Below are 115,343 nucleotides of genomic sequence, written 5' to 3'. Positions count from 1 at the left end.
TGCCGATCGGCCTAGGAGTTGTCCACAGGATTTCGGAACGCGGTGGCCGGGATTTCTTCCGAGGCGCACTCTCGACTCGCACCGCTCGATTCCGTGCGGTTCATCGGTGGGAACGGAGGGTGGGTCGTGAGCGAGACGCATGTGACGGTGCTCGGCAATGTCGTGGCGGAGGTGAGCTACGGGGAAACGGCCGGCGGGGTGCCGATGGCGAACTTCCGACTGGGCTGCACCGAGCGGCGCTACGACCAGGAGCGGGCCTGCTGGGTGGACGGCGAGACGCAGTGGCTGAGGGTGACGGCCTGGCGGGCGCTCGCGGTGAACCTGATCGGCTCGCTGGCCAAGGGCGATCCGGTGGTGGTGACGGGGCGGTTGAGGGTGCGGGAGTGGACGGAAGAGGGGGTGAAGCGCAGTCGGGCCGAGATCAGCGCCCGGTCGGTCGGGCACGACCTCACCCGTGGCACCTCGGCGTTCCGCTGGGCGACGGGCGTGCGCGGGCAGCCGCCGGAGTCGGTGGCGGCGGCCGGGGTGGGGGCGGCGGGCGAGCCGGTGCCCGGATGGATCGTCAATGCGCTGGAGTCGCGCCGGGTCTCGGTGGCGGCCGCGACGCCCGACCGGCTCGCGTTGCCGCCGGGTGGAACGGCGGTGAGGGAGCACCAGGAGCGGGTGTCCGAGGGGGAACGGGGAGGTGAAGGGGAGATGGTGCAGAGCTGATGGTCGAGTGACCCTCCCTGTCGACAAATATGTTGATCGAGAAGGTTGTTGCGCCCGCACGCGCAATCTCGACCGGATAACGAAAAGTTGCGGAGCGATTCTGGCGGGGCGTCAGCTTGTGTGGAATCTGAGGGGGTTGATAACGATCGAGATACGGAATCGTCCTGATTTCGCATGGGGGTTTCGGGGCCTCTGGGGGTCAATAGGATTCGTACGGTTCATACCCGCAGCAGTGCCACAGGGGGCACGCGCGGTACGGCAAGTCGGCGGGCCGCCCACTCGGAGCGGCCCGGCCCGGAGGGAATCCTGATGGTCCAGAAGCAGGGGCGGAGCCTGTCCCGCATAGCCACTGTCATGCTCACGTCCAGCTTGGCGGTGGGCGGGGGTCTGTTCGCGACCGGTGCGGCGGTCGCGGCGGACAACCCGGGCTCGGGCGTCACCGCGATCGTTCAGCCGGGCATGTTCGGCGAGCGGGTGGACGTCCAGGGCAAGGACAGCGTCGACGCGGGCCTGTTCACCCTCAAGACGGCCTCCGGTGAGCTGCTGCAGACCTACTGCATCGACTTCGACAACCCGGTGTTCCTGGACAGCAAGGCCAAGTACCACGAGGCCGACTGGTCCGCGAGCTCCCTCAACAGCAACGCGAACGCCCCCAAGATCCGCTGGATCCTGGAGAACTCGTACCCGCAGGCGCCGATCGACTCCCTGCGCAAGGCGATCGGGGACAACGACCTCTCGGAGAAGGACGCCGCGGCGGGCACCCAGTCCGCGATCTGGAAGTTCTCGGACAACAAGACCGCGACCCCGCGCAACGAGCACGCCAAGAAGCTGCGCGACTACCTGACGGGCGACGCCAACAAGGGCGTCGCGGCCGAGCCGAAGCCCTCGCTGACCGTCACCCCGGACTCCGTCTCCGGCAAGTCCGGCGCCAAGCTCGGCCCGTTCGTGCTGAACACCAGCGCCAACGAGGTCAAGCTCGCCGTCTCCGGCGACGCCGCCGACAAGATCAAGGTGCTGGACAAGGACGGCAAGCAGGTCAACGGCACGCTGGCCGGCCCGATCGCCAAGGACACCCAGCTGTTCCTGGACGTCCCCGCCGGCACCCCGGACGGCAAGGCCGTGCTCAACGCCACCGCCGACACCACCGTCCTCGGCGGCCGGGTCTTCATGAGCGGCCTGGACGACCAGGGCAACCACAGCCAGACCATGATCCTGGCCAGCTCCAAGAAGCTCGGCGTCGCGGCCGTGGGCCAGGCCACCTGGAAGCAGGGCCAGGGCGCGATCGTCGACAGCTCCGCCAAGGAGGAGTGCGCCAACGGCGGCGTGCGCGTCTCCGTCACCAACACCGGTGACCAGCCGGCCGAGGTGACCGTGCAGCCGGGCCAGAAGATCGCCGTGCAGCCCGGCAAGACCGAGACCGTGCTGGTCAAGGTCGCCGAGAAGGCCAAGTACGACATCAAGGTGTCCGGCCCGAACGGCTACGCCAAGGAGTTCACCGGTGTCCTGGACTGCAAGGTCGGCGTGACTCCGACCGCGGCCCCGACGACCCCGGCCACCACCGGCACCGGCACCGCCACCCCGTCGGGCACCCCGTCGGGCACCCCGAGCGCCGGTGGCGCCCACCCGGCCCCGTCGACCACCAGCGCCGCCCCGGGCACCGGTGGCCTGGCCCAGACCGGTGCCAATGACTCCACCCCGATCCTCGCCGCCGTCGCCGGTGGCCTGGTCGTGGCCGGTGGCGCCGCGGTCTTCGTCCTGCGCCGTCGTGGCCGTCACGGTCGCACCACCGCCTGAACCGCCTGAGCGGGTCGGGGGAGGCAGCGACCTCCTGAGGCCCTGAGAGCGGAACCGGCCCGGTTCCCCGCATCCGCTGCGGGGAACCGGGCCGTCGCGCGTTCCGGGGCCGTCGTGCCTGCTCGGGGCGTCGCGCGTTCCGGGCCGTCGCGCGTTCCCGGGCAGGCCGGGGGCACCGCCGGGCCGGGCCGGAACCGGGCGCCGTCGCGGATACCCCGGTGGGGTCACCTGGGCGGTTCGGGGCTCCCGGCCGGGTGCGGCACAATGGAACGCTGCAAGACGAATACTCCCGACGACGCCGGAGCGATCTCACGTGGCGGAATACATCTACACGATGCGCAAGGTGCGCAAGGCGCACGGAGACAAGGTCATCCTTGACGACGTGACGCTCAGCTTCCTCCCCGGAGCGAAGATCGGCGTCGTGGGCCCCAACGGTGCCGGTAAGTCCACCGTGCTGAAGATGATGGCCGGCCTGGAGCAGCCCTCCAACGGCGACGCCTTCCTCTCGCCCGGTTTCACCGTCGGCATGCTGCTCCAGGAGCCGCCGCTCGACGAGACCAAGACGGTCCTGGAGAACGTCCAGGACGGCGTCAAGGAGATCAAGGGCAAGCTCGACCGTTTCAACGAGATCGCCGAGCTGATGGCGACCGACTACTCGGACGCGCTGCTCGACGAGATGGGCAAGCTCCAGGAGGAGCTGGACCACGCCGAGGCCTGGGACCTGGACGCCCAGCTGGAGCAGGCCATGGACGCCCTGGGCTGCCCGCCCGGCGACTGGGCGGTCACCAAGCTCTCCGGCGGCGAGAAGCGCCGCGTGGCGCTCTGCAAGCTGCTGCTGGAGGCCCCCGACCTGCTGCTGCTCGACGAGCCCACCAACCACCTGGACGCCGAGTCGGTGAACTGGCTGGAGCAGCACCTGGCCAAGTACAAGGGCACCGTCGTGGCCGTCACCCACGACCGGTACTTCCTCGACCACGTCGCCGAGTGGATCCTGGAGCTCGACCGCGGCCGCGCCTACCCGTACGAGGGCAACTACTCCACCTACCTGGAGACCAAGCAGTCCCGTCTCAAGGTCGAGGGGCAGAAGGACGCCAAGCGCGCCAAGCGCCTCAAGGAAGAGCTGGAGTGGGTCCGCTCCAACGCCAAGGGCCGCCAGGCCAAGTCCAAGGCCCGCCTCGCCCGTTACGAGGAGATGGCGGCCGAGGCCGACAAGATGCGGAAGCTGGACTTCGAGGAGATCCAGATCCCGCCGGGCCCGCGCCTGGGCAGCATCGTCATCGAGGTCGAGAACCTCTCCAAGGCCTTCGGCGAGAAGATCCTCATCGACGACCTGAGCTTCACCCTGCCGCGCAACGGCATCGTCGGCATCATCGGCCCGAACGGCGCCGGCAAGACCACCCTGTTCAAGATGCTCCAGGACATGGAGACCCCGGACAGCGGCAAGGTCAAGGTCGGCGAGACCGTCAAGATCAGCTACGTCGACCAGAGCCGCGCCAACATCGACCCGAAGAAGACCCTCTGGGAGGTCGTCTCCGACGGTCTGGACTGGATCAACGTCGGCCAGGTCGAGATGCCGTCCCGCGCCTACGTGTCGGCGTTCGGCTTCAAGGGCCCGGACCAGCAGAAGCCGGCCGGCGTGCTCTCCGGCGGTGAGCGCAACCGCCTGAACCTGGCGCTCACCCTCAAGCAGGGCGGCAACCTGCTGCTCCTCGACGAGCCCACCAACGACCTCGACGTCGAGACGCTCTCCTCGCTGGAGAACGCCCTGCTGGAGTTCCCCGGCTGCGCCGTGGTCATCTCCCACGACCGCTGGTTCCTGGACCGGGTGGCCACCCACATCCTCGCCTACGAGGGCGAGAGCAAGTGGTTCTGGTTCGAGGGCAACTTCGAGTCCTACGAGAAGAACAAGATCGAGCGGCTGGGCGCCGACGCCGCCCGTCCACACCGGGCCACGTACAAGAAGCTGACCCGAGGCTGACACCCAGCTGTCACGACGGCCCGGCAGACTGCCCTCCGGGGCGGCCTGCCGGGCCGCGGCCCGTCACCGAGGTCCGGTGACGGGCGACCGGACACCGAGGAGAACACCCGTGGCTCGCCACATCTACGCCTGCCCGCTGCGCTGGTCCGACATGGACGCCTTCGGGCACGTCAACAACGTGGTCTTCCTGCGCTACCTGGAGGAGGCCCGGATCGACTTCATGTTCACCCAGGCCGCCGAGGCCGGCGCCGGGGAGTTCGCGGGCGGTTCGGTGGTGGCCCGCCACGAGATCGACTACAAGCGTCCGCTGGTGCACCGGCCGGAGCCGGTCACCGTCGAGACCCGGGTGACCCACATCGGCAACGCCTCGCTGACCGTGTCCTACGACATCAAGGACGTCCACGAGGACGGCTCCGAGACGGTGTACGTCCAGGCCCGCACCGTGGTCGTGCCCTACGACCTGGCCGAGGGCCGGCCGCGCCGGATCTCGCCGGTGGAGCGGGAGTTCCTGTCCCGGTTCCTGGACGAGGCCCCGGTCGGTGCCGCAGTCTGAAAGTCCCCGGACCGCCGAAGAACCCCGCAGGCCCCTCCAAGGACCCTGAAGGCCCCCGAGGGATCCCCGAACCGACCGATTCGAGCTGAGCCGCGTTGACCGTCACCGCCCGCCTCGCCCTGACCGACACCGGTGAGGCCGCCGACCTGGCCGCCTTCCTGCTGCGCCTGTTGCGCTTCGACAAGGCGGCGGCCGTGCGGCTGCAGGCGGTCGGCCCGGCCGGGGAGGACGGCGTGCTGGCGGTCTTCGGGCGGCTGCCGCTGGGCGGCTCGGGCGCGCTGGCGATCCGCACCGCCCGGCTGGGCGGCCTGGACGAGCCGGTCGACCTGACCGTCTCGGCGGGCCAGCTGCTGGACGGTGTGGACACCGAGGCCGGCGCCCTCGCGCTGCCCGCGCCGGTGACCGGTCCGGCCTGGGCCGGGCTGCTGCCGCCGCGGGCGGGCTGGCGGCCGGTGGGGACCCCGCCGGTGGCCGAGGTGTACCCCGAACTGATGGCTGGCGTGCGGGAGTTCCGCGAGCGAAGCGAGGCCGTGCCGGAGCACCACCGCACGCGGGCGGTGCTGGACCGGCTGGCGGACGAGATCTGGTCCCGGCCGGTCGGCGTGCTGCCGGAGCTGCCGTTGCGGGCGGTGCACGCCGCGTACGTGATCGGCTTCCTGAAGCCGGGCGCCCCGCTGTCGGTGCACCGGGCGGGCGGCTGGCTGCGGTTGAGCGCCCCGGCGGGCTCGGTGGTGGTGCGGACGGCGGCCGCGCCGGGCGCGGGGCTGGGGCTCAGCCCGCTCCGGTAGCGGTGCCCGGTGGCAGTTACCCGGTAGCGGTGCCCGACAGCGGTACCGGGCCGGTCAGCCCGGGGTGTTGATCATCGAGGCGGCGGCGTAGGTCAGGTAGTCCAGCAGCTGTCGCTCGTGCTCGGCGGGCAGGTCCAGACTGGCCACGGCGGCCCGCATGTGGGTCAGCCAGGCGTCGTGCGCGGCCTTGTCCACCTTGAACGGCGCGTGCCGCATCCGCAGCCGCGGGTGGCCGCGCCGGTCGCTGTAGGTGCGCGGGCCGCCCCAGTACTGCATCAGGAACAGGGCCATCCGCTCCTCGGCCGGCCCGAGGTCCTCCTCGGGGTACATCGGCCGCAGCAACTCGTCCGAGGCGACGCCCTCGTAGAAGCGGCGGGTCAGCAGCCGGAAGGTCGGCTCACCGCCGACCTGCTCGAAGAAGGTCTCCTCGCTGAACGTGCCTCGCCCGATCTCTGTCACCCGACCATGGTCGCAGACGCCGACGGGGTCGTACACCGGGACCAAAGGCGTACGACCCCGAGGGGGAAGGGCGTCAGAGCCGCCGGATCAGGCGTCTTCCCACTTGAACAGCTTCCAGGCGATGCCGGTCAGCACGGCCGCGAACAGCAGCAGGCCGCCCATGGTCGGCAGGGCGTCGGTGATCCCGCCGCCGCGGGTCAGCACGGTCTGGGCGGTGTCGACCAGGTAGTGCAGCGGCATGACCTTGGAGACGGTCTGCAGCCAGCCCGGGGCGCCGTCCATCGGGAAGAACGAGCCGGACAGGAAGGACATCGGCAGCACGATGATCTGCGAGATGCCGTTGGCCGCCTCCTCGGTCTTGGCGACCGAACCGGCGAGCAGGCCGATCGACATGAAGGCGAGCGTCGCGCAGGCCACCAGCGGGAGGACCAGCCACCAGTTGCCGGTGAGCTTGAGCCCGAAGAAGCTGGTGGCGACCACCAGGAAGACGCCGGTCTGCAGGAATGCGGTCAGCAGCGAGACCAGGATCCGGGAGCTGACCACCGTCCCGGCGCTGATCGGGGCCAGCCGCAGCCGGCGCAGCACCTTGGACCGGCGCCAGTTGACCAGGGTCAGCGCGGCGCCGAAGACCGCGCCGGTGGCGACGGCCCAGCCGAGCAGGCCCGGGGTGAGGAACTGGATCGGCTTGAGCGACTTGTCCTCGACCTGCTGGGCGTCCACCACATAGGCGGCCGGCTGGTGGGTGGCCGCCTGGTTGGCACTCTGGACCACCGAGTTGACGATGCTCTGGAGCGCGCCGGCCCGGACCTGGTCGGCGGCGGTGTAGCGGAGCTCCAGCTTGCCGTCCGGGCCCTGGGTGATCAGCGCGTCGTAGTCGCCCTTGCGGACCTTCTCCAGGGTGCCGGCCTCGTCGTCGGTCCTGGTGATGGTGAGGACCTTGTCCAGGCCGGCCCGCTCGTCGCTCGACATGGAGTCGAACAGCTTCACCGCGCCGACCTGCGCGACCTTGGCGTGCGGGCTGGCGGAGCCCTTGGTGACGGAGCCGAAGAAGACCAGGAACACCAGCGGGAACAGCAGGATGAAGAAGGTCGCCGTGCGGTCGCGCTTCATCCCGAGCAGCATCGCGCGGGACAGGCTCCAGAAGGCGCTGACCCGCTCGTGCCCGCCGGTGGCGTCGGCCGAACCGCCGCGCGGGGCGGGCGTCTTCGGCTCGGTGGAGGTCGTGGCGGTCATGCGCGGAACTCCCGTCCGGTGAGCTGGAGGAAGACGTCCTCCAGGGTGGCGCCGCGCACTTCGAGACCGCGCAGCGCATTCTGCTCGGCGAGGACGCCGAGGACCGGGCCCGGAAGGCGGGTGGAGACGGAGAGCGAGACGGTGTCGTCCTCTAGGTTGGCGATGTCGGCGCCGGCCGCGGTGAGCAGTTCGCGGGCCCGCTCGACCGGCAGCTGGCCGGAGGCGACGGTGATCCGGACGGTGTCGTCGATCTCCCGGATCAGCGCCGCGGGGGCGCCGGTGTGCAGCACCTTGCCGTGGTCCATGATCGAGACCCGGTCGCAGAGCACCTCGGCCTCGTCCAGGTAGTGGGTGGTCAGGACGACGGTGCGGCCCTCGGCGTTGATGTCCCGCAGCAGGTCCCAGAGGTTGCGGCGGGCCTGCGGGTCGAGGCCGGTGGTGGGCTCGTCCAGGAAGACGAGCTCCGGGTCGTGGGCCAGTGCGCAGGCGATCGACAGGCGCTGGGCCTGGCCGCCGGACATCTGGTCGGTGAGCGTCCCGGCCTTGTCGGAGAGCCCGACCCGCTCCAGCATCGCGTCGGCCCGCCGGGGGCCGACCCCGTAGAACGACGCGAAGGTGCGGATGGTCTCCCGGGCGGTCAGTTTCCGGAAGAAAGCGGAGGCCTGGAACTGCACGCCGATGCGCGGCAGCAGTTTCGGATTGCGCGGCCAGGGCACCATCCCGAGGAGCTCGACCCGGCCCTCGTCGGGCTTCCGGACCCCTTCCAGGATCTCCATGGTGGTGGTCTTCCCGGCGCCGTTGGGGCCCAGGATCCCGTAGAACTCGCCGGCCTCGACGGTGAGCGAAACCCCGTCGACGGCCTGCACATCCCCGTACCGCTGGCGGATGCCGTCAGCGGATATTGCAGCAGTCATGAGCCCTGAGAATAGGGGTTTCCGGACGCCCTGTGCACACCGCGGACATGAATTTGCGGATTCCCTGAGGAAGTCGCCGGGGCGGGCGCCGGAGAAGTGCCGGAAAAGCCGGGCCGGGCGAAATGGTGAATTCCGCCCGGCCCGGCCGGAGTTGTCGCTGACTGACCCTCAACGGGCGGGTCAGGCGCGGTGCATGGTGATCGTCGTCCAGGCGCCGATGTGGATCCGGTCACCGTCGTTCAGCGGGACGGCGGTGTGCGGGGAGATCGGCTCCGCGCCGCCGTTCACGGTGGTGCCGTTGGTCGAGTCCTGGTCCACCAGCACCCAGCTGCCGTCCGCCTGTTCGGCGAGCAGCGCGTGCTGGTGCGAGGCGCCCGGGTCCTCCGGCGGCACCGACAGGTCGATCTCCGGCACGGTGCCCCGGTGCTGGCTGCGCCGGCCGATCCGCAGCTGGCCGCGGCCGGTCAGCGGGATGCGGCGCTCGGGGCAGTACGGCGGGAAGAACAGGCCGGCCGCCTCGGGGCCGCTGCGGGCCATCATGTCGGTGAAGTAGTCGCGGTCGGCCGAGACCACCGCGATCCAGTTGGTCCGGACCGGCTCGGCCGGGACGGGCTCCGGCTGGGCGCCGGGCTGGGGCTGCGGCGGGGCCAGGTGGAAGGACGTGCCGAAGTCGCCGCCGCGGGTGTTCGGGCCGGGGCCGGCCGGCTGGGCGTACACCGGGCCGGAGTCCTCGCGGACCGGCGGCTCCGGGAAGGCGCCCTCCGGCGGAGGGTAGCCGTAGGTGTGCGGGAACTCCGGGGCCGGCGGCTGCTGGTGACCGGGCTGCTGCGGGTACTCCACCGGTTGGTACTCCGGCTGCTGGTACCCAGGGCCCGCCGGCGCCGGCGGGCCCTGCGGCGGCTGGGCGGGGCCGCCGTAGGCCGCCGGGATGTTCAGCGGCGGGGGCTGCGCGGGGCCGGGCGCGGGCGCGGGGGTGCCGGCGATCGGCGGCTGGCGGCGCGAGGGCGTGGACAGGTCGTAGTCGTAGCCGCACTCCTCGCAGAACCGGCCGGTCTGCGGGCTGCGGCAGATCGGGCAGACGGCGAGGCCCTCGGTGAGGCCCTGCGGCGCCCCGGGCGGCGGGACGGCTCCGGGCGGCGGGTAGCCGCCCGGCGGGGGGAACGCCCCGGGCGGGGGCGGCGGAACGGCCCCCGGCGGTGCGGGCGGGGGCGGCGGCGCCCCGAAGGCGGCACCGCCGTGCTGCGGGTGCCCGGCGGGTGCACCGGGCGTGGCGCCGGCGCCGGGCGCTCCCGGGTACCCCCCGTGGGCTCCGGGCGCCGGGGCCGGCGGGGTCATCGGGAAACCGCAGAAGTCGCACCAGTCCTCGGCCTGCGACTCGTGGCCCCTCGGGCAGATCGGCATCAGGTCCCCCTCGTTTCGGGCCGGTGCGGTGCGGCGTGGCGCCGGGCGGCCGGCCCGATCACGTCTTCAGCGGTCACTTCTTCACACGTACCGTCTTGGTCGACCGGGTCTCAAGGGTCATCGAGTCGGCCTCGCTCACGTTCTTACGGAACCGAACCGTACCCTCCTTCGGGTCGACCACGTCCACCACCTTCTGCAGCAGCTTGAAGGTGCCGTCGTTCCCGGTCGCGTGGGCGATCCGGACGGCGGCGCCGAGCTTGGCGGTGGCGGTGTCGACGTCCCCGGCGCGGTGGGCCTCCAGGCCCTCCTGGATGGAGGAGGCGAGCTCGGCCTGCCCGGTGTAGTGGGCGACCTGCGGGCTGATCCGGGTGGAGGAGGCCAGGTCGTCCGTCCAGACGGCCTTCACCAGGCCCTGGCTGAGCACCTCGGGGGTGCCGCCGCCGACCTGCGGGGGCAGCACCAGGCTGATCCGGGCGGCGAGCATCTCGTTGCCGACCGAGGCGGCCGGGACCTCGACGCAGACGTGGTAGTCGCGGCTCTCGTCGCCCCAGGAGCCGGTGGGGTAGTCGCCGGCCCGGGGCCCGGCCTCGGCCCGGCGCTCGGTGAGGTCCTCGACCGCGGGGGCGACCTGCTTGACGAACTTGACCGTGGCGTTGGCCGGGGTCCAGATCCGCAGCGCGACGTCGGCGACCTGCTTGCCCATCGCGCCGGCCATCATCGAGCGGAAGTCCTCGGCCAGGCCGGAGGGTTCGGCGACGATGTCGGTGGTGCCGAGCAGCGCGGAGGAGATCTTGCGCAGCTCGTCGATCCGCCAGTCGGTGCCGACGCCGCGGCAGTCGGCGGTGAAGTGGCCGGTGACCCGCTCGACGGTGCGGGCGAGGTCCTCGGCCGACTCGTGCTCGTTGTTGCCGTCGGTGAGCAGGATGGCGTGCCGGATGGCGATGTCGCGGCGGGTCAGGAAGAGCTTGTCGGCCTTGGTCAGCCAGGTGCCCATCGCGGTGCCGCCGGCCGCGGTGAGGCGGCGCAGCGACTCCTTGGCCTGCTGCCGGGTGCTCGCCGAGGCGGTGGCCAGGGTGCCGTCGCCGGGGTAGATGTCGCGGGCCTCGTGGGTGCCGGCGACCACGGCGAAGGCGGTGCCGTCGCGCAGGGCGTCGATGGCGGCGGCGGTGGCCTCCCGGGCGCCGTTGATCTTGGTCTTGGGGTAGTCCATCGACCCCGAGCAGTCGACCAGGATCACCACGGCCGCGTTGGCCTCGCCGCTCTGCGGGCCGGCGTCGGTGATCCCCAGCGGGCGGCCGCCGGAGGTGCCGCCACCGGTGGAGGTGACGGTGACGATGGCGTTGACCTCGCGGGCGCCGTCCGCCAGGTACTCGTTCTGGAAGATCTCCACGTCGAACCTGGGCAGGTTCGGCTTCGCCAGTGTTGCCATGGGGCGGTGGCTCCCGTCGGGTGAGGGGTGGATGCGAGAGGGTCGGTGGTCGGTCCGGCGGACGGGGGGACCGTCGGGCCGTGCGTGCGGCCGGGCGCGGTGGGCCGGTCAGGCCGTCGGCGGGTGCGGCGGCTGGGGCGGGACGGGCGGTGCCACGGGCGGGGCGGCCGGGGGTGCGGGCGGGACCGGCGGGAGGGACGGTGCGCCGGCCGGGACGGGCGGTGCCGGGGGCAGCGGGGCGGCGGGGGAGCCGATCACCGGGAGGTCCGGCAGGGTCGGGTCGTGGTCCTCGTCGTCCCCGGGGTAGCCCGCCGGGGCGCCGGTCGGGGCGTTGGCCGGGACGCCCGCGAGGACGGCCCTGGCCTCCGCCGGGGTGATCACCTTGAGGTCCAGCGCGGTGGGCGTCTCCTCGATCTCCGCCAGCGCGGCGGCGGAGGGTTCGATCGGCAGCACCGCGACGGTGATGTTGTCGTGCCCGCCGGCCGCGACCGCGAAGTTCACCAGGGACCGGGCCGCCGCGAGCGGCTCGGTGCGGGCGTCCGGGCGGACCCGGTACGCCAGGTCGGTGGCCGCCTCGGCGTAGTTCCACAGCCCGTCGGTGCAGATCAGCAGCACACCGGGGACGTGCGGGGTGAAGTCGAGGGTGTGTGGCACGACCTCCTCGGCGTCCGCGCCGAGCCAGCCGGTGATCGCGTGGGCGCGCGGGTCGGCGTAGGCCTCGGCCTCGCCCATCAGCCCGGCCTCGACCATCCGGGCCGCCCAGGAGTCGTCCTGGGTGAGCCGGAAGGGCTCGGCGGCGGCGCGGTCGTCCGGGATCCAGTAGGCCCGGGTGTCGCCGACCCAGCCGATGGTGATCCGGCCGTTGGCGGCTATCGCGCTGACGTAGGTGCAGGCTGGCGCGTTGAGGTCGGGGCGGGCCGGGCCGGGGCCGGCGGCGGCCAGGGCGGCGACGGCCTCGGCCGCGTCGGCGATCGCCGCGCGCATCGCCTCCGCCGGGTCCCGGCCGGCCTCCAGCGAGCTGAGCAGGGACTCCGACGCGGCGTCGACGGCGGTCTCCGAGGCCTCGTCCGGGCGGTCGGAGGAGGAGACGCCGTCGCACACCACGGCGACCACGACCGGCTCGCCGCCGGGCAGCGAGGTGGCGGCGACGGTGAAGGAGTCCTCGTTGCGGTGGTGCCGGATGCCGCGGTCGCTGACCCCGGCGACGCCGGCGAGGGACTTCTCCATGTGGTCGCGCGGGCGCGGCTGGGCGCTGCCGCAGCCCTCGCAGTAACCGTCCTCGGTGACCTGAGCCTGCCCGCAGTTGACGCAGACCGGCCCGCGCTGCGGCGGGACGGCCCCGCCGCGGGCGGCGGCCCAGCTGACGGGCATCGCGCCCGGGGCCGCCCGACCGTCCCGGCCGGCCCCGCAGCGCCCGCAGTAGGCGTCCTCCGGCTCCATCGGCTCGGAACAGCTCGGGCACTCGGTCTGCTGCGGCATCGGCTACACCCACGTCCTGGGGCGGGCCCGGTTGGCCCGTTCCACCATCTCGATCCTGGTCTCGGCCCGGTCGGCCAACCGGGCTAGTACCCGGTAGGACTGTTCCAGGGCGAAGCGCAGTTCCCGCTCCACGGCGGGACGTCCCAGTACCACCAGGCCGGCGCCCTGCTGGGCCCCGGCCGAGCCGGCGCCGACCCAGTCGAGGGCGGTGCCGAGCACCTCCACCGAGAGCTCCTCGCGGCGGCGGTCGTCCAGCCGCAGCGCGGTCAGCTGCTCGGAGCCGGCCGCGAGGTCGACGGCCAGCGGGTCGGTGGCGGCCCGCTCGCGCAGCCGGGCGCGGACGGCGGCGATCCGGGCGGCGGTGTACTGGCTGGAGGTGGCCGGGACGGACTCCAGGACGCGCACCGCGGCGGGCCGGTCGTCCTCGGTGAGGCGGACCCGGGCCAGGCCGAAGGCGGCGCTGAGGTAGGACCGGTCGGTGGTCCACACCAGGCGGTAGAACTCGGCGGCGTCGCCGCCGTCGCCGAGCAGTTCGGCGCAGATGGCCAGGGCGAGCTTGGGCGCTGCCTCGCCCGGGAAGGCGTCGTAGACCGCGTCGAAGGCCTCGGCGGCGGCCCGCAGCTGCGGTTCGGTGGAACCCGTGGTGGTGCCGACCAGGGCGACCAGGCCGCGGTACCAGACCACCCGCCAGTCGTCCGGGTGGTCCCGCTCCAGTTCGGCGAGGGCGTTCACGGCCGTGCCGTGGCGGCCGAGTTCGAGCAGGGCGCGCAGTTCGCGCAGCCGGCTCTCGACCGAGACGGCGGGGGCGCCGGCCAGGGCGGCGAGCGCCTCCTCGGGGTCGGTGGCGAGCAGGGTGGCCAGGAAGCCGGCGTTGGGGTCGCCCGGGTCGACCCGGGGGACGGGCAGTGCGAGGGCGGCGGCGGCCGGGGCCAGGGCGGTCACCCGGAGCTGTCCGGGCTGGTCGGCGGGCAGCACCAACTCGGTGTCCACGACGCGCAGTTCGGGGCCGAACAGGGTGGACGGCGCGGGCCGGGGCCGGTCGTCCTGGAGGGCCAGGATCTCCCGCAGTACGCCGGTCAGCTGGTCGGCCATCTCCTCGGCGGAGGAGAAGCGGCGGGCCGGGTCCGGGTCGGTGGCGCGGACCAGGAAGCGGTAGTACGACTCGTACCTGGCGAAGACCTCGACGTCCTCGGGGCCGGGCAGCGAGTCGCGGTAGGTGCTGCTGTAGCCCTGGAAGTCGAAGGTGAGCACCGCGAGGGTGCGGGCCACGGTGTAGAGGTCGGAGGCGGGGGAGGGGCCGTCGGTGGCGATCTCCGGGGCCTGGTAGCCGATGGTGCCGTAGATCGGGCCGTCGTCGTCGAAGCGGCGGACCGCGCCCATGTCGATGACCTTGAGCGTGTCGCCGCTCTGGATCACGTTGTCGATCTTGAAGTCGCAGTAGATCAGGCCCCGGCTGTGCAGGTAGCCCAGCGCCGGCAGCGCCTCCAGCGCGTACGCGATCGCCTGCTCGACCGGCAGCGGCTCGCGCCGGCCGTCCGCGGTGCGGCGGTCGTTGGCGATGTCCTTGAGCGACTTGCCGCCGACGAACTCCATCACGATGTAGCCGTCGGTGGAGCCGGTGCGCAGGTCCGGGTGCTCGGCGAAGTTGATGATCCGGACGATGTTCGGGTGGTCCACCTCGGCCAGGAAGCGCCGCTCGGCGACGGCCGCGGCGAGCGCGTCCTCGTCCCCGGTGTCCAGCAGGCCCTTGAGCACCACCCACTTGTCGTTGACCCGCCGGTCCACCGCCAGGTAGATCCAGCCGAGCCCGCCGTGCGCCAGGCAGCCGACCACCTCGTACTGCCCGCCGACCAGGTCGCCGCGGCGCAGCTTGGGGGTGAAGGAGTACGGCGTGCCGCACTTGGTGCAGAAGCCGTCCGGGCGGCCCGGCTGGCCGTTCTTCTCCCGGCCCACCGGGGCCTCGCACTTGGAGCAGAACCGCTTGCGCTCGGGCACCTCGGGGTTGGCCAGCACCGCCAGTGACGGGTCGGCGGTCGCCACGGTGGGCACGGTGACCAGGCCGGCGCCCAGCCGGTTGCGGGTGCCCGCGCTGACGCTGCCGCGGGTGGAGCGCACCGAGACCGAACGGCTGCTGCCGGTGCGGGTCGAGCGGTGCGAGCGGGAGCGGCCGGACATCGAGCGGCTGCTGCCGGTGCGGGTCGACATCGAGCGGTGCGAGCCGCTGCGGGCGGAGTCCGGGGTGACCCGGGCGGACGGGACGTAGGGGTGGGTGACGCCGGTGTCGGCGCCGGGCGGGGTCAGGCCGCACTCGTCGCAGTAGTTGTCCGCGTCGATGGTGCCCGAGCAGTCCCGCGGGCACGGGGAGCCGGGGCCGGCGGCGGTGGCGGTCGGCGGGGGTGCCGCCGCTGCCGCTGCCGCTGCCGTCGTCGTCGACGTCGCCGCGGGCGCCAGCCCGCACTCGTCGCAGTAGCCGTCGGCGTCGATCCTGCCGTTGCCGGAGCAGTCCGGCCGTACGCACGTCTCGCCCATCAACCTCAGCCCCCCTGTACCTGTCCGTCGACCGGCGTCTGGCCGGCCGCCCCGTGTGCCTGTGCGCCCTCGGCCGCCCCGTCGCGGGCGGCCTCGCTCTGGGCCGGGCGCAGTGACTGCTGGAAGCGGGCCACCGCGGCGGCCGCCGCCCGCAGGTCGCAGGGCGCGCTCCAGAGCAGCCAGCGCGCCTTCTCGTACCGTTCGATCACTTCCGGGTCCTCGGCGACCCGCATCCGGGCCGCCATCGCCTTGTAGGCGTCCAGCCGGCCGCGCAGCTCGGCCCGGACGGCCAGCGGCTGGGTGACCTCGGTCAGCGAGTGCCGGGCCCGGGCCAGCTCCTTGGCGGCGGCGTCCTCCAGCGCGTCCAGCAGCGGCGCCAGCCGGCCCCACTGCCCGCCCTGGCGCAGCTCCAGCGCGGTGACGATCCGTTCGCGCAGCGCCGAGGCCGGGCCGGGCACCGCCGGCACGTCGCTGGCGGCTATCTTCGCCAGCACCTCGCCGCGGGCCCGGCGGGCCTCGGCCAGGGTGGCGTCGGCCCGCTGGAGCAGGTCGCCGACGCCCTGCAGCCGCTCCTCGGCGTCGTCGCGCAGCCGCAGCAGGTTCTCCAGCTCCAGCCGGACGCCGTCCAGTGCCCGCCCGGCCAGGTCGAAGCGCTCGGTGTCCACCACCCCGGACGGGGAGGCGAAGGCCTCGCCCTCCGGCACCGTGCCGCGCTGGGCGGGCACCCGGGCCGGGCGCCACAGCGCCAGCGGGTCCTCCCGGACCTCGGTGCGCAGCTCGGTGAGATCGCGTTCCAGCCCGGCCAGGTCGTCGCCCAGCGGGTGGCTGCCGGTGCGCACCCCGAGCGAGCCGGCCAGCGTCCGCACCCGCTGCAGTTCGGCCAGCAGCAGGTCGATCCGGGCGGGCAGTGCCGACCAGACCGCGTCGGCGGCGCTGACCACCTCCAGCACGGTGGCGTACCAGGAGTTCATCCGGGCCATCAGCGCGTCCAGGCTGACCCGCTCGACCAGCTTGGCGGGCGCGCCCAGCAGCTGCGGGCCGTCCGGCACGGCGCCGCCCGGGACGGTCACCGCGTCGCCGGTGAGCAGTTCGCTCAGCTCGGCGAGCTCGGGCCCGCCGGGCTTGGCCTTGCGGGCCCGGACCGCGCGGGCCGAGGCGAGCGCCTCGGAGTAGCGGTCGAACAGCGCCCAGAGCAGCGGCAGGCCCTTGCCGGCGACGGACCAGCGCTCCAGGGTGCGGCCGGACAGCTCGGCGCCGTCCAGCAGCCGCAGGCCCGGGTGGTCCTGGAGGGCGAGCAGCGCCGATTCGACCGCGTCCCGCTCCGCGCCGAGGCGCGCGAGCGCGCGGTCCACCTCCTCCCGGCTCAGTACCGGGCCAGCCGATGCCGCCACCGCGGTGTCCTTCCTTCCTCGCGTGCGAAGCCGTCGCGTGCGACGTGCGATCCCACGACAACCCCCCGTTGTCCACCACCGGTCTCCCCGTGGTGATCGTCCCGAACCCTAGCCGGTGGCCGTTCGGGCGGTGCGGGCGCGGGGCGTCAAGACGGCGTCAACGCCCCGCGCCGGGCCCGGTCCGTATCCGACCGGTGCCGTCCGGCTCGGCGCCGGTGCCGTCCGGCTCGGCGCCGGTGCCGTCCGGCTCAGTGCTGCACCGGCCAGAAGTGCTCGGCGTCGTTGACCATGTACGGCTTCAGCCAGCGGTCGTAGCTGCGCCCCCAGTCGCCGCTGGTGTGGTAGTCGGCCAGCACCTGGTTGACCCGGGCGGTGAGGTCCGGGCTGCCCTTGAGCATGGCGACGCCGATCACCTCCGGCTTGAGGTCGCCGTCCACGATCCGCACGGTCTGGTCCTGGGCGGCCTGACCGGCCGCCAGACCGGCGTCGGTCATGGTGGCGTCGACCTTGCCGAGCTGCATCAGGACCAGGCAGTCCAGCTGGTTCTCCACGACCGTCAGGTGCGCCCCGGCGTCCTTCTTGGCGCCGTCCTTGGCGGGGTCGAAGACGTCGGCGGCCGTCGAGCCCTTGGCGACGCAGACGTTCTTGTGGTCGACCGCCTCGTCCAGGGTCTTCGCCGGGGAGGTCCGGGGGACCACCACCCGCTGGGTGATGCTGAAGTACGGCTTGGAGAAGGCGACGTCCTTCATCCGGTCGCAGCTGATCGTCATGGTGCGGACGATCAGGTCGACCCGGCCCAGCTTCACCGCGTCGACCCGGTCGGCGGTGGCCACCGGCTTGAGTACCACCTTCTCCGGGTCGCCCATGATGGCGGTGCCGATCGCCCGGGCCAGGTCGATGTCGAAGCCCTCGATCTGACCGGTGTTCGGGTTGCGGGCACCCCAGCGGTAGCTGTTCTGGTCCACCCCGATCACCAGGCTGCGCTTGGCCTTGATGGCCTTCACGGCCGGGCCGTCCGCGGAGCTCGGCGGGACGCTGGCGTAGACGTCGCAGGTGTCGGACTGGTCCTGGGCCTGCTGGACGGCCTGCGGCGCGCTCAGTGCGGCGGCGCGCGGCGCGTCGCCCGGGGCGGTCGGTGCGGCCGGTGCGGCGCCGGAGGGGCCGCCCCCGCCGAGCACGGCCGCGCAGGCGGCCAGCACGGCCAGTGCGGCGGCGCTCCTGGTCGGTACGGTTCTGGTGCGCATGGTCTCCGTTCCCCCTCTACCGGTACTCGGCGAGTCGTCGGCCCAGGCCGCGCAGCGCGGCGGCCGCGGCCAGCACGCCGAGCACCGCGGCCGCGCCGGCCGCCAGCCGCAGGTCCCCCGCGGTGCCGTCGGCGGCGGCCTCGAACCGGGCCTGTTCGATGTCGGCGGCCTGGGCGAGCGCCCGGTCGGTGGCGTTGAAGGCGGCGTCGGCGGTGGTGCTGCCGTCGGTGGCCGACACGGTCAGGTCCAGCGCGCCCTGGTAGTCGGCGTTCTCCACCTCGGCCTTCTGGGCGGCCTGCTGCTTCAGCTGCCAGCTGTCGTACGCCGCCGCGGCCGTGTTCAGGGCCTCGCCGGCGGCGCCCGGGGCGAGCACCATCGCCCTGGACAGCGAGCCGCCGCGCTGGGCCATCGGGATCGTGCTCTTCGGGTCCCCGGCCAGGCGCTTGGTGAGGTCCGTGTACTGCACGGCGTAGGTGGCGGTGGAGCCGCGCGCCACCAGGTTCAGGTTCTCCGCCAGCCGGGCGGTCAGCGCGTCCACCCGGGCCGAGTTGAGCGCCCGCAGCGGGGTCGCGCCGTCCTGGTCGCTCTTCGCCAGGTCCGAACCGGTGGTCAGCCCGGCCACGGCGAGCCAGACGGTGCCGGCCAGCACGGCGGCGGTGGCGCCCAGCAGGCCGATGTTGAACACCCGGTTGGTGCGGCGGAACAGGGTCAGCTGCACCCAGCCCAGCGCGGCCAGGGTGAGCACCACCAGGACGTACGCCCCCCACGGGGTCGACCGGGCCGCGGCGTAGTCGTTCGCCAGCTCGTGGGTCTCTATGGTGTTCAGCTCGGCGGCGGCCGGCAGCAGCACCGTCTGCATCTGCTCGGAGGCGTACCGCAGGTAGGCGCCGCCGAGCGGGATGCCCTGCCGGTTGTCGGCCCGCGCGGACTCCACCAGGCCGGCGTACACCGGGAGTTGCTGGTTCAGCCGGGTGAGCGAGTCCTGGGCCGGCGAGGTCGCGGTGGTCCGGGCGGCGGCCTGGGAGATCAGCTTGGCGGCCTGGGCGAGGTCCTGCTCGTAGCGGGCCCGGACGTCCTTGGGCTCGGCACCGGCCAGCAGGAAGCCGGAGGCCGCGGTGGTGGCGGCGTCGGCCAGCGAGCGGTGGATCTCGGCCGCGTCCCGGCTCAGCGGCTGGCTGTACGACACCACCCGGTCGGCGGCCTGCGCCCTGGTCTCCAACTGCCAGGCGGTGAGCCCGCCGAAGGCCACGGTGAGCACCGCGAGCACCACCCCGGCCAACCGCAGCCGCCCTGGGGGCGTACGGGTGGCCTGCGCCAGCCGGGCGCGCACGCCGCGCACCCCTCGCTCCGGCGCACGCCCCCCGGGGCGCCGCGCGGGCGGCACGGCGCCCGGTCTCGGCGGCTGCGCCGCGGAACCGGACGGAGCCGCCCCCGGTACGGCCGGTGGCCCGCCCGGCCGTGCCGGGAACGCGGCGCCCGGTGCGCCGTTGCCTACTGGTGATGCCACCCGCCTCATCCTCCCCTGGGGGCCGGACCCGACACCCGGGGCCCGACCGATGGCAGCAGTATGGCCGTGACTTCCGCCGACCACACCCGAGTTGCGCTGATCTTGAGCATGTCGTGCACGGTTCCCGCGCGCTCCCGTCCGGTCCGTACCGCTCCGGCGACCCGCCCGTACCGCTCCGGACGACCCGACGGGGAGGCGGCGATCCGTGCGACGCCGACCGCGCCCCGCACGGTTCCGCGCCGCGCTGATCCCGGGCCCGACACCCCCGCGCTCCGTACCATGGGCCCCATGCGACTCCTTGGAACGATCTCGCCCGACCGCCCGCTGCTCGTCGTCGCGGTCCGCGAGGAGGCCGCCCACCTCGACGACCGGCTGCCCGTGCTGCTCACCGGGATAGGGAAGGTCAACGCCACCGCGGCGCTCGCCACCGTGCTGGCCCGGGACGAGCGGCCCTCCGAGGTGATCAACCTCGGCACGGCCGGCGCGCTGCGCCCCGGCTGGGAGGGCATCCACCACGTCGTCCAGGTGATCCAGCACGACCTGAACACCGCGGTCCTCCAGGACCTCACCGGCCGCAGCTACGGCGCCCCGCTGGTGGTCGGCAAGGGCGACGGCCCGGTGCTGGCCACCGGCGACCTCTTCGTCGACTCCCCGGAGGCCAAGCAGCGGCTCGCCGAGCACGCCGACCTGGTCGACATGGAGGGCTACGCCGTGGCCGCCGTCGCCCACCGGGCCGGGGTGCCGGTGCGGCTGGTCAAGTACGTCAGCGACGAGGCCGGGGACGGCGCCGCGCGCACCTGGCGGGAATCGGTCGACGGCTGCGCCCGAAAGCTCGCGGACTGGGTGCACGCCCAGGGGTGGTGACTGTTCGTCGGCTCGGCACGGCTCCGGCGGTTAGGGTGGCGCGGTGACCGAGAACACCGCGCCCCGGGGCGCCGCGCCGAGCAAGTTCTCCGACAGCCGCCCGCCGTGGGGCAACACCGATGAGCGGACCACCCTGCTGGCCTTCCTCGACTACCTGCGCGAGGCGGTGATCGGCAAGCTGGACGGCCTCGGCGAGGAGGCGGCCGGGCGCCCCGGCGTCGCCTCCGGCACCAGCCTGCTCTGGCTGGTCCGGCACCTGACCGTGGTCGAGCTCAACTGGTTCGAGTACGCCTACGGCGGGTCGGGGGAGAAGCCGCTCGACAGCGAGGAACTCCCCTCCGGCGACGGCACGGTGGCCGCGGCGGTCGCCGCCTACCGGGACGCCGTCGCCCGGGCGAACGCGGTGGCCGCGGCCGCCCCGGACCTGGACCGGCCGGGCGTGCGCTCGCTGCGGCCCGACGTCGCCGAGGGGCCGTCGCTGCGCTGGGTGCTGGTGCACATGATCGAGGAGACCGGGCGGCACGCCGGGCACGCGGACATCCTGCGCGAGCAGATGGACGGGGCCGTCGGGCGCTGACGGTCGGCGGGCGTGTCGCCGCAGTCTCGTAGGGTGACGGCCATGTCCTTCCTGGAGCGCCTGCGCGCGACCCCCGCCACCGTCGACTACCTGCTCTGGCCGGGGGACTTCTCCCTCGACGCCTACTCGCACGTCGAGGACGTCGTGCTCGCCTCCGGCGAGGCCCTGGAGGAGGTCGCCAAGTGCGGCGCCGGCGGCACCTTCTTCCTGTGCGGGGACGGCGGCGACGAGCGGCCGGTGCTGTACGCCGACTCGGAGGGCGGCGCGGCGCTGATGGCGGTCGGGTTGGAGGAGGCGGTCGGGCTGCTGCTGGCGCTGCCGTGGTGGCGGGACTGCAGGCGGCTGACCGAGGAGGAGAGCGCGGCGGCGGCCGAGGACTACCTGGCGGACGAGCCGGACCTGCTCGCCGACCGGGACGCGGCCGCCGCCGCGATCGGACTCGAAGTGCCCACCGTGGCCGAGGCGTTGGGACGGCTGCGGGAGGCCGTGTTCGGCCTCGGGCCGTCCTATGTGCTGCTCAACGCGGCGGAGGGCAACGCGTACGAGCCGCTGTTCCGGGCTTAGCGCCGGCTAGCGGCCGTGGAGGCGGTCGGCCAGGTCCCGGGCGGCCGCGGCCTCCGGGGTTCCGGTGGCGGCGAGGTGGCTGAGCAGCCGGAGCACCTCTTCGTACTCGGCGCGGGACAGTGGCACCTCGCCGTCGCCGAGGCTCACGCTGTCCGCCTGGATGACCTGGCCGACGATCCTGACCCCGCCGGTGATCACGTTCCTGCCCATGGTTCCCCCCACTGAAGTGGCTTTGTCGAAGCGACGTTTCGCCACACAGGCTAGGCCCGCGCGGGGCCGTGTGGTGGGAATCGGCCGGATCAGAGGATGCGGCGCAGGAGGCGGGACTTGAGCGGGGTGAAGGGCGGGTAGGCGGGGCGGAGCGGGTCGGCGAGGAGGGGTACCCTGGCGGGCGACCTGCGGGTCGTGCTGCGGGACAAGGCCGCCGCGATGACCGGTGAGCCCGGCCGGGTGATCCGCGCCCTGATCGGTGAGGCCGCCCACAACACGGCGCTGGCCGAGGCGCTGGTGACGGCCTTCCTCCGGCCGCTGTACGGGAGGGTCGCGGAGGTCGTCCGGCAGGCGGTCGACCGGGGTGAGATCCCGCCGCTGGACGATGTGGAGCTGGTCGGCGAGGTGGTGGCCGGCCCGGTGATGACCCACTTCCTGCTCACCCCGCAGCTGCCCGAGGAGGTCGACGAGGCCACCGCCCGCCGGATCGCCGACCGGTTGCTGCCGTTCGCCCTGCGGGCGGCGGGTGGCACGGTCGGGGTCCAGGGGGCCTGAGGCCGCGGGGGAAGGGCGGCAACGGAAAGACGACAGCGGACAGACGACAACGGAACAGACGGAAGAGGAGCCCCGGTGCCCTGGTTCACGCTCGAACGCTTCGACCCGACCTTCTTCGACACCGCCCCGCACCGCCGTGCGTACGTCATGGACCTCCCGGTGGCGCCGGAGGCGGTGTGGCGGGGCCTCGCCGGTGACGCGCCGCTGTCCTGGTGCCGGGGTCTGGCCGGTGGCCGCTACACCTCGGCGCCGCCGCACGGCGTGGGCACTACCCGGGAGGTCACCGCGACGCGCCTGCTCCGCCTGCGGGAGGAGTTCCTGCACTGGGAGGAGGGGAGGCGCCACTCGTTCCTCGTCACCGAGGCGAGCCTGCCGCTGTTCCGGCGCTTCGGCGAGGACTACCTGGTCGAGCCCACCCCGACCGGCACCCGCTTCACCTGGACCTTCGCCTTCGAGCCCCACCCCCTGCTGGCCCGCCCGGCCGCGCTGACCGACCTGCCGAGCGCGGCCTTCCTGCGGACCCTGATCGCCGACGCCAAGCGGCACTTCGGCGCGGCCTGACGCATCAGACGGTCGTCTTGCACATCTGTATTGGACATTTGTTTTGAACGTGCGTCTTGCACGTACGTCTTGCACGTACGTCCAAATCCTCGCTATGGTGATCCCATCAACCGCTGCACAAGGGGGAACCATGAACGACGTCACCACTGCCGTCCGCCGCGAACTGACCATCGACGGCCGCACGTTGTCCTACCTGGACTTCGGCGGCACCGGCCGCCCGCTGCTCGCCCTGCACGGCCACCTGTCGGAGGGGGCGGTGTGGGCCCGGCTGGCGGCCGGGCTCGGGGACGAGTGGCGGGTGATCGCGCCCGACCAGCGCGGCCAGGGCGAGTCGGACCGGGCCGCGGACTACTCGCGGGAGGGCTACCTCGCCGACATCGAGGCCCTGTTGGACCACCTCGGCCTGGAGACCGCGGTGCTGCTCGGCCACTCCCTCGGGGGCGTCAACGCCTACCAGTTCGCGGCCCGTCACCCCGAGCGGGTGGAGGCGGTCGTCGACGTCGAGGCCCCGCTCGTGCTCGGCCTGGAGGGCCCGCACCCGCTGGCCTTCCTGCTCGGCCTGCAGTACGACGCACCGAGCCGGGACGAGCTGGTCGCCGCGCTCGGCCCCGCCGCCCCGTACTTCGCCGACCGGCTGCGGGAGACCGCGGAGGGCGGCTGGCGGCTGCCCTTCCACCCCAAGGACATGTACGACTCCGAGGAGCTCGTCCACGGCGACCACTGGGACGACTGGACGGCCACCACCTGCCCCGCCCTGCTGGTGCGCGCCACCGCGGGGGTGGTCCCGGCCGAGCAGGCCGCCGAGGCCGTCACCCGCCGCCCCGGCACGGTCGCGGTCGAGCTGGCCGGTGACCACCTGCTGCCGATCACCGCGGCCGACGAACTCACCGCGGTCGTCAAGGAGTTCCTCGACGGGTACGTCGCCGCGCGGTAGGGCGCGGCGCTCGCCCCGCCGCTCAGCCGGTGACGGTGAGGGCGAGGGTGGCGACGGCCAGGGCGAGGTAGCCGGCCGGGAAGTAGAGGTTGTGGAGCACCCGGGTGTGGACGTGGGTGGCCACGGCGCCGAGGTAGAAGAGCACCAGGCCGACCGCCGCCGCGACGCCCAGCGGCGGGTAGCCGACCAGGCCGATCAGCAGCCCGGCCGCCCCGGCCGTCTTGAGCGCGGCCAGCCACGGCACCCACTCCCGTTTGACCCGCACCTCGGCGGAGTTGGCCAGGACGAACGGGGCCTTGGCGAAGTCGGCGGCGGCGATTCCGGCGTTGGCGGCGATGGCGACGACGGTCACGATGACCAGGGCGACGGACATGGGGTTCCTTCGGGGGAGGGGCTGTACCGGGGCGGGTTCCGCCCCGCTGCCAAGCCTCTTCGGGGCGCTCCCCTTGCGTCCAATACCTGCTTCCATAACCTGGTGGCATGGATGTGGACACCCGGCTGCTGCGCACCTTCGCGGTGGTCGCCGAGGAGGGCAGCCTGACCCGCGCGGCGGAGCGGCTGTACGTCTCCCAGCCCGCGCTGACCAAGCAGATCCGGCAGTTGGAGACCCTGCTCGGGGTGCCGCTGTTCGTCCGGTCCCGGGCCGGGATGGCGCTCACCGTGGCGGGCCGCAGCCTCGCGGGGCGGGTGCCGGGGCTGCTGGCGGACTGGGAGGGGGCGCTGCGGGAGACCAGGGGGGCGGCGAGCCGGGCGGAGCGGGTGCTGCGGGTCGGCTTCCTGGCCAGTGCCGCCAACGAGGCCACCCCGGGCATCGTCGCCGGGTTCACCGCCCGACGCCCGGGCTGGCGGGTCGAGATGCGGCACACGGCCTGGTCGGACCCGACCGCGGGCCTGGCCGGCGGGGAGGCCGACGTGGCGCTGCTGCGGCTGCCGTTCCCGGGTCAGGAGCGGTGGCGGGTGGCCGAGTTGTTCGCCGAGCCGCGCTGGGTCGCGCTGCCCGCGGCGCACCCGCTCGCCGCCCTGGAGGTGGTCCCGTTCCGGGAGTTGTGGGACGAGCCCTTCGTGGCGGCCCCGGCCGAGACCGGCCGCTGGCGGGACTACTGGGTCGCGGCCGACGAGCGCGAGGGGCACCCGGTCCGTTACGGCGCCGTCGTGGAGCACCCCGACGACTGGCTGAGCGCCATCGCCAACGGCTACGGGGTCGCGCTCGCGCCCGAGTCCACCGCCCGCTTCTACGCCCGCCCGGGCATCGCCTACCGGCCGGTGAGCGGGGTGAGTCCGAGCAGGCTCGGGGTGGCGTGGTCCCCGGCGGACGACGGCAGTCCGGTGGTGCGGGACTTCGTGCGCTGCTGTCTGGACGCCGCCGCGGAGCCGCGGTGAGCCCTCGCGGGCGCCCGACTCCCGCAGGCCGGGGGACGGGTGGCGGTGCTCGGCTGCCGGGGGAGGGGTGGCAGCCCTCAGCGCCGCCACCCCCCGTTGGCTTCTCGGCACTGGGGCGGTGGTTCATTGAGCCAAACCCCGCCTTGGGGTGAAAACGGGTGGGGATCCGGGCGGGGTTCGGTGCGGTTTCGGTGAGCGTCCGCCCGGAGGGTCTGCCGGGGTGGGCGCCCGGGCGTCCACCCCGGCGGGGCTCAGTGCGGGAGGGTCTCGCGCAGGCGCTTCTTGTCGGGCTTGCCGACCGAGGTCAGCGGGATGGCGTCCACCAGGTGGAGGGCCTCGGGCGCGTAGATCCGCCCCTTCTCGGCGGTGACGAAGGCGCGGATCTCCTCCAGCTGCGGCCGCTGCCCCGGGGCGGGGACGACCGCGACGTGGACGTGCTCGGCCTGCTGCTCGTCGCGGACGCCGTAGACGGCGCACTGGGCGACGTCCGGGTGGGTGAGGAGCAGTTCCTCGACCTCGGTGGGGTAGACGTGGCCGCCGACGACGATGATCAGGTCCTTGAGGCGGTCGGCGAGGTAGAGGTAGCCGTCGGCGTCGAAGTAGCCGACGTCGCCGGTGTCCAGCCAACCGTCGTGCAGCACCTGGGCGGTGAGCTCGGGGAGCTTCCAGTACCCGGCCATGATCATGGACGAGCGCACGTGCACCTCGCCCTGCTCGCCGACGGGCAGCTCGGTGCCGTCGGCGGCGCGGATCACCACCTCGACCTCGGGGAAGGGCCGGCCGACCGGGAGCGGGCCGGAGTCGCCGAAGCGCGGGTACTCCTCCGGGGCGAGGGCGGCGATCTTCAGGGCCTCGGACATGCCGTAGAGGCTGATCAGGACGGGCCCGAACACCTTGACCGCCTCGCGGATCCGGGCCGGGGAGGAGGCGCAGCCGCCGTAGTCGATCCGCTGCAGGCTGGACAGGTCGGTGGTGGCGACGGCCGGGTGGTCGAGCAGCAGATAGAGCAGCGGGGGCAGCACCCACAGGTCGGTGATGCGTTCGCGTTCGATCGCGGCGAGCACCTGGCCGGGGTCGAAGGAGCGCTGGAGGACGACCGAACCGCCGCGGTGGAGCGCCACATCGGCGAGCATGCCGGAGAGGTGGGCGAGCGAGGTGGCGGCCAGCAGGCGGGGCGGCTGGTCGTCCCCACGGTCGTCCATGGGGGTGTCGAAGATCGAGCGGTAGGGGCCGTGGAGGCTGAGGATGCCCTTGGGGATGCCGGTGGTGCCGCCGGTGTGGCGGATGCCGAGGTCGTCGTCGGGGCCGACGGGGACGGCGGGGTCCTCCGCGGGTCGGTGGACGGAGGCGGCGATCACGTCCTCGCCGATGCCCTCGGGGGCGGGGCCCAGGGTGAGGACGGTCGGGCGGTCCGGTCCGTCGAGCAGCGGGAGCAGCGCGGGGGCGTCGGCGTACCGTTCGGCGTCGACGAGCAGCAGGGTGGTGTCCACGCTGGCGGTGATCTCGGCCAGGACGGGGGCGCTCATGCCGTCGTAGAGGTTGACCACCCGGGCGCCGGCCAGGCCCGCGGCGTAGCGGGCGGCGAGGGCCTCGGCGGTGTTGCCGGTGAGCAGGGTGACGGTGGCGCCACGGCCGATGCCGCGGGCGATCAGCTCGTGGGCGAGGCGGTAGGCGGTGGCCGCGAGGTCGCCCGCGGTGATCTCGACGCCGTCGGGGGTGGTGACGGCGCGTCGGTCGGGGGTGGCGGTGAGGGACCGGAGGACCAGGGCGGGGGCGCTGACGAACTCCTGGTCGGGCATGGCCACTTCTTCCTTGTAGTTTGCAACCATGTCGTCAGGCTAACTCCACCCCCGGACCGGCACGGGTGAGATTTGGCCATGGTCGGTCAGAATGTCGTCGGTGCACGGAGGACCAGGTCGGAGAGCGCCTCCCAGTGCTCATCGGGCGCAGTGACGATCACATATCCCGACTGTCCGGGGAGTTCGGGGATCAGGGCGCTGCGGCAGCCCGAGCCGTGCTGGATCTCGACCGGGACGGGTGTGCCGTCGAGTCGGAGCTCACCGGTGCTGGTCCCGTCGACGACCGGAAGCCGACCGTTGCGCGGGTCGAAGTCGAAGCGGTCGGAATTGATCAGGAAGTTGTCCAGTTGGGATTCGGGCGTGGTGGTGGAGCTGATCCGGTGCACGGCCGGGAGCGGGCGCGAGGTCTGCACGATGGCGATGAACTCGCGGCCCAGGTGGTAGTTGAGGTCGAGGTGGCAGAGATAGTCGTTGGTGGACTGCCGGCCGACGAGGAAGAACCAGTCCGACGGGGCGTCACGGACGGCGGCGATCCGCCCGCCCCACTCCTCGGCGGTCTCGCGCGGGGTGGGGCGGTGGAAGTGGCGCGGGCGGTCGCTCCGGAACATTGGTCCCTCAATTCGCTGGCCGGAGAAGCTCATTGGGTCACCGTGACACAGGGGCGGGCGGGCCGTCGCCCGCATTTCCGGCCTGTCGGTGTGTCAGTTGACGGCGGCGGCGGTCAAGATCCGGTGGGTTACGGATCTGTCCCAGCGGGCGACGGGGGAGGGGAGGGAGGCGGACGCATCGGGAACGGCGGGTGGAACCGTTGTCCCGACTGGTCTGCGGCGGCTTCCGGCCCGGTGTGCCCGGTGGCGGGGCCGCGTCGTCGGCGACCGTTCGTGTAACAGCACTGTCGTGGTGGCGGGTTGGGCGGAACGGTTCACCGGCCGGGGCGGTCCTGCTCACCAGAAACACCCGCTCGTACCGACCCGTACCGAGCAGCCGGCCCAGCCACCCGATATCGAGGGAAGTCACGATGCGCGTTCACAAGCTCACCTTCGCGGCCCTGGCCGTTGCCGCGGGTCTCTCGCTCACCGCCTGCCAGAACGATGACACCGGCACGGACCAGAGCAAGCCCTCGGCCGCGTCCACCGCCTCCACCGTGCCCAGTGCGTCCACCGGCTCTTCCGGTTCCTCCGGCTCTTCCGGTTCCACCGGCTCCACGGGTTCCACCGGCTCCACGGGTTCCACCGGCTCCACTGCGGGCGGCGGGAAGAGCACCGGCGGGACGACCCCGAGCGGGAAGGGCACGGCGGCCGGGACCGGCTCCACCGACGCCGGGAAGGCCGGCTCCAAGTGCCGGACCGACGACCTGACGATCACGGCTGTCGACCGCACCATCGACGGGGACCAGAACCGCACCGTCGTGGTCGAGTTGAAGAACCACAGCGGCCACGACTGCGCGATCTCCGGGTACGCGGGCGTCGACCTGAAGACCAACGCGGGGTCGCTGTCCGCCCAGCGCTCGGGCGAGCCGGTCGTCCCGGACGTGCTCAAGAACGGGAAGTCGACCTACTTCGGCATCACCTACCCGGAGAACAAGACGGGCGGCACCGGCGTCCGGATCACCGGCCTGGTGGTGACCCCGCCGGACGAGACGAAGTCGGTCAGCCTGACCTGGCCGGGCGCCGCCTCGCTGCCCGTCACGGACGGCTCCGGCACCCCGGTGAAGGTCGGCCCGATGGGCAGCGCCGGGCAGGGCGGCTGACCGTCCTCGGGCCTTGGGCCTTGGGCCTCGGGCCCTCGGGCCCTTGGCGGGGGCGGGTCCGCCGGTGCGACGGCACCGGCGGACCCCCGCCCGCTGATCGTCCGCTACTTGTCCGCGGTGAGCCGGCCCGCCGAGCCCCAGTTCTCCGGCTGGTACTCGTTGACGAACACGAACACGCTCTCGGCCGGGACCCCGAGCGCCTCGACGAAGGCCGTGGTGACCTTCTCGACCAGCTCGCGCTTCTGGGCGACCTCGCGCGGACCCTGCTGAATGGTGACGATCGGCATCTTCGGCTCCTGACCGGGTGATGTGCCGGGCTCTTCCGCCCGGCTCTCCCGCCGGGTTCTCCGGCTGACACCAGTCCACCCGATCGGGCCGTCCCGCACCCAGACCCGAATCGCTCTGGCAGCGATCACGAATCCTGATCGTCCCAGCTCGGAGGCGTGGCACGGCAGGCCTCCAGGAGCAGCCGGGGGACCGCGGCGGAGCGCCGGACGGCGAGCGAGGTCGGCAGGGCCAGCGGGGTGCGGCAGCGGCGGAACGCGACCCGGTGGACGTTCACCAGCCGGGCGTTGGCGGCGTACACCACCGTCCACATCGGAGTGCCCGAGCCGATCGAGGCCAGGGAGTCCTGCAGCGTGCTGTGCGCCGGCCCGAGCAGCGGCCGGAAGCCCGCCCGTGCGCAGGCGTCCGTCACCAGGTCCACCAGCGCCGGGTGCTCGGCCCGCCCGGTCAACCGCAGGGGCAGCTCGGCGAGGTCCGCGAGGTCCACCTCGGGCCGGTCGGCGAGCGGGTGCCGGGCGGGCAGCGCGAGCACCAGCTCGTCCTCCCAGACCGGCAGGAAGCGCAGATCGGGGCTGTCCTCGGCGATCGCCCCGCGGACGAAGGCGGCGTCTAGGCGGCCGTCCGACACCCGGGCCAGCCGTTCCCGCACCCGGACCGCCTGGAGTTCCACGTGCACCCCGGGCGCCCGGCGCCGGTAGGTGTCCAGGATCAGGTCGAGCCGCTCACCGAGCGCGGTGATGGTCCCGAGCCGGAACACGGTCGGTTCGGCCAGGTCGGCGGCCAGCGCGCGGGCGGCGTCCTCGGCGGCCAGCACGTTCCGGGCGGCGGGCAGGAAGCGCTCCCCGGCCGGGGTCAGCCGGACGTACCGGGGCGAGCGGTCGAACAGCTCGACCTTCAACTCCCGCTCCAGCCGACGGACCTGCTGGCTCACCGCGGGCTGGCCGAGCAGCAGCCGCTCGGCGGCCCGGCCGAAGTGCAGCTCCTCGGCCACGGCGACGAAGCAGCGCAGCTGCCGTAGCTCCATCCGGTCCCCCTGCTCGACGTGTCGACCCGACGCGTCGACGGACCCATCGTCGCAGGCGGGCGCCGCCGCCCGAGCCGACGGACGCCGACCGGACGCCGACCGGACGCCGACCGGGGGTCGACCGGGGGTCGACCGGACGCCGGCCGGGAGTCGGCCTCCGGGCCCCGGGACGGGCGACCTCCTCCCGTCGGGCGGAGGTGGTCGGAGGCACCCCTCGGGGTGGTCTATAGTTAACCCATCACCCAGATGCGCGGGTGGCGGAATAGGCAGACGCGCTGGATTCAGGTTCCAGTGCCCGAAAGGGCGTGGGGGTTCAACTCCCCCCTCGCGCACAGCGAACGGCCGGTTGATCTTCGGATCGACCGGCCGTTTTGTCGTCCGCGTGGACCGGCCGGACAGGACCTAGCGGCAGAGGGCCGTGTCCACCACCGCTTCGAGGTGCCGGGTGACGGCCTCGTCCGCCGGGACGCTCGTCACGGCTATGTCGACGGCGCGGCCGTCGTCGGTGGCACCGCCCCGGGTCTCGTAGCCGGGGATGTCGCCGCCGTGGCCCCAGTAGACGCCGCCGCAGGACAGCGGTCGGCTGATGATCCCCAGCCCGTAGCCGGCGCCGGTGTCGCCGATCGGGACGGTGGTGCGCATCTGGGCGAGCTGGGCGGCCGGGAGCAGACGGCCGGCCAGGAGGGCGGTGAAGAAGCGGTTGACGTCGGAGTTGGTGGAGATCATCTGGCCGGCCGCCCAGCCGGCCGACGGGTCCAGCTCGGTGGTGTCGATCAGCGGGCCGTCGGGCTTCTCCCGGCGGTAGCCGTGCGGATGGGCCTCCCGGATGGTGCGGTCCCCGACGGCGGGGAAGGAGGTGTGCCGCAGCCCGATGCGCTGGATGATCCGCCGGTCGATCTCCTCGGGGAGGGGCCGTCCGGTGACCTTCTGGACGATCAGGCCGACCAGGACGTAGTTGGTGCTGCTGTAGTGGAAGGCGGTGCCGGGGGCGGAGGTGGCTTGGTGCCGGAAGGCGAGGTCCAGCAGCTCGCGGGGTTCGAAGTAGCGCTGCTGCATGGCGGATTCCTCGATGTCGCCCTCGTAGTCGGGGAGCCCGCTGGTGTGTTGGAGCAGCTGGCGGACGGTGATGCGGTGCCCGTCGATCCCCTCGCCGCGGACGATGCCCGGCAGGTAGGTCTCGACCGGTTCGTCCAGGGCGACCCTCCCCTCGCCGACCAGCTGCAGGGCGACCACGGCGGTGAAGGTCTTGGTGTTGCTGCCGATCCGCACCTGGCCGTCCCGGGGGACCCCGGCGCGGGTGGCCACGTCCCCGACGCCCGCCGTGTAGTTGCGGGTGCGGCCCCTGCCGTCCTGGACGCTCGCCAGCGCGGCGGGCAGGCCGTCGGCCCGCACCAGGGCGTCCAGGCCCTGCTGGACGGTGCCCGGCCCGGCGGCCGCGCCGGCCGCGGCGGGCGGGCCGGCCGCGGCGGGCGGGGCCAGGGCGACGCCCGCCGTCAGCGCCCCGACGGCCAGCGCGGCCGCGAGGGTACGGTGTCGGACCGGACGGCGGCCGGGTCGGATCTGATCACGCATGGGTCAACTCCCGTGGAATCGTTGCGAAGGCAGTGGACCGATGATGGGCTCCGGAACCCCGACCGCACATCGCTGGGAATCGGGAAAATCACTTCCCCCGATCGAGGGAGGTGCCCGCTGACCTGGCCGGACATACTGACGGACATGATCAGGGGAATCCGGCCGCTGCTGCGCGGCTCCACGTACACCGGTGCACTGCTCGCCTACGGCGGGGCGTTGGCGAGCCTTCCGCTGCTGCCCTTCGCCGCGGCGCCCGCGCTGCTCTGGCGGACCGCCCCGTACGCGGTGCAGCTCGTGCTGACGCTGCTGGTCTGGGCAGTCCTGGTCGGTGCGCTCGGGCTGGCCCGCACCACCCGGCGGGTGCTGGTCGGTGCCGTCCGTCGCCTGCTGGGGGTGCCGCTGCCGGACCCGGCCGCCGGACGGGCCGGCGCGGACCGGCGGCGCACCCCGGCCTGGCTGCTGCTGCACGTGGGCCTGGGCTGGGTGGGGGCACTGGTGAGCGGGGTGCTGCTGATCGCGGGGGTGTCGCTGCCGGGGGGCTGGCTCGACGGCTCGGCGCAGCTGAGCCTGTTCGGCTGGTCAGCGCGGCTGGCGGACGGCTGGTGGAGCTGGCCGGTGGCGGCCGGCTGCGTGCTGCTGGCGCTGGCCGGGTGCGCGGCGGTGACGGGAGTGCTGCGGTGGGCGGCGCCGCTGCTGCTGGGGCCCTCGACGGCCGAGCGGCGGGCGCAGGCCGCCGAGCGGGAGCGAGTGCTGGCCGAACGCAACCGACTGGCCCACGAGTTGCACGACTCGATAGGGCACACGCTGACGGCGGCCACGATCCAGGCCGCGGTGGCGGGCGAGGTGCTCTCCGCCGACCCGGCGGCCGCGCGGGCCGCCATGCGCAGCATCGAGGAGTCGACCCGGGCCGCGCTGGAGGACCTGGACTACGTGCTGGGCGCGCTGCGCGAGGAGGAGCCGGGCACCGCGCCGGCCCGGACCTTGGCCGACCTGCCCGAACTGCTGGAGCGGCTGCGGCACGCGGGCGCGGTGGTGGAGCCCGAGCTGACGGGTGACCCGGCGCAGCTGCGGGGGACGCCTTCCCGGGCGGCGTACCGGATCCTCCAGGAGGGGCTGACGAACGCGCTGCGGCACGGGGTCGGCGGCCCGATAGCCCTGCGGGTCGCGGTGGCGGCGGACGCGGTGGAGCTGCGGATCGTCAACCGGACGGGCCCGGGGAGCGCTGCCGGGCGCTTCCCCAGCTCCGGGCGCGGTCTGCCCGGGCTGGCCGAGCGGGTGCGGCTGCTGCACGGCGAGTTCGAGTCCGGCCCGGACGGGCCCGAGAGCTGGCGGCTGGCGGTCCGGCTGCCGGTACGGTCGTCGACATGACCAGCCCCGACGTCCGTGACACCCGGATCGACACCGCCGCTGCCACCCCGTCCTCCACCCCGTCCGGCACCCCGATCAGGCTGCTGATCGCGGACGACGACGAGGTGACCCGCAGCGGCCTGGCCATGCTGCTCGGGGTCCAGCCGGGGATCGAGGTGGTCGGCGAGGCCGGCGACGGCGTGGAGGCGGTCGAGCAGGCTCGGCGGCTGCGGCCGGACGTGGTGCTGATGGACGTCCGGATGCCGCGCCGCAACGGGATCGACGCCACCCGGCAGTTGCTCGCCGAGGCTGCCGAGGCCGCCGACTCCGCCGGGCCGCCGAAGGTCGTGGTGATCACCACCTTCGAGAACGACGGCTACGTCACCGCCGCGCTCAGTGCGGGGGCCAGCGGCTTCCTGCTCAAGCGGCTGCCGGTCCGGCAGATCGCCGAGGCGGTGCGGGTGGTGGTGGCGGGGGAGGCGATCCTGTTCCCGGCGGCGCTGCGCCGGATGGTCACCGCCCGCCCGCTGGGCTCGGTCGAGGCGCTGCCGAGGGCGGCGCTGACCGGGCGGGAGGAGGAGGTGCTGCGGCTGATGGCCACCGGCCTCTCCAACCCGGAGATCGCGGTGTGGCTCACGGTGAGCCTGGAGACGGTGAAGACGCACGTCGGGAACGTGCTGACCAAGCTCGGCGCGCACAACCGGACGCACGCGGTGGTGATCGCGTACGAGTCAGGCCTGGTGGTGCCGGGGGTGGCCGGCTGAGTCCGGTGGCCGACTGACTCCGGTGGGCGGCGGCAGCGTGTTCCGCGGCCGGCGCTTCTTCCGCGGCGGCGGGGCGCACCGGGGCGGATGGGGCTGGTGAGGGCCGGACAACTAGCATGTCTTTGCCGTCTCTTGAATCTCCTGAATCTCCACGGAAGGCTGGGGTGGTCGTGAACCGCTACGCGACGGCCGCACTGGCGACCCTCGGCCTCCTGCTGCTCTGCGCCCTGGCGTTCGTGCTGCTCGGCCTGCTGCCGGCCGGCTCCGGCGGCGGGTCCGTGCTGCGCCTGCTCGGCGGCGCCGTGCTGGTCGGCGCCGCGCTGGTCTGGGGCTCCTACGTCTCCAGGCTGCTGCGCAGCCGGCGGTAGTGCGGCCGCGGTGAGTGCGGCCGCCGAATCCCCGTTGCCAGCGGGCGGGCGCCCGGGCGAGGATCCTGTTCGTGTCCGAGACGACGTTCGAAGGCCCGCCCGGCTCCGAGCTGAGGCCCTATCCGAAGATCCCCGCGCGGGGCCGCCCCGGCGCGCCCGGCAGCCGGGAGTGGACGGCGGCGGAGAAGGTGCACGGCGCGCACTTCGCGGTGGTCTGCGACGGCGGTGCGGTGCGGGCCGCCAAGCGGCGCGATCTGCTCGGCGACGAGGAGCTCGACGCCTTCTTCGGCGTGAGCCGGATCTGGCCGCAACTCTCCGTCGCCGCCGGGCACTTGGCCGCGGCGCTGCGCGCCTCCCGGGGCGAGGGGGCCGTCGTCACCGTGTACGGCGAGCTGGCCGGCGGCCGCTATCCGCACCCCGGGGTGCCCGCCGAGGCCGGGGTGGACCCGGTGCAGACCGGGGTCTGGTACGCGCCCGGGCTGCGCTGGCTGCCGTTCGACGCCACGGTGGAGACCGCCGAGGGGCGCCGGTGGATCGCCGACCGCGAACTGCGCGCCGCCGCGGCGGCAGCCGGCCTCACCTGTGTCCCGCTGCTCGGCCACGGCCCGCTGAACACCCTCCAGAACCTCCCGGCCGCCTTCCCCAGCCGGGTGCCGGCCCTGCTCGGACTGCCGGAACTGCCCGACAACCTCGCCGAGGGGTACGTCCTCAAGCCCGCGGGCGAGTGGCACGAGACCGGGACCGGGGCCGCCCGGCCGGTGGTCAAGGTCAAGCAGAAGGCCTTCGCCGAGGACGACCGCTACGACGGTGCCCGCCCCTACCTGCCCCCGCCGGAGGGGGCGGCCGGGGTGCCCGGCTGGCTGCTGGTGCAGGCCTCGGCGCTGCTGACCCCCACCCGCGCCGCGGCCGCGGTCAGCAAGCTCGGCCCGCACACCCCCGCCGGGGCGGTGGCGGCCGAGGTCGCCCACGACATCGCGGAGGAACTCGCGGACGCCCTGGGCGGATTGGAGGAGTCCGTCCGCACCGCGCTGCGCCGGGCCCTCGATCCCGGGGCGCGCGCCCTGGTCGCCTTCGACTCCCGGGACCGGCGCGGCCGCTGAGCCCGCGGCCGGCTGCGGACCGCCGTGCACCAACCGCTGGGAACGGGTCGAGGGCGGCTTCAGGCGGCGTCGAGGAAGCTTCCAACTCCCTTGGGGGGAGCCCATCATGGGCTCCCGGTCCAGGTCCCCAGCCGAGGGGTCGGGCAGAGGTCCCAGGAGGCAGAAGATGTCGATTCCATTCCCCGTCCGGATCCAGGCCGCCGTCGTCCGGGCCGTGTACGCCCTGCCCCACGGCCTGCGGCGGGCCTTCGCCGGCAAGCCGGAGGTACGGGACGGGCAGACCCTCGCACTGGACGCGCAGGTGATCCTGAAGTTCCAGCGGATGTCCAAGGCGACGATGGTGATGCCGGGCGGGGTGGGCCCGTCGCGGGACGAGATGGAGCACGCCCGGCACCTGGTCGGCGGGCCGAGGATAGAACCGGTGGCCGTGCGGGAGCTCGGGATCCCGCGGGAGCGGGGCGAGACGCCGGCGCGGCTGTACACCCCGGCCGGGCTGGGCGGGGCCTCCGGACTGCTGGTCTACGTGCACGGCGGCGGCTGGGCGGTCGGCAGCCTGGAGAGCCACGACCACGTCGCCCGGTTCCTGGCGCAGCGGGCCCGGGTGCGGGTGCTGTCGGTCGGGTACCGGCTGGCGCCCGAACACCCCTTCCCGGCGGGCCTGGAGGACGTGCAGGCGGCGCTGGACTACGCCTTCGCCAAGGCGGTCGACCTCGGCGTCGACCCGGAGCGGATCGCCGTCGGAGGGGACAGCGCGGGCGGCAACCTGGCCGCCGTCGCCGTGCAGGAGGCCGTCCGGCGGGGCGGCCCGGTGCCGGTGTTCCAGCTGCTGCTCTACCCGGTCACGGACCTGTCGACCAAGCGCCGCTCGTACCAGCTGTTCGCCGAGACCTATTTCCTGACCAGCGACAACATGGACTGGTTCGCCGACCGGTACGCGCCCGAGCCGCTGGACCGCACCGACCCGCGGATCTCGCCGCTGCTCGCCGCCGACCTGGCCGGGCTGCCGCCCACGTACCTGAGCACCGCGGGCTTCGACCCGCTGCGGGACGAGGGCGAGGCATACGCGCAGGCGCTGGAGGCGGCGGGGGTGGAGGTGTACCTGAGCCGGCAGTCGGACCTGATCCACGGGTACGCCAACTACATCGGGGTGGGCCACCGCTTCGAGGACGCAACGGCGGAGGCGGCGGAGGCGCTGCGCAAGGCGCTCGGCTGCTGAGCGGCGGCGACAGGGCGGTACGTACCGCGGGGCGTGCGGCGGTACAGCGGTGCGGCGGAGGGGCGGGCCCGGGCGGGCGCCGTCCCTCCGCCGTTTCGCCGCCGTTTCGCCGCTGTGCAGGGGGTTCTCGGGAACCGGGTCTTATTGTACTGTCCGTCTAATAAGCGGGTGAGCGGGAACCCGCAGGGGCAGGCACCCGGAGGCAGCCATGGCTCTCATCCACCACACGGCGGCGCACGGCCACACGTCGGCCGACGACGACGTCTCCAAGCGGCTGCTGGAGTCGGCCGCCACCCTCTCCTACGACCCGATGACCGAGATCGACTGGGACGCCCCCCTCCCGGCCGGGCACTACGGCCTCAACCCGGAGTGGAGCACGCTCTACGGCACCCGGCTGTGGGACGAGATGACCGAGCAGCAGCGGGTCACCCTCACCCGGCACGAGGTCTGCTCGATCATGAACACCGGCATCTGGTTCGAGATGATCCTCCAGCAGATGGTGCTGCGCGACCAGTACCTCAAGAACCCCGCCAACGCGGAGTTCCAGTTCGCGCTGACCGAGATCGCCGATGAGTGCCGGCACTCGATCATGTTCGCCCGCGCCTGCCAGAAGATGGGCGTCCCCGCCTACCGGCCCAACAAGGTGATCGCCCAGGCCGGACGCGCCTTCAAGGCGCTCGCCAAGGGTGAACTCGCCTACGGCGGCATCCTGGTGGCCGAAGAGGTGCTGGACGTCATGCAGCGCGACTGGATGCGCGGCGAGAACGTCCTGGAGATCGTCCGCGGCACCTCCCGGATCCACGTGGTCGAGGAGTCGCGGCACATGAAGTTCGCCCGGCAGGAGATCCGCGAGCGGGTCCGGCACGCGGGCCCGGCCCGCCGCCGCACCTCCGCCACCGGCATCGCGATCGGCGCGTACGTCATCGTCAGCAGCATGGTCCACCCGGGCGTCTACAAGGCCGCCGGGCTCGACGTCGCGCGGGCGCTCGACGAGGCGCGGGCCAACGGCCACCGCAAGGCGATGATGCGCAACAGCTCCCGGCACCTGATGGCCTTCCTCGCCGAGACGGGCCTGATCACCAGCCGCGCGGCTTCGATCTACCGCCGCGTGCACATGCTCTGACGGATCGTCACCCCACAGCACTCCAGCTCCAGCGAGGACGAGGACTCACTCCCGGCCATGGCCTACGCGATCACCCGGACCTGCTGCAACGACGCCTCGTGCGTGTCCGTCTGCCCGGTCAACTGCATCCACCCGACCCCGGAGGAGCCGGAGTTCGGCACCACCGACATGCTCTACATCGACCCGCAGGCGTGCATCGACTGCGGCGCCTGCGCGGACGCCTGCCCGGTCGACGCGGTGTACCCGGTCGACCGGCTGCGCGGTCCGGACGTCGTCTTCGGCGACCTCAACCGGGACTGGTACCGCGACCACCCCAACGACCACGCCTGGGGCGCGCCCAGCTTCCCGCGCAGCCTGCCGGCCGAGGTCGGCCCGCTGCGGATCGCCGTGGTCGGCACCGGGCCCTCCGCCGGGTACACCGCGCAGGAACTGCTGCGCTGCACCGGCGCCGAGCTCACCATGATCGACCGGCTGCCGGTCACCGGCGGCCTGCTGCGGCACGGCGTCGCGCCCGACCACCAGTCCACCAAGCGGATCGCGGAGAGCTTCGCGAGCGTCTTCCACGACCCGCGGCTGCGGATGCACCTCAACCTGGAGATCGGCACCGACGTCAGCCACGAGGAACTCGCCGCGCACCACCACGCCGTGGTGTACGCGGTCGGCGCGGCCGCCGACCGGCGGCTCGGCGTGCCCGGCGAGGACCTGCCGGGCAGCCTGCCCGCGACCTCCTTCGTCGGCTGGTACAACGCCGACCCGACGGTGCCCGCCGACGCGGTGGAGCTGTCCGCCGAGCGGGTGGTGGTGGTCGGCAACGGCAACGTCGCGGTGGACATCGCCCGCATCCTGCTCACCGACCCGGAGGTGCTGGCCGCCACCGACATCGCCGACCACGCGCTGGCCGCGCTGCGCCGCAGCCGGGTGCGGGAGGTGGTGCTGCTGGCCCGGCGCGGGCCGGAGCAGGCGGCCTGGAGCCGGACGGAGTTCCTGGCGCTCGGCCGGCTGCCGGGCGTCGAGCTGGTGGTCGAGGACCACCCGCAGGTGCGGGCGGCGATCGAGGCGGCCGCACCGGACTCCCGGGCCGGGCTGCTGGCCGGCCTGCCGCTGGTGCGCCGGGACGACTCCGCCGAGCCCGGGCCGGGGCGGCGGATCGTGCTGCGCTTCCTGTCCGCGCCGGTGGAGCTGACCGGCGCGGACGGCCGGGTCTGCGGGCTGACCGTGGAGCGGACCGCACCGGCGGCCGGCGACGGACGGCCCGAAGGGACGGGGGAGTACGAGACGCTCGCCGCCGGGCTGGTGGTGCGCTCGATCGGGCACCGCGGCGTGCCGGTGCCCGGACTGCCCTTCGACGAGCGGGCCGGGACGGTCGCCCGGCGCGGCGGACGGGTCGTCGACCCGGCCACCGGACGGCCGCTGCCCGGTGCGTACGTGGTCGGCTGGGCCAAGCGCGGGCCGTCCGGCGGGATCGGCGCCAACCGGGCCTGCGCGCGGGAGACGGTGGACGCGCTGCTGGACGACGCGCTGGCCGGGGCGCTGCCGGAACCCTCGGCGGGGCGGGCGGAGTTCGAGCGGCTGGTGCGGCGGCGCCGGCCGGACGCGGTGGGGCTCAAGGAGCTGCGCGCGGTGGACCGGGCGGAGCGCGAGCGGGGCGCGGCGCAGGGCCGGCCCCGGGTGAAGCTGGCGACGGTGGCGGAGCTGCTGGCGGCGGGCCGACGGCGGTAGGCGCTGGTGAGCGCTGTCCGGCGCACGCACGGGAAGTCGGCCGGTCCGACTTCCCGTGCACACGACTTCCCGTGCACACGGCGCCCGGCTAGTCCGACCCGGTCCGGGCGTCGTCGGCCGCCTCGACCGCGCCGTCGTCGAGGTCGAACCCCCCGACGTCGACCTGACCGGGATAGAACTGCCGCGCCCACCGCCGGAACAGCCCGATCGAGCGCTCCCCGGGCACCAGTCGCGGCCGCGCCAGGTAGCGCTTGTGCGCGATCACCGGCCGGTCCTGCCTGATGATCCGCATCGCGGCCTGCAGGGCCACCCAGGAGGCGGCCCGGTCCACGGCCTTCGCCGACCCGACCCCCGGCACCGGCACCGTGCTGGTCACCGCGACCCGCACCAGCGTGCGCCAGGGGCCGATCGGCGTCGGCAGCAGCCACACCCGCAACGCGCTGCCCAGCTCCGGCAGTTCGGCGGTCACCCGCATCATCCCCAGCCCGGCCATCGTCACCGGCTGCTCCAGGCTCACCGCGCCCAGACCGGGGAACCGGGTGGTGGTGCGCTGGTGGACGGTGAACAGCGGGCCGTCCTGCTCCGGCGGCGCGGTCTCCCGGGTGTCCAGGCCGTGCAGCACCGAGGTGTGCCGGAAGTCCACGCTGTTCTCCATCACCTCCTGCGGGTGCGAGTCCACCTCGCCCTGCCACCAGGCGAGCGGCCGCACCCCGACGGCCGGCGGCAGCTCCCAGCCGGGCGGCGCACCGTCCGGCCCGCCCCGCCAGACGAACAACGCGCCGTCCCGTTCGACCAGTCGGCGCCGGGCCAGCTCACCGCGGAACCGGGTGCCGTCCGGCGCGCCGGTGCAGGAGCCGTCCGGGGCGAAGGCGAAGCCGTGGAACGGGCAGACCAGCTCCTCGCCCCGGACCCGTCCGCCCGCGCCGAAGTGCGCGCCCAGGTGCGGGCAGTGCGGCCCGATCGCGCGCACCGAGCCCCGGGCCGTCCGGTACAGCACCACGTCCTCGCCCGTCAGCCGGGCCGTGCGCACCCGGCCGGGCGGCAGGTCGCGGGAGCGGCCGACGCAGAACCAGCCGGTCGGGTACGGCAGCGGGGCGGAGTGCGCGTCGGAGTACGCGTCGGAGCGCGCGTCGGAGTGGGGCACGGTGGTCACCTCGATGGCTTGACGGCGGTGTGAACGTACCAGCGGACGGCCTCGCGCACGGTGTACATCTCCACCGTGCTGCGGAGGTTGAGCCACTTCGCGGGATCGCCGAAGCGGCGCACCAGCTCCCAGGGCAGCCGGAAGTACACGTGCACCGCCTCCGTGGTCGGCTGGTAGTACCGCGTCGCGTCGAGCGCCTCCTCGACCTCGAAGCCGGCCGCGGTGAGCAGGTCCGGCAGGTTGCGGGCGTGGTAGATCCGCGCGCCGGGGAACACATGGGCGTCCAGGTACGGTTTGAGCACCCTCCGGGTCCGCGGCGGCAACTCCTCCAGCGGGCCGGCGCTCATCGGGCCGAGCAGGACGAGCCGCCCGCCCGGGCGCAGCACCCGGTGGAACTCGGCCAGCGCCCGGGGCGGGTCGTAGGAGTGGACCAGCGTCTCCATCGAGTACGCGCCGTCGAACTCGCCGTCCGCGAAGGGGAGATGATGGTAGTCGCCCCAGCGGAAGGCGGTCCGGTCGACTAGGGCGGCCCGGGCGTTCAGCCGACGGGCCTCGGCGAGGTGGAAGTCCAGCACGTCGACCCCGTCGACCAGCAGTCCGAAGCGGGTGGCCATCGCCCGCGCCACCACCCCGGCCCCGCAGCCCGCGTCCAGCACCCGTGCGCCCGCCGGCAGGGCGAGCTTGCGGCCCAGCACGTCCTCCAGTTGCCGCTGCGCCCGCCACAGCCGCCACTTCGACTGGCCCGGTTCCGTCCACCCCCAGTGCCGGGCGTTGCGCGCCACCAGGGTGTAGAACCGCCGGCTCCCGGCCCGCCCGTACACCCGGCGCAGCCCGGCGAGATCCAGCTCCTGAGCACCCATGCCGGACAGGCTAGGCGCGGCCCGGGGGCGAACCCGGCGGCGGCGCAGGGCGGTTGGGCCGTCGGGGCGGTTCCTCGGGTCGTCGGACCGGATGATCAGCCGCCCGCGAAAGCCCCCGGCCCCAGCCACCGCGGCGGACGGCTCAGGCCGCGCCCGCCGCGGCGCGGAGGATGCCCCGGCCGTCCCGGCCGCGGAGGGCGAGGGCCGCCGGGAGCACCGCGGCCGTCAGGGCGATGGCAGCGCAGCAGGCGGCGAGCACGCCCAGGACCGGCCAGGGCACCATCGCGGGGGTGGAGCCGACCAGGCGGGTCAGGGCGGCCCAGGAGCCGCCGACGCTGATCGCCGTGCCGAGCAGGCCCAGCAGGGTGCCGGCCGCCACGCACATCAGGGTCTCGACGGCGACGGTGCGCAGCACCTGGCCGCGGGTGGCGCCGGCCAGCCGGAGCAACGACAGCTCCTGCCGGCGGTCGCTGACGGTCATCACCAGCGAGTTGGCGAGGGCGATGGCCGCGTAGCCGATCGCCAGCCCGAGGATCATCAACAGGGCGTTCCAGGAGGCCTGTTCGGTGCTGTCGGTGGCGGCCGACCAGATCTCCTCGGGGGTGGCGAGCCGGGCGCCCAGCCCGTCCACCGCGGAGTGCAGCGCGGCGGCGGCCCGCTGCGGGTCGGTGCCCGGCAGTACCCGCAGGTCGATCCGGGTGGCCAGGGCCGGGCCGCCGACGCCGCCGGTGACCGCGTCGGTGTCGGTCACCCAGGCCTGGACGGTCTCGGCGCCGGTGCCGAGCAGGGCGGCGACCCGCAGCTCGCGCGGGGTGCCGTCGGCGAGCCGGACCGGGACCGTCCCGCCGACCTTGGGCGAACCGGGCCAGGTGCGGCTGAGTACGGCCGAGCCGGGGCCGAGGTCGGCGAGCGAGCCGGCCACCACCGGGAGGCGGTCGACCTCGGCCAGCGCCGTCGGGTCGGCCACGGCGGCGCTCAGCGGCACCAGGGCCTGGCCGGTCGGGTCGACGGACATCAGCGAGGTCGGGGTGATCACCAGCGCCCGTACCCCGGGGACGGCGCGGACCCGGTCCACCACGGCCCGGTTCAGCCCGGGCATCCCGGCCGGGGTGACCACCAGGTCGGCGGCGGACAGCTGGTGGCGGACCTCGCTGACCTGGGACCGGTTGATGGTGTCGATGCTGCCGAGCAGGCACCCGGCGAAGGCGATCACCAGCACCACCGGGGTGGTGGTCGCCGCGGTGCGCCGGAAGGCGGTCAGCGAGCTCTGCCGGGCGGTGGCCCAGACGATGCCGCCGCCCTCCTCGGCCGGCCGGCCGCGCAGCCGGGCCAGCAGCGCGGGCAGGCCGGTCAGCAGCCGGATCGCCGGGCCGGCCAGCACGGCCGCCAGCAGGACGCAGCCCGCCACGACGGGCAGCAGCAGGGCCAGCGAGTCGGCGACGTTGGCCGCGGCGTCCGGCCAGCTGCGGGCGGTCAGCACCAGGGCCGCGATCGCGCCGCCCAGCACCAGCAGGCCGCTCACCCAGCGGAAGGCCAGCGCGCCGCGCGAGCGCCGCTCCACGTCCGCCTCCGCGAGCGCCTCACCGGGGCTGATCCGTCCGGCCTTCAGCGAGGAGAGCAGCACCCCGCCGATCGCGGTGGCCAGCCCGATCGAGGCGGCGACCAGCAGCCCCCACCAGGTGACCGGGACGGTGAACTCGGCCGGCACCAGGTCGCGGTCGACCAGCCAGCGGCCGGCCGGGGCCGCCCCGGCCGCGCCGAGCGCGCACCCGGCGGCGGACGCCAGCACGCCGACCACCAGCGCCTCCCGGTGGACCAGGGCGCGCAGCTGCCGGCGGGTGGCGCCGATCAGGCGCAGCAGCGCGAGTTCACGGCGGCGCTGGGCGATCGACAGCGCGAAGGTGCCGGCCACCACGAACACGGCGGTGCCGCCGGAGACCGCGGCGGACAGCCCGAGCGGGGTCTGCACGTCGTCCAGCCGGGCGCCGACCTCGATGTGGTGCGGGTCTGCCTGGCCGCGCTCGGTGCCGGTGAGCACCCGGGCGACGCCCGCGCCGCCGGTCGCCGCGACCGCCCGGCGGACCGCGTCGGCGGGGCCGAAGGCGGCCAGCACGCCGACGGCGGGGCAGTACCGGGCGGCCTGGGCGTCGGTGAAGAAGACGGCGTGCTCGAAGGCCTCCGGCTCGGTGACGCCGGAGACGGTCGCGGTGTGCGGGCCGTCGGCGGTGACGTACCGGACGGTCCGGCCGACCTGCTCCGGGCCGCCGCCGCCGATGACGATCTGGTCGTCGGCGGCGGGGGCGGTGCCGGCGGTGAGCCGGTAGCCGCCCAGCGCGGCGGTGGACCAGGCGCGGCCGACCTGCCCGCGCGGGCCGTCCGCGAGCTGGGCGTAGAAGGTGCGGTCGGCGACGGTCGGGCCGGTCGCGGCGACGGCGCCGAGCAGGGCGGCCGGCAGGCCGGGCTGGGCGGGCACCGGGGTGGGCTGGGCGTCGCCGCCGGTCGCGGGGGTGAAGTCCACGTTCAGGTCTGCGGTGACCAGGACCGGGGCTCCGGAGAAGCGCTGGCGGGCCTGGTCGGGGACGCCGGCGGTGGCCGCGATGACCAGGATCGAGGTGGCCAGCAGGGCGACGCCGCAGGCCAGTGCGACGAAGCTGCCGACGAAGGAGGCCCAGCGGAGCCGGACGGAGGCGAGGGCGAGGGTCAGCACGCCAGGGCCTCCGGCGCGTCGGCCTCCAGCGCGTCGGCCTCCGGCGCGTCGGCCTCCGGCGCGTCGGCCTCCAGCGGACGGGCAGCCGGAGCCGGGGCCTCCAGGGCGGTCATCCGGGCGGCGACCTGCTCGGCGGTGGGCCGCTCCAGCGAGCCGGCCAGCCGGCCGTCGCGCAGGAACAGCACCCGGTCCGCGAAGGAGGCGGCGACCGGGTCGTGGGTGACCATCACCACGGCCCGGCCGGGGTCGTCGGCCGTCCCGCGCAGCAGGGCGAGCACCTCGCGGCCGCTCCGGGTGTCCAGCGCGCCGGTCGGCTCGTCGGCGAGCAGCACCGCCGGGCGGGTGAGCAGCGCCCGGGCGATCGCGACCCGCTGCTGCTGCCCGCCGGACAGTTCACCCGGCCGGTGCCCGGCCCGGTCGGCCAGTCCGACGGCGGCCAGCGCGGCGGTCACCTCGGCCGGGGCGGGGCGGCGGCCGGACAGCTTGGCCGGGAGCGCCACGTTCTGCGCCGCGGTCAGCGCGGGCAGCAGGTTGAAGGACTGGAAGACGAAGCCGATCCGCTCCCGGCGCAGGACGGTCAGCTCCTTGTCGCGCAGCCCGCCGAGGACGGTGCCGTCCACCCGCACCTCGCCGCCGTCGATCTCCTCCAGGCCGGCGGCCGCGCGCAGCAGGGTCGATTTGCCCGAGCCGGAGGGGCCCATGACGGCGGTGAAGGTGCCGAAGGGGAAACCGACGGTCACGTCGTCGAGGCCGACGACGGGTTCGGGCCCGCGCCGGTAGGTCCGGCGGACGGAGCGGAGTTCAACGGCGAAGTCCGTGGCGTTCATGGTCCCCATCCCATCGTCCGGGACGGGGGTGGCTCAATGGCCGGGGGTTCACTCCTGGGGGTGTAGCCAGCTACACCCCCGGAAGTGAACCCCCCTGGTCATCCCCGGTCCCGACGGCCGCGCTTCAGCTCCTCCCAGCGCCGCGCCTGCTCCGGGGTCAGGGTGCCGCGCAGCTCGGCCAGCTTCAGCAGCTGGGCCTCGGCGTCGGCGCCGAGCGGCTGGGCCTCGGCCCGGTAGTGGTCGGTGAGCAGGGCGTCCAGTTCCGGGCGGGTGAGCGCCGGGTCGAGGCGCTGGGCGAGTTTGGCCATGTTGCGGTAGGAACCCTGGAGCAGGAACGGCGGCTCGGTGCGGGCCCGGTCGTCCTGGGCGGCGGAGGCGAGGTAGGCGCGGTTGACGGCCAGCACGGTGGTGCGCAGGTGGAGCAGCCCGGCCAGCAGGGCGGTCATCCGCTCGACCTCGGCGGCCGGCCAGGCGCCCCGGAGCTGCCCGCCGGGGGTGCCGCTCGCGCGGGCGAGCAGGGTGTCCAGGTCGGCGCGTTCGGCGGTGGCGAGCGCGGACAGCTGGGGGTGGGCGGGCAGGGCGTTCTCGACGAAACTGAGCGCGAAGAGGTCCTCGCGGCCGGCCACGGCGTCGCCGAGGTTCCAGACGTCGGCGCGGTTGGCGAGCATGTCGGGCAGCCGGAACAGCCGCCCGGACTCGGTGTACGGGTTGGCGGCCATCACCACGGCGAAGCGCTTGCCGCGCAGGTCCCACTCGCGGGCCTCGCCGTCGTGGACGCCGTCGATCCGGCGCTGGGCGTCGCACAGCGGGATGAAGCGCTGCAGGAACTCGGGCGAGGTGTGCTGCACGTCGTCCAGGTGGAGCAGCACGTTGTCGCCCGCGTGCAGCGCGAAGGCGAGCTTCTCCAGCTCGCGCCGGGCGGTGGCGTCGGGGGCCTCGGCCGGGTCCAGCGAGGTGACCCGGTGGCCGAGCGCCGGGCCGCTGACCGAGACCAGCAGCAGGCCGAGCCGTTCGGCGAGGTACTCGACCAGGCTGGTCTTGCCGTAGCCGGGCGGGGAGACCAGCAGCAGCAGGCCGCTGCGGTCGACCGGACCGCCGGCGTCCACCGTGCCGAGCTGCTTGGCGAGGTTGTCGCCGATCAGCGGCAGGTACACCTGGTCGATCAGCCGGTTGCGGACGAAGCCGTTGAGCGACGCGGGCCGGTACTGGTCGAGCCGCAGCCGGGCGTGCTCGGCGGCCAGCAGCTCGCCGCGCAGCCGCTGGTAGGCGCGGTGTCCGGGAGCCTCGACGGCCTCGAACTCCCGTACCCGGGGCAGGAGTTCGTCCAGCCGCAGGTCGATCGCGCCGCCGCTCAGCCGGGGGTGGTCGCCGAGCAGTCCGGTCAGCCGGACGCCGACGGTGCCCTCGGCGGGGCGGCGCGGCAGGGCCGGGCAGAGCAGCACGGCGGCGGCTTCGGCGCGGTCACCCGGGTCGGCCCCGGCGGCGGCCGACTCCAGCCAGGCGGCGGCCAGTTGGCGGCGCACCGGGAGCAGCTCGGGCTCCGCGGGCAGGGCGGCCAGCGCCTCGGTCAGCCCGGCGGACTCGGGGGTCGCGCGGAACTTCTCCAGCAGGGTGGCCGCGCCCGCCGAGTGGGCGAAGGTCGGTGCGGCGACGGCGAGTTCGGCCACCAGGTAGTCGCCGGCACCGGTGGCGCCTGGGAGGAACTCCGCTACGGCCGAGGACAGTTCGGACGCCAGCGCGGTCAGGGCCGGCACCGGCCCGTACGCCTGCCGGGCCAGGCCGAGCGAGCGGGCCCGGGTGTGCCAGACCAGCCGCTGCCGCTGGTCCGTCCCGTGCGCCCAGTACAGCTGGGCCGCCGCCCGGGCCTCGGCCGGGTGCCGCAACAGCCCGGCCTCGGCGTCGAGTTCGAGCAGGGCGCGGAGCAGCAGCGCCGCGTCGTGGTCGTGCACCCCGCGCTGGTAGCCCTCGTCCGGGCGCTGTTCGACGGCCCGGCGGACGTACTCCAGCAGGTCGTCCCCGTCGGCCGGTCCCTCCTGCGCGGCGGCCGGCAGCAGGCTGGCGGCCAGGTACTCGGCGCGGTAGAGCGTGGGCGTCTCGGAGGGCAGCGGCCGGGACCAGTACCGCTCGGTGGCGGCGAAGGCCGGGTCGGTGACGGGGGAGCGGTAGTCGGTGCCGGTGAGGGTGAAGGCGGGGCGGCCGCGCCAGGGCAGCAGGGTGAGTTCCGGGCGCTGGGTGGTGACCGCGAACAGGTGGCGGCCCAGTCGCAGGGTGCCGGGACCGTCCCCGGCCAGCTCGGCGCGGTCGCGTAGGGCCCGGTGCGCCCGGCCGCGGGCGGCGCGCAGCCGTCCGGTCAGCTCCTCGGCCCGGACCCGGTCGCCGAGCTCGGTCAACTTCCCGGCGAGGTCCCGGAGTTTGACGGCGGTCGGGTCGGCGGCCAGGGCGGCGTCGATCTCGGCGGCGGTACCGAGGGCGGCGAGTCGTCGGTGCAGGGTGTCCAGGATGCGTTCGGCGGAGGCGGCCAGCCGGTCGGCGCGGCCGGCCCGTTCCTCCAGCAGGTGCTGGCGGCGGGCGGTGAGCGCGTCGTGGATCTCGGTGCGGCGTTCGGTGAGCTGTTCGCCGAGCGCCGGGTCGGCGTCGGCGAAGCGGGTCTCCAGCTGTTCGATCCGCAGCAGCAGTCGGCCGAGCCGGTCGTCGCAGGCCTCCGGGGTGTCGGCGGCGGCCAGCGCGGCGGTGACGGCCTGGGCGAGCAGCGCGGTCTCGGCCGCGAACTCGGCGGCGGCCTCCCGGGTGCGCAGCTCCCGGCGGCGTACGGTCAGCGCGGAGCGGCCCCGGTTGAGCAGTCCGAGCACGTCGGCGAGCCGGTCCAGGATCGCGGTGCGGGTGGTGGCGTCGGCCAGGTCGAGGGTGTCGACCAGCTCCGAGACGGTCTGCAGTGCCTCGCTCTGCTCGGTGAGCCGCGCGGACAGCGGCTCGGCCTCGGCGGCGGTGGTGATGGCCGCGCAGTGCTCGGCCAGTTCGGCCGCCCGGCGCCGGTGCGGCTCGAAGGCCGCGGGCTCGGCGAGCTGGCCCACCGCCCGGTCGGCGGCCTGTGTCAACCCCTCGGCGAGGTGCTCGGCGAGTTCGTCGATCCGCCGCGGGTCCGCCCGGGGCAGGTCGCGCAGCGCCTCGACCCGGCCCTGGGCCCGGCGCAGCGCGGCCAGCCGGTCGACCCACTCGGCGGCGTCGGCGAGGGTCTCCCCGCGCGCGGTGCGCAGCAGGCCCTCGACGTGCTCGGCGGTCTCCTCGGTGCGGGCCACGGCGTGCGCGGTGAGTTCGGCGATCGCCTGGTACTCGGCGATCACCTGCCGGGCGGTGTCGCGGATCTCGGCGAGCGGTGCGGCGAGGTCGCCGAGGCCGTCCTGACCGAGCCAGTGGTGCCGGTCGGTGGTGCGGGTGCAGGCGGCGAGCACGGCCCGGTGGCCGGCCGGGGTGTCGGCGCCGGCGGCGGCCAGTCGGGCCAGGGCGAGGCAGTCGGCCAGGCCGCGGACCAGGTCGGCGTTCCCGATCCGGGCCAACGGGCCGGTGCCGGGCGGCTGTTCGGCGGCGTACCGGTCGCTGGTGAACGGGCTCTGCCAGAGCTGGACGGGGTGCAGTCGGGTGGGGCCGTCCTCGGCCGGGCGCAGGGCGATCAGGGTGCCGTCGTCGAGCAGGGCGTAGCCCTGGCAGGCGAGCGGGGCGGCGGCCTCCTGGCGGACGGAGTTGTACGGCTGGAGCAGTGCCCGGCCGTCGGCGGCGGAGCGGAACTCGTACAGCACGTCCTCGCCGTTGGGCGAGTGCACGGTGCGCTCGTAGGCCAGGCCGTCCACCGGCTGGTCGAAGACGCGCACGGTGCCGTCGGCGAGGTGGCAGCCGCCGGGGAAGGCCACGCCCTGGTCGGCGGGCAGTCGCAGGCAGGCCTGGCCGAGCGCGTCGATCCGGGTGACCCGGCCGGTGGGCAGGTGGAGCACCAGGTGCCGGACGGTCTCCTCCTGGTACGGGCGCACCCGCACCAGCAGCAGGGTGCCGAGCCGGGCGTGGGCGACCTGGGCGTCGGCGAGGGTCTGCAGGGCCTCGGTGAGCGGCTCGCGGTGCAGTTCGCGGCCGTCGGGCGCGGTGAGGGTGAGTCGGCCGCCGTCCACGCCGAGGTGGACCTCCCCGGCGAGGTCGGCGCGCGGGGCGGCGCCGGGGGCGGCGGGCAGCCGGTCGTCCCGGGTGAGCGGCGTCCAGTCGAGCTGTTGGCCGTCGGCGGGGGTGTGGTCGCGTTCGCCGCGCCCGTCCTGGTAGGCGACCCGGTCGTCGTCCAGGCGCCAGCGCAGCACCCGGACGTCGGTGGCGGCCGGGCCGGTGCGGAAGACCGCGAGCAGTCGGCCGCCGACCGGACGCAGCCGTTCCAGCCGGGCGTCGCGGAAGTAGCGGCGCAGCTCGGCGAGGTCCTGGCGCAGCCGGGGGTCGGCCAGCAGCGGGCCGTCGGCGGGGGAGACGGGGGAGACGGGGGAGAGGTCATCGGCCCGGTGCAGGCTGAGCAGGTCGCCGAACTCCTCCTCCCCGGACACGACTTCGACCGGGCGGGTGCCGAGCAGCAGCTGCCCGCCGACGGCGGTGAGGTCCTGCGGCAGGCAGGACCGTTCGGTGGTGAGTCGCCCGGTGCCGGTCAGCCGGAGCTCGCCGCCGCCGAACTCCTCGACCCGGCGGGCGTTCAACGCCCGCGCACGGTCGGCGAGTTCGGCGGCGGCCCGGGCGAGCCGGTCGCGCAGGACCTCGTAGCTGCCGGCGTCGAGCCGGGTGTCGTCGAGGGCTTCCACTGTCACGTTCCTCAGCAGGTCACTTCGAGCCATTGACGGCGGCGCCGGCCAGCGCCCCGATCGGGGTCTCCGCGATCCCCAACTTCTTCGCGGACTCCAGCAGTTGCCGCAGCTGCCCGGCCTGCTCGCCACCGCCGCCGATCAGCTTCAGCAACAGTGCGGACACCGTCAGGTTCTGCACGTCCGCGCTGGACACCGAGGACAGCACCCGGGTGAGGTCCGCGGTGAAGTCGGCCCGCCCGTCCAGCCAGGGCCCGGCCAGCGTCTGAGCGGTCTGCGAGTGGCCGACGAAGGCGTCCACGCTCTTGCCGGCCGTCACCGACTGCACCAGCTTGTCGAAGAACACCGAGTCCCCGCCGACGATGTCGATCTTCGCCTTCTCCAGCCCGGTCGCGACCAGCGCGGCCTGCGCCTCGGCGATCTGCCGCTGGGCCTCCAGGGCGGCGAGCCGGACGTCCTTCTCGGCGGCCAGCCGCAGCCGGTACTCCTCGTGCCCGCGGGAGGCCTCGTCCAGCTTGGCCATCGCCGCGGCCTTCTCGGTCAGGCCCTCGGCCTCCGCCTTCAGCTTGGCGCCGACCTCCAGCGCGGCCGCCTTGGCCTTCTCGGTCTGCACCGCGGCCTCGGCCCGGCCGACCTTCTCCACCGCCGCGGCCTCCTGCTCCCGCACCTGCACCCGGGCCAGCCCCTCGGCGGCGGCCTCCGCCCGGACGCCCTCGGCGAGCTTGACCTTGGCGGCCGCGTCCAGCTCGGCGGCCTGCTGCCGGGCCTCGGCCAGCACCAGCGACTCGCGGGCCTTGTGCGCGGCGGCCTGCTCGGCGGCCTCGGCGGCCTTGATGTCCTTGACCAGCTTCTCCTGCGCCTCCGCCTCGGCCTGGATGACGACCGCCTTGCGGGTCCGCTCGGCCTCCTCGGTGGCCCGCAGGGTCTTGACGGCCTCCTCCTGCTCGGCGACGGTACGGTCCACCGCGACCCGCTCGCGGACCACGTCGGCGACCTCCCGGCGGCGCGACTCGACCTCCTTCTGCTTGGCCATCACGGCGAGTTCGGTCTCCCGCTCGCGGCCGACGACCTCCAGCAGCCGGTCCTTCTCGATCCGCTCGTTCTCCACCGCGATCACCCGTTCGCGGTTCTTCTGGGCCACCGCGACCTCGCGGGCCTGGTTCTCCCGCTGCACCCCGAGCAGCTCCTCGGTACGCAGGAAGGCGGTCTGGGCGGTGAGCCGCTCCTCCTCCTGCACCCGGGCGATCACCGCGTCCTCCTTGGCCCGCAGGGTCTCGATCTCGCGGCGCTGGCGGATCTCGGCGTCGGCCTGGCGGCGTTCGAGCTCCAGGACGGTCTCCCGGGCGTCCACGTTCTGCCGGGTGATCTCCTTCTCCTCGGTGCGCTGGTACTCGTTGGTGCGCACGTGCTCGATCGCGGTCAGCTCGGTGATCTTGCGGATGCCCTGGGCGTCCAGGATGTTGTCGGCGTCCAGCTGGCTCATCGGGGTCTGTTCCAGGTGGTCGATGGCCGCGTCCTCAAGGGTGTAGCCGTTGAGGTCGGTGCCGATGACCGCGATGATCTGGTCCCGGAACTCGTGCCGGTGGGTGTACAGATCGGTGAAGTCCAGCTGCTTGCCGACGGTCTTGAGCGCCTCGGCGAACTTGGCGGCGAAGAAGTCCTGGATCGCCTGCGGGTCGCTGGCCCGGGCGGTGCCGATCGACTGCGCCACCTTGACGACGTCCTCGACGGTCTTGTTCACCCGGACGAAGAAGGAGATCCGGATGTCCGCCCGGATGTTGTCCCGGCAGATCAGGCCGTCCCGGCCGGCCCGGTGGATCTCCACGGTCTTCGCCGTGATGTCCATCAGCTCGGCCTTGTGCAGGATCGGCAGGACGATCGCCCCGGTGAAGGTGACGTCCACCTTCTTGGTCCGGGAGACGATCAGTGCCTTGCCCTGCTCGACCTTCTGGAACAGGCGGCCCACGAACAGCAGTACGGCGAGCAGGATGAGCAGCACGACGGCGACGAGCACGCCGAAACCCACGGCGATGGTGTCCATCACGGAGTCCTTTGACGGAGATGGTGGTGCGAAGTGGTTGATGAAAAGGGGAATTGACGAGCCGTCAGGGAATGACCGGCGGGTCGAACGGCGCGACCAGGAAGTGTTCGCCGTCCGCGTCGTAGTCGTAGATCAGCGCGGTGCGGCCGGCCGTCAGGGCCGGTTCGGGCTCCGGTGCACGGACCTGCACGGTCGCGGTGGAGCCGTCCTCGGCGGTCACCTCGGCCTGCCCGAAGTCGGCCGTCACCCGGCCGGTGCGGATCACGCAGACCCGGCCGACGAAGTCCCCCCGGGTGATCGGCCGGTCCTCCGGGAACAGCCGCCGCAGCGGCCGGACGAGCAGTCGGGTGCCCGCCCAGGCGGCGACCAGCGCGACGGCGAACACGCCGCCGCGCGCCGGTGCCCCCGAGGTGAGGACGGTGCCGGCCAGGCTGACGAACCAGGCGAGCGCGACCAGCAGCGAGACCGCCACCGTCGCGGGCACCCCGCCCAGCCCCAGCGCGTCCAGCACGCCCCCGTGGTGGCCGGTGTCGTGTCCCCCGTGGGCGCCGTCCGGGGCGCCGTGGGCGCTCCCCGCGCCGGACGCCCCGTGGGCCACGCTCCCCCCGACACCGTGCCCCCCGACACCGTGTCCGACGTGACCCACCGGGCCCGGGTGCCCGGCACCCAGGTGGTGCCCGACGCCGTGCCCCCCGTGCACGGCGTCGAACCCCAGGCCGCCGATCAGCATCAGCAGCCAGTACCCGACGACCACCACCAGCGCGAAACTGAACAGTGCCGTCGGAAAGGCCAGCGCGGCCGCGAAGAAGTCCCCCGTCCCGGCCATGCTCCCCCGCCCTTCCCACGGCACCGGACATCGGCGCCGTGGAGATCATGGCAGCGCGGGCGGGCTCCGCACATTGCCAGGATCCGGCAATCTTTACGGCCTTTTGACACCCTGGTGCGCACGCCCGCGGTGACACCGCAACAGCCGGGCAACGGGACGGCCCCGGGCAGGTCACCCGGGGTTTGGGCCCGCCGGAGCGGCCCGTCGGGGCAGCCCGCCGGGGCGGGTCCTACAGCGGCTGCTCGGGCCAGTTCAGCAGTCGCGCGCCCATGGCCGCGGTCTCCAGGGTGAAGCGCTGCAGGGCGTCCGCCGGGTCGTAGCCCGTGAGTGCCTTGATCCGCTCCAGCCGGTAGCCCAGGGTGCGCACGCTCAGCCCCAGCCGGCGGGCCGCCTCCGCGTTCACGTACGCCGCCTCGGCTTGCACCGCGATGGTGTCCAGCAGCGGACGGGCCCCGCCGCGCGCCTCCGTCAACGGGCCCAGCACGCTGCGCACCAGGTCCGCCATCGCCGCCCGGTCGCGCATCAGCACCGGGAACACCAGCAGTTCCTCGGCCTTCAGCTGGCGGGCCGACAGGCCCAGCCGCTGGGCGTAGTCCAGCGCGTCCAGCGCCTCGTCGTAGCTGCGCAGCACCCCGCTCGCTCCCGAGTGCCGGCGCCCGGTGGACACCCGTAGCACCGGGCGGTAGCCGGGGCCGGGGCGCAGCGTCAGGTCCGCGAAGGCCTCCAGCACGGCGCGCTCGGAGTCCGGTGCGATGCACACCAGCCGGCCGTCCTTGCTGGCCAGCAGGACGTCCCGCTCGCCGAACCGCCCGGCCAGCTCCCGCTCCACCCGGTGCACCAGCGGATGGACGTCGGCGAACGGCTCGTCGCCCACCGCGACCGCCACCGTGTACGCGCCCGCCAGTCGCAGTCCGAACCGCTCCGCGCGCTCCGCCAGCAGGCCGAGGTCGGCGCGGCCGTGCAGCAGGTCGTCGATGAACTCCCGCCTGGCCGCCTCCTCATGACGGACCGCCAGACGCTGCGAGCGCTCGTGCCCCTCGCCCAGCGCGGCCAGCGCGGCGTCGGTGGCGGCCAGCACCGCGTCGCCCATCCGGCGCAGTTCGCCGACGCTGCCGGCGGCGGTCGCCCCGGGCAGCGTCTGCCAGGCCCGTCGGGCCGCGGTCAGACAGTGCGAGACCACCTCGCGCAGCCCGTAACCGGCCTCGGCGCACTGTTCACCGAGCCGGCGCAGCGCCTCCAGCTCGTCCCGGCGCAGCAGGCGCCCGGTGCGGGAGACGTCGGCGAGCAGGGTGAGGTACGCCTCCGCCAGTTCAGTGGGTATGTCGCACTCGTCCGTCTCGTTCACTGTGTCCTGCATCCCCCGTGCGGCCTGGAATTTCGGCGGTGAACCTTATCAGGATCCTGACGACCGGGGCCTTGCGCGCGGCGCGCGCTACCGTTCGCGGAAGTTCAGGACGAAGCGCGCGCTGCTGCCGTCGATCCGCCGCCGGACGTACAGTGCCGGGCTGCCGTCCGGGGTGCAGCTGACCCCCTCGCGGACCAGCAGCGGGGTGCCCGGCGGGACGCCCAGCAGTTCGGCGTCGGCCAGGTCCGCGCCGATCGCGCCGAAGGCCCGCCAGTCGTACTCCAGCTCCACCCCGCCCGCCCGGGCCAGCTCCCGCACCAGGTTCCCGGCGTGGCCGGGCCGCACCAGCTCGGTGGGCAGCGGGCCGAACGGCACCCAGTAGCTGCACGCCGCCCGGGCCCGCCCGCCGAGCCGGAGCACCGAGTCCAGCCGGAACAGCTCGTCCGGCGCCCGGCCGAGCTGGCGGGCCGCCTCCTCGTCCTCCGCCGAGCCGGTCACCGGCGGGGCGGCCACCACGAACTCGCCGTCGCCCCGCCCGCCCTCCGGCAGCGCGGTGTGCACGCTGCCCAGGTCGAAGCGCTGACTGCGCGGGTCCACCGCGATCGAGACCCGGACGGCGGGCGGGCGCACGAAGGTGCCCACGCCCCGGCGGATCTCCACCGCCGCCGCCCGCTCCAGCTCGGCGACCGCCTGCCGCACGGTCAGCCGGTTCACGCCGAACTCGGCGCTCAGCTCCGGCTCGCTCGGCAGCCGGGCGCCCGCCGGGTAGCCGCCGGCGTCGATCCGCTCCTGGAGCTGCCGGGCCAGCCGCCGGTACAGCGGGACGTTCGGGGGAGTGCCCGGGGGGTTCGTTGCCACGCACCCGATCCTACGAACCGGACGGCCGCTTCTCCGGCTCGCCGTGGCGGGCCGACGGCGGTGGGATGGAAGGGCGTCCCGAACCCGGCGGGGGATTGGACATCTAGACGTCTAGATGTCCTACTGGACGTCCTGCTCGCCCCGCGTGCGGCTCCATCCGAAAGGCCTCCCCATGTCCCTGGTCAACTTCCGCGACGCCGCCGTCCTCAGCGACCCCGAGGGCCTGCGGATCCGCTCCGGCGTGCTGTACCGCTCCGCCCAGCCCTACCCGGCCGCCGACGAGGCCGTCGTCGCCCAGCTGCGCGCCTGCGACATCCGCACCGTCGTCGACCTGCGCGACCCCCGTGAGACCCGGCCCACCGACTGGGCCGCCGCCGAGGCCGCCGGGATAGCCGTGGTCGCCGCCCCGGTGAACCCGGCCACCGACGCCCTCACCGCCCACATGGCGACCATGACCACCGCCGCCGACCTCGGCGAGTTCTACCTGCTGCTGGCCGAATCCGCCCCCGAGGCCGTCGCCGCCGCCGTGGAGGCCGCCGCCCGCCCCGGCGCCGTCCTGCTCCACTGCGCCGCCGGCAAGGACCGCACCGGCCTGCTCACCGCCCTGCTGCTCGACCTGCTCGGCGTCCCCACCGAGGCCATCGTGGCCGACTACGCCCGCACCGCCGACGCCCTCCCGCAGATCTTCGCCAACCTCGCCGAACGCCACCGCACCGCCCTCAACGACCAGGGCGAAACCCGCGTCACCGACTCCGACGGCCGCCGGCTCACCATCCCCGCCCCGCTGCTCCAGGCCCCCGGCGAGGCCATGTCCGTCTTCCTCACCCACATCCGCACCCGCCACGGCGGCGCCGCCGCCTTCCTCCCCACCTGCGGCGTCCCCGCCACCACCCTCGGCGCCTTCCGCGCCAAGGCCGCCGTCCCGGCCGCCTGAGCGGCGCGCCCCGGCTGGTTCCCGGGACTGAGCCCATCCCGGTTCCGGCCCCGACGGCAGCCCCGGGCGTCCGCCCCGGTGGGCCTCAGACGTCCCGGCGGCGGACCACGACCACCGTCACCGCGACCGCGACGGCCGCCCACACCCCCATGGTGATCCAGGAGTCCAGCACGCTCGGCGCCCACTTGCTGGTGGTGGTCGAGGAGTCGGGGTTGTAGGTGAGCCGGCCGACGGTGGACAGCGGCAGGTGGCTGCCGATCTCGTGCAGCCAGCGGTAGCGGTCGCCGCCGAACATCAGCGGCAGGATGAAGAACAGCAGCACCAGGGACACGATCGAGGCGGTGGCGTGCCGCAGCAGCGCGCCCAGGGCCATCCCGATCAGCGCGCAGACCGGCACGATCGCCGCGTAGGCCAGGACGGCCCGCAGGCTGACCCCCTCGGTGATGGAGAGCCCGACGTGCCGGGAGGCCAGCATCGCGTTGGTGGCGAAGAAGGACACCGCCGACACCACGGCCCCGGCCAGCGCGGTGATCCCGCCGATCAGCAGCACCTTGGCGGCGATCACCCCGCGCCGGTCGGGCACCGCGGCGAAGGTGGTGCGGATCAGGCCGGTGGTGTACTCGCCGAACACGGTGATCGCCCCGAGGCTGCCGGCCGCGATCGCCGTCAGGTAGCAGGCGATGTCGCCGAGGCCGTGGTACAGCGGGTCGTACCGGAACGGCGGGAAGCCGGGCAGCCGCGCGGGCGGATGGTCGATGTACGTCAGGTCGCTGTGCACGGCGTTGATGTTGACGACGATGGCCACCAGCGAGGCCAGCGCCAGCACCCAGTAGGTCGACCGCAGCGAGCGCAGTTTGATCCACTCGGCGGCGAGCAGGTCGGTGAACCGGGGCGCCGGTTCGACGGCCGCCCGGGCGGCCTCGGGGCGGACCAGGGTCATGGTGCTCATCGGGCTTCTCCAGCCGCGTACTCGACGCTGTGGGCGGTCAGGGACATGAACGCGGACTCCAGGGAGGAGGTCCGGGCGGCCAGCTCGTGCAGCACCAGGCCGTGCCGCAGGGCGAGTTCGCCGATCCGCGCGGCAGGCAGCCCGGTGACGACGCCGAACTGCGGCTCGACCACCTCGACTTCGGCGCCCTCGACCCGCAACACCTCGGCCAGAGGAGCCAGTTCGGGTGTCCGTACGGCCACGCTCGACTCCGCGTGCCGGGCCGAGAAGGCGGCCAGGCTCTCGTCGGCGATCAGCCGGCCGCGGCCGATCACGATCAGCCGGTCGGCGGTGTGCTCCATCTCGGCCATCATGTGGCTGGAGACGAAGACCGTCCGTCCCTCGTCGGCGAGCCGGCGGAACAGTCCGCGGACCCAGAGCACGCCCTCCGGGTCGAGCCCGTTCAGCGGTTCGTCGAAGAGCAGTACGGGCGGGTCGCCGAGCAGGGCGCCGGCGATGCCCAGGCGCTGCTTCATGCCCAGCGAGTAGCCGCCGATCCGCCGCCCGGCGGCCTTGCCGAGGCCGACCTCGGCGAGCGCCTCGTCCACCCGGGAGAGCGGGATCCGGTTGCTCCGGGCCAGCGCCGACAGGTGGGCCCGGGCGCTGCGTCCGCCGTGCACGTCGCCCGCGTCCAGCAGGGCGCCGACGTGCCGCAGGCCGCGCGGCCGGCCGGCGAAGGGCACCCCGTCGACGGTGACGCCGCCCTCGGTGGGGGTGTTGAGGCCCAGGATCATCCGCAGGGTGGTGGACTTGCCGGCGCCGTTGGGGCCGAGGAAGCCGGTGACGGTGCCCGGCCGGACGGTGCAGGTCAACTGGTCGACGGCCGTAGTGGCGCCGTACCGCTTGGTCAGTCGCTCGATCTCGATCACGGGGACAACGGTGCCGGTCGGGGCCGTGCGCGGGCATCGGGCGCCGGGCCACAACCGGGGGCCGCCACCCCCGCCCTCGGGATTACGCCCGCGGGCCGATGCTCCGTCCGACCGGCCGCCGCTACCATCGCGTCATGATCACCGAACCCCGCCCGCCCCTGCTCAGGCGCCTGCCCGCGGGCGTGTGGGTGGCGGCGTTCTGGACGGCCATCGTGGTGTTCCGGTTCTTCACCCGCGTGAACGAGTTGCACCACCTCTTCGACTACCAGGGCAACACCGAGGACATGCCCCTGGTGGTCACCGCCCTGGTCACCACCCTGGTCGCCTTCCTGCTGGTCCGGCTGCCGCTGGCGGCCGTCGCGGTGGCGCTCGCGGGCGGCGTCTTCTCGCTCGGGATGTGGACCCAGCCGGCCACCGCGCCGGTGCAGTTCCTGATCGCCGAGGCGGTGGTCGGCCACTGCGTGGCCACCCGCTCCCGGCTGCTCTCCACGCTCGCGGTGGCGATGCCGCTGGCCGTGCTCGCCACCCTGTACGCCTGGGGCGCCGTCAACGGCTACCCGGTGAGCCCGTACGCCTACCTGGGCCTCGCCGCCACCGTGCTGATCGCCTGGCTGATCGGCAACACCGTCCGCCAGGGCCGGGCCCACGCCGAGGCCCTGCGCGGCCGCGCCGCGGAGCAGGCGGTCACCGCCGAACGGCTGCGCATCGCCCGCGAGTTGCACGACATGGTGGCGCACAACATCGGCATCATCGCGATCCAGGCGGGCATGGGCAGCCGGGTCATGGCCACCCAGCCCGCCGAGACCCGCAACGCGCTGGACGCCATCGAGGCCACCAGCCGGGAGACCCTGGCCGGGCTGCGCCGGATGCTCGGCGCGCTGCGGCAGGGCGAGGGGGAGTCCGCCCCGCTCGAAGTCGCGCCCGGGGTAGAGGAGTTGGACCGGCTGGTGGAGCGGACGGCCGGTGCCGGGGTGCGGGTCGCGCTGACCCGCGGCGGCGAGGTCCGGCCGCTGCCGGCCGAGGTGGACCTCGCCGCCTACCGGATCGTCCAGGAGTCCGTCACCAACGTGGTCAAGCACTCCGGCACCCGCGACTGCCGCGTCACCGTCGAGTACGGTGCCGAGCGACTCGCCGTCACCGTCGTGGACCTGGGCGCCGGTACGCCGACCGCCACCCCCGGCACCGGCTACGGGCTGGCCGGGATGCGCGAGCGGGTCGCCCTGCTGCACGGTGAGTTCAGCGCCGGCCCGCGCCCGGGGGGCGGCTTCCGGGTCGCCGCCCTGCTGCCGATCCCGGCAGCACCGGATGCGGCACCGGATGCGGCACCGACCGCACCAGCCGTCGCGGAAACCGCCGCGCCGGCCGACCAGACCCCCCTGGAGGTGGGACCGTGATCCGCGTCGTCCTGGTCGACGACCAGCCGCTCATCCGCACCGGTCTGCGGGTGCTCATCGCCGACGCCCCCGATCTGGAGGTGGTCGGCGAGGCCGGCAACGGCGCCGAGGCCGTCGACCTGGTCACCCGGCTGCGCCCGGACGTCGCCGTGATGGACATCCGGATGCCTGGCATGGACGGCATCGAGGCGACCCGCCGGATCCTCGCCGACCCGGACCTGCCCACCCACGTGCTCGTCCTCACCACCTTCGACGACGACTACGTGTACGGCGCGCTGCGTGCCGGGGCGAGCGGCTTCCTGGTCAAGGACCTCGCCCTGGAGACCATCCTGGACGGCGTCCGGGTGGTCGCCGCCGGGGACGCCCTGCTCGCCCCCGGCATCACCCGCCGGCTGATCGGCGAGTTCGCCGCCCGGCCGGACGCCGCGGCCCGGCCGCGCAGGTCCGCCGAGGGCATCACCGAGCGCGAGCGCGAGGTGCTCACCCTGGTCGGCCGCGGCCTGTCCAACGCCGAGATCGCCGAGCAGCTCACCATCAGCGTGGCCACCGCCAAGGCGCACGTGGCCCGGCTGTTCACCAAGCTGGACGCCCGCGACCGGGTCCACCTGGTCATCCACGCCTACGGGTTCGGCCTGGTCGCCCCGTCCTGAGGAATCCGGGACAGCGAACCCGGAGCAGCGAGCCCGGAGCAGCGAACCCGGGGCAGCGGACCCGGGACAGCGCGAAGTGCCGGAGCGGGACAGCGCGAAGCGCCGGGGCGGGCCCGCACAGCCCGCCCCGGCGCCTGTTCCCGTACCGGATCCTCGGGGCACGAGACCCCTCTGTCCCCTCGGATCCGCCGGATCATTCAGCCCCTGAACCGCCCCACGCCGCTCAGGGAACGATCGCGTGCGAGATCTGGCAGCCGCTGACCGCGTTCGACCAGGTGCCCTGCATCGCGAACGAGCCGGTCGCGAAGGCCACGTTCTGCGAGCCGCCGGTGCCGCCGACGCCCTTCCAGGCGCACTTGTCGGCGTTCTCGGCGCCGGTCGAGTCGGTCCAACCACCGGCCGGGTTCTGGTCGGTGACGGTCTCCGCGTACTCGTGGCCGAACACCATGGTCACGCCGTCCAGCAGACCCGCGGTGCCGCTGTTGACGTAGTTCTGGCCGCAGGACGAGCCCATGTCGGTCACGTACGGGTCGTTGCTGAACGCCACGTCGCCGTACGGCGAGCTGGCCGCGCCGCCGCTCAGCGTGGTGTCGCCGTTCCAGTCGTGCCAGGCGCAGAAGTTGCCGCCGGTGGTGTTGAAGCCGTCCGGGTGGGTCCCGGTCGGCGAGAGCACCACGTACTGGACGTTGCGGTTGGCGGCCGCGGTGGTGTTGCCGAAGTGCCCGGCGGCCTTGATCGCCTCGTTGGCGATCTGGTTGCCGGTGGCCTGGGCCGGGGCGGCGGCCGAGGTGTCCACCCAGACGCCGGCCAGCGCGCCGCCGGTCGGGTAGCCGACGTGCGCGGCGGTGGAGCCGCAGCTGGTGGCGCCCTTGGCGACGCCCTCGCAGTACTGGGTCATGACGCCGGACCAGGTCTCGTTGTTGGTGCCGAGGCCCTTGTACAGCTGCTGCGCCCGGACGGCCTCGCCGGACGGGTCGCCGGACAGCGTGGTGTAGCCGTTGGCGTCGGTGCCCGCGGTGCCCCACTGGGAGCCCCAGATCACCACGTAGACCTTCGGTGCGCCGGTGGTGACGCCGATGCCGTCGACGGCGCCGCCGTACTTCAGGTTGCTGGTGCGGGTCGCGGCCGCGGAGGCGGCGTTGGCGTGCTCGGCGCCCTCCCGGGTGGGGACGGTGCCGTGCCGGTACGGGTGGGAGTTCCCGGCGAACTCGCTGCCCGGCTGGACCGCCTGGGCGGACGGGGCGGCGGCGAACCCGGTGGCGGCCAGTGCCAGCGCGCTCAGCCCGGTCAGGGCCCGGACTCGCGCCCGGCGGGAGGTGGGGGACATGCCCATCGTGAGGGTTCCTCTCTCATGCCGACCGCGCACCGGGTAGGGCGCGGCGGCACCGTGGGGGACGAACATGGAGAAACGCGGAGAAAACGACGACGGCAAGCCGGGCTTCACCGACCGTTCGTCATGAACGGTCAGGGAAGCGGGGATGGGGGACCGGTTTCACCGTCGAGCCGGAAGCAAAGCACCGGGGCTGAAACCGGGTCAACGAGGCCACGAGTAAGACCCGCCCCAAGGGCGGCCCCGGAAAACGTATCGAAAGTCAAAAACCCGCAGCTGACGGACCGTTGATGCGCGTAGCGAAGCGGAACCTCAACAGTTGAAAGCGGCTTCTACACCGTATGTCGGGCCGCTCGGCCGCCCCCGGGGCCATCGGCCGCCCGCTCAGGCCGCCGGCTCCGAGATCTCCGCGATCCGGATGATCCGCCCGTGCGAGTCCAGCACCACGTCGTAGGCGTTGCCGAAGCAGGCGTACGGGTCGGCCGGATCGCGTTCCGCGAGGCAGTCGTTGAGGTGGGTGACCAGTTCGTCCAGCTGGACGGGCTTGGCCGGATCCGCGTTCGGCCGGTCGACCAGGGTGGCGTCGACCCCGGCGGCGGCGAAGGCGTAGTGGACGGGCGTGCCGGTGGCCTCGTAGTGCGGCGGGGTGCAACTGTGCCGGGCGGGCTGGGCGGTGAGTTCGGCGGGGCCGGCCGAGACCACGATCATCACCTGGTGGCCGGGGAGCGGTTCCGGCGCGGTGCACTCCGGGGCGGGCGACTCCGGGGCGGCGATGGTGCCGGCCGCGGGGTAGGCCCCGTCGTCGTCGACGAAGTCGTCGTCGTCCAGCAGCGGGTCGTCCGCGCCCTCGTCGGCGAGGGCCGCGGCCGAGGAGGCGGCGGCCACCGTCGGGCGGGAGTCCGCCGGGGTGCAGCCGGTGAGTGCGGCGGCGGCCGTTCCGGTCAGCAGGACGGCGGCGAGGAGGATACGGGGCACGGCCATGGCACAAGTCTCCCCCGGGTTGCACTGGTGGTCGGCACCCGGGTACACGTCCGCCGGGCGCACAACGGTTCCCGCCCCCGCCGGATGTGCGGATCCGGCGGGGGCGGGAGGTCTCGGGGAGCGGGTCGGAGCCGGGAGTGGTCCGGAACCTGGGGCGGTCCGGAGCCGGAGGCGGTCCGGAACCAGGGGCGGTCCGGAGCCGGGGCGTCAGACCGCGACGGGCCGCTGCGCCTCGTACGCCTCGCGCACCCGGGCCTGCACCACGGCGTCCACGCCCAGGTGGTCGAGCCCGAGCAGCGCCGCGCCCAGCACCGGCGGTGCGACGACCACCCGCGGTTCGGCCAGCGGTGCGGCCTTCGCCAGCCGCGCCGTCACGTTGTCGAGCAGCAGCGGCTGCCGGGAGGCGAGCACCCCGCCGCCGAGCACCACCGGGGTCGGCGCGTCCAGCAGGTCCAGTCGGCCGAGCGCGACCACGGCGAGCCGGACGATCTCGTCGGCCTGCCGGTCGATGAGTTCCAGGGCGGTCGCGTCCCCCTGGTTCGCGGCCGCGAACAGCACCCGGACGATCTCGTGCAGCCGGGTGTTCGGCAGGTGCCCGAGGTGGACGGCCTCGGCGACCGCCCCGGCGCTGGGCAGCCCGAAGTGTTCGGCGATGGCCCGGGCGAGCCGGGTCGGCCCGCCCCGGCCGTCCTCGGCGCGTACGGCGTGCCACATGCTGGTGATGGCGAGCCCGGAGCCGCCGCCCCAGTCGCCGGTGAGTTCGCCGAGCGCCGGGAAGCGGGCGGTGCGCCCGTCCGGCAGCAGTCCGACGCAGTTGATGCCGGCGCCGCAGACCACCGCGACCCCGCGCGGCCCGTCGGTGCCGGCCCGCAGCAGGCCGAAGGTGTCGTTGACGACGGTGTTGCTGACGCCCCACGGGTGCGATTCGAGGGCGGTGCGCAGCGCCTCCTCCTCCACCGGGAGGTCGGCGTTGGCCAGGCAGGCGCTGACGTGGTCGGTGAGCACCCCGGTCCAGCCGGGGTGGCCGGCCGCCGCGGCGGCCTGTTCGACCAGCGGGGCGAGGCCGGCCACGGCGGCGGCGCCGCCGATCCGCTGGGGTGCGAAGCCGCCGCCGCGGGCGGTGCCGAGGACGGTGCCGTCGGCGCCGATCAGGGCGACGTCGGTCTTGGAGTTGCCCGCGTCGATGGCGAGGACGCCGGGCAGGAGTGGTTCGGGCTGGTGGGTCATCAGGTCCCCGCGGCTCGTACGTGGCCCGGCCGTAGCCCCGGCCGGGGTGATCGGTGTCTCCTCGCCGCCGGACCCCTGCTCGGGCGGGGGTCCGGCGCGGTGGGCGCTCAGGCCCAGGCGAGGTGCTCGCGGTTGTGGGCGAGCAGCCGGTCGGTGAGCCGGTCGGCGGTGTCGAGCTGGCCGACCAGCGGGTGGGCGAGCAGGGCGTCGAAGACCCGGTCGCGTCCGCCGCGAAGGGCGGCGTCGAGCGCGAGGTGCTCGTACGAGGTGACGGCGGCGATCAGGCCGGCGAACAGCGGCTCGACCGGCTGCTGCGGCAGCGGCCGCACGCCGGCGGCGTCGACCTCGGCGGGCACCTCGATGACGGCGTCGTCCGGCAGGAAGGGCAGCACCCCGTCGTTGCGGGTGTTGACCACCTGGACGGTGGTCCGGCCGTCGGTCCCGAGCAGCGAGGCGATCAGCTGGACGGCGGCCTCCGAGTAGAAGGCCCCGCCGCGCTTGCCCAGCAGCTCGGGCTTGGTGTCCAGGGCGGGGTCGGCGTACAGCTCCAGCAGCTGGCGCTCGATCTCGGCGACCTGGGCGGCCCGCGAGCCCTGGACCTTGAGCTCCTCGACCACCGCGTCGTGCTGGTAGAAGTACCGCAGGTAGTACGAGGGCACCACGCCGAGCCGCTGCACGAAGGCCTGCGGCAGGTGGAGGTCGTCGGCGATCTCCTTGCCGTGCGAGGCGAGCAGTTCCGGCAGCACCTCCCGTCCGCCGGTGGCGCCGGGCGCGTCCAGCAGGGTCACCCCGCGTTCCCAGGTCAGGTGGTTGAGCCCGACGTGGTCGAGTCGCACCAGCTCCGGGTCGACCCCGAGGTGGGCCGCGAACTTGCGCTGGAAGCCGATCGCGACGTTGCACAGCCCGACGGCCTTGTGGCCGGCGGTCTGCAGGGCCCGGGTGACGATGCCGACCGGGTTGGTGAAGTCGACGATCCAGGCGTCCGGGTTGGTGCGGCGGACCTGTTCGGCGATGTCCAGCACCACCGGGACGGTGCGCAGCGCCTTGGCGAGCCCGCCGGCGCCGGTGGTCTCCTGGCCGACGCAGCCGCACTCCAGCGGCCAGGTCTCGTCCTGGTTGCGCGCGGCCTGGCCGCCGACCCGCAGTTGGAGCAGCACGGCGTCGGCGTCGGCGACGCCCGCCACCAGGTCGGTGGTGGTGGTCACCGCGGCCGGGTGCCCCTGCTTGGCGAAGATCCGCCGGGCGAGGCCGCCGATCAGCTCCAGCCGCTCTGCGGCCGGGTCGATCAGCACCAGTTCGCCGATCGGCAGGGTGTCGCGCAGCCGGGCGAAGCCGTCGATCAGCTCCGGGGTGTACGTCGAACCGCCGCCGACGATGGCCAGCTTGAGACCGGAAACAACAGCGGACATCAGCCCTTGACCCCTGTCAGTGTCACGCCTTCGATGAAGGCCTTCTGTGCGAAGAAGAAGAGGATGATCACCGGGGCCATCACCAGCAGGGTGGCGGCCATGGTGAGGTTCCAGTTGGTGTGGTGGGCGGCCTTGAACGACTCCAAGCCGTAACTGAGCGTCCAGGCATCGTGGTTGTTGCTGGCGTAGATCTGCGGGCCGAAGTAGTCGTTCCAGCAGTAGAAGAACTGGAACAGGGCGACGGCGGCGATGGCCGGCTTGGCCATCGGCAGGACGACGCGCAGCAGGGTGCGCAGGTCGCCGCAGCCGTCGATCCGGGCGGCCTCGATGTACTCCTTGGGGATGGTCATCAGGAACTGGCGCAGCAGGAAGATCGAGAACGCGTCGCCGAAGGCCATCGGGATGATCAGCGGCCACAGCGAGCCGTCCATGCCCAGCTGCTTGGCCCAGAACAGGTACATCGGGATGACGGTGACCTGCGGGGGCAGCATCATCATCGCGATGACCGCCATCAGCGCCAGGTTGCGGCCGCGGAAGCGGAACTTGGCGAGCGCGTAGGCGACCGGCAGGCTGGAGACGATGGTGAGCAGGGTGCCGGCGCCGGCGTACACCAGGGTGTTGCGCCACCAGGTGAGGAAGCCGGGGGTGTCCCACACCTGGGTGTAGTTGCCCCAGTTCCAGGAGGTCGGCCAGTAGTCGGTGGTGAGCGCCTGCTGGTCGTTCATCACCGAGGTCAGGAAGACGAAGACGAAGGGCAGCAGGAAGAACAGCGCGGCGGCGATGGCCAGCGAGTGCACGGCGACCCAGTTGAGCAGGGCGCGGCGCCGGGCGGCCCGGGCGGCGGCGGTGCCGGTGGCGGTGCGGACCGGCGGCTCACCAGGCCTGATCGTGGGCGTGGGGGTGGAGCTGAGAGTCATGTCGGAGTCCTCATCCGTCCGCTAGTCGTCGCTCGCCATGAAGCCGGACCGGCGGCGGAGCAGGAGCGAGGTGACGGCCATCGAGATGGCGAACAGCACCAGGGCGACGACGCAGGCCGCGCCGTAGTTGAAGCGCTGGAAGCCGAGGTTGTAGACCATCTGCGGCAGGGTCCAGGTGGAGCCCTGCGGGAACCCGGGCTCGAACTGCTGCCCGGAGTTGCCGGCGATGCCGCTGGCGACCTTCCCGGCGACGTACGCCTGGGTGTAGTACTGCATGGTCTGGATGACCCCGGTGACCACCGCGAACATGATGATCGGGGAGATGTTCGGCAGCGTGACGTACCGGAACCGCTGGAACGCTCCGGCGCCGTCCAGTTCGGCCGCCTCGTACTGCTCCTTGGGGACGTCCAGCAGCGAGGCCATGAAGATGACCATCAGGTCGCCGATGCCCCACATGGCGAGCAGGGTGAGCGCGGGCTTGGACCAGTTCGGGTCGGCGAACCAGCCGGGCTGCGGCAGGCCGAGCTCGCCGAGCAGGTGGTTGAGCGGGCCGGTGCCCGGGTTGAGCAGGAAGGCGAAGGCGACGGTGGCGGCCACCGGCGGGGCCAGGTACGGCAGGTAGAAGACGGTGCGGAAGAAGCCCGCGCCGGTCTTGACCTTGGTGATCAGCAGCCCGATGCCGAGGCCGAAGGCGACCCGCAGGGTCACCATCACCAGCACCAGCCACAGGGTGTTGCGCAGGCCCTGCCAGAAGGTCGGCAGGTGGTTGAAGACGTAGTCCCAGTTCTTCAGGCCGTTGAAGGTCGGCGCGCCGAAGCCGTTGTACTGGGTGAAGGAGAAGTAGGCGGTGGAGATCAGCGGGTAGACGAAGAAGACGCTGAACCCGATGAGCCAGGGGGAGAGGAAGGCGAGGGTGCGGGCCGCCTCCCGGCGGCGCTTCCGGCGCAGCAGGTGCTGCGTGGAGGGCGCCGCCGGGTCGGTCGTCCCGGCGTCCTTGCGGGTGCCGAACGCGAGTGACATGGGAGCTCCGTGGACCGTTCCCGCTACTTCGCCTGGGCGATGTCGGTGTCGATCTGCTTGGCGGTCGCGGCGAGTCCGGCCTTGAGGTCGGTCTGCTTGCCGGACTCGTAGTCGTAGCCGAGGTTCTGCAGCGAGACGATGTAGCCGCCGCCGTTGACGCTGGCCGGGGTGGTGCCCGAGTTGGGGTTCTTGGCGACGTCCAGGAAGGTCTTGAAGTTCGGGTCGCTGACCAGCTTCGGCGAGTTGAGCGCGTCGAAGGTGCTGGGCACGTTGTGGATCGCGTTGGCGAAGTTCACCACCGCGTCGGTGTCGGTGGTCAGGAACTTGACGAACTCCCAGGCCGCGGCCTGCTTCTTGCTGGTGCTGGCGATGCCGACGATGGTGCCGGTCTGGTAGCCGCGGCCGTAGGTGGCGGCCTGGTCGTCCGGCACCGGGAAGGGCGCGGTGGCCCAGTCGAAGTCGGGCTTGCTCTCGGCGAGCGAGGCGGTGCGCCACTCACCGTCGATGGCCATCGCGACCTGGCCGGTGTGGAAGGGGTTCTTGGCGCTGAACTCCTCGCCGAAGGTGGCCCGGTACTTGTCCAGCTTGGCGTAGCCGCCGAGCTGGTCGACCATGCCCTTCTGCCAGTCGAGCATCGCGGCGACCTTCGGGTCGGCGGCGAGGTTCGACTTGCCGTCGGCGTCGAAGTAGGTGGCGCCGTACTGGCCGAGGAAGTGCTCGGTGGTGGACTCGTAGCCGTGGTACAGCGGCATGAAGCCGAGCTGCTTGTACGAGTCGCCGTCGGCGACGGTGAGCTTCTTGGCGTCGTCGGCGAACTCGCTGAAGGTCTTCGGCGGGGCGGTGATGCCGGCGGCGGCGAAGGCCTTCTTGTTGTAGTACAGCCCGTACGCGTCGCCGAGCAGCGGCAGCGAGCACTGGTTGCCCTGGAACTGGGTGTAGTTGAGCATCGCGGCCGGGAAGGTCTTGGCCGGGTCGATGCCGCTCTTCTGCAGCTGGGGCTTGAGGTCGATGAAGGCCTTGGTCGAGCAGAACATGCCGACGTTGTTGGTGGTGAAGGAGGACACCACGTCCGGGGCGCCGTCGCCGCCGGCCCGCAGGGCCTGGTTGACCTTGTCGTCCGCGACATTGCCGACCGGCTTGACGTGGATGTTGGGGTGGGCCTTCTCGAAGGCGGCGATGGTGTCGTTGATCGCCTTCACCTCGTTGTCCTGGCTCCAGCCGTGCCAGAAGGTGATGGTGACGTCCTTGCCGCTGGCGGAGTCGTCGCTGCCGCCCGACTCGCTGGAACCGGTGCAGGCGGAGGCGAGCAGGGCCAGGACGGCGCTGCCGGCGACGGCGGCGATGGTGCGGCGGCCTCTGCGGGAGGTGATGGCGTGCACTTCGAGGTCCTCCTGGGGGTGCGCGGGCAGGCGTCGTTGCCTCGGGTCCCGCGTAGGGGGTTGGGGGAGAGGTGGGTGCAGGGGGAGCGTCTGTGGGTCGATCCGTGGGTCGATCGGGTCGTGCTGCGGGTGGATCGGCGGGGTGGTTCGGCAGGTGGTTCGGCAGGTGGTTCGGTGGGCGGATCGGTGGGCGGCTCAGTGGGTGGAGAAGACCGCCTCACGGGCGTCCGAGAGGGCGCGTTGCAGGGCGCCGATCAGGACCGGCGAGCCGGGCAGGGCACTGCTGCGGATCTCCGGACGGGCGTGGCAGACCCGGGCCAGTTCGTCCTCGACGAGCGCGCGCAGGCGTTCGCCGCCCGCACTCGGCACCGCGCCGGAGAGGACCACCAGCCGGGGGTCGACCACGGCGACGATCACGGACAGCCCGACGGCGAGCCGTCCGGCCAGTTCGGACAGGAAGGTGTCGCCGGCGCCCGGGGTCTCCAGGGCCTTGGCGATCGACTCCTCCGCGCTGGGCGCGCCGAGCCCGTGCTCGCGGGCCAGGGTCCGTACGGCGGGTGCGCCGACCTGGTCCTGGAACCCGCCGAACTTGCGGCGCCGGGCGTCCCACTGGACCGGCGAGCCGGGCACCGGCATGTAGCCGACCTCGCCGGCGCCGCCGGTGAAGCCGCGGTGCAGCCGCCCGGCGAGCACGACCGCCGCGCCGACGCCCGCCCCGGCCCAGAGCAGCACGAAGTCCTCGAAGCCGGCCGCCGCGCCGGAGGCCTGCTCGGCGACCGCGGCCAGGTTCACGTCGTTCTCGATCGACACCGGCGCGCCGATCGCCGCGGTCAACTCCTCGACCAGCCGCGGGGAGTGCCAGCCGGGCAGGTGGGAGGCGTAGCGCAGCTTGCCGGTGACCGGGTCGGGGGCGCCGCCGACGCCGATCGCCACGGTGCGCAGGCAGCCCGCGGGCAGTCCGGCGGCGCGCACCGCCTCGGCGACGGCGGCGGCCACTCTCGGCACGGTCTCGGCGGCCGGGACGCCTCTGGTGGACACGCTGTGCTCGGCCAGCGTGCTGCCGGTGATGTCGGCGACGGCGACCCGGATCCCGCTGTTGGTGACGTCCAGTCCGGCGACGTACCCGGCGGCCGGATTCACCTGGTACAGCTGCGCGTTGGGGCCGGGCCCGCCCTCGGTGGTGCCGACCGGCAGCACCAGCCCGGCGACCTCCAGCCGGGACAGCAGCTGCGAGGCGGTGGGCTTGGACAGCCCGGTCAGGGAGCCGATCTGGGTGCGGGAGAGCGGGCCGTTCTCCAGCAGCAGTTCGAGGGCGGCGCGGTCGTTGATGGCGCGCAGCAGGCTGGGGGTGCCGGCGAGGGGAGCCTTGGCGGTGCTCTTGGTCATGCCCGGAATCCTCCCCTTTCGGCTGGTGGACCGGAACTGTTAGGAAACTTTCCAGTCGCTTGGACAGGACCGTACGGTCCGCGTCAGCGGGGTGTCAATGGCCGGTGCCCCGGAGGATGCCGAAGCGTTACCGCTCCGCGAGACCCCCGAGACCGGGCCCGGGAGGCCCTGTCGTTCGCCGCCCTCCCGCCCTAGGGTCGGGGCATGCGTCTGAGTGCGATGATCCTCCCCATCCACCGGTGGAGTGAGGGCCAGAAGATCTGGCGGCGGGCCGAGGAGCTCGGGTTCCACGCCGCGTACACCTGTGACCACCTGTCCTGGCAGTCCTTCCGGGACGGACCCTGGTTCGGCGCGGTCCCGACCCTGACGGCGGCGGCCTGCGCGACCGAACGGATGCGGCTGGGCACGCTGGTGACCTCGCCGAACTTCCGGCACCCGGTGACCCTGGCCAAGGACCTGATCGCGCTGGACGACGTGTCCGGCGGGCGGGTCACCCTGGGGATCGGGGCCGGCGGGATCGGCTTCGACGCGACGGCGCTGGGGCAGCAGGCGTGGTCGCCCAAGGAGCGCGCGGACCGCTTCGGCGAGTTCCTGCCCCTGCTGGACGAGCTGCTGACCAACGACGCCACCACCCGCGAGGGCACCTACTACTCCGCGGTCGAGGCACGGAACATCCCCGGCTGCCTGCAGACCCCCCGGGTGCCCTTCTACGTGGCCGCGACCGGCCCGCGCGGATTCCGGCTCACCGCCGAGTACGGGCAGGGCTGGGTGACCTACGGCGACCCCAAGGGCCCCGCGGCGATGCCGGCGGACCAGGCCCCCGCCGTGATCGCGCGACAGATCGACCAGCTGACCGCCGCCTGCGAGGCCACCGGCCGCGACGTCGCGACGCTGGAGAAGCTGCTGCTGCACGGCTCCACCCAGGAGAAGCCGCTGCAGTCGCTGGACGCCTTCGTCGACTGGGCCGGCGCCCACCGGGAGGCGGGCATCACCGAGCTGGTGATCCACTGGCCGATCCCGGACTCGGTCTTCGCCGCCGACCTCGCCGTCTTCGAGCGGATCGCCACCGAGGGCCTCGCCCAGCTCGGCTGACCGGACCGCCCCGCACCACGAAGCCCCGCCCCCACCGGAGTGGGAGCGGGGCTTCTGCAGCGCCGGGACGCCGAAGAACCGTTACGGCTTCTGCAGCGCCGGGTCGTCCATCGGCGGCTTCGGCACCGGGATCGGCTCCGCCGCTCGGTAGCGCGGCGAGGTCGGGTCCGACAGCGCGGACGGCGGCGAGGGGTCGACCGAGGTGATCGACACCCCGGTGGCCACCGCCGCGGCCTCCTCCTTGACCTTGATCCCGGCCAGGTCGAAGGCCGTCTTGAGCCGCTGGCGCAGGGCCCGGGAGACCGTCGGCGCCTTGCCCGGGGCCGTCCGGGCCTCGATCCGCACCATCACCGAGTCCGCCGCCACCGACTCCACGCCCAGGATCGACACCGGCGCCCAGACCAGCTCGTCGTACGGCGCCTCCTTGGAGAGCCCCTCGGCGGTCTCCTGGATCAGGTCCTCGACCCGCTGGAGGTCCTCCTTGTACCCGACCTGCACGTCCACCGAGGCGGTCGCCCAGCCCTGGCTCATGTTGGCGATCCGCTTCACCTCGCCGTTGCGGATGTACCAGATCTCGCCGTTGGCCCCGCGCAGCTTGGTGACCCGCAGGCCGACCTCCAGCACCGTGCCGCTGGCCACCCCGGTGTCGATGTCGTCGCCGACGCCGTACTGGTCCTCCATGATCATGAAGACCCCGGAGAGGAAGTCCGTCACCAGGTTGCGGGCGCCGAAACCGATCGCCACACCGGCCACACCGGCGCTCGCCAGCAGCGGTGCCAGGTTCATCCCGAGCGCGGAGAGCACCATCAGGGCCGCCGTGCCCAGGATGGTGAAGGAGGCCATGCTGCGCAGCACCGAGCCGATCGCCTCCGAGCGCTGCTGGCGCCGCTCCGGGTTCACCACCCCGTGGTTGGCCAGCAGGCCGCCCAGCCGGCTCTCCTCCCGGTGGTCGTGACTGCGGGCCATCCGGGTTATCAGCTGGGTGATCAGCTTGTTCACCACGGTCCGCAGCACCAGCGCCAGCAGGATGATCAGGATGATCTGCAGGCCGTGCGTCAGCCAGTTCTGCCAGTGGGTGTCGAACCAGCTGGCCGCCTGCTTGGTGGTGTCGGTGACCTCCTGCGCGCTGGTGGGGATGCGCAGCTGTGGCAGGTCCGGCGCGGTGGGGGAGGGGGCCGGCGTCGGGTGGGTGAGCGTCGAGGACGCGTCGGTCGGACCGGTGGCGCCGGAGCGGAACACGAGCGGGACCTTCCTTGCTGGGGACGTGACCGGTCCGTGCCGCGCAAGCGGCCCGCGGACCGTGCGCGCTAGCCTATCCGGCGCCGAACACCGGCCCGGACCCGCCGACCGGCGTGCGGGACACCCCGGACGCCCCGTCAACGCCCCGGTGCGCTCCCCCGGGGCGCCACCCCCGCACCACCGGCCCCACCTCCCCCGAACGGCCGCAGCCCCTGCGCCGCACGGCCCACGGCGCTGCGCCGACCGGCCGAGCCCCGATCCCGCCCGGACCACCGCCCCGGCCGGGCCGGGGCCCGCGTGCAACCGGACCCTCCCCAGGGCATACCGGGTATGACCGAGACCACACCCGAAGTTCGCGTCAGGTCCGTTACACAGGAGTGGTGGCGCCGTACGAAGGCGTAAGGCGACACTGGGGGAGATCACGCACTCGTTGCGCGATCCAACCGCTCGTCCCGGCGCGAGCCACGCGCCGCAGGCGTCCAAGGAGGCATCCGTGCCGCATGTCCTGGTCCTCAACGCGTCCTACGAGCCACTCGGCGTCGTATCGATGCGCCGCGCACTCATCCTGGTCCTCAACCACAAGGCGGTCAGCCTGGAGGACACGGGAGTCACTCTGCACAGCGCCACCAGCGCCCTTCCGGCGCCGTCCGTCGTCCGACTGACCCGCTTCGTGCGGGTCCCGTTCTGCGGGCCCGTCCCGCTCACCCGCCGGGCGCTGTTCGCCCGCGACCACGGCCGCTGCGTCTACTGCGGGGCCGCCGCCACCAGCGTCGACCACGTCATCCCGCGCAGCCGGGGCGGCCAGCACCGGTGGGACAACGTGGTGGCGGCCTGCCGCCGCTGCAACCACACCAAGGCCGACCGCCACCTGACCGAACTCGGCTGGCGGATGAAGCGCCCGCCCGCCCCGCCCAGCGGCCTCGCCTGGCGGATCATCGGCACCGGGATCAAGGACCCGCGCTGGCGGCCCTACCTGGAGCCGTACGGCGGTGGTGACCAGTTGCGCGCCCCACAGTGGGGCGAGTACGAGCACCACGACCATACCGAGCCGACCCATTCGGTCCCGATCGGCCGGGCGCACGTCGCCCACGCCGCCCCCGTCCGCCGCGGCGAGCAGCCCGAACCGCTCTCCGCCTGACCACAGCACCACAGGGCCCGCCCGTCACACGTCGGTACGCGCCTCATGGGCCGCCGCGCCCCCCACGAAGGGGAGCCCGGCGGCCCGCCGCGTTGTTGAGAGCCGGTTCGCCTCCGGGGCGCTCTTGATCCGGCGCCGACGGTCGGCGCTCCCTCGCTCCTTCGTCGCTCCCTCGCTTCTCCCTTTCGGCACCGGCGCGCCCCTTCGGCTCACCGCCTTTCTGGAGCCGGTTCGCCTCCGGGTTACGGCTCACCGGCTTTTGGGGCCCCTACGGCTTGGTGGTCGGCGGAGTCGCCGGCGCCCCCGGCTGGCCGGCCGGGTTGGCGGGCTGCTGCGGCGGGGCGCCCGGAGTGCCCGGGGCGGGCGGGGTGCCCGGGACGGCCGGCGTGGTGACGGCGTACAGCTCGATGCCGTACAGCGAGTAGCCGAACTTGGTGGCCCGCGCCACGCCCTGCATCCGCAGGTACCGGGCGTTCGGCGCGTCGAAGCGCACCGTCTCGTCCCCGCCCTTGCCGTTGTCCACCGTCGCGGCGTCCGTCCAGGTGCTGCCGTCCGCCGAGACCTGGATCCGGTACGACGAGGCGTACGCGGACTGCCAGTGCAGCACCGCCGCGCCCAGGTGGGTGGCCTGCGGCAGCTGCAGCTGCACCCAGGCGTCGTCCTTGGCCGGCGAGGACCAGCGGGTCTTCGGGTCGCCGTCGGCGATCGCCGCGGCCGGGAAGTTCGGCGTCTCGTCGCCCGAGGACGACGCCTGCGCGCCGAGCGCCAGGTCCGGCCCGCCGGTGGGCGGTACCACGTGCACCTGCAGCACCTGCTTGACGGTGGTGCCGCCGGCCACGTACGACACCGGCACCTGGTACGTCCCGGACGGCGTCCCCGCCGCCGCGGCGACCAGCAGCGGCACACCGACCCGGCCGCCGCGGGGCACCGTCACCGGGCCGGCCGGGGTCACGGTCAGTCCCTTGGCGGCGGGCGGCACGTCGACCCGCAGGTCGCCGGTGGTCCCCTCCGGGCGGCCGGCCTCCACGGTGGCCTGGGTCTTCGTGGGCGCGGCGGCGCCGGTGACCACGTCCAGGGCCGGGTCGGCGAGGTTCATCCGGGCCGCCGGGGCGTCCGCGTACCAGGGGATCACCTGGTTGACGACCGGCGGGTCGCCGCCGGGCTTCCAGGTCAGCCGGAACGCGTCGGCGGGCTGTCCGCCGGCCGGCAGCTCGTTGTAGCCGGGCTGCACGGTGCCGATGTCGGTCCAGCCGCCGTCGGAGCGGCGCACCGCGACGGTGGCGGTGGCGTGCACGTTGGGGTCGGTGAGCACGGTCAGCCGGTCCAGCGGGCGGGCGGCGCCGAGCTCGACCACGAGCGGCGCGTCCTGCGCGGTGGGCGGCTTGGCGGCCCGGTACGCGGTGTCCGGGTTGCCGTCCAGGACGGCGGCGGGCGAGGAACCCGGCAGTGCGGCGGGCCCGCCGGAGACGCTGGCCGGGGACTCGTCCGGGGCGGTGACGGTGAACTCGCGCACCGCGACGGCGGTCTTCTGCGCCGCGGTGGCCCGCAGCCGCACCGCCCGCACCACGGTGCCGGGCGGCAGCTGGGCGCCGACCGTCTTCTGGTTCTTCACCACGGCGAGCTGCTTCCAGCCGCCCTCGCCGGTGCTGTACTCCAGCACGCCGTCCCGGATGTAGTCGTCGACGGCGGTCCGGGCGTCCGGCCCGTCGCCCCAGCCGCCCATCAGCACGGTGACGCCGCTGATCGGCCGGCCGGCGCCGAGGTCCACGCCGACCGAGTCGCCGGGCTGCGGGGGAGTGGAGCTCCAGTAGAAGGTGTCGGCCTGGCCGTCGGTCATCAGCGCGGGCAGGTGGTCGTGGGCGGTGCCCATCGAGGTGGTGGGGGTGACCCCGCCGCTGACCACCCCGGACCAGTTGTCGGCGGCCCGCACGGCCCGGTCCAGGAACGGGCCGAGCACGCCCGCGCCGATGGTCGCCGGGGCCTGGGCGAGCTGGGCGCGCAGCCGGTTGAGCTGCACCCGGGCCTTCCAGGCCGCCGCGCCGTCGCCGCCGTGCTGGGCGAGCAGCATGTCCAGCGCGGCCTGCCCGGCCAGCCCGTAGTCGCGCAGCGGGCCGAGCCAGGGGCCGGCCTCGGCGGCCAGCTGGGCGGTGGCGTCGGTGCCGGCCAGGGTCTGCTGGGCGCCCGCCATCGCGGTGAAGGCGTCCCGCAGCGGGGCGGCGGCCGCGATCAGTTTGGTCAGGTCCGGCGCCGCGCCGGAGGTCGGTTCGGCGTTGGCCCAGAACTGGTCCAGCAGCGGCTGGAGGTAGCCGGACTCCTGCTTGGCCAGCGGCGAGGAGGTGCTGTTGCCGGCCAGCGCGGTGACGGCGGACAGCGCCGACCCGGCGGGGGTGGCGGCGGAGCCGGTCGGCCCGGCCAGCGAGCGCACCGCGGCGTGCCAGGAGTCGTCGGGCTTGTAGCCGGTCGGGTTCCAGGCGAAGTCGCCGGCGGTGGCGAGCGCTATCCGGGAGGCCACCGGCTGCTGCATGGCGCCGGTCAGCAGCACCGCCGAGCGGGTCGCCACCTCGGGCTCGCGGCCGGTGTAGGCGCCGAGGAACAGCCGGTCCGGGCTGGCGTCGTTGACCGGGTAGTTGTCCATGGTGACCAGCGGGTGCCCGTACAGGCTGCCGGTGTCCGAGGTCTCGGCGCCGGTGATCTTCTCCGGGATCACCCCGCCGCCGCTCCAGGCCACCTGCACCCCGGCCGGCAGCGCGTCGGCCAGCGCCTTGCGGTACGGCGTCGTGCCCTGCTTGTGGTACTCGGTCGGGACGACCGACAGCGGCGCCAGGCCCGGGTTCTTCGCGATCAGCCGGTCCTGCACCTTCTTGGCCAGCTCGGCCTGCGCCTTGGCGGCCGCGGCCGGGCCGGTGCCGTACTCGTCCCGGTCGTCGCCGCAGTGCCACTCGTCGTAGCTGACGTCCAGGAACTGCAGCTGGAACGCGGTGAAGCCGAGCTTGCGCAGCCCGTCCAGCTTGGCGACCAGCGCGTCGACGTCCTTGCCGGAGCTGAAGCAGAGCGACTGCCCGGGGTCGATCGCGTAGCCGAGGGTGACGTGGTTCTGCCGGGCCCGGTCGCCGAGCTCGCGCAGCTCGGACTGCTGGGGGACGGGGTAGGCGTCGCGCCAGCGGCTGAGCCGGAACGGGTCGTCACCCGGGGCGTAGAGGTAGAAGTTCTGCTTGGAGCGGCCCAGGAAGTCCACCTGGTCGAGCCGCTGCTGGGCGGTCCACGGGGTGCCGTAGAACGCCTCCGCGGTGCCGCGCACCGGCGCCCCGCTGGGCCAGTCCCGCAGGGTGATCCCGGGCAGCCCGAGCCCGGCCGCGCCCGGCCCCTGACCCTGATCGGCCGGTACCGCGGCGAGCAGCTGGCGCAGGCTCTGCGCGGCGTAGAAGGTGCCGGCCGCGTCCGCGCCCGCCAGCACCACCGCGCCGTACGTCCCGCCGCCCTGGGCGGGCAGTTGGCCGACGGACAGCACGTAGCCGCCGGGCGGCATGCCCGCGGTCGACGGCGCGGAGCCGTCCTTGCCGCCGGCCGCGGCGGTCAACTGGCGCAGTGTCCGGTCCGTCTCGCCCTCGGCGCCCTCGGCGGGTCCGCCGACGTACACCACCAGCGAGCCGGCGGCCGGTGTCCCGCCGTCCGGCTGCGAGGTCACCGCGGTGGCCCCGGCGATCGTCAGCACGTCGCGGACGGCGTCCACCGCGCCCCGGTCCGCCTTGGGCGCGGTCACCAGCGTCACGGTGGCGGGCACGGTGACCGCCCGCCCGGCGACGGTCTGCTCCTGCGGGTGCGGGAACACCTGGGGGTTCGTCACGCTGCCCAACGGCGTCTGCGGAGCGCTGCTCACCACGTCCGACCCGGGCACCGCCGCGTACGCCGTCGACGGCAGCGGCCCGGCCAGCAGCCCGCCGACCACCGCCGCGGTCACCACCCCGGCCGCGATCCGCACCGCCCGCCGCCCCGGCCGCCCGGGTCCCCGCTCCGCCCGCACCGACGCCAACAGCGGCTCCGTCCCCTTGAGATCGGCGATCAGCCGGTCCGCCGCCCGCGGCACCAGCTGACGGCAGGTCCGGGCGGTGGCCCGTCGCGCCGCCAGCGCCGCCGGGTGGTACAACACCTCGCGCAGTGCCGGACTCTGCTCCAACTGCTGTCGCAGCCGCCGCCCGGCCGCAACGGACACACGGGCTTGCACAGGGGCCTCCTCGCCAGGCCTGGACCACAACGGTCGCAACCCCACCAGCTCCCTGAACCGGTGTCAACGTGACGGACAGCGATGCCGGTTTTGCCTGGTTCGTCCCCTGTTCCGACCGTGCGTCGGAGCGCACGAAGGGCCCGCCCCGCCGGGTGGTGGGACGGGCCCTGGCACGTGCTCAGGACGCGGACGTCAGGAGCGCGGCGGAGCGGGCGGCGCGGCCGTCCGCAGGTTCGGGACGGTCCACTGCTGGGACCCCCGGAAGTGGCAGTCCCACAGCTGCAACCGGTTGCCGTTGTTGGTCTGCCAGCCCGGCAGGTCCAGGCAGCGTCCCGAAGCCGGGTGGTACAGCGCGTCGTTCGCCAGCGGGATCCACTTCTGCGCGGCGGTGCCGTCACAGGTTCGGTACTCCAACTGCGTGCCGTTGTCGGTACCGGAGTTCACCGGCGCCATGCACCCGTTCAGGACCCGGACGGTCCCGTCGTTGCCCAGCGAGATCTGCTGGGCGGTGCTCCCGTTGCAGTCGTAGAGCTGGATCGCGGTGCCGTTGCCGGCCACGGCGCCGTTGAGGTCCAGGCACTTGTTGGTGTCGACGTGCGAGCGGATGACGCTGGTCGCCGACGGCGCGCTGGGCGCCACGGCGAACGGGTAGACGGCGGTGCTGCCGATGCTCCCGTCGAAGCTCTCGCTCTGCTTGGACTGGTACTTGTACCGGCCCAGCTCGAACGGTCCGGCGGACGGCGGGCTGGTGCTCGCCCGGTGGACACCGGTCGCGGCGAGGACACCGTCCACGTACAGCGACATCGCCCCGGTGTCCGCGTTGTAGGACGCGGACAGCCTGGTCCACACGCCGGGCCGGAAGCTGGCGCCGGCGTTCACGGTGGACGTGTAGTCGTATGACCAGTTGTCGTCGTCGGCGTAGGAGAGGGCGAGGGTCCAGAGGCCGGTCCTGCCGTCGGCGTACAGGATGAAGTTGCTGCCGTGCACGGTGTCCTGGCTGGCGATGATGCCGCCCTTCGGGCCGGCTTTGGCCCAGGTGGAGACCGTGAAGCTCTTCCGCGTGTCGACCACCGGGCGGGACATCGTGATGTTCGATCCGGCGTCGGGGCTGAAGGCGCCCACAGTGGTGGCCCGACCGTCCACGGTGTCGCCGACCCAGCTCACGCCCGAGGCGGTGCCGTCGGTCCTCTTCTGGCCGTCCTTGACGGTGTTGCCGCCGTCGGGCGCGGCCAGCCAGTTGCCGATCGGGCGGTTGAGGTTGCCGAGCACGACCGGCTTCGTCTCCAGGCCGGTCACCGTCGGGCCGCTGTTGACGTCGGGTGCCTTGGTGCCGATACCGGCCCAGGCCACCAGTTGATTGTTGGTGTCGACGGCCCAGAGGTCCGGGACGCCGTCACCGGTGACGTCGCCGTTGGAGCCGACCTTCGGGTACAGCTTGGCGTCCACGCCGTTGGCCAGCCAGCCCTTGGTGGGCTCGGTGAACGCGGAGGCGTCGAAGGTGCCCTGGGTGCCGCCCTTCGCCAACTGGTAGGCGTGGATGGTGCCGTCCCACTTCGAACGGCCCCAGACGGTCGGGATGTTGGTGCCCTTGGCCGGGCCGGGGGTGATCAGGTCGTAGGAGTCCCAGGCCTGGCTCTGGGAGAGCAGGATGTTCGGACCGTCGAGCTTGCCGACGCTCGACGACAGCGCGAGCCAGAGCCGGCTCTTCTCGACGTAGAGCAGGGACGAACGCGGCAGGCCGGCCGTGACCGTGCCCGGATTCTTCGGAGTGTCTCCCGTAGGGGAGCCGAAGGCCGCGATCTGGGTCACCGAGGCCCAGTCCCCGCCGTTGCCGTAGTCCGAGCACGTGACCGGACTCCCGTCAGGGAGCGCGCAGCGGCTGGACTTGGCGAGGGAGACGGGCGCCTGACCGTCGAGGTGGGCGGCGATGTCGTCGTTGGAGTAGAGGTACAGCTCGGCGGCGCCGGGCGCGTGAGCGATCAGGTCGTCGACGTTCCGCTCGGTGAACGAGCCCCGGTGGGTGGTCTGGACGGTGCTCCAGTCCTGGTTGTCGGCAGCCCCCGGCGCCGAGGCCGGCTTGGTGTTCGGGGCCGCGTACGGGTCGGCGTTGGCGCCGACCAGCCGCAGCGAGCCGGTGCCGTCCGGCAGCAGGACGTCGGCCTTGCGGTCGCCGTCGACGTCACCCATGACCGGGTCGCCGGCGGCCGGGTTGCTCGGCACGAAGTAGGTGTAGGCGACCGGCTGCGACATGTTGCCGGCGTTGTCCTGGGTCTGCAGGTACAGGAAGTTGGTCCCCCAGTGCCAGGGGGTGTACTTCAGCTGGAAGCTGCCGTCGCCGTCCATCTTGACGACGTTGCCGCCGTCGTTGCAGTTCCACCCGGTGGCCGCGGCCTGGATCGGGTCCGTGGTCCAGCGGGCGCAGGCCAGGCCGGATGAACGGCCGCCGGTGGCAGGGGCCGGGTCGGTGCCGGTCAGGGTGAAGACACCCTCCTGGCCGACCGACTTGGGGTGCCCGCCCAGGGTGCCGGACTCCGGGAAGTCGGTCGAGGTGATCCGGGCGGTCGGCGGGGTGCGGTCGATACGCAGGAAGCACATCTGGGAGTTGTCGCTGTCGAGCGTGCCGTCGCCGGTGTGGGCGAGCCAGCCGTACTGGTGGCCGTCGATCAGCGAGCCGACGCTCACGTTCCGACGGCCCGAACTGGCGGCCCAGTCGGTCTCGTAGGTCTTCGACGAGCCGTTGTCGTCGTCGTCCCAGATCTTGAAGGTGGTCCAGAGCTGCTCGCCGGTCGGTGACCAGGTGTCGGCGCTCAGGGTCACGTCGGTGTTGACGCCGATCCAGCCCGGGTTGTCCCAGGGGTGCGCGGTGCCGGGGGTCTGGCACCGGTCGAAGGCCGCGTCACGGGCGAAGCCCGGCATGGGGCTGGCGCCGGGGCTGCCGATGTGGGGCGCGAAGTCGTAGGTGACGACGATGTGCGGGTTGTTGGCGAACCGCTGACGGAAGTACTTGTTGCCCTCGTCGTCGGGCGTGAACAGGAATGTCCAGCCGCCCCAGTGCTCGCGCGCGGCCTGGCCCATCTGACCGGTGACGTCGTACTCGACGCCGCCCTCGCCCTTGATCCAGTTGGTCAGGACCTTGGCGCATTTCCCGAGTTCCTTGCAGGGCTGGGCGTTCCAGGTGGTCCACTGGTTGATCGGGTTGCTGGTGCCCGAGCCGGTCGAGTAGAGGCCCATCGGTGTGGAGGTCGACGGGCTGGACGAGGCCGCGACGGTGGCGTAGAGCTTGGCGCCCAACACCGTCGAGTCCCAGAAGGCCGAGTTCAGACCGACCTGGAAGTAGGCCCGCTCCTTGCCCTCCTTCTCGCAGCGGTGGTTGCTGTCGATGTAGCCGCAGTAACCCGCGGCCGGCTTGTCCTGGCCGTACTGGGTGCCGTTGTACTCGGGGTTGTCGGGGTAGGCCGACTGCACCTGGGCCCAGGCCTGGTTGCCGTTGTCGACGCTGGGGTTCCAGCCCGGGTCGATGTACCAGGGGCCGGTGCCCTGCCCGAGCACCGAAGCGTCCGGCACCAGGTCGATGCCGCCGCCGCTGACGGTGGCGGCGATCGGCGCGGTCCTCGCGTTGGGGCCCGGCGCCTTGCTGCTGGACTCCGTCGGGACCGGTGCGTCCTCCGCCGATTGAGCGGCCGCGAGCTTGCTCTGGGCCTTGGGCTGGGCAGCTGCGGCGTCAGCCGTGGTGGTGGAGTCCCACATGACCGGCACGGGTGCGGTGAAGCGGGCCTTGCCGGCGGCGTCCTCGGCCGTCAGGCTCCCGCTGGCGCTCGCCTTGACGGTCAATCCGTCGGCCACGGTGTCGAGGTGGAGCTTCGTGACCTTCGGGTCCGCCGCTGCCTTCGCGCTGCGGACGATCAGGACCTGCCGCCAGCCGCCGGCCGGGGTCGCGCTCAACTCCAGGTCGACATCGGGCAGGACGGACCGGTAGAGCGCGCTGCTGCCGTCGAGTTCGGGCTTGGGCAGGTCGAACGGGGCCTTGACGGACAGCTTTTTGCCGTCCGCCGTCGTCATGGTCGCCAGTGGGCCGCTGCCACCGCCGGAGAAGGTCAGCGAGGAAGGGACGGCGGCTGGAGCGAGCGTCCCGTCCGGGTTGGCCCGGAGCGTCGCGTCCACCGGTCGCCAGCTGCCCTCGGCGTTCTTGACCCGCTCCACGACCGGGGTGGAGTCGGTGGCCACGGTGCCGTCCGGGTTGGCGGTGGTCCGGCTGCTGCCCGTGGTCAACGCATCGACGACGACGGGCTTTCCGGTGCTCCTCGCCGTCGCCTGGGCGGCACGGATCGCGGAGACCTGGGCGGCCCGGGGGTCGGACCCGTTCTTGGCGGGCTGGGTCGGTGTCACCGGCCAGGAGGGGTCGGCGGGGCCGTGGTTGCGGTCGGCCGGGGCCGCGGCCGCGACGGTCGGCACGGCCAACAGGCCTGCGCCGAGGGAAAGTGCGGCGGTGCAGGCGAGTGGAAGCAGGGTGGCGCCGAATATCCGTTTTCTCACTGTCCGTCGGCGAATTGCAGAAGAGAGAGGTTGTGGCCTCGACATGAAGAACCCGTCGTAGAGGAAGGTGTGAGCAGAGGTCAGCCGCACGCTGCCTTCACGGTTGCTCCACCGTCAAAGCATTTTGTCGACAGGTCGTCCGAGTTGTCGGACTGATTCCACATTGCTCTCCGTGTGACCCTCGTCACGCGATGAGATTTTAAGCTTTCCCTACCTTGAGTCGGTCGTGTGCGCCTAATGTGCCGGGGGCTTGGGCCGTTGGGGTCGGTCCGCTTAAAGGCTTGGCAATCTGTGGGGGAGTCAGGTGTCCCGTCGCTTTCGTCTGTTCACCCGAACACGCAGTTCCCGGTTGGCCACGGCCGCCGCTCTGGCTGTGTGCATGTCGGTGGTCACGCTCCCGTCGGTTCAAGCGGTCGCAAAGGCCGCCGCTCCGCCCGAGGTCTGGGTGCCACCGAACACGCCGGTGCCCGACGTCCATCCGGTGAAGGGCACGAACGGCAAGCCCGCGGGGCACACGCCCGACCCGGGCAAGAAGTGGTCGCCACCAGCCGACTCCGTTCCACCATCGGGGAGAGCGACCGCCGTGCTCGGCGGTGCGGTCGCCGGGAAGGCCGCCATGGCACCGGCGGCCGCCGATGCGTCGCCGACCGCCCTGCCCTCCCCGCCGGTCCAGGCGGGCTCGCTGCCGGTCTGGATCGCGCCCGTCGCGGGTGCCGGGACCGCCGCCAAGTCCGCATCGTCGGCTCCGGCGAACGACGCCCCCGCCACCGCGCCCACCCTCCAGGTCGACCTGGCCGATCAGGGCCGGACCAAGGCGGCGGGTGTCAACGGCGCTCTGCTCGCCCTCACCGACACCGGCGAGGGCGGTCGGGCCGACCGGGTGCAGATCGGGATCGACATCCAGGCCTGGGCGAAGAACGCGGGCGCCGACTGGGGTTCCCGTGCCCGGATCGTCCAGTTGCCCGGGTGCGCGCTGACCACCCCGGGCGCCGCCGGCTGCGCGACCCGCACCCCGGTCCGGTCCCAGCGTGACGGGGCCACCGGCCGGCTGACGGTCGAGGTCGACGTTCCGCAGCCGGCCGCCGCCAAGCCCTCCGCCGCCAAGTCCTTCTCCGCCGGGGCGTTCGACAGCCCGGCAGCCGGCTCCTCCACGAGCGTCGCACTCGCCGTCGAGGCGGATGCCAAGGGCAGCGGCGGTGACTTCACCGCCTCGCCGATCACCCCGTCCGCCTCCTGGCAGGCCGGTGCCAATGCGGGCAACTTCACCTACGGCTACACCGTCGAGCTGCCCTCCGCGCTGGCCGGTTCGGCGCCGGCCGTCTCGCTCGGCTACGACTCCTCCGCGGTGGACGGCAAGACCGCCTCCACCAACGCCCAGCCGTCCTGGATCGGCGACGGCTGGGAGTGGCGCCCGGGGTCCATCGTCCGCGGCTACAAGAGCTGCAAGGACGCGGGGGTCGAAGGCTCCGGCGACCAGTGCTGGGGTGGCGACCTGCTCCAGCTCTCGCTCGCGGGCCACGCGGGCCAGCTGGTCAAGGACGACAAGTCCTGCGAGTGGCACCTCCAGGGTGAGGACGGCACCAAGGTCGAGCGGCTGACCGGTCAGAGCAACGGCGCCTGGAACGGCGAGGCCTGGCGGATCACCACCAGCGACGGCACCCAGTACTACTTCGGTGCCAACCACCTGCCCGGCGGCGACGGCACCGACCAGGCCAGCAACTCGGTCTCCACGGTGCCGATCTACTGGCCCGGCGGTCAGGACCCGTGCCTCAAGGACGGCTCCCCGGCCACCAAGACCTGGAACCAGATGGGCTGGCAGTGGTCGCTGGACTACGTCGTCGACCCGCACCAGAACCTGATCACCTACCGGTACGAGCAGGAGCAGAACTACTACGTCCAGGGCGGCGGCCAGAACAACGGCAACGGCCCCCGGACCCAGTACCAGCGCGCCAGTTACCCGACCTGGGTCGGCTACGGTCAGCGCCTGCCCGACCAGATCGCGGCCAAGGGCAAGGCCAACCCGGCCGCCCAGGTCTGGTTCCGAACCGCCGAACGCTGCCTGCCGGACAGCACCTTCACCTGCGACCCGTCCCAGCGCACCAAGGACAACGCCAAGCGCTGGCCGGACACCCCGATCGACCAGAGCTGCGACGCGACCGGCGACTGCACGGTCTCCTCGCCCACCTTCTGGACCACCAAGCGGCTCACCAAGATCGACACCGAGGTCTGGACCGGCAACTCCTACCGCCCGGTCGACTCCTTCGCCCTCAACCAGTCCTTCCAGGACCCGGGTGACGGCACCTCCCCGGCGCTGTGGCTCGACTCCGTCCAGCGCACCGGCAGCAACGGGCGTACGCCGATCACCCTGCCGGCGGTCTCCTTCCAGCCCCTGCAGATCGCCAACCGGGTCAAGGGCAGGATCGTCCGCCCGGACGGCACCTCGGCCTCGATCGAGCCGTACAACCGCCCGCGCATCCAGACGATCACCACCGAGACCGGTGGCCTGATCAACGTGGTCTACGCTCCGGCGGAGTGCTCCCGGGAGCCCGGTGGCACGATGCCGGCGTCCGAGGACGGCAACACGAAGGCCTGCATGCCGGTCAAGTGGTACCTGCCCGGACAGAGCGACCCGGACCCGGTCAACGACTGGTTCAACAAGATCCTCGTGCAGTCCGTGACCCAGGAGGACAAGGTCGCGGGCGGCAACCCCGTGGTCGTCACCACCTACGTCTACGGCGGCGGCGCCGCCTGGCACCGCAACGACTCCGAGATGCCCAACCCCAAGGCCCGCACCTGGGACCAGTTCCGCGGCTACGCGACGGTCACCACCCTCACCGGTAGTGGCAGCGACGTCGAGGCACCACGCACCAAGTCGGTGGCCACCTTCCTGCGCGGCATGGACGGCGACGTCCTCGCCAACGGGTCCACCCGCCAGGTGAGCGTCAAGGACGTCAACGGCGGCAGCATCAAGGACGAGAACGTCCTGGCCGGCTACATCCGCGACTCCGCCGAGTACAACGGTGAGAACGGCGAACTCCTCGCCACCACGGTCTCCGACCCGTGGATCGGGCCGATCACCGCCACCCGTGCCCAGTCCGGCGGGATGCCCGCGATCACCGCCCGGGCGGTCAACTCCCTCAAGGTGACCAACCGGGAGAAGCTGGCCAACGGCTGGCGCACCCGCGAGCGCTCCACCACCTACGACTCGACGCCCTTCGCCCGTCCGCTGACGGTCTACGACAACGGCGACCTCGCCCACCCCGAACAACTGCTCTGCACCTCCTTCGAGTACGCCACCGGCCCCGGAGGCGCGCCGACCCAGCTGGCCTCGCACACTCTGGTCCTGCGGGGCGCCTGCGGGCAGACTCCGACCAAGGACAACACGGTCGCCGACACCCGGGCGTACTTCGACGGCCTGCCGCTCGGCAAGGCCGGTGCCATGTCGGAGCAGTCCTCGACCGAGGTCCTGGAGCGCTACGACGGCAACGGGCGGCCGGTCTACCGGACGACCGGTCGGGCCACCTTCGACGCCTACGGCCGCGTCACCAGTACGGTCGACCCGAGCCGCACCGACGCCACCCACCAGACCGGCGCCGAGACCAGGACCGCCTACTCCCCGGCCACCGGCCAGCTGCCGACACAGGTCACCCACACCAACCCGATGGGCTGGCAGACGGTCAGCACCCTGGACGTCGGCCGCGGCTCGCCGCTCAAGATCAAGGACGAGAACGGCCGGATCAGCGAGCAGGACTTCGACTCCCTCGGCCGCGCCGTGGCCGCCTGGAGCCCGGGCAACGACCGGGCCAAGAACCCGGACCGTCCCAACCGCAAGTTCTCCTACGCGGTCAACGGCGCCAACGCGCCTTCGCAGGTGCTCAGCCAGGCGCTGATGGGGGACCTGAAGACCTACACCTCCAGCTTCACCATCTACGACGGCCTCGGCCGCGTCCGCCAGACCCAGGCCAGCACCCCCTCGGGTGCCACCGGCCGCATGATCACCGACGCGCTGTTCGACTCGCACGGCTGGCAGACCAAGACCAGCGCCGCCTACTACAACGACCAGGCCCAGCCCGGCGGCCAACTCTTCCTCCCCAATGGCGGGGTACAGCCGGACGGCAAGATCCCTGCTCAGACCGTCCAGAAGTTCGACGGCATGGGCCGCACCGTCGACTCGATCTTCCAGTCGTACGGCATCGAGCAGTGGCGCACCCACACCGACTTCGTCGGCGCCGACGAGGTCCGGGTCACCCCGCCGGTCGGCGGCTACGCCTCGGCCACCGTCAAGGACGCCCGCGGCAACACCGTCGCACTGCGCCAGTACAAGTCCAACACCCCCACCGGCGCGTACGACGAGACCACGTACGGCTACTCGCCGGAGGGCAAGGAGCTCTGGCGCAAGGACGCGGCGGGCAACACCTGGTCCTATGAGTACGACCTGCTCGGTCGGCCGGTGAAGACCACCGACCCCGACTCGGGCACCGGGACCACCTCGTACGACGACAGCAAGAATCTGACCACCGCCACGGACTCGCGCGGCAAGAGCGCGACCGCCGTCACCGACCTGCTCGGCCGCACGGTCGCGGCCTACGAGGGAACGGCGGTCGACCCGGCAAAGCAGGTCGCCGGCTGGACGTACGACAGCCTGGCCCTGGGGAAGCCGACCTCCTCCACCCGGTACGTCGGCGGGGCAAGCGGATCCGCCTACCGGTCCGAGATCACGGGCTACGACGTCGGCTACCGCGAGAAGGGCAGCAAGACCACCATCCCGGCCACCGAGGGCAAGCTCGCCGGGGTCTACCAGAGCGACAACACCTACGACGCGGCCGGCCGCCTCGCGAGCACGGTGATGCCCGGCGTCCCGGCGGCGAACCTCGGCCGCGAGACGCTCAATTTCACCATCGACACCGGTGGACAACTGGTCGGACTGAGCAGCGCCTTCGGCTTCGACCCGTCGACCACGTACATGGCCGACGTCCGCTACGACCCCTACGGTCGGCCGTACCGCACCACCGTCGGCGGCGCCGGCACTCAGGTCGTCGCCACGATGGTGATCGACGACGCCACCGGTCGGGTCATGCGCTCGATCCTCGACAAGCAGACCGCCACCACCGCCCACGTCGACTCGGTCGACTTCACCTACAACCCGCTGGGCCAGGTCACCTCGGCCCGCAACGCCCAGGACGGCGAAGTCGCCGACCTGCAGTGCTTCACCCACGACTACCTCGGCCGCCTCACCCAGGCCTGGACCGACACCGGGACCCAGACCACCAAGCCGCAGCCGAGCGTGCCCGGCATCGGGGCCTGCACCAACACCGACGGCCCGTCCATCGGCGGCGCGCCGAGCGTCGGCGGTCCGGCCCCGTACTGGCAGCAGTACGAGTACGACCTCATCGGCAACCGCACCAAGCTGGTCCAGAAGGACGTCACCGGCAACGCCGACAAGGACGTCACCACCACCCAGACCTTCGGCACCGGCCCCAACACCCCGTCCAGCGACCCGAAGACGGGCGGTGGTACGGGCGGCCCGCACGCGCTGATGAAGTCCACCCGGACCGGTCCGGCCGGCACCGCGGTGACCTCGTACACCTACGACGCGGCCGGCAACACCACCGCGATCACCGACACCCCGGGGACCAGGACGCTGACCTGGAACGCCCAGGGCAAGCTCGACCAGATCACCGGCACCGGCGAGAACGGCGCCACCAGCTACCTGTACGACGTGTCGGGCAACCAGCTGATCCGCCGTGACCTCGGCAAGACCACGCTCAACCTCGGCGCGGACCAGATCACCCTGGACACCAACAGCGGCGTGGTCACCGACGTCCGCAGCTACGCGGCCTCCGACGGCCTCTCCATCACCCGCACCACCAGCAGCGGTTCGTCCACGCTCGCTTACCAGAGCGCGGACCCGCACGGCACCAACGGCGTCCAGTTCGACGCAGGAACCCTCGCCCACGTCCGCCGCCCCACCGACCCCTTCGGCAACGACCGCGGCACCCCGCCCGCGGCGGGCGTCTGGGCCGGCGACAAGGGCTTCGTCGGCGGCACCAAGGAGAAGTCCACCGGCTTCACCCTGCTCGGCGCCCGCGAGTACGACCCCGGCACGGGCCGCTTCATCAGCCCCGACCCGATCACGGACCCCGGCGATCCCCAGCAGTGGAACGCCTACGCTTACGCCAACAACAGCCCGATCAACAAGTCGGACGCCAACGGCCTGCGGCCCACCTGCGACACCCCGGCCGAGTGCAAGGGGCTAGAGGCTGAGCGGGACAACGGCCACGGCTACTCCTACATCACCCCGGCGACCGTGCAGCCGCCGTCCACGGCGGAGGAGCAGACCGCAGTACACGCGGCCTTCGAGGCGCAGAAGAACCTCAACGAGACCAAGCGCAAGCGCGACGAGCTCGTGCACAAGGTGGTCGACATCGTCGGCGACCTGATCGGCTTCAACGACGCCCGTGACTGCTTCACCAAGGGCGACGTGATGGCCTGCATCAACACCGCCCTCAACGTGGTGCCCTGGGGCAAGATCCTCAAGGCCATCAAGGTGGGCATCCAGGCGCTCAAGATCTACAAGGAGATCACCCGGGTCTTCGACGCCATCAGGAGCGGTGAACGCGCGGCGAAGGAGGCCGAGGCGGCCCTCGTCACGGCGAGGACAGCCGCATCCGAGGCCCGCGCGGCCGAAAGAGCAGCAGCCAAGGCAGCCGAAGAAAAAGCAGCAAAGGAAACAGCAACCGACGCGGCGGGAACAGAGAGCAAGGCGGCAGCAAAGGAAGCCGACGACTCGGCGGCAGCCAGTTGCCCGTGGCGCCCGAACAGCTTCCCGACCGGCACCAAGGTGCTGATGGGCGACGGCACACTCAAGTCGATCGAGGACATCCACGAGGGCGACGTCGTCATGGCGACCGACCCCCAGACCGGTGAGACCCACCCCGAGCCCGTCACCGCCACCATCACCACCCCCGACGACAAGGACTTCACCGACCTCACCCTCACCGACGACGCCAACCCCCGCGGACCCCCGGCCGCCGACCAGCCGAAGATCACCTCCACCCACCACCACCCCTACTGGAGCGAGACCCGCAAGCAGTGGGTCGACGCCGGCGACCTCACCCCGGGCGAACAGCTCCGCCGACCCGACGGCACCACCCTCACCATCCAGTCCGTCCGCAACTACCCCTACGCCGTCACCACCCACAACCTCACCGTCAGCCTGCTCCACACGTACTATGTGCTGGCGGGGGCTGCGCCGGTCCTCGTTCACAACTGTGGGGAAACGGGCGATGAGGTAGCCCATGTTGGTGACGAGGCTGCGCAGGAATCTCAAGAGAAGCTGCTGCATGGGCCGTTTCATCGACTTTCGAACGGAAGCAGTACACAGACTGTTGAAACCCTAAATCTGGTTGAGTCTTCTGGCGAGTTGTGGGGAAATCCATCAAGTATTTTCTGGCCGGAAGAGGGAATTGTTCAGGCTCACAGGGGGCCGCTTCCGGACACGGCTGGGCCGGGAAGCTTTGAGTTCTACACGACGGTCCGCCCGTATAAGGAAAGGGCTACTCTTGGAAATCAAGCATGGTGGCCGGCTCATATGGCTGGCGTCACTTCGGCAAACCATGGAGATAGGGCCATCATTCCTGTCATCATTTCTCGGACCGTGAGGTAGTGATGGTACCTCTGCGATTTGATAGATGGGCACCGCGCAAGGTGACCGTCTGTGCTCTGCTGGACATTGACCGGACGGATGTCGAGGCGATGGGAGGTGTGATTGAGTCCGTCTTCGAGGAGCACGCGGAGGTATCGGTTGCCGTATTCTCCCTCGATTCCGGCCGGCTTGTTTCCCTCGTACAGATATCCGGCGATTCCGCTCCGGGGTTCACGCTTCTGCTTGATGGGGACGGGAGTTCCGTCGAGGTTCTCCATGAATTTTTGGCAGAAGCGAGAATGGGGGCGAGCGCCGTGATATCGGTCAACTCTGGTGATTGATTCCTCGGTTCTGGGATCTGACGCGGGTTGTGGATTTCGATCAAGTGGTTGATCCTTCGGTGTCGACCACCACCCCGTGTCGCGCAGCGTGATCGAGGCGTCACCCGGGTAGGACTTGGGGGTCCTACCCGGGCGTTGCCGAGACATCGCAGGAGCCGCGAGTGGCCGCTTACCACGACAGTGACGGAGCCGACGGGCTGAAGGTCCCCGCGCAGGACGCGCCGCCGCCGCCCGCCGAACTGCTGGCGCTGGCACAGGCGTACGGGGTGGACACCCGGTATCCGGGGGCGGGTGGGCAGACGGTGGGGGCGCGGACGCTGGTGGCCGTGCTGGCGGCGCTGGGGGTGGCGGCGGGTACGCCGGAGGAGGTGCGGGAGGCGCTGGAGCGTCACCGGGTCGAGCAGCAGGCGCGGTTGCTGCCGCCCTGCATCGTGGTCCGGCAGGGCCGCCGCACCGCACTGGACGTGCCGGCCGACGCCCGGCTGCACATCGAGCTGGAGGACGGCGGCAGTTGGGAGCTGCCCCGCGGCCACTCGCACTGGCTGCCCGCCGACCTCCCGCTCGGCCGGCACACCCTCACGGCGGAGTGCGGCCCCCGCGAACAGCACGCCCCGCTCATCGTCGCCCCGGACCGGCTCCCCCAACTCCCCGGCCGCAGCTGGGGTTTCCTCGCCCAGCTGTACTCCGTCCTGTCCGCCCGCTCCTGGGGCATGGGCGACCTCGGTGACCTCGCCGACCTGGCCCAGTGGGCGGGTGCCGAACTCGGCGCCGGCTTCGTGCAGATCAACCCGCTGCACCAGGCGCTCCCCGGCACCCCCTCCGACCCGTCCCCCTACCGCCCGTCCTCCCGCCGCTTCGCCGACCCGGTGCACCTGCGGATCGAGGCGGTCCCCGAGTACGGCTACCTCACGGCCGAGCAGCGCCGGCAGACCGACGACCTCACCCACCGCGCAGCCCGCCTCCGCGAGGAGGTGCTCACCCACGACGGCCTGGTCGACCGCGACGCCGTCTGGGCCCTCAAGCGCGAGGCCCTCCACCTCCTCCACGAGGTCCCGCGCACCCCCGGCCGGCAGGCCGCGTACGAGGCGTACCAGCGCCGCGAGGGGGAGTGGCTGCGTCGGCACGCCCTCTGGAACGCGATCGCCGAAGCCCACGGCGCCGACTGGCACCACTGGCCGAAGGGCCTGCGTCACCCGAACGGCCCACACATCGACCAGGCGGAGAAAGAACTCCAGGAGGGCGTCGAGTTCCACCGCTGGCTCGCCTGGCAGGTCGACCAGCAGCTCGCCGCCGCCCAGCGCGCCGCCCGCGACTCCGGCATGCCGGTCGGCCTGATCCACGACCTGGCCGTCGGCGTCCACCCGGACGGCGCGGACGCCTGGGCGCTCCAGGACGTGCTGGCCGGCGGCATCTCGACCGGTGCCCCGCCGGACGCCTTCAACGCCCACGGCCAGGACTGGGGCCTGCCGCCCTGGCGCCCGGACGCCCTGGCGAAGGCCGGTTACGCTCCGTACGCGGAGCTCCTGCGGGCCGCCGCCCGGCACGCCGGCGCGATCCGGATCGACCATGTGATGGGCCTCTTCCGCCTCTGGTGGGTCCCGAACGGCCACCCGCCCACCGAGGGCGCGTACGTCCGCTACGACGCCGAGGCGATGCTCGGCGTCCTCGCGCTGGAGGCGCACCGGGCGGGCACCGCGGTGATCGGCGAGGACCTGGGCACGGTCGAGCCGGGGGTGCGCGAGGAGCTCGCGGCCCGCGGCATCCTCGGCACCTCCGTCCTCTGGTTCGAACGGGACTGGCAGGCGGAGGGCGGCATCCTGCCCCCCGACCGCTGGCGCCCGGGCTGCCTGGCCACCCTCACCACCCATGACCTGCCGAGCACCGCCGCCCGGCTCTCCGGCGAGCACGTCGAGCTGCGCCACCGCCTCGGCCTGCTGGCCCGCCCGCTCCCGGAGGAGCAGCAGGAGGCCGCCGCCGAGCTGGCCGCCTGGCGGGCCGAGCTGGAGACCCTCGGCCTGCTCGCCCCCGGCGAGCCCCTCTCCATGCCCGCCCTCTACCGCTTCCTCCACCGCACCCCGGCCGAGCTGGTCGGCGTCTGGCTGCCGGACCTGGTCGGCGACCCGCGCCCGCAGAACCTGCCCGGCACCTGGGACCAGTACCCGAACTGGCGCCTGCCGGTCGCCGACGGCGCGGGCACCCCGGTCACCCTGGACCGCCTCGCCGTCACCCCCGCCGCCCGCCTGCTCGCCCGGCTCCTCGACGTGGCCGACTGACCGAAGCGGAACCCGCACCCCCACCCCGACGCGCGCCGTCCCATAAGTGGCGGGTAAGTTGGAAACGTGGACAAGAGGAACGCTTTGCGAGCCGGCGCGGTCTCCGCAACGGTCACGCTGATGATGCTGCTGTCGTCGCCCGCCATGGCCCTCACCAGGGATGACGGCGACGACCCGGGTCCTGGCCTGAGCGTCGGCCAGACCATCGGCCTGTACGTGCTGATCCCGCTGGTGGCGTTCGCGATCATCGCGGCCCTCGCCGGTCTGCCGTACGGCAAGAAGAAGAAGTAACCGCGTCCACTCCAGGACACGCACAACGCCGAAGGGGCGCCGGACGATCCGTCCGGCGCCCCTTCAGGTGTCACCGCGAGGCGTAACCGCGAGGCATCACCGCAAGGCGCGTCAGCGCGCCCCGGCCGCCCGGTCGACGGCCTGCGCCTTGAGCGCCCGCTCGATGCCGGCCCGCGACTCGATCACCTGGCGCCGCAGCGACGGTGCCGGCTCGGCCGAGGCCAGCCACGCGTCGGTCGCCGTCAGCGTCGCCTCGGAGACCTGCAGCGCCGGGTACAGCCCGACGATGATCTGCTGCGCGATCTCGTGGCTGCGGTCCTCCCAGACGCTCTTGACCACGGCGAAGTACTTCTCCGCGTACGGCGCCAGCAGCTCCCGCTGGTCCGACTGCTGGAAGCCGGCGATCATGGCCTCCTGCACATAGTTGGTCAGGTTGTCCGACTCCACCACGGCGGCCCAGACCGCGGCCTTCGCCTCCGCGGTCGGCCGGGCGGCGCGGCAGGTGGCCGCGTGCTCCTGGCCGGCCGCGGTGTTGTCCCGCTCCAGCTCCGCGAGGACGGCGGCCTCGTCGGCCCGGCCGGTGGCGGACAGCCGCTGCAGCAGCGTCCAGCGCAGCTCGGTGTCCACGGCGAGGCCCTTGAGCTCCACCGAGCCGTCGAGCAGCCCGGCCAGCAGGCCCAGCTGGCCGTCCGTACGGGCGACCGAGGCGAGGGCCCGGGCCCAGGCCAGCTGGTGGTCGCTGCCGGGCTCGGCGGCGCGCAGGAACTCCTCGGCGGCGGCGGCCCAGCGGCCGAGGCCCTCCTCGCTCCAGTCCGGGTCGGCGTAGGCGTCCAGGGCCAGCTTGACCTGGCGCTGCACGGACTGCACCACGCCGATGTCGCTCTCCCGGCCGAGGCCGGACAGCGCCAGCGCCAGGTAGTCGCGGGCGGCGAGCTCGCCGTCCCGGGTCATGTCCCAGGCGGAGGCCCAGCAGAGCGCGCGCGGCAGCGAGTCGGTGAAGCCGCCGAGGTGCTCGGTGACCACGGCCATCGAGTCCTCGTCCAGGCGGATCTTGGTGTACGTCAGGTCGTCGTCGTTGAGCAGCACGACGGCCGGCCGGTGCCGTCCGACCAGCTCCGGCACCTCGGTGCGCGGGCCGTCGACGTCCAGCTCGATCCGGTCGGTCCGCACCAGCGAGCCGTCCACCAGCTCGTACAGGCCGATGGCGATCCGGTGCGGGCGCAGCACGGCCTCGCCCTTGGCGCCGGCCGGCAGTGCGGGGGCGTCCTGCAGTACGGCGAAGGACTCGATCTCACCGTCCGTGTTCAGCACGATCGACGGCCGCAGCACGTTGATGCCGGCCGTCTCCAGCCAGGACTTGGACCAGGCCTTGAGGTCGCGGCCGCTGGCCTCCTCCAGGGCGCCGAGCAGGTCGCTGAGCCGGGTGTTGCCCCAGGCGTGGCGCTTGAAGTAGGCCCGCACGCCCTCGAAGAAGGCGTCCTGGCCGACGTACGCCACCAGCTGCTTGAGCACCGAGGCGCCCTTGGCGTAGGTGATGCCGTCGAAGTTGACCTGGACGTCCTCCAGGTCGTTGATCTCCGCCATGATCGGGTGGGTGGAGGGCAGTTGGTCCTGCCGGTAGGCCCAGGTCTTCATCTGGTTGGCGAAGGTGGTCCAGGAGTGCGGCCACTTGGAGCCGGGGGCCTCGGCCTGGCAGACGGCCTCGGCGAAGGTCGCGAAGGACTCGTTCAGCCAGAGGTCGTTCCACCACTCCATGGTGACGAGGTCGCCGAACCACATGTGGGCCAGCTCGTGCAGGATGGTCGCGGCGCGCGACTCGTACGCGGCGTCGGTGACCTTGGAGCGGAACACGTACTGGTCGCGCAGGGTGACGGCGCCCGCGTTCTCCATCGCGCCGGCGTTGAACTCCGGGACGAAGAGCTGGTCGTACTTGGCGAACGGGTACGGGTAGTCGAACTTCTCCTGGAAGTAGTCGAAGCCCAGCTTGGTGACCTCGAAGATCGCCTCGGCGTCCAGGAACTCGCGCAGCGAGGGGCGGCAGTAGACGGCCAGCGGCACGCGCTGCTCGCCGTTCTCGTAGGTGTCGAAGACCCCCACGTACGGTCCGGCCACCAGTGCGGTGATGTAGCTGGAGATCCGGCCGGTGGGCTCGAACTTCCAGACCCGGGTGGCGCCTTCGCCGACCGGCTCGGGGGTGGGCGAGTTGGAGACCACGACCCAGCCGGCGGGGGCGGTCACGGTGAACGCGAACGTGGCCTTCAGGTCGGGCTGTTCGAAGTTCGCGAAGACCTGCCGGGCGTCCGGCACCTCGAACTGGGTGTACAGGTAGGTCTCGCCGTCGACCGGGTCGACGAACCGGTGCAGGCCCTCACCGGTGTTGGTGTAGGAGCACTCGGCGACCACCCGCAGCTCGTTCTCGGCCGCCAGGCCGGGGAGCGGGATGCGGCTGTCGGCGAAGCTCGCGGGGTCGAGTTCGGTGCCGTTGAGGGTGATCGACTCGACGCTCGGGGCGACGAGGTCGATGAAGCTGTCGGCGCCGGGGGTGGTGGCGGTGAACCGGACCACGGTCGTGGACCGGTAGGTGCCGCCCTCGCGGGCCGAGCCGAGGTCGAGCTCGATGTCGTACGCGTCCACCCGGATGAGTTCGGCCCGGGTGCGGGCCTCTTCGCGGGTCAGGTTGGTGCCGGGCACTCGCTGCACTCCTTCGTCAGGCTGATGAATCGAATCCTCGCATGCCCGACCGGTGCTCCGACCCGGTAATCGAAGGCGGGGCGGGCCCGGACCGATCGGTCCGTACCCGCCCCGCCCCTGTCGGCCTCCCGACCTCACGGTCGGGCCGGCACCGCGCTACCGCGTCACTTCCGGCACCGCGCTACCGCGTCACTTCCGCCACTTGGTCAGCGGACCGTCGGTGCTGGTGTAGCGGCGGAACGCGTACACCGCGTTGCCGTCGTCCGAGATGAAGTACACCGAGGTGCTGGTCTCCAGGTCGTACTTGCCGTTCGGGTTGGCCAGGGTGCCGATGTCGGTCATCGAGCCGTCGGTCGGCGAGAGCGTCACCAGCCGGGCCGGCTTGTTGTAGCCCTGGGACACCACGGCCCGGACCTTGCCGTCCTTGTCGGTGCCGGTGACGATCCGGATGTCGGAGCCGCTGTCCGTGCCCGGGCTGGCCGACCACAGGCGCTTGCCGGTGTTCAGGTCGTAGGCGTTGATGGCCGGCTTGGTCGGGTTGACCTGGACGTACAGGGTGGAGCCGCTCACCACGTTCTTGGTCTGCGCGGTGTCCTGGCCGGACAGGCGCAGGCTGTCCGAACCGGGCTCCTTGACGGACATCTGGGTGCCCGGCTTGTTGTCCTTGTCGAACGGCAGGACGTAGTCGCCGTTCGGGCCGTTGGTGATCAGCAGCACCAGCGGCTTGTCCTGGATGACCGAGTCGACCTGCTCGATGGTGCCGGTCAGGGTGATCGGCGTGCTCACCGGCTTGCCGGAGTCGGCGTTCACGATGACCAGCTGCGACTTCGGGCCGCTGGTCATGTAGCAGCGGTCGCTGATCGCGATCTGGCTGCCCGCGGCGCGGGCGCGCATCGTGCAGTCCTTGTCGCGCGGCTGGTACTGCCAGGCCGGCTGGCCGTTGGAGACGTTCAGCCCGGCCACCGCGTTGCCGCCGACCACGACGACGTTGTCGGTGACGCTCAGGGTCGGCTGGGACAGCCGGTCGGCGGTGGCCTTGACGGTCCACAGCAGCTTGCCCTGGCTGAGGTCGATCGCGCCGACGGTGGAGCAGTCGTAGTCACCGGTGTTGAAGGCGACGGCGGCGATGTTCTTGGAGTTGGAGGTGTACGAGGCGCTGCACACCTCCTTGCTGCCGGACGGCACCGGGATGTTCCAGGCCTGCTTGCCGTCGACCAGGTTGTAGGCCTTGATGCCGTCACCGTCGACGCGCACGGCGTACTTGTCGGTGCCCCAGATGCCGAGCAGCTGGTTGCCGGGGTCCGTGTTGCCCGAGGTCGCGGCGCTCCAGGCGACGTTGAAGGTGGCCTTGGAGTTGTTGCCGTCCGGGGTCGGGGCGACGTTGTTCCCGCCGGTGTCGCCGCCGACGCCGGTGGAGCCGCTGGAGTTCGCCACCGGGCCGGGGCCCGGGGTCGGGGCGGGCTTCGGGGACGGCTTGAGCAGGACGACCAGCCCGATCACGATGGCGATCGCCAGCACGCCGCCGATGATCCCGCCCCAGAGCATCACCGGGTTGCGCTGCTTGGGCGCCACCGGCACCGGCGCACCCGGGTAGTACCCGGGCTGCTGCTGGTAGTTGTACCCGCCGGTGTTGTAGCCCTGGGCGTCCGGCGCGGGGTAGCCGCCCCCGGGCACCGGGTCGTACGGGCCGACCGGCGCACCGGGCGGCGGCGGGGCCTGGCTGGGGAAGCCGGCCGCGGTCGGCGCGTACGCCGCGTAGTCGCCGCCGCCGACCGGCGGCTGGGCGGGCGGCTGGGCCGGCGGTGCCGGCGGCTGGGCGGGCGGCGGCGGGCTCATCGGCGGCGGGCCCACCGGCCCGGCCTGCCCCGGGACCGCCGAACCGTCGAGCTGTGTCATCTGGTCGGCGACGGCGGCCGGGTCCACCCCGCCCGCCGGACGTCCGAACGAGACGCCCCGCTTCTCCTGCGGGCCGCTGCCCGATGCTTCGCCTGCCCCCGGCGTAGGGTGATCCCCTGCCATCTGATTCCCCGTCATGTCTGGATCCGTCCCCCTGCCCGGTACCGTCCACGGTCCGGTGGGACGGGTGAGATTCGGCACCATGCTAGTGGCGGGTGATTTTCGGCCGTTGCCAGGACCGCCCACCCCGGCCCCCGGCACCCCCGACCACGCAACACTTTCACCGCCCCGGCACCCCACCGCCACGGTCGCCCCGGGGTCCGCCCGCCCCCGGCCGTCCCGCGCCCCCGTCCCGCACCCCGCGCACCCGCGCACCGCGGATCCCCGCCCCCGAGCCTTAGGCTTCAGGAGTTGAAGGGGAAGCCCGGCGGAGGGTTCCCCGCCCCTGGGAGGGTGGATCATGTCGACGGACACACCGGGCTCGCAGTCGTCCCTGCACCGGGCGAACCTGGAGCGCGTGCTCCGGGCCGTACGGATGGCCGGTTCGCTCACCCAGGCCGAGATCGCCCGGGGCACCGGCCTGTCCGCGGCCACCGTCTCCAACATCGTGCGGGAGTTGAAGGAGAGCGGCACCGTCGTGGTCGCCGACACCTCCTCCGGCGGCCGCCGCGCCCGCAGCGTCTCGCTCAGCGGCGACGCCGGCATCGTGGTGGGCATCGACTTCGGCCACACCCACCTCCGGGTGGCCGTCGGCAACCTCGCGCACCGGGTGCTGGCCGAGGAGAGCGCCCCGATCGACGTGGACGTCTCCGCCGCGCAGGGCTTCGACCGGGCCGAGGCGATGGTCGAGCGGCTGCTGGAGCAGGCCGGCTTCCGCCCGGAGAAGGTGATCGGGGTCGGTCTCGGCGTGCCCGGCCCGATCGACGTGGAGACCGGCGCGCTCGGCTCGACCGCGATCCTGCCCGGTTGGACGGGCATCGCCCCGGGCCGGGAGCTGGCGGAGCGGCTCGGCATGCCGGTGCACGTGGACAACGACGCCAACCTGGGCGCGCTCGGCGAGCTGGTCTGGGGCGCCGGCCGCGGGCTGAGCGACCTTGCGTACATCAAGGTCGCCAGCGGGGTCGGCGCCGGCCTGGTGGTGAACGGCCAGATCTACCGCGGCCCGGGCGGCACCGCGGGTGAGATCGGGCACATCACCCTGGACGAGGCCGGCCCGGTCTGCCGCTGCGGCAACCGCGGCTGCCTGGAGACCTTCGTCGGCTCCCGCTACCTGCTGTCGCTGCTCAGCTCCACCCTCGGCCCGGACCTCACCCTGCCCCGGGTGGTCGAGCTGGCCCACCAGGGCGACCTGGGCTGCCGCCGGGTGATCGCCGACGCCGGCCGCCAGATCGGTACGGGCGTGGCGACCCTGTGCAACCTGCTCAACCCCCGCCGGGTGATCCTCGGCGGGGACCTCGCCGAGGCCGGTGAGCTGGTGCTCTCCCCGATCCGCGACTCGGTGGCCCGCTATGCGATCCCCAGCGCCGCCCGCCAGCTCTCGGTGGTCCCCGGCACCCTGGGCGGCCGCGCCGAGGTGCTCGGCGCACTGGCCCTGGTGATGAGCGAGATGGGCGAGTCCGGGGCCCTCGGCCGGCCCTGACCGGGGCCCTGACCGGGGCCCGGTCCGAGGTGCGGTCCGCGGTGCGGCCGCGCCCGGTACCGAACGTCCGTACGTCAACGAGGATTGACCGCCATTCCCCGACCGACCTCCAGGAATGGCGGTAACCGGTCGGCGGCACCGGGCGTGCCGCTCGGTGTCCGCCAAGCGGACATTAGACTCGACCGGTCGGCACCGGCCGTGACCACCGGCCCGCCGCCGGACCGGGCAGCGACGCCGGTCGGACCGTCCGTGGTCCGCGAACACTGAACGAGGAGGAACGGGTGGCCCTGCTGACCCGCATTCGGGGACCGCGCGATCTCGACCGGCTCACGCCCGGACAGCTGGCCGCACTGGCCCAGGAGATCCGGACCTTCCTGGTGACCGAGGTCTCCAAGACGGGCGGCCACCTCGGCCCCAACCTCGGCGTCGTGGAGCTCACCATCGCGCTGCACCGGGTCTTCGACTCGCCGCGCGACCGCATCCTCTTCGACACCGGCCACCAGAGCTACGTCCACAAGCTGCTCACCGGCCGCCAGGACTTCTCCCGGCTGAAGATGAGCGGCGGCCTGTCCGGCTACCCCTCGCGCGCCGAGTCCGAGCACGACGTGATCGAGAACTCGCACGCCTCCACGGTCCTCTCGTACGCCGACGGCCTGGCCAAGGCGAACAAGATCCAGGGCAAGTCGGACCCGGTCGTCGCCGTCATCGGCGACGGCGCGCTCACCGGCGGCATGGCCTGGGAGGCGCTCAACAACATCGCGGACGCCAAGGACCTGCCGGTCGTCATCGTCGTCAACGACAACGAGCGCTCCTACTCGCCGACCATCGGCGGCCTGGCCAACCACCTCGCCACCCTGCGCACCACCCAGGGCTACGAGCGCTTCCTGTCCTGGGGCAAGGACGCCCTCCAGCGCACCCCGGTGGTCGGCCAGCAGCTGTTCGAGACGCTGCACGGCGCCAAGAAGGGCCTCAAGGACTTCATCGCCCCGCAGGGCATGTTCGAGGACCTCGGCCTCAAGTACATCGGCCCGATCGACGGCCACGACCAGGCCGCCCTGGAGTCCGCGCTGACCAAGGCGCGCGGCTTCGGCGGCCCGGTGATCGTGCACTGCCTCACCGAGAAGGGCCGCGGCTACCACGCCGCCGAGAACAACGACGAGGACCGCTTCCACGCCGTCGGCGTGATCCACCCGGACACCGGCCTGCCGGTCAAGAACTCGGGCAAGGACTGGACCTCGGTCTTCGGCGAGGAGATGGTGGCGCTCGGCCACGAGCGCGAGGACATCGTCGCGATCACCGCCGCGATGCTCCACCCGGTCGGCCTGGCCCCGTTCGCCAAGGAGTTCCCGGACCGCATCTTCGACGTCGGCATCGCCGAGCAGCACGCCGTCACCAGCGCCGCCGGCCTGGCCACCAACGGCCTGCACCCGGTGTTCGCGGTCTACGCGACCTTCCTCAACCGGGCCTTCGACCAGGTCCTGATGGACGTCGCCCTGCACAAGCTGGGCGTCACCTTCGTGCTCGACCGGGCCGGGGTCACCGGGACGGACGGCGCCTCGCACAACGGCATGTGGGACATGTCGATCCTCCAGGTCGTCCCCGGCCTGCGGCTGGCCGCCCCGCGCGACGCCGACCAGGTCCGCGCCCAGCTGCGCGAGGCCGTCCTGGTGAAGGACGCCCCGACGGTGGTCCGCTACTCCAAGGGCTCGGTCGGTCCGGCCGTCCCGGCGGTCGGCCGGGTCGGCGGCATGGACGTGCTGCGCGCCGCCGGGGAGCCCTCCGGCGCCCACCGCGCCGACGTGCTGATCGTCTCGGTCGGTGCGATGGCCCCCACCAGCCTGGAGGTCGCCGACCTGCTGGCCGCCGAGGGCGTCACCGCCACCGTGGTGGACCCGCGCTGGGTCAAGCCGGTCGACGAGGCCCTGCCGGGCCTGGCGGCCGAGCACCGGGTGGTCGTCACGATCGAGGACAACGGCCGGGTGGGCGGCGTCGGCGCGGCCGTGGCGCAGGCGCTGCGGGACGCCGAGGTGGACCTGCCGGTGCGTGACTTCGGCATCCCGCAGGAGTTCCTGGACCACGCCAGCCGGAACGAGATCCTGGCCGAGATCGGTCTGAACGCCCCCGACATCGCCCGGAAGGTGACCGCCCTGGTCGCCAAGCTGGACGCGACGCCGGTCGAGGCCTGAGCCGACGGTCGGCGGAACGGGGACGGCGGCCAGCCCCCCGTTCCGCCGCCGCCGGTGGCACCACCGGCACCGACGACCGATTGTCGTGAGTCCGTAACAGTTGGCCAGGGGACAAGCCGACAATCGCACTGAATGGCGGGACCGGCGCCGTCCGCGCCGATTCCGCCCGGTAGGTTGTCAACCGTGCCCACCCCCACCCGCCTCCGCCTCGCCGGACTGGCCGACCGCCTGCCCGCGCGTGCCCGTACCCACATCCGCCAGGGGTACTGGACGAGGCTGGTGCCGCTGCTGACGCTGGTCGCGGTGGTCACCCACATCCCGTCCTTCGCCCGGCCCGTCTGGAGCCCGGACGAGGGCTTCCTGGCCACCCAGGCCCGGATGCTCGCGGACGGCGGAGTCCTCTACGACACCGTGGTGGACCGCAAGCCGCCGTTGCTCCCCTGGCTCTACCAGGCCTGCTTCGCCGTCTTCGGCTCCGCCTCGCTGTGGCCGCTGCGCACCCTCGCCGTGGTCGCCCACCTGGTCACCGCGATCCTGCTGGCCTCGATCGCCCGCGGCCGCTGGGGCAACCGGGCCGGGGCCGGCGCCGGACTGCTCTACCTGCTGGTCTCCATCGGGCTGTCCCCGGAGGACACCCAGGCGGCGACCTTCGAGGTCTTCATGCTGCCCGCGATGGTGGCCGCCTTCCGGTACGCCGAACGCCGCCGCTGGCTGGCCGCGGGCATCGCGGTCGCGCTCTGCTCGCTGACCAAGCAGACCGGCGGGGCGGTGCTGCTGCCGGTGCTCTGGATGCTGCTGCAGGACGCCCGCCGTCGTGGGGTGCGCTGGCCGCCCGCGCTGTTCAAGATCGGCTTCGGCTTCGCCGTCCCGATAGCGCTGGTCGCGGTCATCCTGACCAAGCCCAAGGGCTTCCTCTTCTGGGTGGTCACCGGCAGCGGCGACTACGCCTCGTTCGGCGGCGCCTGGCTGCAGATGCTCGGCCGGGCCTTCGGCAACCTCGGCATCCTGGCCGCGGCGGGTCTCGGCTTCCTGTACCCGGTCGGCCGCCGGATCTGGTTCAAGTACCGCCACCGCCCGCTGCCGGTGGCCGGCGAGGAGCACGGCTCGACCACCGACCTGTGGGTGTGGCTGCTCTCCTCGGTCGTCGCGGTCAGCGTGGGCTTCCACTTCTTCGGCCACTACTACCTGCAGCTGATCCCCCCGCTGGTGCTGCTGGGCACCGGCGCGGTCGCCACCTCGGCGGTCCGCTGGAAGCCCGTCCTGGTGTACACCACGGTCGCCGCCACGGTGTTCTGGGGCCTGGCGCTGGCCTGGCCGGGGGAGCAGATGAGCCGCAACACCGAGGTCGCCACCGCGGTCGCCGCCCAGACCACTCCCAAGGACACCATGCTGGTCTGGGGCATGCACCCCGAGCTGTACTGGCTGGCCGACCGCAAGCCGGCCAGCCGCTACCTGACCGCCGGCTTCCTCACCAACTACAGCGGCGGCAAGGACGGCAGCGCCAACGTCGGCGAGCAGTTCAGCGTCAACAACGCCTGGCAGACCTTCGACAAGGAGCTCGCCAACGGCCTGCCCGAGATCTTCGTGGACGACTCCGGCGTCGCCCCGTACCAGCCGCTGCTGGTGCCCCGGATCGAGAACCTGCTGGACACCCACTACGAGATGATCGGCGTCATCGGCGACACCGTGGTGTACCGCCTCAAGCACTGACGGCGGCGACGGCCGGGTCCACCCCGCCCGCCCGTACGAAGGAGCCCCGGTGACCGAGTGGTCACCGGGGCTCCTTCGTGCTGCTACGCCTTACGCGGGCACCGAGGCCACACCGGGGGCGAGGAACTTCTTGCCGTTCACCCGCTCCGAGACGCCCTCACGGTCCAGGTACGGGGTGATCCCGCCCAGGTGGAAGGGCCAGCCGGCACCGGTGATCATGCAGAGGTCGATGTCCTGGGCCTCGCCGACGACACCCTCCTCCAGCATCAGGCCGATCTCCTGCGCCACGGCGTCCAGGGCGCGGTCGCGGACCTGCTCCTGGGTGAGCACCGAGTCGCCGAAGGACAGCAGCTCCAGCACCTCGGGGTCGAGGACCTGCTGGCCGTCCACCCAGGTGTAGAAGCCGCGCTTGCCGGCCTTGACCACCTTGCCGAGGTTCTCGGAGACGGTGAACCGCTCCGGGAAGGCGCCGGCCAGGGTCTCCGAGACGTGCAGGGCGATGGCCGGACCGACCAGCTCCAGCAGCACGATCGGGGACATCGGCAGGCCGAGCGGCTCGACGGCCTTCTCGACCTCGGCGATCGGGGTGCCCTCGTCGATGATGCTCTGGATCTCGCCCATGAAGCGGGTCAGGATCCGGTTCACCACGAACGCCGGGCGGTCCTTGCACAGGACCGAGGTCTTCTTCAGCTTCTTCGACACCGCGAAGGCGGTGGCCAGCGAGGCGTCGTCGGTCTGCTCGCCGCGGACGATCTCCAGCAGCGGCAGGATCGCGACCGGGTTGAAGAAGTGGAAGCCGACGACCCGCTCGGGGTGCTGCAGCTTCGAGGCCATCTCGGTGACCGACAGCGAGGAGGTGTTGGTCGCCAGCACGCAGGTCGGCGAGACCACCTTCTCCAGGTCCGCGAAGACGGTCTGCTTGACGCCCATCTCCTCGAACACGGCCTCGATGACGAAGTCCGCGTCGCCGAAGGCGGCGGCCTTGTCCAGCGAGCCGCTGACCAGGCCCTTGAGACGGTTGGCCTTGTCCTGGCCGATCCGGCCCTTGCCGAGCAGCTTGTCGATCTCGGCGTGGACATAGCCGACGCCCTTGTCGACGCGCTCCTGGTCGATGTCGGTGAGGACCACCGGCACCTCCAGTCGGCGGGCGAACAGCAGCGCCAGCTGCGAGGCCATCAGACCGGCACCGACGACGCCGACCTTGGAGACCGGGCGGGCCAGCGACTTGTCCGGGGCACCGAACGGACGCTTGGCCCGGCGCTGCACCAGGTTGAAGGCGTAGATGCCGCTGCGCAGCTCGCCGCCCATGATGAGGTCGGCCAGGGCCGCGTCCTCGGCGTCGAAGCCGGCCTGCAGGCTGGCCTTGTCGGCGAGGTCGGCGTCCTTGACGGCGGCGATGATGTCCAGCGCCCGGTAGGCGGCCGGAGCGGCGCCGTGCACCTTGGCGTCGGCGACCATGCGGCCCCAGAGGACGGCGTCGTCCCAGGCCTTGCCGCGGTCGATCGCCTCGCGCTCGACGGCGACGTCACCCTTGAGGACCTTGGCGGCCCACAGCAGCGACTGCTCCAGGAAGTCGGCCGGCTCGAAGATCGCGTCGGCGATCCCCAGCTCGAACACGTCCTTGCCCTTGAGCTGCTTGTTCTGGTTCATCGAGTTCTCGACGATGACCTTGACGGCCTTACCGGCACCGATCAGGTTCGGCAGGATGGTGCAGCCGCCCCAGCCGGGGACCAGACCGAGGAAGACCTCGGGCAGCGAGAAGGCCGGGACGCCCGCGGACACCGTGCGGTAGTCGCAGTGCAGGCCGACCTCGACGCCGCCGCCCATGGCCGCGCCGTTGTAGAAGGCGAAGGTCGGGACGGGCAGCGCGGCGATCCGCTTGAAGACCTCGTGGCCGCCCTTGCCGATGGCCAGCGCGTCCGCGTGCCGGCCGAGCAGCTCGACGCCCTTGAGGTCGGCGCCGACCGCGAAGATGAACGGCTTGCCGGTGATCGCGGCGCCGACGATCGTGCCCTCGGCGGCCTCGGCCTCGACCTGGTCCAGTGCCTCGGACAGCTTGAGCAGCGAGCCCGGGCCGAAGGTGGTCGGCTTGGTGTGGTCGAAGCCGTTGTCCAGGGTGATCAGGGCCAGCTTGCCGGCCTGCAGCGGCAGGTCCAGGTGGCGCACGTGCGCGGTCGTGACGACCTCGCCCGGGAACAGCTCGGCGCCGTGCTGGAGCAGCTCAGTGGTGCTCGTCATGATCACTTACCACCCTCGAACTCGGCAGACTCTTCCGCTCCGCTCCAGTGCGGGTTCTCCCAGATGATGGTGCCGCCCATGCCGAAGCCGATGCACATCGTGGTGAGGCCGTAGCGGACGTCCGGGCGCTGCTCGAAGCGGCGGGCCAGCTGGTTCATCAGGCGCACGCCCGAGGAGGCCAGCGGGTGACCGAAGGCGATCGCGCCGCCGAACGGGTTGACCCGCTCGTCGTCGTCCGCGATGCCGTAGTGGTCCAGGAAGGACAGCACCTGGACGGCGAAGGCCTCGTTGACCTCGAAGGCCTGGATGTCGTCGATGGTCAGACCGGCCTTGGCCAGCGCCTTCTCGGTGGCCGGCACCGGGCCGATGCCCATGACCTCGGGCTCGACGCCCGCGAAGGCGAAGGAGACCAGGCGCATCTTGACCGGGAGGCCGAGCTCCTCGGCGACGTCCTCGGCGGCCAGCAGCGAGGCGGTGGCACCGTCGTTCAGACCGGCCGAGTTGCCCGCGGTGATGTTGCCGTGCGGACGGAACGGGGTCTTCAGACCGGCCAGCGACTCCATCGTGGTGCCCGGGCGCATCGGCTCGTCCACGGTGGCCAGGCCCCAGCCGGTCTCGCCGACCTCGGGGTTGGTGTTGCGGATCGTGATCGGCACCAGGTCGGGCTGGATGTCGCCGTTGGCGTACGCCTTGGCGGCCTTCTCCTGGGAGCGCACGGCGAAGGCGTCGCAGCGCTCCTTGGTGATGTGCGGGAAGCGGTCGTGCAGGTTCTCCGCGGTCATGCCCATGAACAGGGCGGACTCGTCGACCAGCTTCTCGGAGACGAAGCGCGGGTTCGGGTCCACGCCCTCGCCCATCGGGTGGCGGCCCATGTGCTCGACACCGCCGGCCACGACCACGTCGTACGCGCCGAAGGCGATGCCGCCGGCGGTGGTGGTCACGGCGGTCAGGGCGCCGGCGCACATGCGGTCGATCGCGTAACCGGGGACGGACTTCGGCAGGCCGGACAGCAGGGCGGCGGTGCGCCCGATGGTCAGACCCTGGTCGCCGATCTGCGTGGTGGCCGCGATGGCGACCTCGTCGATGCGCTCGACGGGCAGGTTCGGGTTACGGCGCACGAGCTCCCGGATGCACTTGACGACGAGGTCGTCGGCGCGCGTCTCGTGGTAGATGCCCTTCGGGCCGGCCTTGCCGAACGGGGTGCGGACGCCATCGACGAAGACGACGTCCCTCGCGGTACGAGGCACGGGGGCTCTCCTCCCAGGGACCAACATTTGAAGTGGGCAGGCTGCCGCCGGAAGAACCCGAGCGGCGCCGCGTCACCGCCATGCTACCGGTCGGTAACCAACCTGCCCAGGCCCCTCGGCGGGTTCTGACCATGTGTCCCGCGACACGTCCGGTGGCGCCTTCGACCAGCACGGCTTCCCGGGGACGCCGAAGGGGATGCCGTCCGGGCGGACGACATCCCCTTGTCGGAGCCGTGGGTGGGGACCTGCTCAGTCCTGGGCGGTCGCGGCGGTGACGAAGGCGGCGGCCACCGCGGGCGCCACCAGGTCGACCTGCCACTGCCGGGCGCCGAGCCGGCGCAGCGCGGCGGCCACGCCGTCGGTGCCCGGCTCGGCCGGCGGCTCCCAGGAGACCCGGCGCACCAGGTCCGGGGTGATCAGGTTCTCGGCCGGGAGGTGGTGGCGCTCGGCCAGCTCGCTGACCGCGGCCCGGGCGCCGGAGAGCCGGGCGGCCGCGACCGGGTCCTTCTCGGCCCAGGCCCGCGGCGGCGGCGGTCCGTCGTGCGGCGCGGCGGCCGGCGGCAACTGGTTCTCCGGGACCTCCCGGCCGCGCTGCACGGCCGCCAGCCACTGGTCCAGCTGACGCCGGTGCAGTCGCGGGCCGAAGCCCTGCACGGCCTGCAGGGCGGCGATGTTCAGCGGCATGGCCAGCGCGGCGTTGACGATCGCGGCGTCCGAGAGCACCCGGCCGGGGGAGACGTCGCGCTCCTGCGCCATCCGGTCGCGGGCCAGCCACAGTTCGCGCACCACGGCCAGCTGGCGGCGCCGGCGGACCTTGTGCAGCTGCGAGGTGCGCCGCCACGGGTCGGTGCGCGGGGCCGGGCGGGGCGCGGCCGCGATCGAGGCGAACTCCTCCAGGGCCCAGTCGAGCTTGCCCTGGGCGTCCAGCTCCTGTTCGAGTGCGTCACGCAGCTCGACCAGCACCTCGACGTCCAGAGCCGCGTAGCGCAGCCAGGGCTCGGGCAACGGACGGGTGGACCAGTCGACCGCCGAGTGCTCCTTGGCCAGGCTCAGCCCGAGCACGTTCTCGGTCATCGGTCCGAGGCCGACCCGGGCGAAGCCGGCGATCCGCCCCGCCAGCTCGGTGTCGAACAGGCGAGCCGGTCTCATGCCGACCTCGGCCAGGCAGGGCAGGTCCTGGGTGGCGGCGTGCACCACCCACTCGGCGTCCGCGATGGCGGCGCCCAGCCCGCTCAGGTCGGGGCAGGCGATCGGGTCGATCAGGGCGGAGCCCGCGCCCGAACGGCGCAGCTGGATGAGGTACGCCCGTTGTCCGTAGCGGTAGCCGGAGGCCCGCTCGGCGTCGACGGCGACCGGTCCGGTGCCCGCGGCGAAGGCGGCGACCGTAGCGGCCAGCGCCTGCTCGTCCGCCACGACGGGTGGGATCCCCTCCTTCGGTTCGAGGAGCGGGACCGGGGCTGCTTCTTCTGGGATGGCTGCTACGGCGTCGGTCACTCACCAAGGGTACGACGGTCACCGGAACTGGGAGTGTTGTCCGACTGGTCAGACTGCCATTCGCCCGCTCGCCTCCGGGCCGCTGTGACCCGGTGCCGACGGTCGGCGCTCCCTCGCTCCTTCGTCGCTCCCTCGCTTCTCCCTTTCGGCACCGGCGCGGCCCTTCGGCTCGGGGCGGGATCGCCCGCTCGCAGGAGGAACGCTCGGGGCGGGGGATTCGCCCGCTCGCCGCAGCACGTCGCTGCGGCGGCTCAGAAGGAACGTTCCTCCTGTGCCGCCGCAGCGGCCCGGGCCGACCGGCTCAGTGGATGATGCCGGTGCGCAGCGCGACCGCGACCATCCCGGCGCGGTCGCCGGTGCCGAGCTTGCGGGCGATCCGGGCCAGGTGGCTCTTCACGGTCAGTGCCGACAGGCCCATCGCCACGCCGATCGCCTTGTTCGACTGGCCCTCGGCGACCAGCCGCAGCACCTCGACCTCACGGCCGGACAGCTCGCGGTAGGCGGTCTGCTGCGGGCCCGGCGCACCGGGGGCCCCGGGAGCGCCCGGCGCACCGGCGGCGCCCGGCATGCCCGGCATCCCGGGGCGGCGCATCCGGCCGGCCAGTCCGGCGGCACCGAGCGGCAGGCCCGGGCGGCCGGGCATCGCGACGTTGGTGCGGGTGCCGGTGACCACGTAACCCTTGACGCCGCCGGCCAGCGCGCTGCGGACGGCGCCGATGTCGTCGGCGGCCGACAGGGCCAGGCCGTTGGGCCAGCCCGCGGCGCGGGTCTCGGCGAGGATGGTCAGCCCGGAGCCGTCCGGCAGGTGGACGTCGGCGACGCAGATGTCACGCGGGGTGGAGACCCGGGGGCGGGCCTCGGCGATCGAGGACACCTCGATCACGTCGCGGACGCCGAGCGCCCACAGGTGGCGGGTGACGGTGTTTCGGACGCGGGGATCGGCGATGACCACCATGGCGGTGGGCTTGGTCGGGCGGTAGGCGACCACGTTTGCGGGGTGCTCAAGAAGGACCGACACCAGGCCTCCTGCGGGGAGTGGCGGACGGAACCCCGAGGGGGCGGTCGGAGTGTTCCGCGTTCGGAAAGGGTCACAGTCTGCTTCGGCAGCTACCGTGCCCGGCTTTAGCGAAAGATCACGATCTAGTGAGTAACAATACGGACAAATCGCGCATATGACTGATGGGACATGCCCGGAATTCGTACAAAATCGATCAGATTCGTCGCAGATCGGTCGGATCTGACCGGTTAATTGACGCAGAGCAGGACCGAAGTCACACTCCGTCAGCCCTGGGGGTGGCATCGGGGCGGGAGGTGTCGTCCGGCCCGGACGCCACCCGTCAGTGCGACCGGGGGCGTCGCCGGGCGGGCATCGGGACCACCCCACCGAGTGACGTGACCTCGGCCGGGGTCGGCAGGGCCGGGGTGGCCGGCGGCAGCCCGGCGCTGATGCAGAGCAGGTCCCCCCAGGCCGCCAGGTGCCGCTCGAACCGGCCGTCGGCCGGCGTCCAGGAGGCCCGGATCTCGATCTCGGTCGAGGACGGGCGGTCCGCCAGACCGCCGAAGTACTGCGACATGCAGCGGGTCACCGTGCCGGAGGGCTCCGCGTACCCGGCGCCGTGCGCCTGCAGCGCGTCCAGCAGCCAGGCCCAGCCGACCTCGGAGAGCAGCGGGTCGCCGGCCATCTCCGGCTCCAGCTCGGCCCGGGTCATGGTGACCACCCGGAACTCCCCGTTCCAGGCCTCCTGCCCGGCCGGGTCGTGCAGCAGCACCAGCCGGCCGTCGGCCAGCTCGTCGCCGTCCACCTCCACGGTGGCGGTCAGCGCGAACGCGTACGGGGCGAGCCGGCGCGGGGCCGGCGCGGGGGAGAGCTGGACCTCGGGCCGCAGCCGCGCCCCGTCGAGGGCCTCCACGGCGGCCCGGAACTCGCTCGGCGCCCCCTCCCGACCCGTTCCGCCACCTGTTCCGCCACCCTGCGCGGGGTGCCCGCCGACCGCTGCCATGACCCGAAGACTAGGTCGAAAACCCGGGTTATCGCCGCAACTTCCGTCCGAGCGGCGTGCCGGAACGGCAAACCCGGCCAGATCTTGGAGGAACCGACGAGACCGCCCGGGAAGGGCGCCCCCGGGCGCGTGCGAAGATTTGACCCGTGAGCGAGACTACGGCAGACCAGACGGCGGCCACCCTCGACGGCCGGACCACCCCCGCGCGCCGCGGCGCCGCGTACGACTCCGCGTTCCTGCGCGCCTGTCGGCACGAGCCGGTGCCGCACACCCCGGTCTGGTTCATGCGCCAGGCCGGTCGCTCGCTGCCCGAGTACCTGAAGGTCCGCGAGGGCGTCCCCATGCTGGACTCCTGCATGCGGCCCGAACTGGTCAAGGAGATCACCCTGCAGCCGGTGCGCCGGCACAAGGTGGACGCGGCGATCTTCTTCAGCGACATCGTGGTCCCGCTCAAGGCCGTCGGCATCGACGTGGACATCAAGCCCGGCATCGGCCCGGTCATCGCCGACCCGATCCGCACCTTCGAGGACCTCAAGCGGCTGCGCCCGCTGGAGCCCGACGACGTCCCCTACGTCACCGAGGCCGTCGGCCTGCTGGTCGACGAGCTCGGCGGCACCCCGCTGATCGGCTTCGCGGGCGCGCCGTACACGCTCGCCAGCTACCTGATCGAGGGCGGGCCGTCCAAGAACCACGAGAACACCAAGGCCATGATGTACGGGCAGCCCGAGCTGTGGGCCGCCCTGCTGGACCGGCTCGCCGACATCACCTCCGCCTTCCTGAAGGTGCAGATCGAGGCCGGCGCCTCCGCGATCCAGCTGTTCGACTCCTGGGTCGGCGCGCTCGCGCCGGACGACTACCGCCGCTCGGTCATGCCGTCCAGCGCCAAGGTCTTCGACGCCGTCGCCTCCTACGGGGTGCCGCGGATCCACTTCGGTGTCGGCACCGGTGAGCTGCTCGGCCTGATGGGCCAGGCCGGCGCGGACATCGTCGGCGTCGACTGGCGGGTGCCGCTGAACGTCGCCGCCGAGCGGGTCGGCCCCGGCAAGGGCCTTCAGGGCAACCTCGACCCGGCGGTGCTGTTCGCGCCCACCAAGGTCGTCGAGACCAAGGCCCGCGAGGTGCTGCACGCCGCCCAGGCGCTCGGCAGCAGCGGCCACATCTTCAACCTCGGCCACGGCGTGATGCCGTCGATGGACCCGGACGCGCTCAGCCGCCTGGTCGCCTTCGTGCACGAGGCCAGCGCGCGCTGACGCCGCCGTGGTGGCGGGCCCGTCCGGTTTCCGGGGGCCCGCCATCGATGCGGGTCAGCCCGTCGGTCCGGTGGGCCCGGCCTCCTCGTTCTCCTTGTTCTCCTTGTTCTCCTCGTTCTCCTCGGGAGTGAAGGGCCGGGGCCGGGTGCGGCGCCAGTAGCGGAAGAGCAGCGCCCCCGGGACCGCCAGGACCAGCAGGAACGGCGCCGCCGCGGCCAGCGCCACCACCAGCGCGGAGACGATCGTCACCAGCACGTGCCAGCCGCCGCCGAGCGCCGAACCGACCGAGTCGCCGAAGCCCTTCTCCTCGGCCTTCGGGGCCGGCGTCGGAGTCGGGGCCGCGACCTCGTGGCGGACGTCCAGGGTGACGGTCGAGTACGACGTCCGGGCGGACAGCTCCTTCTGCTGCTTCTGCAACGACTCCAGATCCGCCTCCCGGCGGCTCAACTCGCTCTCCAGCGAGGTGATGTCGCTCAGCGACTTGGCCTGCTGCATCAGCGCCCGCACCCGGTCCACGCTCGCCTGCTGGGTCTGCACCCGGCTCGCCACGTCCGCGACCTGCTGGGTCAGATCGTCCGCCTGGCTCTTCCGGGACACCACCTCGCCCAGCGCCGCCAGCTGGTCCACGGTCTGCTGGTAGGCGGCCGAGGGGATCTTCAGCGTCAGCTGCCCGACCTCGTCCGCACCACCGCCGCCGACCGCCTCACCGTCCACGTAGCCGCCCGAGGCGGTGGTCAACTCCCGCGCCTTGGTGAGGAGCTGCCCGACGTCCTTGGCGCGCAGGGCGAGCTGCGCGGTGTACGAGATCAGCCGGGTGTCGGCGGCCGGAGTGACCCCGGCCGCCGCCGGGGCGCCGGACGGCTGGGCGCTCGCGGCCCCGTTCGCGCTCCCGTTCGCCGGCGGAGGCGCCCCCGGTCCCGCCGCCTTCGCCGGCACCCCGACCGAGTCGTTCCGCCCCGAATCCCCGCTGCTGCTCGCACTGCAGCCCCCCACCAGCAGCACCGCCGCAGCCACCGCCGCCCCCAGTGCGCCGGCTCTCGCCTGTCTTCCCATTCCCGGGCCCTCCCCAAGTCCGTTGACGGTTCTCGCCATTGGACGCAAGAGCCTGCCCGAAGGACCCGCCCGGTGGATCGCGGGTCCATCACAGCTCGGTGGCGGGACGGACACGACCTACCCGGCGCGCACCTCGATCCCCGCCCGCCGCAGCAGCGCCGCCGTCACCCCGTCCCCGGGCCGCAGCTCCCCGGAGAACGTCCCGTCGTACAGCTGCCCGCACCCGCAGGACGGACTGCGCGCCATCAGCACGGCCCGCCGCGCCCCCGCCGCCTCGGCCGCCGCCAACGCCGCCCGCGCCCCGGTCACGAACTCCTCGGTGCGGTCCGCCCCGGTCGCGTCCACCACCCGCGCCCGCCCGTCCAGCACGTCCGCGCCGTCCCCGCCCACGATCTCCGCCGCCGCCCGCGGCGTCGGCAGCCCACCCGCCCCCTCCGGACACACCACCACGGCCCGCCCCTCCTCGACCAGCCGCACGGCGTCGGCGGAGGTCTTCGCCCGCCCGTCGTACCGGCAGGGGATCCCGGCCAGACAGGCACTCACCACGATCGGTTCCATGGGAGCGAGTCTACGAAGCGTGGCGCACCCACTACTTTGGGGTCATGGACGAGTTGCCGGACTGGATGTACCCGCCGCGCGCTGAGGGCTGGTTCGCCGACGACCTCGATCACCTGCCGCAGGCACCACCGCACACCGAACTGCTGCACGGCGCCCTGGTCTTCCGACTGGCGCCTCAGCACCCCTGGCACAACGGGCTCGCGACACGGCTGACGTCGGCCCTGGCCGAGCTCGCCCCGGACGGGGTCCTTGCCCGGACCCGGAGGTCGGTCACGCTGGACGAGTGGAACCGCCTGGAACCGGACGTGCTGGTGTCCGCGGTGACTGATGATCCATCCTGTACCGGGTACCGCCCGCGCGAGGTGGTGCTCGTGGTCGAGGTGGTCTCACCGGAGTCGGAGTGCCGTGACCGCGGGGTGAAGTTCCACAAGTACGCCGAGGCCGGGATCCCGCACTACTGGATCGTGGACGAGGAGGACGGTGCTCCGGTGGCGCACGTCTACGAACTGGAGCAGGCGACCTCCTCGTACGCTCCCGCCGGGATCTTCCGCGGCGTGCTGGAGCGGCCGGTGCCGTTTCCGATCTCCATCGACCTGGCGCGTGCAGCGGATTGAGGCTTCGGTGTAAAGACCTGCGAGACTGCGGGGCATGTCGGAAGCACAGGTCGTCGTCGTCGGTGGTGGGATCGCGGGGCTGGCTGCGGCCGCCTTCCTGAGCGGGGCGGCCGGGGGGCCCGCGCGGGCGCGGGTGACGGTGCTGGAGGCGTCCGGGCGGGTCGGCGGGAAGCTGTGGGGCGGCGAGGTCGGCGGGGTCCGGGTGGACCTCGGGGCCGAGTCGGTGCTGGCGCGGCGGCCGGAGGCGGTGGAGCTGGCGCGGGCCGTCGGGCTGGGCGCGGAGCTGGAGCCGCCGACCACCGCGAAGGCGGCGATCTGGACCAGGGGCGCGCTGCGGCCGCTGCCCGGCGGGCAGGTGATGGGCGTCCCGGGCGACCTGGAGGCGCTGGCCGCCTCCGGGGTGCTGAGCGCCGAGGGGCTGGAGCGGGCCCGGCACGAGCGGCCCACCGAGGTCGGGGCGGACGTCGCGATCGGCCGCTACGTCGCCGACCGGCTGGGCCAGGAGGTGGTGGACCGGCTGGTCGAGCCGCTGCTGGGCGGCGTCTACGCGGGCCGCGCCGAGGAGATCTCGCTGCGCGCCGCCGTACCGCAGCTGCTGCCGATCGCTCGGGGCGGCGGCTCGCTGGTCGCCGGGGTGCACGCGTTGGCGTCCCGGCCGCAGGTGGTCGGCACCCCGGTGTTCAGCGGCCTGCGCGGCGGCCTCGGCACCCTGCCGGAGGCGGTCGCCAAGGCCTGCGTCGAGGCGGGTGTGGACCTGCGCACCGACACCCCGGTCGACGAACTGCGCCGCACCCCCGAGGGCTGGCGGGTGGTGGCCGGCGGCGAGGTGCTGACCGCGGACGCCGTGGTGCTGGCCGTCCCGGCACCGGCCGCGGCCCGGCTGCTGCGCGCGGACGCCCCGGCGGCGGCCGTCGAACTGGACTCCGTCGAGTACGCGGGCATGGCGCTGGTGACCCTGGCGTTCCGCCGCGCCGACCTGGCCGAGGTGCCCGGCGGCAGCGGCTTCCTGGTGCCGCCGGTGGACGGCCGCCGGATCAAGGCCTCGACCTTCTCCTCCAACAAGTGGGGCTGGCTGGCGCGCTCCGCGCCGGACGCCTTCCTGCTGCGCACCTCGCTCGGCCGCCACCGCGAGGAGCAGGCGCTGGAGCTGCCGGACGAGGAGCTGGTGGCCCGCTCGCTGGCGGACCTGGCGGAGGCGATCGGACTGACCGCTCGGCCGTACGACACCTTCGTGTCGCGCTTCACGGCCGGCCTGCCGCAGTACCCGGTGGGCCACGCCGACCGGGTGGCCCGGGTGCGGGCGGCGGCGCGGGCGGTGGGCGGGCTGGCGCTGTGCGGCGCCGCGTACGACGGGGTGGGGATCCCGGCCTGCATCGGCTCGGCGGCCGCCGCGGTGGCGGCCATCGACAATCTGTTGACCCCGGCGACCGGGGACGGTTCCACGGAGAGGACAATGGGCGCATGACTGAGAGCGTTGAGCGGGAGCCCGAGCAGCGGCCCGAGAAGAAGAAGGCGCGCGACCTGAACCAGGTCATCCGCTACACCATGTGGTCGGTGTTCAAGCTCAAGGGCGCCCTGCCCGAGGACCGCACCGCCCTGGCCGCCGAGGTGGACGAGCTGTTCGCCCAGCTCGACGCCAAGGACGTGACCGTCCGCGGCACCTACGACGTGTCCGGGCTGCGCGCGGACGCCGACCTCATGATCTGGTGGCACGCCGAGGACTCGGACGACCTCCAGGAGGCGTACAACCGCTTCCGCCGCACCGGCCTCGGCCGTCAGCTGGAGCCGGTCTGGTCGAACATGGCCCTGCACCGCCCGGCCGAGTTCAACAAGTCGCACATCCCGGCCTTCCTCGCCGACGAGCGCCCGCGCGACTACGTCTGCGTCTACCCGTTCGTCCGCTCCTACGAGTGGTACCTGCTGCCGGACGCCGAGCGGCGCGCGATGCTCGCCGAGCACGGGCAGATGGCCCGTGGCTACCCGGACGTGCGGGCCAACACGGTCGCCTCATTCGCGCTCGGCGACTACGAGTGGCTGCTCGCCTTCGAGGCGGACGAGCTGCACCGGATCGTCGACCTGATGCGCGACCTGCGCCCCTCCCGGGCCCGGCTGCACGTCCGCGAGGAGGTGCCGTTCTACACCGGCCGCCGCAAGCCGGTGAGCGAGCTGCTGAACGGCCTGGTCTGACCCGCGACGCAGTGCACGGGGCCCGCTTCGGCGGGCCCCGTGCCGTTTCCGCGGTGTCCGTCGGGTCCGTCGGGTCCGCTAGGTCCGGTGGGGGCGGAGGGCGGCGCGGAGGCGGGGGTCGGGGAGGACGGCGGCGCCGTTCATGGCGACGGCGGTGAGGAGTTCGCGCTCCTCGTCGTCGGCGAGGCCGCGTTGGCGGGTCGGGCGGACCTCGCGCAGCACCTCCTGGCCGATGGGGGAGGCCCAGCGGGTGTACGGGTAGACGTCGACCCGGGCCATCAGCAGGGTGCCCGAGGTCAGGATCAGGGGCAGGGAGAACCAGGCGAGCGGGGCGAGGGTGTCGCCGCCGGTGAAGCCGCTGAGCGAGATCGCGGCGGCGAGCAGCACCACGGTCAGCAGCATCGCGTGCCGGACCTGGCGGACCACCACCACGGTGTTGCGCTGGATCAGTGCCGGGGTGGCCAGGCCGGCCAGCGAGAGCCGGGCGCCGATCTCCAGCACGGTGGGGTGCTCGCCCATCGCCCGGCGCAGTTCGTCGGTGCGGCACTGGCCGTCCGGGCCGACGGTGGCGATGATCGCGCGTTCCAGGCGGCTGCGGCCCTTGGGGTCGACCACGGTGGTCCAGCCGGTGTGGGCCAGGTGGAGGCGGCCGCGGCCGGCCATCAGGACGAGGGCCAGCTCCACCACCCGGTCCGGGCCGCCGGCCAGGTACGCGGTCTCGTAGAGCCCGATCCCGACGGCCTCCGGCGGGCGCGACCGGTCCTGGTCGGCG

85 protein-coding genes and 1 tRNA gene (1 of these 86 running past the window's edge) are annotated in these 115,343 nt (G+C 73.2%); 37 read left to right on the top strand and 49 right to left on the bottom strand.

The window, feature by feature from the left end; genetic code table 11:
• Positions 1 to 126: 126 nt before the first annotated feature.
• From ABTZ03_RS06885 to ABTZ03_RS06865, 5 genes are all read left to right on the top strand, one after another.
• Complete coding sequence (locus tag ABTZ03_RS06885; RefSeq protein WP_350511790.1) at positions 127 to 711, top strand: single-stranded DNA-binding protein; 585 nt, start codon at positions 127 to 129, stop codon at positions 709 to 711.
• A gap of 354 nt (positions 712 to 1,065) precedes the next feature.
• A complete protein-coding gene (locus tag ABTZ03_RS06880; protein ID WP_350511789.1) occupies positions 1,066 to 2,505 on the top strand; it encodes a Cys-Gln thioester bond-forming surface protein in 1,440 nt (479 codons plus the stop codon).
• 313 nt (positions 2,506 to 2,818) lie between these two features.
• A complete protein-coding gene (ettA, locus tag ABTZ03_RS06875) occupies positions 2,819 to 4,483 on the top strand; it encodes an energy-dependent translational throttle protein EttA (protein ID WP_350511788.1) in 1,665 nt (554 codons plus the stop codon).
• 109 nt (positions 4,484 to 4,592) lie between these two features.
• Positions 4,593 to 5,036: an acyl-CoA thioesterase gene (locus tag ABTZ03_RS06870; protein ID WP_350511787.1), complete on the top strand. Its 444-nt coding sequence runs from the start codon at positions 4,593 to 4,595 to the stop codon at positions 5,034 to 5,036.
• Between the two features lie 95 nt (positions 5,037 to 5,131).
• On the top strand, positions 5,132 to 5,824 hold the full coding sequence (locus ABTZ03_RS06865; RefSeq protein ID WP_350511786.1) for a DUF8185 domain-containing protein: 693 nt from the start codon (positions 5,132 to 5,134) through the stop codon (positions 5,822 to 5,824).
• Between the two features lie 54 nt (positions 5,825 to 5,878).
• Here the strand turns inward: ABTZ03_RS06865 and ABTZ03_RS06860 are convergent, their stop codons facing one another.
• The 10 genes from ABTZ03_RS06860 to ABTZ03_RS06815 all read right to left on the bottom strand — a co-directional run bounded on the left by ABTZ03_RS06860 (position 5,879) and on the right by ABTZ03_RS06815 (position 19,242).
• On the bottom strand, positions 5,879 to 6,283 hold the full coding sequence (locus ABTZ03_RS06860; RefSeq protein WP_350511785.1) for a globin: 405 nt from the start codon (positions 6,281 to 6,283) through the stop codon (positions 5,879 to 5,881).
• An 87-nt stretch (positions 6,284 to 6,370) separates the two neighbouring features.
• Positions 6,371 to 7,516 carry an ABC transporter permease gene (locus ABTZ03_RS06855; RefSeq protein ID WP_350511784.1) on the bottom strand — a complete coding sequence of 382 codons (1,146 nt, stop codon included), beginning with the start codon at positions 7,514 to 7,516 and terminating at the stop codon, positions 6,371 to 6,373.
• Entirely contained in the window at positions 7,513 to 8,430 is a 918-nt protein-coding gene (locus tag ABTZ03_RS06850) for an ABC transporter ATP-binding protein (RefSeq protein WP_350511783.1), read from the bottom strand. The genes ABTZ03_RS06855 and ABTZ03_RS06850 overlap by 4 nt, the downstream gene beginning before the upstream one ends.
• 180 nt (positions 8,431 to 8,610) lie before the next feature.
• Positions 8,611 to 9,831 (bottom strand): FHA domain-containing protein, encoded by a 1,221-nt coding sequence (locus tag ABTZ03_RS06845; RefSeq protein ID WP_350511782.1) that lies wholly within the window; start codon positions 9,829 to 9,831, stop codon positions 8,611 to 8,613.
• Between the two features lie 73 nt (positions 9,832 to 9,904).
• Positions 9,905 to 11,260 carry a vWA domain-containing protein gene (locus ABTZ03_RS06840; RefSeq protein WP_350511781.1) on the bottom strand — a complete coding sequence of 452 codons (1,356 nt, stop codon included), beginning with the start codon at positions 11,258 to 11,260 and terminating at the stop codon, positions 9,905 to 9,907.
• 108 nt (positions 11,261 to 11,368) lie between these two features.
• The gene (locus tag ABTZ03_RS06835) at positions 11,369 to 12,739 is read right to left on the bottom strand and encodes a protein phosphatase 2C domain-containing protein (protein ID WP_350511780.1); all 1,371 of its coding nucleotides are present in this window, start codon (positions 12,737 to 12,739) and stop codon (positions 11,369 to 11,371) included.
• Between the two features lie 3 nt (positions 12,740 to 12,742).
• Complete coding sequence (locus ABTZ03_RS06830; RefSeq protein ID WP_350511779.1) at positions 12,743 to 15,268, bottom strand: serine/threonine-protein kinase; 2,526 nt, start codon at positions 15,266 to 15,268, stop codon at positions 12,743 to 12,745.
• A 5-nt stretch (positions 15,269 to 15,273) separates the two neighbouring features.
• Positions 15,274 to 16,659, bottom strand: coding sequence for a hypothetical protein (locus tag ABTZ03_RS06825; RefSeq protein ID WP_350511778.1), 1,386 nt, complete (start codon positions 16,657 to 16,659; stop codon positions 15,274 to 15,276).
• A 248-nt stretch (positions 16,660 to 16,907) separates the two neighbouring features.
• Complete coding sequence (locus ABTZ03_RS06820; RefSeq protein ID WP_350511777.1) at positions 16,908 to 17,903, bottom strand: transporter substrate-binding domain-containing protein; 996 nt, start codon at positions 17,901 to 17,903, stop codon at positions 16,908 to 16,910.
• Positions 17,904 to 17,919: 16 nt separating this feature from the next.
• Entirely contained in the window at positions 17,920 to 19,242 is a 1,323-nt protein-coding gene (locus ABTZ03_RS06815; protein ID WP_350511776.1) for a GlnX family signal transduction membrane protein, read from the bottom strand.
• Positions 19,243 to 19,698: 456 nt separating this feature from the next.
• Between ABTZ03_RS06815 and ABTZ03_RS06810 the strand changes: the two genes are divergently transcribed.
• Genes ABTZ03_RS06810 through ABTZ03_RS06800 form a run of 3 tightly spaced genes read left to right on the top strand, consistent with a single transcriptional unit; the run spans position 19,699 to position 21,415 of the window.
• Positions 19,699 to 20,274 (top strand): nucleosidase, encoded by a 576-nt coding sequence (locus tag ABTZ03_RS06810; RefSeq protein ID WP_350511775.1) that lies wholly within the window; start codon positions 19,699 to 19,701, stop codon positions 20,272 to 20,274.
• Between the two features lie 43 nt (positions 20,275 to 20,317).
• Positions 20,318 to 20,851: a DinB family protein gene (locus ABTZ03_RS06805; protein WP_350511774.1), complete on the top strand. Its 534-nt coding sequence runs from the start codon at positions 20,318 to 20,320 to the stop codon at positions 20,849 to 20,851.
• 42 nt (positions 20,852 to 20,893) lie between these two features.
• The gene (locus ABTZ03_RS06800; protein ID WP_350511773.1) at positions 20,894 to 21,415 is read left to right on the top strand and encodes a hypothetical protein; all 522 of its coding nucleotides are present in this window, start codon (positions 20,894 to 20,896) and stop codon (positions 21,413 to 21,415) included.
• 6 nt (positions 21,416 to 21,421) lie between these two features.
• Here ABTZ03_RS06800 and ABTZ03_RS06795 read toward each other — a convergent pair whose 3' ends face one another.
• Positions 21,422 to 21,625, bottom strand: a complete 204-nt coding sequence (locus ABTZ03_RS06795) for a hypothetical protein (protein ID WP_350511772.1) — start codon at positions 21,623 to 21,625, stop codon at positions 21,422 to 21,424.
• 195 nt (positions 21,626 to 21,820) lie between these two features.
• On the opposite strand from ABTZ03_RS06795, the gene ABTZ03_RS06790 reads away from it, so the two are divergent.
• The 3 genes from ABTZ03_RS06790 (at position 21,821) to ABTZ03_RS06780 (ending at position 23,675) form a co-directional block, all read left to right on the top strand.
• A complete protein-coding gene (locus tag ABTZ03_RS06790; RefSeq protein ID WP_350511771.1) occupies positions 21,821 to 22,180 on the top strand; it encodes a TetR-like C-terminal domain-containing protein in 360 nt (119 codons plus the stop codon).
• A gap of 75 nt (positions 22,181 to 22,255) precedes the next feature.
• Complete coding sequence (locus ABTZ03_RS06785) at positions 22,256 to 22,741, top strand: SRPBCC family protein (RefSeq protein ID WP_350511770.1); 486 nt, start codon at positions 22,256 to 22,258, stop codon at positions 22,739 to 22,741.
• A gap of 130 nt (positions 22,742 to 22,871) precedes the next feature.
• On the top strand, positions 22,872 to 23,675 hold the full coding sequence (locus tag ABTZ03_RS06780) for an alpha/beta fold hydrolase (protein WP_350511769.1): 804 nt from the start codon (positions 22,872 to 22,874) through the stop codon (positions 23,673 to 23,675).
• Positions 23,676 to 23,697: 22 nt separating this feature from the next.
• Here the strand turns inward: ABTZ03_RS06780 and ABTZ03_RS06775 are convergent, their stop codons facing one another.
• The gene (locus ABTZ03_RS06775; protein WP_350511768.1) at positions 23,698 to 24,048 is read right to left on the bottom strand and encodes a DoxX family protein; all 351 of its coding nucleotides are present in this window, start codon (positions 24,046 to 24,048) and stop codon (positions 23,698 to 23,700) included.
• 107 nt (positions 24,049 to 24,155) lie between these two features.
• On the opposite strand from ABTZ03_RS06775, the gene ABTZ03_RS06770 reads away from it, so the two are divergent.
• Positions 24,156 to 25,055 (top strand): LysR family transcriptional regulator, encoded by a 900-nt coding sequence (locus tag ABTZ03_RS06770; protein ID WP_350511767.1) that lies wholly within the window; start codon positions 24,156 to 24,158, stop codon positions 25,053 to 25,055.
• A 251-nt stretch (positions 25,056 to 25,306) separates the two neighbouring features.
• On the opposite strand, the gene ABTZ03_RS06765 is transcribed toward ABTZ03_RS06770, so the two are convergent.
• Together ABTZ03_RS06765 and ABTZ03_RS06760 are read right to left on the bottom strand one after the other, a co-directional pair.
• Complete coding sequence (locus tag ABTZ03_RS06765; RefSeq protein ID WP_350511766.1) at positions 25,307 to 26,884, bottom strand: AMP-binding protein; 1,578 nt, start codon at positions 26,882 to 26,884, stop codon at positions 25,307 to 25,309.
• Between the two features lie 56 nt (positions 26,885 to 26,940).
• Positions 26,941 to 27,462, bottom strand: a complete 522-nt coding sequence (locus ABTZ03_RS06760; RefSeq protein ID WP_350511765.1) for a hypothetical protein — start codon at positions 27,460 to 27,462, stop codon at positions 26,941 to 26,943.
• Positions 27,463 to 27,872: 410 nt separating this feature from the next.
• On the opposite strand from ABTZ03_RS06760, the gene ABTZ03_RS06755 reads away from it, so the two are divergent.
• Entirely contained in the window at positions 27,873 to 28,604 is a 732-nt protein-coding gene (locus tag ABTZ03_RS06755) for a DUF4232 domain-containing protein (protein WP_350511764.1), read from the top strand.
• A 104-nt stretch (positions 28,605 to 28,708) separates the two neighbouring features.
• On the opposite strand, the gene dmpI is transcribed toward ABTZ03_RS06755, so the two are convergent.
• Both dmpI and ABTZ03_RS06745 read right to left on the bottom strand, forming a co-directional pair.
• On the bottom strand, positions 28,709 to 28,891 hold the full coding sequence (dmpI, locus tag ABTZ03_RS44225) for a 4-oxalocrotonate tautomerase DmpI (protein WP_400919900.1): 183 nt from the start codon (positions 28,889 to 28,891) through the stop codon (positions 28,709 to 28,711).
• 125 nt (positions 28,892 to 29,016) lie between these two features.
• Positions 29,017 to 29,913 (bottom strand): LysR family transcriptional regulator, encoded by an 897-nt coding sequence (locus ABTZ03_RS06745; RefSeq protein WP_350511763.1) that lies wholly within the window; start codon positions 29,911 to 29,913, stop codon positions 29,017 to 29,019.
• 248 nt (positions 29,914 to 30,161) lie between these two features.
• On the opposite strand from ABTZ03_RS06745, the gene ABTZ03_RS06740 reads away from it, so the two are divergent.
• A tRNA-Leu gene (locus ABTZ03_RS06740) sits at positions 30,162 to 30,245 on the top strand.
• Between the two features lie 70 nt (positions 30,246 to 30,315).
• Here the strand turns inward: ABTZ03_RS06740 and ABTZ03_RS06735 are convergent.
• Positions 30,316 to 31,485, bottom strand: a complete 1,170-nt coding sequence (locus tag ABTZ03_RS06735; protein ID WP_350511762.1) for a serine hydrolase domain-containing protein — start codon at positions 31,483 to 31,485, stop codon at positions 30,316 to 30,318.
• Between the two features lie 144 nt (positions 31,486 to 31,629).
• Between ABTZ03_RS06735 and ABTZ03_RS06730 the strand changes: the two genes are divergently transcribed.
• From ABTZ03_RS06730 to ABTZ03_RS06700, 7 genes are all read left to right on the top strand, one after another.
• Positions 31,630 to 32,853, top strand: coding sequence for a sensor histidine kinase (locus ABTZ03_RS06730; RefSeq protein WP_350511761.1), 1,224 nt, complete (start codon positions 31,630 to 31,632; stop codon positions 32,851 to 32,853).
• Positions 32,850 to 33,596, top strand: coding sequence for a response regulator (locus ABTZ03_RS06725; RefSeq protein WP_350511760.1), 747 nt, complete (start codon positions 32,850 to 32,852; stop codon positions 33,594 to 33,596). The genes ABTZ03_RS06730 and ABTZ03_RS06725 overlap by 4 nt, the downstream gene beginning before the upstream one ends.
• 164 nt (positions 33,597 to 33,760) lie before the next feature.
• Positions 33,761 to 33,964, top strand: coding sequence for a hypothetical protein (locus ABTZ03_RS06720; RefSeq protein ID WP_350511759.1), 204 nt, complete (start codon positions 33,761 to 33,763; stop codon positions 33,962 to 33,964).
• A 71-nt stretch (positions 33,965 to 34,035) separates the two neighbouring features.
• On the top strand, positions 34,036 to 35,064 hold the full coding sequence (locus ABTZ03_RS06715) for an RNA ligase family protein (RefSeq protein ID WP_350511758.1): 1,029 nt from the start codon (positions 34,036 to 34,038) through the stop codon (positions 35,062 to 35,064).
• Between the two features lie 166 nt (positions 35,065 to 35,230).
• Entirely contained in the window at positions 35,231 to 36,280 is a 1,050-nt protein-coding gene (locus tag ABTZ03_RS06710; protein WP_350511757.1) for an alpha/beta hydrolase, read from the top strand.
• A 208-nt stretch (positions 36,281 to 36,488) separates the two neighbouring features.
• The gene (locus tag ABTZ03_RS06705) at positions 36,489 to 37,403 is read left to right on the top strand and encodes an AurF N-oxygenase family protein (RefSeq protein WP_350511756.1); all 915 of its coding nucleotides are present in this window, start codon (positions 36,489 to 36,491) and stop codon (positions 37,401 to 37,403) included.
• 57 nt (positions 37,404 to 37,460) lie between these two features.
• On the top strand, positions 37,461 to 39,122 hold the full coding sequence (locus ABTZ03_RS06700) for a 4Fe-4S binding protein (RefSeq protein WP_350511755.1): 1,662 nt from the start codon (positions 37,461 to 37,463) through the stop codon (positions 39,120 to 39,122).
• A gap of 88 nt (positions 39,123 to 39,210) precedes the next feature.
• Here the strand turns inward: ABTZ03_RS06700 and ABTZ03_RS06695 are convergent, their stop codons facing one another.
• From ABTZ03_RS06695 to ABTZ03_RS06655, 9 genes are all read right to left on the bottom strand, one after another.
• Positions 39,211 to 40,266 (bottom strand): aromatic ring-hydroxylating oxygenase subunit alpha, encoded by a 1,056-nt coding sequence (locus ABTZ03_RS06695; protein WP_350511754.1) that lies wholly within the window; start codon positions 40,264 to 40,266, stop codon positions 39,211 to 39,213.
• Positions 40,267 to 40,271: 5 nt separating this feature from the next.
• Positions 40,272 to 41,126 carry a methyltransferase domain-containing protein gene (locus ABTZ03_RS06690; RefSeq protein WP_350511753.1) on the bottom strand — a complete coding sequence of 285 codons (855 nt, stop codon included), beginning with the start codon at positions 41,124 to 41,126 and terminating at the stop codon, positions 40,272 to 40,274.
• Between the two features lie 142 nt (positions 41,127 to 41,268).
• On the bottom strand, positions 41,269 to 43,833 hold the full coding sequence (locus ABTZ03_RS06685) for an FtsX-like permease family protein (RefSeq protein ID WP_350511752.1): 2,565 nt from the start codon (positions 43,831 to 43,833) through the stop codon (positions 41,269 to 41,271).
• Positions 43,827 to 44,660, bottom strand: coding sequence for an ABC transporter ATP-binding protein (locus ABTZ03_RS06680; protein ID WP_350511751.1), 834 nt, complete (start codon positions 44,658 to 44,660; stop codon positions 43,827 to 43,829). Before ABTZ03_RS06680 ends, ABTZ03_RS06685 begins: the two co-directional genes overlap by 7 nt.
• 98 nt (positions 44,661 to 44,758) lie before the next feature.
• On the bottom strand, positions 44,759 to 49,480 hold the full coding sequence (locus ABTZ03_RS06675; RefSeq protein WP_350511750.1) for a DNA repair ATPase: 4,722 nt from the start codon (positions 49,478 to 49,480) through the stop codon (positions 44,759 to 44,761).
• A 19-nt stretch (positions 49,481 to 49,499) separates the two neighbouring features.
• Positions 49,500 to 51,521, bottom strand: coding sequence for a flotillin family protein (locus ABTZ03_RS06670; protein ID WP_350511749.1), 2,022 nt, complete (start codon positions 51,519 to 51,521; stop codon positions 49,500 to 49,502).
• A gap of 64 nt (positions 51,522 to 51,585) precedes the next feature.
• On the bottom strand, positions 51,586 to 52,347 hold the full coding sequence (locus tag ABTZ03_RS06665; protein WP_350511748.1) for a hypothetical protein: 762 nt from the start codon (positions 52,345 to 52,347) through the stop codon (positions 51,586 to 51,588).
• A 229-nt stretch (positions 52,348 to 52,576) separates the two neighbouring features.
• Positions 52,577 to 53,704, bottom strand: a complete 1,128-nt coding sequence (locus tag ABTZ03_RS06660; protein WP_350511747.1) for a PucR family transcriptional regulator — start codon at positions 53,702 to 53,704, stop codon at positions 52,577 to 52,579.
• 75 nt (positions 53,705 to 53,779) lie between these two features.
• Positions 53,780 to 54,550: a GntR family transcriptional regulator gene (locus tag ABTZ03_RS06655; RefSeq protein WP_350511746.1), complete on the bottom strand. Its 771-nt coding sequence runs from the start codon at positions 54,548 to 54,550 to the stop codon at positions 53,780 to 53,782.
• A gap of 172 nt (positions 54,551 to 54,722) precedes the next feature.
• Between ABTZ03_RS06655 and ABTZ03_RS06650 the strand changes: the two genes are divergently transcribed.
• The gene (locus ABTZ03_RS06650; RefSeq protein ID WP_350511745.1) at positions 54,723 to 55,484 is read left to right on the top strand and encodes a tyrosine-protein phosphatase; all 762 of its coding nucleotides are present in this window, start codon (positions 54,723 to 54,725) and stop codon (positions 55,482 to 55,484) included.
• An 85-nt stretch (positions 55,485 to 55,569) separates the two neighbouring features.
• Here the strand turns inward: ABTZ03_RS06650 and ABTZ03_RS06645 are convergent, their stop codons facing one another.
• The gene (locus ABTZ03_RS06645) at positions 55,570 to 56,433 is read right to left on the bottom strand and encodes an ABC transporter permease (RefSeq protein ID WP_350511744.1); all 864 of its coding nucleotides are present in this window, start codon (positions 56,431 to 56,433) and stop codon (positions 55,570 to 55,572) included.
• A complete protein-coding gene (locus ABTZ03_RS06640) occupies positions 56,430 to 57,341 on the bottom strand; it encodes an ABC transporter ATP-binding protein (protein ID WP_350511743.1) in 912 nt (303 codons plus the stop codon). The genes ABTZ03_RS06645 and ABTZ03_RS06640 overlap by 4 nt, the downstream gene beginning before the upstream one ends.
• A 134-nt stretch (positions 57,342 to 57,475) precedes the next feature.
• Between ABTZ03_RS06640 and ABTZ03_RS06635 the strand changes: the two genes are divergently transcribed.
• Together ABTZ03_RS06635 and ABTZ03_RS06630 are read left to right on the top strand one after the other, a co-directional pair.
• Positions 57,476 to 58,735, top strand: coding sequence for a sensor histidine kinase (locus ABTZ03_RS06635; protein ID WP_350511742.1), 1,260 nt, complete (start codon positions 57,476 to 57,478; stop codon positions 58,733 to 58,735).
• Positions 58,732 to 59,385 (top strand): response regulator, encoded by a 654-nt coding sequence (locus ABTZ03_RS06630; protein WP_350511741.1) that lies wholly within the window; start codon positions 58,732 to 58,734, stop codon positions 59,383 to 59,385. Before ABTZ03_RS06635 ends, ABTZ03_RS06630 begins: the two co-directional genes overlap by 4 nt.
• 223 nt (positions 59,386 to 59,608) lie before the next feature.
• Here ABTZ03_RS06630 and ABTZ03_RS06625 read toward each other — a convergent pair whose 3' ends face one another.
• The 8 genes from ABTZ03_RS06625 to ABTZ03_RS06590 all read right to left on the bottom strand — a co-directional run bounded on the left by ABTZ03_RS06625 (position 59,609) and on the right by ABTZ03_RS06590 (position 69,034).
• The gene (locus ABTZ03_RS06625; protein ID WP_350511740.1) at positions 59,609 to 60,718 is read right to left on the bottom strand and encodes a hypothetical protein; all 1,110 of its coding nucleotides are present in this window, start codon (positions 60,716 to 60,718) and stop codon (positions 59,609 to 59,611) included.
• 381 nt (positions 60,719 to 61,099) lie between these two features.
• On the bottom strand, positions 61,100 to 61,696 hold the full coding sequence (locus tag ABTZ03_RS06620) for a hypothetical protein (protein WP_350511739.1): 597 nt from the start codon (positions 61,694 to 61,696) through the stop codon (positions 61,100 to 61,102).
• A 207-nt stretch (positions 61,697 to 61,903) separates the two neighbouring features.
• Complete coding sequence (locus tag ABTZ03_RS06615) at positions 61,904 to 62,923, bottom strand: N-acetylglucosamine kinase (protein ID WP_350511738.1); 1,020 nt, start codon at positions 62,921 to 62,923, stop codon at positions 61,904 to 61,906.
• A gap of 107 nt (positions 62,924 to 63,030) precedes the next feature.
• On the bottom strand, positions 63,031 to 64,332 hold the full coding sequence (locus ABTZ03_RS06610) for a 6-phospho-beta-glucosidase (protein WP_350511737.1): 1,302 nt from the start codon (positions 64,330 to 64,332) through the stop codon (positions 63,031 to 63,033).
• Positions 64,332 to 65,249, bottom strand: coding sequence for a carbohydrate ABC transporter permease (locus ABTZ03_RS06605; protein WP_350511736.1), 918 nt, complete (start codon positions 65,247 to 65,249; stop codon positions 64,332 to 64,334). Before ABTZ03_RS06605 ends, ABTZ03_RS06610 begins: the two co-directional genes overlap by 1 nt.
• A 21-nt stretch (positions 65,250 to 65,270) precedes the next feature.
• Entirely contained in the window at positions 65,271 to 66,269 is a 999-nt protein-coding gene (locus ABTZ03_RS06600; RefSeq protein WP_350511735.1) for a carbohydrate ABC transporter permease, read from the bottom strand.
• A 23-nt stretch (positions 66,270 to 66,292) separates the two neighbouring features.
• Complete coding sequence (locus tag ABTZ03_RS06595; RefSeq protein WP_350511816.1) at positions 66,293 to 67,639, bottom strand: ABC transporter substrate-binding protein; 1,347 nt, start codon at positions 67,637 to 67,639, stop codon at positions 66,293 to 66,295.
• 204 nt (positions 67,640 to 67,843) lie between these two features.
• Entirely contained in the window at positions 67,844 to 69,034 is a 1,191-nt protein-coding gene (locus ABTZ03_RS06590) for an ROK family transcriptional regulator (RefSeq protein WP_350511734.1), read from the bottom strand.
• Between the two features lie 204 nt (positions 69,035 to 69,238).
• Between ABTZ03_RS06590 and ABTZ03_RS06585 the strand changes: the two genes are divergently transcribed.
• On the top strand, positions 69,239 to 70,126 hold the full coding sequence (locus ABTZ03_RS06585) for an LLM class flavin-dependent oxidoreductase (protein ID WP_350511733.1): 888 nt from the start codon (positions 69,239 to 69,241) through the stop codon (positions 70,124 to 70,126).
• An 81-nt stretch (positions 70,127 to 70,207) separates the two neighbouring features.
• On the opposite strand, the gene ABTZ03_RS06580 is transcribed toward ABTZ03_RS06585, so the two are convergent.
• Entirely contained in the window at positions 70,208 to 71,365 is a 1,158-nt protein-coding gene (locus ABTZ03_RS06580; RefSeq protein ID WP_350511732.1) for a mechanosensitive ion channel family protein, read from the bottom strand.
• A gap of 493 nt (positions 71,366 to 71,858) precedes the next feature.
• On the opposite strand from ABTZ03_RS06580, the gene ABTZ03_RS06575 reads away from it, so the two are divergent.
• Entirely contained in the window at positions 71,859 to 72,503 is a 645-nt protein-coding gene (locus ABTZ03_RS06575) for an HNH endonuclease (protein ID WP_350511731.1), read from the top strand.
• A gap of 268 nt (positions 72,504 to 72,771) precedes the next feature.
• Here ABTZ03_RS06575 and ABTZ03_RS06570 read toward each other — a convergent pair whose 3' ends face one another.
• Positions 72,772 to 76,725 (bottom strand): beta-N-acetylglucosaminidase domain-containing protein, encoded by a 3,954-nt coding sequence (locus tag ABTZ03_RS06570; protein WP_350511730.1) that lies wholly within the window; start codon positions 76,723 to 76,725, stop codon positions 72,772 to 72,774.
• 192 nt (positions 76,726 to 76,917) lie between these two features.
• Positions 76,918 to 81,258, bottom strand: a complete 4,341-nt coding sequence (locus ABTZ03_RS06565; protein ID WP_350511729.1) for a ricin-type beta-trefoil lectin domain protein — start codon at positions 81,256 to 81,258, stop codon at positions 76,918 to 76,920.
• 583 nt (positions 81,259 to 81,841) lie between these two features.
• On the opposite strand from ABTZ03_RS06565, the gene ABTZ03_RS06560 reads away from it, so the two are divergent.
• The 4 genes from ABTZ03_RS06560 (at position 81,842) to ABTZ03_RS06545 (ending at position 91,808) form a co-directional block, all read left to right on the top strand.
• Positions 81,842 to 88,924, top strand: coding sequence for an RHS repeat-associated core domain-containing protein (locus tag ABTZ03_RS06560; protein ID WP_350511728.1), 7,083 nt, complete (start codon positions 81,842 to 81,844; stop codon positions 88,922 to 88,924).
• Complete coding sequence (locus tag ABTZ03_RS06555; protein ID WP_350511727.1) at positions 88,924 to 89,244, top strand: hypothetical protein; 321 nt, start codon at positions 88,924 to 88,926, stop codon at positions 89,242 to 89,244. Before ABTZ03_RS06560 ends, ABTZ03_RS06555 begins: the two co-directional genes overlap by 1 nt.
• A gap of 161 nt (positions 89,245 to 89,405) precedes the next feature.
• Entirely contained in the window at positions 89,406 to 91,517 is a 2,112-nt protein-coding gene (malQ, locus tag ABTZ03_RS06550) for a 4-alpha-glucanotransferase (protein WP_502894395.1), read from the top strand.
• Between the two features lie 66 nt (positions 91,518 to 91,583).
• Positions 91,584 to 91,808, top strand: a complete 225-nt coding sequence (locus ABTZ03_RS06545) for a hypothetical protein (RefSeq protein WP_350511726.1) — start codon at positions 91,584 to 91,586, stop codon at positions 91,806 to 91,808.
• A 111-nt stretch (positions 91,809 to 91,919) separates the two neighbouring features.
• Here ABTZ03_RS06545 and pepN read toward each other — a convergent pair whose 3' ends face one another.
• Positions 91,920 to 94,499, bottom strand: coding sequence for an aminopeptidase N (gene pepN, locus ABTZ03_RS06540; protein WP_350511725.1), 2,580 nt, complete (start codon positions 94,497 to 94,499; stop codon positions 91,920 to 91,922).
• A gap of 189 nt (positions 94,500 to 94,688) precedes the next feature.
• Positions 94,689 to 96,395, bottom strand: a complete 1,707-nt coding sequence (locus ABTZ03_RS06535; protein WP_350511724.1) for an outer membrane protein assembly factor BamB family protein — start codon at positions 96,393 to 96,395, stop codon at positions 94,689 to 94,691.
• A 460-nt stretch (positions 96,396 to 96,855) separates the two neighbouring features.
• Between ABTZ03_RS06535 and ABTZ03_RS06530 the strand changes: the two genes are divergently transcribed.
• The 3 genes from ABTZ03_RS06530 to ABTZ03_RS06520 all read left to right on the top strand — a co-directional run bounded on the left by ABTZ03_RS06530 (position 96,856) and on the right by ABTZ03_RS06520 (position 101,930).
• Complete coding sequence (locus tag ABTZ03_RS06530) at positions 96,856 to 98,034, top strand: ROK family transcriptional regulator (protein ID WP_350511723.1); 1,179 nt, start codon at positions 96,856 to 96,858, stop codon at positions 98,032 to 98,034.
• A 281-nt stretch (positions 98,035 to 98,315) separates the two neighbouring features.
• A complete protein-coding gene (gene dxs / locus ABTZ03_RS06525; protein WP_350511722.1) occupies positions 98,316 to 100,220 on the top strand; it encodes a 1-deoxy-D-xylulose-5-phosphate synthase in 1,905 nt (634 codons plus the stop codon).
• A gap of 183 nt (positions 100,221 to 100,403) precedes the next feature.
• Complete coding sequence (locus ABTZ03_RS06520; RefSeq protein ID WP_350511721.1) at positions 100,404 to 101,930, top strand: ArnT family glycosyltransferase; 1,527 nt, start codon at positions 100,404 to 100,406, stop codon at positions 101,928 to 101,930.
• Positions 101,931 to 102,020: 90 nt separating this feature from the next.
• Here the strand turns inward: ABTZ03_RS06520 and ABTZ03_RS06515 are convergent, their stop codons facing one another.
• From ABTZ03_RS06515 to ABTZ03_RS06495, 5 genes are all read right to left on the bottom strand, one after another.
• Entirely contained in the window at positions 102,021 to 104,168 is a 2,148-nt protein-coding gene (locus ABTZ03_RS06515; protein WP_350511720.1) for a 3-hydroxyacyl-CoA dehydrogenase NAD-binding domain-containing protein, read from the bottom strand.
• Between the two features lie 2 nt (positions 104,169 to 104,170).
• The gene (locus ABTZ03_RS06510; protein ID WP_350511719.1) at positions 104,171 to 105,415 is read right to left on the bottom strand and encodes a thiolase family protein; all 1,245 of its coding nucleotides are present in this window, start codon (positions 105,413 to 105,415) and stop codon (positions 104,171 to 104,173) included.
• 249 nt (positions 105,416 to 105,664) lie between these two features.
• Positions 105,665 to 106,909: a ribonuclease D gene (locus ABTZ03_RS06505; RefSeq protein ID WP_350511718.1), complete on the bottom strand. Its 1,245-nt coding sequence runs from the start codon at positions 106,907 to 106,909 to the stop codon at positions 105,665 to 105,667.
• Positions 106,910 to 107,210: 301 nt separating this feature from the next.
• Entirely contained in the window at positions 107,211 to 107,927 is a 717-nt protein-coding gene (locus ABTZ03_RS06500; RefSeq protein ID WP_350511717.1) for a LuxR C-terminal-related transcriptional regulator, read from the bottom strand.
• Between the two features lie 319 nt (positions 107,928 to 108,246).
• Positions 108,247 to 108,909, bottom strand: coding sequence for a DUF3000 domain-containing protein (locus ABTZ03_RS06495; protein ID WP_350511716.1), 663 nt, complete (start codon positions 108,907 to 108,909; stop codon positions 108,247 to 108,249).
• 146 nt (positions 108,910 to 109,055) lie between these two features.
• Between ABTZ03_RS06495 and hemE the strand changes: the two genes are divergently transcribed.
• Positions 109,056 to 110,159 carry a uroporphyrinogen decarboxylase gene (hemE, locus tag ABTZ03_RS06490; RefSeq protein ID WP_400919988.1) on the top strand — a complete coding sequence of 368 codons (1,104 nt, stop codon included), beginning with the start codon at positions 109,056 to 109,058 and terminating at the stop codon, positions 110,157 to 110,159.
• 54 nt (positions 110,160 to 110,213) lie between these two features.
• Here the strand turns inward: hemE and ABTZ03_RS06485 are convergent, their stop codons facing one another.
• Entirely contained in the window at positions 110,214 to 111,212 is a 999-nt protein-coding gene (locus ABTZ03_RS06485; RefSeq protein WP_350511715.1) for a DUF4349 domain-containing protein, read from the bottom strand.
• Between the two features lie 117 nt (positions 111,213 to 111,329).
• Positions 111,330 to 111,770: a 2-thiouracil desulfurase family protein gene (locus tag ABTZ03_RS06480; RefSeq protein ID WP_350511714.1), complete on the bottom strand. Its 441-nt coding sequence runs from the start codon at positions 111,768 to 111,770 to the stop codon at positions 111,330 to 111,332.
• Positions 111,771 to 111,814: 44 nt separating this feature from the next.
• On the opposite strand from ABTZ03_RS06480, the gene ABTZ03_RS06475 reads away from it, so the two are divergent.
• Genes ABTZ03_RS06475 through hemQ form a run of 3 tightly spaced genes read left to right on the top strand, consistent with a single transcriptional unit; the run spans position 111,815 to position 114,571 of the window.
• Positions 111,815 to 112,384, top strand: a complete 570-nt coding sequence (locus tag ABTZ03_RS06475) for a Uma2 family endonuclease (RefSeq protein WP_350511713.1) — start codon at positions 111,815 to 111,817, stop codon at positions 112,382 to 112,384.
• A 34-nt stretch (positions 112,385 to 112,418) separates the two neighbouring features.
• Entirely contained in the window at positions 112,419 to 113,849 is a 1,431-nt protein-coding gene (gene hemG, locus ABTZ03_RS06470) for a protoporphyrinogen oxidase (RefSeq protein ID WP_350511712.1), read from the top strand.
• Entirely contained in the window at positions 113,846 to 114,571 is a 726-nt protein-coding gene (gene hemQ / locus ABTZ03_RS06465) for a hydrogen peroxide-dependent heme synthase (protein WP_350511711.1), read from the top strand. The genes hemG and hemQ overlap by 4 nt, the downstream gene beginning before the upstream one ends.
• A 78-nt stretch (positions 114,572 to 114,649) precedes the next feature.
• On the opposite strand, the gene ABTZ03_RS06460 is transcribed toward hemQ, so the two are convergent.
• A protein-coding gene (locus ABTZ03_RS06460; protein WP_350511710.1) for a TIGR04222 domain-containing membrane protein crosses the window boundary here: on the bottom strand, positions 114,650 to 115,343 show its 3' portion. The gene runs 89 nt beyond the window's last position; only the last 694 of its 783 coding nucleotides appear in the window; the start codon falls outside the window, past its right edge; its stop codon occupies positions 114,650 to 114,652.

It is taken from the genome of Kitasatospora sp. NPDC096077 (assembly GCF_040303245.1).
GTDB lineage: Bacteria > Actinomycetota > Actinomycetes > Streptomycetales > Streptomycetaceae > Kitasatospora.
The sequence above is the reverse complement of the archived record's forward strand: the minus strand, read 5'-3'. Positions and strand labels throughout refer to the sequence as shown.

What these genes read in the sequence shown, in the direction of transcription:
- ABTZ03_RS06705 (WP_350511756.1), top strand. Translation starts at nt 36,489, where the DNA reads ATGGCTCTCATCCACCACACGGCGGCGCACGGCCACACGTCGGCCGAC.
- ABTZ03_RS06535 (WP_350511724.1), bottom strand. Translation starts at nt 96,395, where the DNA reads ATGACACAGCTCGACGGTTCGGCGGTCCCGGGGCAGGCCGGGCCGGTG.
- ABTZ03_RS06850 (WP_350511783.1), bottom strand. Translation starts at nt 8,430, where the DNA reads ATGACTGCTGCAATATCCGCTGACGGCATCCGCCAGCGGTACGGGGAT.
- ABTZ03_RS06765 (WP_350511766.1), bottom strand. Translation starts at nt 26,884, where the DNA reads ATGGTTGCAAACTACAAGGAAGAAGTGGCCATGCCCGACCAGGAGTTC.
- ABTZ03_RS06680 (WP_350511751.1), bottom strand. Translation starts at nt 44,660, where the DNA reads ATGAACGCCACGGACTTCGCCGTTGAACTCCGCTCCGTCCGCCGGACC.
- ABTZ03_RS06735 (WP_350511762.1), bottom strand. Translation starts at nt 31,485, where the DNA reads ATGCGTGATCAGATCCGACCCGGCCGCCGTCCGGTCCGACACCGTACC.
- ABTZ03_RS06620 (WP_350511739.1), bottom strand. Translation starts at nt 61,696, where the DNA reads ATGGCCGTGCCCCGTATCCTCCTCGCCGCCGTCCTGCTGACCGGAACG.
- ABTZ03_RS06615 (WP_350511738.1), bottom strand. Translation starts at nt 62,923, where the DNA reads ATGACCCACCAGCCCGAACCACTCCTGCCCGGCGTCCTCGCCATCGAC.
- ABTZ03_RS06590 (WP_350511734.1), bottom strand. Translation starts at nt 69,034, where the DNA reads ATGACCAAGAGCACCGCCAAGGCTCCCCTCGCCGGCACCCCCAGCCTG.
- ABTZ03_RS06755 (WP_350511764.1), top strand. Translation starts at nt 27,873, where the DNA reads ATGCGCGTTCACAAGCTCACCTTCGCGGCCCTGGCCGTTGCCGCGGGT.
- ABTZ03_RS06645 (WP_350511744.1), bottom strand. Translation starts at nt 56,433, where the DNA reads ATGAGCACCATGACCCTGGTCCGCCCCGAGGCCGCCCGGGCGGCCGTC.
- ABTZ03_RS06485 (WP_350511715.1), bottom strand. Translation starts at nt 111,212, where the DNA reads ATGGGAAGACAGGCGAGAGCCGGCGCACTGGGGGCGGCGGTGGCTGCG.
- ABTZ03_RS06710 (WP_350511757.1), top strand. Translation starts at nt 35,231, where the DNA reads ATGTCGATTCCATTCCCCGTCCGGATCCAGGCCGCCGTCGTCCGGGCC.
- ABTZ03_RS06745 (WP_350511763.1), bottom strand. Translation starts at nt 29,913, where the DNA reads ATGGAGCTACGGCAGCTGCGCTGCTTCGTCGCCGTGGCCGAGGAGCTG.
- ABTZ03_RS06845 (WP_350511782.1), bottom strand. Translation starts at nt 9,831, where the DNA reads ATGCCGATCTGCCCGAGGGGCCACGAGTCGCAGGCCGAGGACTGGTGC.
- ABTZ03_RS06480 (WP_350511714.1), bottom strand. Translation starts at nt 111,770, where the DNA reads ATGGAACCGATCGTGGTGAGTGCCTGTCTGGCCGGGATCCCCTGCCGG.
- ABTZ03_RS06650 (WP_350511745.1), top strand. Translation starts at nt 54,723, where the DNA reads ATGTCCCTGGTCAACTTCCGCGACGCCGCCGTCCTCAGCGACCCCGAG.
- ABTZ03_RS06820 (WP_350511777.1), bottom strand. Translation starts at nt 17,903, where the DNA reads ATGCGCACCAGAACCGTACCGACCAGGAGCGCCGCCGCACTGGCCGTG.
- ABTZ03_RS06610 (WP_350511737.1), bottom strand. Translation starts at nt 64,332, where the DNA reads ATGTCCGCTGTTGTTTCCGGTCTCAAGCTGGCCATCGTCGGCGGCGGT.
- ABTZ03_RS06855 (WP_350511784.1), bottom strand. Translation starts at nt 7,516, where the DNA reads ATGACCGCCACGACCTCCACCGAGCCGAAGACGCCCGCCCCGCGCGGC.
- hemG (WP_350511712.1), top strand. Translation starts at nt 112,419, where the DNA reads ATGTCGGAAGCACAGGTCGTCGTCGTCGGTGGTGGGATCGCGGGGCTG.
- ABTZ03_RS06770 (WP_350511767.1), top strand. Translation starts at nt 24,156, where the DNA reads ATGGATGTGGACACCCGGCTGCTGCGCACCTTCGCGGTGGTCGCCGAG.
- ABTZ03_RS06475 (WP_350511713.1), top strand. Translation starts at nt 111,815, where the DNA reads ATGGACGAGTTGCCGGACTGGATGTACCCGCCGCGCGCTGAGGGCTGG.
- ABTZ03_RS06625 (WP_350511740.1), bottom strand. Translation starts at nt 60,718, where the DNA reads ATGGGCATGTCCCCCACCTCCCGCCGGGCGCGAGTCCGGGCCCTGACC.
- ABTZ03_RS06700 (WP_350511755.1), top strand. Translation starts at nt 37,461, where the DNA reads ATGGCCTACGCGATCACCCGGACCTGCTGCAACGACGCCTCGTGCGTG.
- ABTZ03_RS06690 (WP_350511753.1), bottom strand. Translation starts at nt 41,126, where the DNA reads ATGGGTGCTCAGGAGCTGGATCTCGCCGGGCTGCGCCGGGTGTACGGG.
- ABTZ03_RS06635 (WP_350511742.1), top strand. Translation starts at nt 57,476, where the DNA reads ATGATCACCGAACCCCGCCCGCCCCTGCTCAGGCGCCTGCCCGCGGGC.
- ABTZ03_RS06495 (WP_350511716.1), bottom strand. Translation starts at nt 108,909, where the DNA reads ATGGCAGCGGTCGGCGGGCACCCCGCGCAGGGTGGCGGAACAGGTGGC.
- ABTZ03_RS06775 (WP_350511768.1), bottom strand. Translation starts at nt 24,048, where the DNA reads ATGTCCGTCGCCCTGGTCATCGTGACCGTCGTCGCCATCGCCGCCAAC.
- ABTZ03_RS06515 (WP_350511720.1), bottom strand. Translation starts at nt 104,168, where the DNA reads ATGACGAGCACCACTGAGCTGCTCCAGCACGGCGCCGAGCTGTTCCCG.
- ABTZ03_RS06840 (WP_350511781.1), bottom strand. Translation starts at nt 11,260, where the DNA reads ATGGCAACACTGGCGAAGCCGAACCTGCCCAGGTTCGACGTGGAGATC.
- dmpI (WP_400919900.1), bottom strand. Translation starts at nt 28,891, where the DNA reads ATGCCGATCGTCACCATTCAGCAGGGTCCGCGCGAGGTCGCCCAGAAG.
- ABTZ03_RS06725 (WP_350511760.1), top strand. Translation starts at nt 32,850, where the DNA reads ATGACCAGCCCCGACGTCCGTGACACCCGGATCGACACCGCCGCTGCC.
- ABTZ03_RS06880 (WP_350511789.1), top strand. Translation starts at nt 1,066, where the DNA reads ATGCTCACGTCCAGCTTGGCGGTGGGCGGGGGTCTGTTCGCGACCGGT.
- ABTZ03_RS06800 (WP_350511773.1), top strand. Translation starts at nt 20,894, where the DNA reads ATGTCCTTCCTGGAGCGCCTGCGCGCGACCCCCGCCACCGTCGACTAC.
- ABTZ03_RS06660 (WP_350511747.1), bottom strand. Translation starts at nt 53,704, where the DNA reads ATGCAGGACACAGTGAACGAGACGGACGAGTGCGACATACCCACTGAA.
- ABTZ03_RS06795 (WP_350511772.1), bottom strand. Translation starts at nt 21,625, where the DNA reads ATGGGCAGGAACGTGATCACCGGCGGGGTCAGGATCGTCGGCCAGGTC.
- ABTZ03_RS06600 (WP_350511735.1), bottom strand. Translation starts at nt 66,269, where the DNA reads ATGTCACTCGCGTTCGGCACCCGCAAGGACGCCGGGACGACCGACCCG.
- ABTZ03_RS06730 (WP_350511761.1), top strand. Translation starts at nt 31,630, where the DNA reads ATGATCAGGGGAATCCGGCCGCTGCTGCGCGGCTCCACGTACACCGGT.
- ABTZ03_RS06585 (WP_350511733.1), top strand. Translation starts at nt 69,239, where the DNA reads ATGCGTCTGAGTGCGATGATCCTCCCCATCCACCGGTGGAGTGAGGGC.
- ABTZ03_RS06665 (WP_350511748.1), bottom strand. Translation starts at nt 52,347, where the DNA reads ATGGCCGGGACGGGGGACTTCTTCGCGGCCGCGCTGGCCTTTCCGACG.
- ABTZ03_RS06670 (WP_350511749.1), bottom strand. Translation starts at nt 51,521, where the DNA reads ATGGACACCATCGCCGTGGGTTTCGGCGTGCTCGTCGCCGTCGTGCTG.
- ABTZ03_RS06830 (WP_350511779.1), bottom strand. Translation starts at nt 15,268, where the DNA reads ATGGGCGAGACGTGCGTACGGCCGGACTGCTCCGGCAACGGCAGGATC.
- ABTZ03_RS06530 (WP_350511723.1), top strand. Translation starts at nt 96,856, where the DNA reads ATGTCGACGGACACACCGGGCTCGCAGTCGTCCCTGCACCGGGCGAAC.
- ABTZ03_RS06780 (WP_350511769.1), top strand. Translation starts at nt 22,872, where the DNA reads ATGAACGACGTCACCACTGCCGTCCGCCGCGAACTGACCATCGACGGC.
- ABTZ03_RS06835 (WP_350511780.1), bottom strand. Translation starts at nt 12,739, where the DNA reads ATGCCGCAGCAGACCGAGTGCCCGAGCTGTTCCGAGCCGATGGAGCCG.
- ABTZ03_RS06760 (WP_350511765.1), bottom strand. Translation starts at nt 27,462, where the DNA reads ATGTTCCGGAGCGACCGCCCGCGCCACTTCCACCGCCCCACCCCGCGC.
- hemQ (WP_350511711.1), top strand. Translation starts at nt 113,846, where the DNA reads ATGACTGAGAGCGTTGAGCGGGAGCCCGAGCAGCGGCCCGAGAAGAAG.
- ABTZ03_RS06810 (WP_350511775.1), top strand. Translation starts at nt 19,699, where the DNA reads ATGCGACTCCTTGGAACGATCTCGCCCGACCGCCCGCTGCTCGTCGTC.
- ABTZ03_RS06605 (WP_350511736.1), bottom strand. Translation starts at nt 65,249, where the DNA reads ATGACTCTCAGCTCCACCCCCACGCCCACGATCAGGCCTGGTGAGCCG.